Source organism: Enhydrobacter aerosaccus, assembly GCF_900167455.1.
Taxonomy (GTDB): domain Bacteria; phylum Pseudomonadota; class Alphaproteobacteria; order Reyranellales; family Reyranellaceae; genus Reyranella; species Reyranella aerosaccus.
This window is the reverse complement of sequence record NZ_FUWJ01000001.1, coordinates 1640578-1752449: the sequence shown is the minus strand read 5'-3', so window position 1 is coordinate 1752449 and position 111872 is coordinate 1640578. Positions and strand designations below refer to the sequence as shown.

The following is a 111872-nucleotide window of genomic DNA, read 5'->3' as shown; positions in this document are numbered from 1 at the left end:
GAGCGCCAGGAAGCGGGCGCGCTTGATCGCCTGGGCGAGTTCACGCTGCTTCTTGGACGAAACGGCTGAAATCCGGCTCGGCACGATCTTGCCGCGCTCGGAAATGAAGCGCTGCAGGAGCCGGACGTCCTTGTAGTCGATCTTCGGCGCGTTTGCGCCGGAGAACGGGCAGCTCTTGCGGCGGCGAGTAAAGGGACGACGCTGGGCGCTCATTCTTCTTCTCCCGCGACAGGGGTTTCCTCGCCGAAGCGGGGACGCTCGCGACGCGGCGGGCGGTCGCCCCAGCCGCCACGATCACCGCGATCGCTCGGACGGTCGGATTTCTCGCTGGCGCGCAGCATGACGGCCGACGGACCCTCTTCGAGGGTGTCGACCCGCACCGTGAGGTAGCGGAGGATGTCTTCGTTGATGGACATCGTGCGCTCCAGTTCCTTCACCGCCGCCGCCGGGGCGTCGATGTTCAGGAGCGTATAGTGGCCCTTGCGGTTCTTCTTGATCCGGAAGGTGAGCGAACGGAGACCCCAATACTCCTTCTTGGAGACGGTGCCGCCGAGGTTGGTCACCAGTTCCGAGAACTGGTTGGTCAGAGCCTCCACCTGCGTCGCCGGGACGTCCTGGCGCGCGATGAAGACGTTTTCGTAAAGTGCCAAATTAGGCTCCTTATGGATATTAACGACCCGGAGTTCGTCGTGCCCCTGGAAGAGGGATCGACCGGCAACCACCCGGATCTAGCCGACCCCTCGTCGAGGCGAATTCCCCGAAATTGGGCCGGCAAGGAGATCGGGGCCGATTTAGGCCCCGAAGAGCGGGGGTTATACAGGCTGTCAGCCGTGAATCAAGGCCGTTCCCGGCGCGGTCCGACTGGGATATAGGGACCGCCGCTTCAGGCCAAGAACCGGGGGAAGTGGCCCATGAGTCGTGCATTTGTATTTCCGGGACAGGGATCCCAGGCCGTCGGCATGGGTGCCGATCTGGCCGGAGCGTTCGAGACCGCTCGCGATGTGTTCGGGGAGGTGGATGAGGCCCTGAAGCAAAATCTGTCGAAATTGATGCGGGAAGGGCCGGAATCGGAGCTCGTTCTGACCGAGAACGCCCAACCTGCCTTGATGGCCGTCAGCATGGCGGTCGTCAGGATCATCGAAAAGGATGGTGGGAAACCCCTGCCGGCCCTCGCCTCGCACGTCGCCGGCCACTCCCTGGGGGAATATTCCGCCCTGGCCGCCGCCGGTGCCTTGGCGGTGAGCGATGCGGCCCGGCTGCTGAAACTCCGCGGTCAGGCGATGCAGAAAGCCGTACCCGTCGGGATCGGCGCGATGGCAGCCCTTCTGGGCATCGAGCTGGAGCCGGCCCAGGACGCGTGTCGGGAGGCCGCCCAGGGAGAAATCGTCGCCGTCGCGAATGATAACGGTGGCGGGCAGGTCGTCGTCAGCGGTCACAAGGGCGCCGTGGAGCGGACGATCGAGGCGGCCAAGGCGAAGGGCTGCAAGCGCGGCATGCTCCTGCCTGTAAGCGCGCCATTCCATTGCCCCCTCATGCAGCCGGCGGCCGACGCAATGCAGGCCGCGCTGGAGAAGGTCACGCTACAGACGCCGCGGGTCCCCCTGGTGTCGAATGTCCTTGCCGCGGAAATCACCAATCCCGCCGATATCAAGGAGCGCCTGGTGGAGCAGGTGACGGGCCTGGTGCGGTGGCGCGAGAGCGTGCAGTACATGCGGTCGGCCGGCGTCGACACGCTGGTCGAGTGCGGCTCCGGCAAGGTCCTGTCCGGCCTGGTGAAGCGGATCGACAAGGAAATGGTCGGGCTCGCACTCAATACGCCGGCGGATATCGAAGCTTTTCTGAAGACGGTTTGAGGACGGACGCCCATGTTTGATCTCAGCGGCAAGACGGCACTCGTGACCGGCGCGACCGGCGGTATCGGCGGCGCCATTGCCCGTGCCTTGCACGCGCAGGGCGCCACCGTGGCGCTTGCAGGCACGCGCGCGGATGCGCTCGATCAGCTGAAAACGGCGCTGGGCGAACGTGCTCATGCCATCGCTGCGAGAATGGATGACCCTGCCGATATCGAGCGTCTCGCCAAGGAGGCGGAGGCGGCAATGGGCAAGATCGATATCCTGGTGAACAATGCCGGCATCACGCGCGACAACATCTCGATGCGCATGAAGGACGAGGAGTGGGAGAAGGTCCTGCAGGTCAATCTCACCGGCACCTTTAAGCTTACGCGCGCGGTAATGCGCGGGATGATGAAGCGTCGTCTCGGCCGGGTGATCAACATCACGTCGATCGTGGGCGTTACCGGCAATCCTGGCCAGGCCAACTACGCCGCCGCCAAGGCCGGCCTGATCGGCATGTCGAAGTCGCTCGCCCAGGAACTGGCTTCGCGCGGCATTACTGTGAATTGCATCGCGCCGGGCTTCATTGCCACGCCCATGACCGACGTGCTGACCGAAGAGCAGAGGAAGACCATCCTGACGCGCGTGCCGGCGGGCCGCCTCGGGACGTCGGAGGAGATCGCTGCCGGCGTGGTCTATTTGTCCAGCGACGAGGCGGCCTACGTGACGGGGCAGACGCTGCATATCAATGGCGGTATGGCCATGATTTGAAACCGGGAACCGGCAAGTCCCTGATTCTGTGGGCTTTCCAGCGCTGGTTTTGCCCGGGGAGCTATGTTAGGAGAGCCCGGAAATCGCCACCCCTTCGGCGAATTGGAAGTTTTTGAAGATACGGGAAGGACAAGCAATGAGCGATATTGCCGAGCGCGTTAAGAAGATCGTCGTCGAGCATCTCGGAGTCGAAGCGGCTCAGGTCAAGGAAGATGCCAAGTTCATCGACGATCTGGGCGCGGACAGCCTCGACACCGTCGAACTGGTGATGGCGTTCGAAGAGGAATTCGGCATCGAAATTCCCGACGACGCGGCCGAGAAGATCCAGACCGTCGGCGACGCCATCGGTTTCATCAAGGGCAACGCTAAGTCCTGATCAACGCCGGTTCCTTCGGAAGGGAAGGCGAATGAAAAGGCGAGTTGTCGTAACCGGCATGGGGATGGTGACGCCGTTGGGAGACGGCGTCGACACCAACTGGCGCCGCCTGCTGGCGGCCGAGTCCGGTATCCGCGCGATCCAGGCCTTCGACACATCCGACCTCGCGACCAAGATCGCGGGCGAGGTGCCTGTCGGCGACAGGGAAGCCGGCCATTTCAATGCCGATCTGTACATGCTGCCCAAGGACCAGCGTAAGGTCGACAAGTTCATCCTGTTTGCCATGGCTGCCGCGAAGCAGGCGGTCGAGGATTCGGGCTGGAAGCCCCAGGATGAGGAGGGGCGCAACCGGACCGGCGTGATGATCGGGGCCGGCATCGGCGGGTTGCAGACGATCTACGAGACTTCGCTTGTACTGAAGGAGCGTGGCCCCCGACGGGTGAGTCCGTTCTTCATTCCGTCGGCGCTGATCAATCTCGCCTCCGGACAGGTCTCGATCGAGTTCGGATTCAAGGGGCCCAACCATTCCGTCGTGACCGCTTGCGCCACCGGTGCGCATGCCATCGGCGATGCGGCTCGGCTCATCGAGTGGGATGATGCCGACGTCATGGTGGCGGGCGGCGCCGAGGCGGCGATCTGCCGGATCGGTATTGCAGGCTTCAACGCCTGCAAGGCTCTCTCAACGGACTTCAACGATACGCCGACCATGGCTTCACGTCCGTGGGACAAGCGCCGCGACGGCTTCGTCATGGGAGAGGGCGCTGGTTGCCTGATCCTGGAAGAATACGAGCACGCCAAGAAGCGCGGCGCGAAGATCTATGCCGAGATCATCGGCTATGGCCTGTCGGGCGACGCCTATCACATCACGGCACCGTCGGAGGACGGCGATGGCGCGCAGCGGGCGATGAAGGCTGCGCTGAAGCGTGCCCATCTCAACACCGATCAGATCGATTACGTGAATGCCCATGGCACGTCGACCATGGCCGACGTCATCGAACTCGGAGCGGTGAAGAGGACGTTCGGTGCCGACGCCTACAAGCTGTCGATGTCGTCGACCAAGTCGGCGACCGGCCATTTGCTGGGCGCGGCCGGTGCGATCGAAGCGATCTATGCGATCAAGTCGGTTATCGATCAGGTCGTGCCACCGACATTGAACCTCGATGAGCCGGACGAAGGTTGCGATATCGATCTGGTGCCGAAACAAGCCAAGCAACGCCAGGTACGCTATGCCCTGAGCAATTCGTTCGGCTTCGGCGGTACCAATGCTTGCTTGATCGTCGCTCCGGTCTAGCCGTAGGGCTGAGTCATGCTCAGCTTTTTTCGTTGGGTGCTGTTCTTCATTGCGCTGCTTCTGACAGTGATCGGGGGCGCGCTGTTCTTTGGCCACACTCTCCTGGTGGCGCAGGGGCCGCTCGACGCGACCAAGCGGATCGTGATCCCGCGTGGCGCGGGCCCCTCCACCATGGCGAAGGTTCTCCATGACGAGGGTGTGATTTCCTATCCGCTGCTCTTCCGAGTGGCGCTGATGGTCGATCCCGATCCGAAGCCGATCAAGGCCGGCGAATACGAGATCCCTGCACATATGTCGATGCAGGGACTGGTTGAACTGCTGCAGTCGGGCAAGCTCGTGCAGCGCCGCCTGACCGTGCCGGAAGGCATGACGACGGCGGAAGTCCTTGACCTCGTTCGCAAAGCAGATGCCTTGAAGGGGGACATCACGATCGACGTCAAGGAAGGCGATCTGTTGCCCGAGACATACTTCTATTCCCGTGACGACACGCGCGACGGTCTGCTGCTGCGCATGAAGGAGGGCATGGAGAAGACGCTCGACGAAGCCTGGCGCAAGCGCATGGCAGGTCTGCCGCTCGCCAACCGGCGCGAGGCTCTGATCCTGGCATCCATGGTGGAGAAGGAGACCTCGATCCCGGCGGAGCGTAATCGCATCGCCGCGGTCTTCCTCAATCGTCTGCGTCTCAAGATGAAGCTCGAGAGCGACCCCACCACCATATACGGTCTCACCAAAGGCACGGGTTCCTTCAATCGTGAGCTCACCCGCGCCGATCTGAATTCGAATTCGCCGTACAACACCTACATGGTCGCCGGTCTTCCGCCGGGGCCGATCTGCAATCCAGGACGGGCATCCATCCTCGCCGTGACCAATCCGGCACATGATCGCTCGCTCTATTTCGTCGCCGACGGCCAAGGCGGGCACGTCTTTTCTCGAACCATGCTCGAGCATAACCGCAACGTCGAACGCTGGAAGGAAATCCAGCGCGAGCGACAAGGGCAGCCTTCGGCCCCAGCGGCCCCGAAACCGTGACGCATGGCTGCCGTCTTTCTCGCGATCGGCGGGCTGGCGGCAATCATTCTCGCCCTCAACTGGTTTCTGGGCGCCAATCCGTCGGCGCTTGGCCGTGGCCTGCGACGTGGTCTTTTTGCGCTTGCGGCGGTCGCCCTGGGCGTCGTGCTGGTCTTCTCGGTCCGTCTCGTTCCCGAGATATTGCCCGAGTTGCTCGGGCTGGCCGTGCTGATCGCGACCACGCTGGTTCCCCGGTGGTTGAGGCGTCGGTCGACGAGCGGCTTCAGTTCACCGGGGGCCGGACAACGAACCGAGGTCCGGACGGCCTTCCTGCGCGCCTGGATCGAGCATGCCACCGGCGATGTTGGCGGCGCCGTCGTCGCTGGCCGCTTCTCGGGGCGCACGCTGGATAGTTTGGCGGAGACCGATCTGCTCGTTTTGCGCCGTGAGATCGCGAGCGATGCGGATTCATTGCGGGTGCTGGAAGCCTACCTCGATCGCCGCCTCGGATCGGCCTGGCGTCATTCGGAGCAATCGTCACCAAATTCTCCCAGGGCCGACATGAGCCGGCGGGAGGCGCTCGACGTCCTTGGCCTGACGGAAGGCGCGACGCCCGAAGAAGTCCGTTCGGCGCACCGGCGGCTGATCCAGCGCGTGCATCCTGATGTTGGCGGCAGCGCCGACCTGGCGGCGAGGATCAACAGGGCGAAGGATGTTCTCCTTGGCTAAGCACCTTGCCGGGTCTTCCTGGCTGTGGCATCAACCGCCGCCGCCCGCTACCGTGGGCGACCCGGTCAAACTATTGATACGGCTTAATAAATATGAACCTGGGCGAGGTTGACGAGTATGGTGCAGCGCGTCCGTAAAGCCGTCCTGCCAGTGGCCGGATTGGGCACCCGCTTTCTGCCCGCAACCAAAGCGATGCCAAAGGAGATGCTGACGGTCGTCGACCGGCCGCTGATCCAGTACGCCATCGAAGAGTGTCTGGATGCCGGGATCGACGAGTTCATCTTCGTGACCGGCCGCAACAAGGGCGCGCTCGAGGATCATTTCGATCACGCGTACGAGCTCGAGATGACTCTCGAGCAGCGGCGAAAGGCTCCGGAGCTGAAGCAGACCCAAGGAGCCACGATCAAACCCGGGAACGCCGTCTTTACGCGCCAGCAGCGCCCCCTCGGTCTCGGCCACGCCGTGTGGTGCGCCAGGCACTGGGTCGGCCGCGAGCCTTTCGCGGTGCTGCTTCCGGACGAGCTGATGATCAGTTCACCGACCTGCACGGCGCAGCTGGTTGCGGCCTATGAAAAGACCGGCGGAAATGTCGTCGCCGTGATGGACGTGCCGCGCGAGCAAACCAAGAGCTACGGCATCGTCGCGGTCAAGGAAGAGAAGGGCGGCTTGGCCGAGATGACGGGTATCGTGGAGAAGCCCAAGCCGGAGGAAGCACCATCGACGCTCGCCTGGATCGGTCGAAGCGTCGTGCTTCCGGAAGTGTTCGATCATCTCGACAAGCACGAAACCGGTGCCGGTGGTGAGATCCAGCTGACGGATGCGATGGCGAAGATGATCGGCAACCAGCCTTTCCACGCCATGCGCTACACCGGCGGCCGGTACGATTGCGGCAATCGCCTGGGCTTCCTGGAAGCGAACGTAGCCGTAGCGCTTCACCGCGCCGACACCTCGACCGAGACGCGCAAGCTTCTCGAAAGGCTTCTGAAGGGCTGAACGATGCGCATTGCGATGATTGGATCGGGCTATGTCGGCCTGGTCTCTGGCGCCTGCTTCGCACAGTTCGGCCACGACGTGTTCTGCGTCGACAAGGATGCGGACAAGATCGCCCGGCTGCGACGCGGCGAGATTCCGATCTATGAACCTGGCCTCGACCGGCTGGTGGCCGACAATGTGCGAGCCGGGCGGCTGGAGTTCGGCACCAGCCTCGCGGACGCCGTGGGCAATGCCGATGCCGTCTTTATCGCGGTCGGAACGCCCACTCGTCGCGGCGACGGCTATGCCGATCTGACCTACGTCTACGCCGCTGCCGCCGAGATCGCGAAGGCGATCACCGGTTATACGGTCGTCGTCACCAAGTCGACAGTGCCGGTTGGAACCGGGCGAGAGGTGGCGCGTATCATTCGGGAGGCTCAACCCTCCGGTCAGTTCGACGTCGCCTCGAACCCCGAGTTCCTGCGCGAGGGCGCGGCGATCGAGGATTTCATGAAGCCGGATCGGGTGGTGATCGGCGTCGAGAGCGAGCGGGCGCGGGACGTCATGGCCGCGATCTACAGGCCGCTGAATCTGATCCAGACGCCGATGGTGTTCACGAATATCGAGACCGCCGAGATCACCAAGTACGCCGGTAACGCCTTTCTGGCGACCAAGATTACCTTCATCAACGAGATTGCCGACCTGTGCGAAAAGGTCGGTGCCGACGTGCACGACGTGGCTCGGGGCATCGGGCTCGACGGACGTATCGGCCGCAAGTTCCTGCACCCAGGCCCCGGTTTCGGCGGCTCCTGTTTTCCAAAGGATACATTGGCCTTTGCCCATACGGGCCGTGAAGTCGGCGCCGCGCAGACGATCGTGGAACAGGTGATCGAGGTGAATAATGCCCGCAAGAAGAAGATGGCGCGCAAGGTCATCGACTTCTGCGGCGGATCGGTCGCCGGGCTCACCGTCGGTGTGCTGGGACTGACCTTCAAGCCGAACACGGACGATATGCGCGACGCGCCATCCCTTGATATTGTACCAGCCCTGCAAGCGGCAGGCGCCAAGATCGTGGCCTTCGATCCGGAAGGCATGACCGAAGCGGCCAAGCTGCTGTCAGGCGTCACCTTCGCGAAGACGGCTTACGAGGCCGCAACGCAGGCCGACGTCCTGGTTGTGATCACGGAGTGGCATGAGTTTCGCGGCCTTGATCCCCGTCGTATTAAGGAGGCGATGCGCCAGCCCCGCATCGTCGACCTTCGCAATATCTTCGATCCGGAAGAAATGCGCGGGCTCGGCTTCAGTTATGAAGGGGTCGGTCGACCCCGCCCGCGCACCTGATCCTCACGCCCTGTTTTGCGGAGCCTTCAATGAGCCCAACGGCCCATAAGTTCGATTCGACCATCCTGCGCGAATACGACATTCGAGGAGTCGTCGGAAAGACGTTGCACCCCGCCGACGCGCGCGCCATCGGCCGCAGCTTCGGCACGATGGTCCGGCGCAAGGGCGGCAAGCGCGTTGCGCTCGGATACGATGGCCGGCTGAGTTCCCCGGAACTTGCCGCCGCGTGCATCGAGGGACTAACGGCGGCGGGCGTCAATGTCGTCAATATCGGCTTGGCGGCAACGCCGATGCTCTATTTCGCGGTCTGGCACCTCGACGCCGATGGCGGCATCCAGATCACGGGCTCGCACAACCCGCCGGACTACAACGGCTTCAAGATGATGATGGGCAAGAAGTCCTTCTTCGGAGCCGACATCCTGAAGCTGGGCGAACTCTCGGCGAAGGGAGACTTCGAGTCCGGGCAGGGCAGCGTGGAGGAGAGGAACATTCTTCCCGACTATGCCGCCCGTCTTCTGAAGGATGTGAAACCCGGTCGAAAGCTCAAGGTGGCTTGGGACACGGGTAACGGCGCGGTCGGCGTATCGATACGCGCTGTCGTGGAGAAATTGCCGGGCGAGCATTTCGTTCTCAACGAACAGGTGGACGGTACCTTTCCTGCGCATCATCCCGATCCGACTGTGCCGAAGAATCTCGAACAGTTGATCGCCGAAGTGCGCCGCCGCGGATGTGATCTCGGTATCGCGTTCGATGGCGATGGCGATCGCATCGGTGCAGTCGACGGCAAGGGCCGCATCCTGTGGGGCGATCAGCTCATGATCCTCTGGGCGCGCGATGTGCTGAAGGAGCGGCCCGGTGCGACCATCATCGCCGACGTCAAGGCAAGCCAGGCCCTGTTCGACGAGATCTTGCGCGCCGGCGGAACGCCCTTGATGTGGAAGACCGGGCACTCGCTGATCAAGACCAAGATGGCAGAGCTCAAGGCGCCGCTGGCCGGCGAGATGAGCGGACATGTCTTCTTCGCCGACACGTTCTTCGGTTTCGATGACGCGCTTTATTGTGCCCTCAGGCTGTTGAACATCGTCGCCAACGGGCGCGAAAGCCTTGCCGAGATGCGGGACAAGCTGCCTCAACTGGTGAATACGCCCGAACTGCGCTTCGATTGCCCTGAGGAGCGCAAGTTCAAGATCGTCGAAGAGGTGAGGGAGCGGCTCAAGCAGGCCGGTGCCAAGCTCAACGACATCGACGGCGTGCGCGTGAGCACGCCGGACGGCTGGTGGCTGCTGCGGGCCTCGAACACCCAGGCTGTTCTCGTGGCCCGGTGCGAAAGCGCGAACGAGGCTGGGCTGGAGCGGCTCAAGAACGACCTCAAGACGGCTCTGGCGCAAAGCGGCGTCAGCCTGCCGGACGAGGCCTCGGCTGGCCACTGATGCGCTTCTTCTTCTACGGGACGCTGCTTGATCCCGACGTGACCGCCCTGGTGCTGGGGCGCCGGATGGCGCCCGGGATGTTCCAGCGGGCGATTTTGCCCGGCCATGCCCGGTGGCGCGTGCAGGGCGGGAGTTACCCGATCGTGGTACCGGATGCGCGGGCCGAGGTTGTCGGGGCCGTGGTCAGCGGTCTAAGCCAGCGCGATATCGAGCGGCTGGCCCGGTACGAGGGGCCCGGCTATCGGATTGCACCCCTTAAGGTGAAACTGGGCGGCGTCACGACCGTGGTTTCCGTATTCGAGCCTGTGAAGTCCCGCTTGCAGCCAAGTCGCGACGTCTGGGATCTGCACCAATGGCAGCTGCAGGCGAAGCGCGCATTCATCAGTCGCGTGCGAGCGGCGCTCAGCGCGCCCCCGGCGTATTCCAGGCCGTGACCTGAAGCGCAGAGCAGTAGATCTTCCGCTGCTCCAAGCGCTTGCAGCCATCAATCGCTTCGCCCTGGGAGAGGTTGGTCAGTCGAGCGCGGTGGAATGTCTTCTGTGCCATTTGCACTTCATCGACGGTTGCAGCGCCATGGGCACGGATGACGTCGGGCAGGATTGCCGTGGCGCGTTCAAGGGCAAGTTGGGCCGATCGAGCATCGGCAAAGGACCCGACCTGGATCACCCAGCTTCCTACCGGGGGCGTAGTGTTCTCGATGGTCGCGGCGGCGCTTGCGACGCGCACCGCGGCAGCGGGTTGCACTGCAGGGGCAACACTCTGTTCGGCTCGCACGGCCTGAACGACGGGAATCGCTGAACCCGGAACGAAATTGGCGGCGGAATAGCGAGCGGACGGAGGCGTGCGCGGGGAGGTCCACGGCGACAGGTTCATCGCCTGGGCGCTGGCAAAGCCCCGATCCATGAGCTCCGCCATCAGCCGATCGCGTTGAACGGGGCTGTCACCTCCCATCACGACGCCGATGAGGCGACGGTTGTCGCGTATCGCCGACATGACCAGGTTGAAGCCGGAAGCGGCCGTGTATCCGGTCTTCAATCCGTCGGCCCCCGGGTAATTGCCGAGCATATGGTTGTGATTGTCGAGAGGCCGGCCGTGATAGACATAACTCTGGACGGAAAAGACCGGGTAATAGTGCGGGAAATCCCGCAAAAGAGCGTTGGCGAGCTTCGCCATGTCACGCGCGGTGGTTACCTGCTCCCGGTTCGGCAACCCGGAGGCGTTGCGGAAAACCGTCGAACTCATGCCGAGCTGACGCGCCTTCTGCGTCATCATCCGGGCAAAACTCTCTTCGTCGCCGCCCAGGGTCTCTCCCAGCAATACGGCAGCGTCGTTGGCCGAGCGGGTGACCAATCCCATGATGGCATCGCGGACCACGACGGTGCCACCAGGCTGCATGCCCATCTTCGTCGGCGGCGCATTGGCGGCGGTGACCGAGACTGGAAGCGCATCCCCCAATGACAGCCGACCCGAGTCGAGGGCGGAGAATGTCAGATACAGCGTCATCAACTTGGTCAGGGACGCCGGATGGCGTGGACTGTCGGGCTGATCCGAGGCGAGCTCTCGTCCACTGCTCGCGTCAACGATCAGGTAGGAGTCCTTTCCGTTGACGTTTGGATTGGCAACCCAGGACGAAGCATGGCGCACCTTGGCGACGCTGCGAACCTTGGGCGGAGGAGCCGCACGCGACTGTGTCGAGGGACCTTGGGCTCCGGCCGTCGCGACAAAAATGAACGAAAGAAAGGAAATGCAGACGGCAACCCAAGTCAGGTTGACCGCACAGCGCCTGAGGGGGAGGGTCATCTCAAAAACGCCATACGTTTACGATTGATTTTGTCGTTCTCTGCCAAGGGGTTGAGGCAGTTTTTTCAAGATTACTAAAGTTCCGTCGCCTGTGCAACTTTTCAACAGCCGCGCTATTGCCGCAGTTGGTTCGGAAACTGCAAGGGCGACGAGTAGCGGAGGGATTGATGAGAGTGAGTTTTGCGTCGGTGATTGGTGTGGCCTTGGCGGCGCTAACCTCCGCGACGGACGCGTTCGCCCAACGCGCAGATCGAAATGTCGATATGCCGGTCGTGCGCAGCCTCAATTGGTTCGGCTATGTCGGCGGCGACGACATCCGCGCCGCATGCACGCCGGGCGGACGCAATCGCATCCGGCTGGTGTACAATGCCCTTTGGGAAGAGCAGGTCCGTACCTACGAGATCTTCCTCCAGCCCGATGGAACCGCGGGGCTCAATATCGGTGTTCTGGCCGATCAGGGAGATTTGACCAACATCCTGGCCTCGTCCGGTACGGATGTGCTCAATCCGTGGCGCATGAAGAAGGGCGAACGCCTGCTGGATGCCGGCGAAACCCGCGACCTCATGGGGCTGTTGCAGGCCAGTGCTGCCTTCGGACCGCCGCGCGACGGGCTGCGTCTGCCGGACAACGACTTCTGGTGGACGGTGGCGTCGTGCCGCAACGGCGTCTGGGGCTTTCAAGCCTATCACTATCCGACCGACGGCTTCGCCAATGTGAAGTTTGCCGAGAAGCTCTTTGCGTTGGACAACGTTAAGATTCCTGTCAACCGCCCCCGCAAGCTGGAACCGGCCGAGTTCCGCCGCGGTTTCGATTCGAAATCGGTGCAGCGCGGCCAGGGAAACCACTGGATGCTGGTCGTGGGAAAGGACGGTTTGCAGCCGAGGTAGCGGAACCGCTTGTCGTGCCTATATAATTCCATGGTGAGTTCGATAGAGGATCAAATTACGGCGATGCACTCTCTTCCTATCGCATATGACTGGCGCCTCGCGAGCCGCCGGCTGGGAGGCCCTGACGAGCCGCCGGCCGGGCCGCCGCAACAGCCGCCGTCGCGCCGGGACGACGGGGAGGGAGAGGGAGAAGGACGTGCGGGCGCTTTGACGCTGACGCGGACGCGCACGAAGAAGCCTTCGATGTACAAGGTGCTGATGCTGAACGACGACTATACGCCGATGGAATTTGTCGTCGATGTCCTGCAGCACATCTTCCAGAAGACTCGCGAAGAGGCTACGCAGATCATGCTGCACGTCCACCAGAAGGGCGTGGGCATATGCGGGGTCTACACTTACGAGGTCGCGGAGACGAAGGTGACACAGACCGTCGACTACGCGCGCAAGAACCAACATCCGCTGCAGTGTACGCTGGAGAAAGAGTAACCGTCCGTTTCCAAGTCGAGGTGTTCGATGTCCATGTTGTCCAAGAACCTCGAGAAGTCCCTTCACCGAGCCTTTGCGCTGGCCGGCGAGCGGCGTCACGAATATGCGACCTTGGAGCATTTGCTCCTGGCAATGACCGAAGATGACGATGCGACGCCTGTCCTGAAGGCATGCGGCGTCGATATCGATCGGCTTCGGCACGATCTTGAGACCTTCATCGACAACAGGCTGAAGGGGATCGTCACCCAGACGCCGAGCGAGCCGCTTCCGACGGCAGGCTTCCAGCGTGTCGTCCAGAGAGCGGCGGTTCACGTTCAGTCGTCAGGCCGGAAAGAAGTGACCGGCGCCAATGTGCTTGTGGCGTTGTTCTCCGAGCGGGACAGCCATGCCGTGTCCTTCCTCGAGAATCAGGGCATGTCTCGCCTCGATGCGGTGGATTACATCAGCCATGGCAAGGCCAAGGTTCCGGGACGAGCGCGCCCGCGGCGTGTCTCCGGCGCCGACGAGGAGAGCGGCGAAGCGGCGGTCAAGCAAGGCAACGAGGCGCTGAGCGCCTACTGCGTCGATCTCAATCAGAAAGCTCGCGAAGGCCGGGTCGATCCCTTGATCGGCCGTGAATATGAAGTCGAGCGTACGATCCAGGTGCTGTGCCGCCGGACCAAGAACAATCCGCTCTACGTTGGCGAGCCTGGCGTCGGCAAGACGGCGATCGCGGAGGGCCTTGCGCGGAAGATCGTCGACGGCGAAGTGCCGGACGTCCTGAAAGAGTCCGTCATCTATTCGCTCGACATGGGCGCCCTGCTGGCGGGAACGCGCTATCGCGGCGACTTCGAGGAACGTCTCAAGGCGGTCTTGGCCGAGCTGAAAAAGAAGCCGAACTCGGTGCTGTTCATCGACGAGATCCATACCATCATCGGTGCCGGCGCCACCTCGGGCGGCTCGATGGACGCCTCCAATCTCCTCAAGCCATCGCTGCAGTCGGGCGAGCTGCGGTGCATCGGCTCGACGACCTACAAGGAATACCGCAACTACTTCGAAAAGGATCGAGCGCTCGTCCGGCGGTTCCAGAAGATCGACGTGCCCGAGCCCTCGGTTCCGGATGCGGTGCAGATCATGCAGGGCCTGAAGCCAGTCTATGAGAAGCATCATCACGTGAACTACACGGATGACGCCATCAAGGCGGCGGTCGAGCTCTCGGCGCGCTACATCCATGATCGAAAGCTACCCGACAAGGCGATCGACGTGATCGACGAGGTCGGTGCGGCGCAGATGCTGCGTCCGCAGGAGGCGCGGAAGTCGACCATCGATGTGCCCGACATCGAGGAGATCGTGGCCAAAATCGCACGCATCCCGCCAAAGAGCGTGTCGAAGGACGACACGGAGATGCTGCGCAACATCGATCGCGACCTGAAGACAGTCGTATTCGGTCAAGACCGCGCGATTGACCAGCTTTCGGCCGCCATCAAGCTTGCCCGTGCCGGGCTGCGTTCACCGGAGAAGCCGATCGGCTCCTATCTGCTGGCCGGACCCACCGGCGTTGGCAAGACCGAGGTGACCCGCCAGCTGGCGCGACTGCTCGGCCTCGAACTGATCCGGTTCGACATGTCGGAGTACATGGAGCGCCACAGTGTTTCGCGGCTGATCGGTGCCCCGCCAGGCTATGTGGGGTTTGACCAGGGCGGTTTGCTCACCGACAAGGTGAACCAGCACCCGCATTGCGTGATCCTGCTCGACGAGATCGAGAAGGCGCATCCGGATGTCTTCAACATCCTCCTGCAGGTCATGGATTACGGCAAGCTGACAGACCATAATGGTCGGACAGTGGATTTCCGCAACGTCATCCTGTGCATGACGACCAACGCGGGGGCCGCCGACATCGCCAAGCCAGCTCTGGGTTTTGGCCGCGAGGCGCGTCACGACGAGGACGACGAGGCGATCAACCGGATGTTCTCTCCGGAGTTCCGCAATCGGCTCGACGCCGTCATCAAGTTCGCCAATCTCGGTCCCGAGAGCATGGGCAAGGTGGTGGACAAGTTCGTCGCTGAACTCGAGGTACAGCTGGCCGACCGCAAGGTGTTCATCGAGCTCTCGGATGGCGCCCGGCGGTGGTTGGCGGAACAGGGCTACGACCGTCTGTTCGGCGCCCGTCCGCTGGCACGTGTCATCCAGGAGCATCTCAAGAAGCCGTTGGCCGAAGAGGTGCTGTTCGGGAAGCTGTCCAGCGGCGGCGGTACGGTTCGTGTCGATGCCGAGGGCGAGGGGGCTGCCGCCAAGCTCGTCTTCACCTTCCTGCCGCCGGAGCGCGGCGCTCTGCCTCCCGCCAATAAAGAACCGGTACTCGCTGAATAATGTTCCGACCGCTATGGTTGGCCTTCCGGGCCGCGGTGCTCGCCACCGCGGTCTTCTGGGTGGCGACCCTGATCATCGACAAGCTGCGCTGGCAGGCGCCGCTTGGTCTCACCGAGCAAGCGATCTTCTTCGTCGTGTTCTTCCTGGGAATATTGATGATCGAGAAGAAGTGACGGGCCGGAGCTCAAGGCTTCGGCATCGACGACGACGCGGTGAGGTGATCGCCGCTATTCGTTCTCCTTCCGGAACGGCGAATACTGCATCAGGCCTTCGATCTCCTGCTGAACGGCGGAGCGTTCACGCTTGAGATAGTCGTCGACTGCGCGACGAAAGCCGGGATCGACGATCCAGTGAGCGGAATAAGTGGGAACCGGAAGGTAGCCGCGCTGGATCTTGTGATCGCCCTGGGCGCCTGCCTCGACGCGCTGCAGGCCACGCTCGATGGCGAAGTCGATGGCTTGATAATAGCAGGCCTCGAAGTGCAGGAAGGCATGGCTTTCCAAACAGCCCCAATAGCGGCCATAGAGCGTGTCTGCGCCAAGGAGGTTCAAAGCGCCACCGACCGGCCGACCATCGGCCTCGGCGATCACGAGAACCACCTTGTCGGACATCGTGGTGCCGAGAATGTCGAAGAAGGACCTGGTCAGATACGGCGAGCCCCACTTGCGACCACCGGTATCCATGTAGAACGCAAAAAAGGCGTCCCAATGATCGGGCTTGATGTCCGCGCCCGTGAGAGGGCGGACAGTCAGGCCTTCGCGTCGGACCGACTCGCGCTCCTTGCGGATGGCCTTGCGCTTGCGTGAGGACAACGCCGCCAGGAAGTCGTCGAAACTGCGATAGCCCTGATTGTGCCAGTGATACTGCTGGCCCATGCGTTGCAGCCAGCCGTGTGCACCGAAAGAATTCCAATCTGCCTCGTTGCAGAAGGTGACATGGACGGAACTGATGCCGTTGTCGCCGGCAATCTTGGCCAGCATGTCGATCATGGCGTCGCGTACGGGGTCGGCCAGGGGGCCGGGGCGGACGAGGAGACGCGGGCCGGGCACGGGGGTGAAGGGGACGGCGACCTGCAGCTTCGGATAATACCGGCCGCCGGCCCGCTCGAACGCCTGCGCCCAGCCGTGATCGAATACGTACTCGCCTTGGCTATGTCCTTTGACATAGAGGGGGGCCGCTCCAAGAAGCGTGCCGTCTGGCGCCTCGGCCAATAGATATTGCGGCTGCCAGCCGGTACGGCGGCCGACCGACTTGGAGTCCTCAAGCGCCTTGAGGAAGCCGTAGGAAAGAAAGGGGTTACCTGCAGCTTCCGGCGTCAGCGCGCAGGCATCCCATTGGGCGGCTCCGACCGCCGCCAGGGATTCGACAACGCGCAGACCGATGGTCGGTGTGTCATCCGGCATGGCCCCAGCATAGCGCGAATCATGCCAGCATTGGGGCCGCTTGTTCGACATGAACAGGGGAATAGGTGCCAACAAAAAAAGTCCGGAGACCAAGGTCGCCGGACACCAATCAGTTTTCGCCTTTCAATCCCGATAAGCGGGACGCATTGGCTTAAATGCTCAAATTTGAAGGTGGCTTCCGGTGGGGCCACGAGGGCACCCACACGGAAGCCGAAAGGCGTCGGTTAGAGGGGCCAAAGTTGAGCTTTGGCCTACGCCCTTTCCTTTTTACTGCTTCTTCTTCTTAGCAGCCTTTTTCTTAGCAGCCTTTTTCTTAGCAGCCATAACTGTCTCCTATGGTTAGCTATGAGGTCCCCAACCGTGAGGCCCCCGGGGTACGCGGGTACGCGACGTCACGCATGCTTAACTACAACCCGTGGTGCCGCCGCAAGTCGTGCACTTGAGGCACGTCCCGTTGCGGACCATGGTGAAGTTGCCGCATTCCGGACAGGCATCTCCTTCAAAGCCCTTGAGCTTCGCCTCGACGGCGAGTCCCAAGGTTGAGGAGGATGCCCCTCCGGTCGCGACGCTGACGACGGCCGCCTGGGCGATGTGCGCCGAAGCGACGGCTGGGCCGTCTGTCAGTTCGTTGGGCGCGGACGCGGCAGCGATCGCCTCTTCAGCGATGGCGGTGCTGCCGGCCGTCCGGCCGTTCAAGACATAGAGGTTGCTGCGGACATAGCCGACGCTCGCGATGCGGCTCACTGCAGCCGCCGCGGCCTGGGCGGCATCTGTACCGCTTGAGGACAATTCGGCCTGCACTTCGCCGCGACCGACGCCGTCGGGGCGGAGATCGGCATGATCGACGTGGGCGAGATCGTTGCGGCCGAGATAGGAAATGGCCAGTTCACGGAAGATGTAATCCAGCACCGACGTCGACATCTTGATGGCGTCGTTGCCCTCGACCATGCCGCTGGGCTCGAAGCGGGTGAAGGTATACGCCTCGACGAACTCCTCGAGGGGCACGCCATACTGAAGCCCGATCGAGATCGCGATAGCAAAATTGTTCATCAGGCTGCGGAAGGCGGCGCCTTCCTTGTGCATGTCGACGAATATCTCGCCGACACGACCGTCTTCGTATTCGCCGGTCCGCAGATAGACCTTGTGGCCGCCGACCACTGCTTTCTGGGTATATCCCTTGCGCCGCTGAGGCAGGCGCTCCCGACCGCGACGAACTTCGCGTTCGACGATCCGCTCGACGATGCGCTCGGCAATCACCGGTACACGTGCGGCTGGAGACTGCTCGAGCAAGTCATCATTTGCCGCGAGGTCGTCTCCCAAGGCCAATGTCGATAGAGGCTGTGAGAGCTTGGAGCCGTCGCGGTACAGAGCGTTGGCCTTGAGACCAAGCTTCCAGGACATCTCGTAGGCCTTGCGGCAGTCCTCGACCGTAGCGGTATTCGGCATGTTGATCGTCTTCGAGATCGCGCCTGAGATGAATGGCTGTGCTGCAGCCATCATGCGTATATGACTCTCGACAGACAAGCAGCGCTTGCCATCTCGTCCACAGGGATTCGCACAATCGAAGACTGCGAGGTGTTCGTTCTTGAGTCCCGGCGCTCTCTCGATCGACATCGTGCCGCAGGCATAGACATTGGCTGCGGCGATGTCGCTGCGCGAGAAGCCGAGACGCGCAAGCAGATCAAGCTGCGGGTCAGCCAGGGCCGCTTCATCCAATCCAAGGACGTTACGGCAAAACTCGTCACCGAGCGTATAGCGCGAGAATGCAAAGCGGATGTCGAAGGCGGTCGGCAGCACCTTTTCGATCCGTTCGAGTGCCGCGTCATCGAAGCCGCGGGCGCTCAGCGTCTCGTGATTGATGGCGGGAGCGGCTTTCAGAGTGCCATGGCCTACCGCATGCGCCACGATGCGCTCGATCGCGGCGTCGTCGTAACCCAGGGTCTTCAGCGCGAGGGGAACGGTGCGGTTGATGATCTTGAAGTAGCCGCCGCCGGCCAGGGTCTTGAATTTCACGAGCGCGAAGTCGGGCTCGATGCCGGTGGTGTCGCAATCCATGACCAGGCCGATCGTCCCCGTAGGGGCGATAACGGATACCTGGGCGTTGCGGAAGCCGTATTGCTCTCCGAGGGTGAGGGCGCGATCCCAGACGCGCCGCGCGGCAGCGACCAGTGAGGCATCCGGGCAACTCGCCCCATCGAGGGGAACTGGCGGGACCGACAACCCTTCGTAGCCCGCTTCCGCTCCATAGGCGGCCCGCAGATGATTGCGGATGACACGCAGCATGGCATTCCGATTGGAGGCAAAGCCCGGGAAAGCCCCCATGAGCTTGGCCATCTCCGCCGAAGTGGCGTAGGCCGCGCCGGTCATGATCGCAGCAATCGCTCCGGCGAGGGCGCGGCCGGCAGCCGAGTCGTATCCGAGGCCAGAGGCCATGAGCAGCGCGCCAAGATTGGCGTAACCCAGCCCCAGGGTACGATAGCGATAGGACAGCTCGGCAATCTTCCGCGACGGGAACTGCGCCATCATCACGGAGATCTCGAGCACGACCGTCCAGATGCGGGTCGCGTGCTCAAGGGCGTCGATATCGATCGAGCCATCGTCGCGGCGGAACCGCATCAGGTTGAGTGATGCGAGGTTACAGGCCGTGTCGTCGAGGAACATGTACTCCGAGCACGGATTAGACGCGTTGATGCGCCCCGACTCGGTGCAGGTGTGCCAATCGTTGATGGTTGTATCGAACTGAACCCCGGGGTCGGCTGAATGCCATGCCGCTTCGGCGATCCGGTCCCATAGGGCGGCCGCTTGCACAGTCCTGACGACCTTGCCGGTCGTCCGCTCGGTCAACGCCCACTCGCGATCCGCCTCGACCGCATGAAGGAAAGCATCCGTTACGCGCACCGTGTTGTTGGCATTCTGCCCGGCAACCGTGGCGTAGGCTTCCGACTCCCAATCGGCGTCGAAGATGGGGAACTCGATATGGCGATAGCCTTGCCGCGCAAACTGGATCACGCGCTGGATGTAGTTTTCGGGAAGCTCAGCAGCTCTGGCGCCAACGATGGCACGGCGAAGTAGCGGGTTGCGCTTGGGGTCGTAGGCGGCATCGCCGTCCGCCTCCGCTTCCAGGCAAGCCTTCATCACTGCGTTGAGATGACGATTGGCAAGCCGTGAACCGGCAACCAGAGCGGCTACCTTCTGCTCCTCGACCATCTTCCAGGAGATGAATTCCTCGATGTCAGGATGGTCGACGTCGACCACGACCATCTTGGCGGCGCGCCGCGTCGTTCCGCCAGACTTGATGGCACCGGCGGCACGATCGCCGATCTTCAGAAACGACATCAATCCGGACGACCGGCCTCCGCCGGAGAGTCGTTCTCCGTCGGCGCGCAGGCGCGAGAAGTTGGAGCCGGTGCCCGAGCCGTATTTGAAAAGCCGCGCTTCACGGATCCACAGGTCCATGATGCCGCCTTCGTTCACCAGTTCGTCCGCAACGCTTTGGATGAAACAGGCGTGCGGTTGTGGCCGCTCGTACGCGGATTGGGCGGGATAGGCGAGGCCGTCTCGATGATCCACATACCAGTGGCCCTGGTCCGGACCATCGATGCCGTAGGCCCAATGCAGCCCGGTGTTGAACCATTGCGGGGAGTTCGGGGCGCAGACCTGCGCGGCCAGCATGAACAGCAGTTCGTCATAGAACGAGCACGCGTCTTGTTCGCTGTCGAAGTAGCCGCCCTTCCATCCCCAGTACGTCCAGGCGCCGGCCATGCGGTGGAAGACCTGCTTCGCGCTGGTCTCTCCGCCGAAGCGTTCGCCAGCCGGCAGCTCTGCGAGCGCCGAATCGTCCGGCACCGACCGCCACAGCCATGTCGGTACATCGGTCTCGGCCACGGGGATGAGGTGTTTGGCAACACCGGCGCGACGGAAGTACTTCTGCGCCAACACGTCCGCGGCGACTTGAGACCAATCAACTGGTACTTCGATGCCGGTCTGGCGAAAGACAACGGTACCGTCGGGATTGCGAATTTCCGAATCGGCAGCGCGAAACGCCATTCCTTCGAATGGTGATTCACCTGCTCGTGTATATCGACGCTCAACGCGCATCGCGATCCCCCGTGCCCCCGGTTCCCGTCTTTGGTCCCTTCGCGGGGTGTGCTCCTCGAAATGAGCACGCAAATGTGGGCACGAGACGATAGTAAATTACAAAATCTTGTGTGCGCAACTATATTTTGTAGACCGGGGTGTTGATGATACTAGATGATGCCAGAACGCAACACTGATGGAGTCGTGACGAATCGCATGCTCGCGTGCGATGCGAATCGAGCTTCACATGCGTCACGTTGCGCCGCTGAAGGCGCACGCGTACAAGCGGCGCGGTAGTTTTGAAGAGAGTGGTTTGATGACGCTCGGCACCTGGCTGTTCACCAAAATGCGCGGCGAACTCGTCGGCACTGATGCCCAAGGCAATCGCTATTATCAGGATCGGCGCCTGATCCCAGGCCGTCGCCGGAAACGTTGGGTCATCTATAACGGCGTTGTGGAAGCGTCGCGTGTGCCTGCCGATTGGCATGGCTGGCTGCACTACACGACGGATTCTCCGCCGCCGGCGGGCGGATTGCCGCGCAAGCCTTGGCAGAAAGAGCACGAATGGAATCTCACCGGGACCGGTCTTGCTTACAGGCCACCGGGATCGTCGCTTTCGACCAGTGGGGAAAAGCCCAAGCCGGCTTATGAGGCGTGGCGGCCCGGCTGAGTAACCGGCGTGATCGGAACCCTCAGCGAGGAGGCAGTGCGTGGGCCGCAATATCGTTGAGACGATCGTGGGCGCGATCGTCCTGGTCGTCGCAGGTGTATTTGTCTTCTATGCCTTCGCGAAGACGGATCGGACAGGTTCGGGCGGCTACGACCTGGTGGCGCATTTCGGCCGTGTCGACGGGCTGAAACGCGGTGCTGACGTGACGTTGAGCGGCGTCAAGGTCGGCACCGTCACTGGCATCGATCTCGATAGCAAGACTTACCAGGCCGTGGTGCATCTGGCGGTTGCCCAGGGCCTCCAGCTTCCCACCGATACGAATGCCAAAGTGGTTGGCGAGTCGCTTCTGGGTGGCATGATCGTGGTGCTGGAGCCGGGTGCGGACAAGAAGATGCTGACGCCCGGCAGCGAGATCGCCAACACTCAGGATGCCATTTCGCTGACAGAGTTGATCGCCAAGTTCATGTTCGGTGGAACAGGGCAAAAGTGATGAACGCAGAAACACGCAAGACTCTTCCCGTGTGGCGCCAGTCCGATGGCAAGCCGGTGTCGTGCCTCGAAAAGATCAAAGTCCTCAATCAGAACATTCAGGAGATCGAAGCCCTCTGCGCGGATGCGCTGGAGGACGGGGTTCTGATGGGATGCGATGCCGAGCAGATCAAGGCTGCGCTGCACGAACTGGTCGACAGGCTGGCCGCTCAGCACGCCAAGAAGGTCTGAGCGTGCGGCTGCTTTCGGCGCTGCTGGTATTGTTCGCAACGACGGCTACCGCCGCCGCGCAGACGCCGCAGCCACAGGGAACAGCGGCGGCGACATCGTCCTCGTCCGATAGTCCGACACTGCGAGCTATTCCCGATGGGCCGGGGCGGGCGGTGGCGGAACTGCAGGGGCTGGACAAGGTGACGGCTCGCACACGGCGCTTCTCGGCACCGGTCGGCCAATCCACCAGTTTCGGGACGCTCGAGATCACGGTCGGCGACTGCCTCGTCAATACGCCGGATGCGCCACCAGAAGCTGCCGCCTATCTCACGATCATCGATCACAAGCCGGGCCAGCCCGAACAGAAGCTGTTTGCCGGGTGGATGTTCGCCTCCACGCCGTCGCTCTCGGCGCTCGACGATGGCGTCTATGACGTCCGCGTATTGGCCTGCACGAGGGAGCAGGGATCTTCGCCCAGCTCGCGGTAGAAGCTGGCCGGCCGGCCGACCGCCTCCGTCAACAGGACCCGGAAATGCTCGCGCGGGATCTCGACAGCGCCGAAGCTGCGCAGATGCTCGGTCATGAACTGGCAGTCGAGCAGTTTGAAGCCGCCCTTGATCAGCCGAGCCACCAGATGAACCAGCGCCACCTTGGAGGCGTCGCGCTCGCGGCTGAACATGCTCTCGCCGAAAAATGCGGCGCCCACGGATACGCCGTACAGGCCTCCGACCAGGCGTCCTTCGCGCCAGCATTCGATACTGTGCGCATGTCCACGCCGATGCAGTTCGCTGTAGAGCTCGACGATCGGCTCGTTGATCCAGCTCTCTGGATGGCCGGGGCGCGGTTCGGCGCATGCCCGTAATACGTCGGCAAAGGCGGTATCGGCACTAACCTCGAAGTGGCCGGAACGGACTGTTCGAGCCAGGCGTCGGGGCAGGTGGAAATCGTCGAGTGGCAGAATGGCCCGCTGCCGTGGATCGAGCCAGTAAAGCTTTGGATCGTCGCGACGCTCTCCCATCGGGAAAACGCCGATGCGGTAGGCCTGGAGCAGGAGTTCGGGGGTGATCTCCAGCATGCCTGCCCGTTACTTCTTGAGGCCGACCAGCTTCTCCAGCCAGTGAATGTCGTACTCGCCGTCGATGAAATCCTGCTGGCGGATGATGCGCTGGTGCAGCGGAATCGTGGTGTCGATCCCGCCGATCACGAACTCCTCGAGGGACCGGCGCAGCCGCATCAGGCACTCGTTCCTGGTCGGCCCGCTGACGATCAGCTTGGCGACCATCGAGTCATAGTAGGGCGGCATGATATAACCGGCATAGAGGCCCGAATCGACACGCACGCCCAGCCCGCCCGGTGGATGGTAGTCGGCCACGCGGCCGGGACAAGGCACGAAGGTTTCAGGGTGCTCCGCATTGATGCGGCACTCGATGGCATGGCCCTGGATCACGACATCCTTCTGGGTGAGGCCCAGGGCTCCGCCGGCGGCGATGCGGATCTGTTCCCGCACCAGATCGATGCCAGTAACGGCCTCGGTGATGGGATGCTCGACCTGCAGGCGCGTGTTCATCTCGATGAAGTAGAATTCACCGTCCTGGAACAGGAATTCCATCGTTCCGGCGCCACGGTATTTCAGTCGACGCACCGCGGCGGCGGCGAGTTCGCCGATGCGCCCGCGCTGCTCCGCATTCAGGGCCGGGGAGGGTGCTTCCTCCAGAACCTTCTGATGCCTGCGCTGCAACGAGCAATCGCGCTCGCCGAGATGGATGCCGCCACCTTGTCCGTCACCCAGGACCTGGATTTCGATGTGCCGTGGCCGGGCGAGATATTTCTCGACATAGACCGAGTCATTGCCGAACGCGGCCTTCGCTTCGCTGCGGGCGAGAGCATAGGCCTCGGCTGCCGTCTCGGCGCTTTCGACCACCTTCATGCCCCGCCCACCGCCGCCGGCCACGGCCTTGATCAAGACCGGCCAGCCGATCTTCTCTCCGAGTGCCGTAATTTCCTCCAGTGAGCCGATGGGGCCCGCCGAGCCGGGAACGAGCGGCAGGCCAAGCTCCTTCGCCGTCTGCTTGGCGACGATCTTGTCGCCCATCATGGAGATATGTTCGGGCGTCGGGCCGATGAAGGTCAGGCCATGCGCTTCGACGGCCTCGGCAAAACGCGCATTCTCGGAAAGAAAGCCGTAGCCGGGGTGGATCGCATCGACGCCGGTGATCTCGGCCGCCGACAGGATGGCGGGAATGTTGAGGTAGCTGTCCCGAGCCGGCGGCGGACCGATGCAGACCGACTGGTCGGCCAACCGGACATGCATGGCATCGCTGTCTGCCGTGGAGTGCACGGCAACCGTCTGAATCCCCATCTCGCGGCAGGCGCGGTGGATACGAAGGGCGATTTCGCCCCGATTGGCGATCAGGATTTTTTCGAACATTGCGATGGGACAGCCGCTATTCGACGATCATCAGCGGCTGTCCGAACTCCACCGGCTGGGCATTCTCGACCAGGATCTGCGTCACCGTGCCGGCTTTGGGCGCCTTGATCGGGTTGAAGGTCTTCATGGCCTCGATGATCAGGAGCGTCTGGCCGGCCGCCACCTTGTCTCCGACATTCACGAAAACCGCTTTGCCGGGTTCGGGCGCCAGGTAAGCGGTTCCGACCATCGGCGATTTCACGGCGCCCGGATGGGCAGCCAGATCGACCGATGCCGCGGCGGCGGGAGCAGACGAGGGACCCGCAAAGGCGCCGGCCGGAGCCATGCTCATGGGCATAGCCGGCGCAGCTACCGTCACTTGCGGCCGTGCGATGCGGATACGCCGTTCGCCATCAGCCATTTCGATCTCGCCGAGATGGGTCTGTTCAAGAACATCCGCGAGCTTGCGGATAAAGTCGGTATCCATCTCGAACTTGGCCATAAAACGCTCCTGATGAATCAGCGGTCGAGCAAGCGTGCCAGCGCTTGCAGGGCGAGAAGATAGCCCTGGGTGCCGAGGCCGGCGATCACTCCGACCGCGACGGGGCTTATGTAAGAACGGTGGCGAAAGGGTTCGCGCTTGTAGATGTTTGAGATGTGGACTTCGATGGCGGGCAGTTCCGCCGCGTTCAGGGCATCCAGCAGCGCAACCGACGTATGGGTGTAGGCACCGGCATTGATGATGATGCCGCTGTTCTTTTCGCGCGCCGCCTGAATGAGGTCGACGAGGACACCTTCGTGATTGCTCTGCGCGAACTCGATCGCGAGACCTAGACGCGCCGCTTCCGCCCGGCACGTCTCTTCGACGTCCGCCAGGGTCTCACGGCCGTAGATCTGCGGCTGCCGCTTGCCCAGCATGTTGAGATTGGGCCCATTGAGCACCAGCACCGGCTTGCGGACCGGCGGGCGCTGGGCGGCCTTCGCGGCCAAGAGTGCCTCCCGTTCTATTAAGTCGCGGGTTTATAGCATGCGCTGACTCGGCCACAAGGATGCCGGCCGGGGACATCTAGCGCCGGTCGCGCAAGGTCTTTGCCCGTGCCAGCAGCCGGTCGGAAAGCCTGTCGAACAGCCGCTGCTCGTCTTCTGACAGCGCCTCATGGAGCCGCGCTTCGTAGGCCAGTGCGATCGGAACGATTTGGGCGTGCATGTCGCTGCCGGCCGTCGAGAGCCTCAGCGAGGCGCGGCGGCGATCCTTGCGGTCGGTCGCTCGTTCGATCAGCCCGCGATTCATCAATCCTGCGACCGCCCGGCTGACGGCAACCTTGTCCATGACGATGCGCTGCCCCACTTCAGAGGCGGTCAAGGGGGCGAACCGGCCCAGCGCCGCCATCACCCGCCATTGCGTCACGGTAAGCCCGAAGGGGCCGGCGTAGAGGTCGTGAAGCGCCTCGCTCACGACCTGGGTCAGGATCGACAAACGGTAGGGGAGGAAATTTTCCAGTTCCAGGACTTGCGACTGGTTCGCCATAATAGTTACATATGAAACCAATTCCGTTCTCCGTCAAACACGGGAGGAAAAAATGACCAGCATCACCGATCCCAAGACTCTTGAAGTCGACGCCGTGAATCCGATGGGCACAGACGGATTCGAGTTCATCGAATACACCGCGCCCGATCCCGAGGCTCTCGGCCGGCTGTTCGAGAGCATGGGCTTCACCCGTGTCGCGCGGCACCGTTCGAAGGACGTCTCACTGTTCCGGCAAGGCGACGTGAACTTCATCGTCAATGGCGAGAAGGAAAGTTTCGCCCAGGGCTTCGCGCGGGTGCATGGCCCCAGCGTCTGCGCCATCGCCTTCCGCGTGAAGGATGCGGCGCGCGCCTATAGGCGGGCCCTGTCGCTTGGCGCCTGGGGAGTCGAGGGAAAGATCGGCCCGATGGAGCTCAATATTCCCGCCATCAAGGGCATCGGCGATTCGCTCATATACCTGGTCGACCGCTATGGCGAGAAGGGCAGCATCTACGACGTCGACTTCGACTATCTGCCCGGCGTGGAGCGTAATCCCCAAGGTGTCGGGCTCACCTACATCGATCATCTCACCCACAACGTTCATCGCGGCCGGATGGACGAGTGGGCGGAGTTCTACGAGCGGCTCTTCAACTTCCGGGAGATCCGCTATTTCGACATCGAGGGCAAGCTCACCGGGTTGAAGTCCAGGGCAATGACAAGCCCGTGCGGCAAGATCCGGATCCCGATCAATGAAAGCACCGACGACAAGTCGCAGATCCAGGAATATCTCTCTGCCTATCACGGCGAAGGCATCCAGCATATCGCCCTTGGCACCAACGACATCTACAACGCCGTCGAAACGCTCAAGACGAAGGGCGTTCCGTTCCAGACGGTTCCCGATACCTACTATGAACAGGTCGATCAGCGGCTGCCCGGCCATGGCGAGGATCTTGGTCGATTGGCTGCGGACCGTATCCTGATAGACGGCGCGCCGACCAAGGGCGGCGGTCTGCTGCTGCAGATCTTCACCCAGACGGTGATCGGCCCGATCTTCTTCGAGATCATCCAGCGCCGCGGCAACGAAGGGTTCGGCGAGGGCAATTTCCGGGCGCTGTTCGAATCGATCGAGCTCGATCAGATTCGTCGAGGCGTCCTCAAAGCATAATGACATCGGAGGAAACCATGTCCAGGAACTGGATTCCACTACGCCAACTCGAGGGGACGGCGTCGCGTCAGGCCCATGTTCGGCTGCCGGAGGGCACCTACGAGCGCGAGATCAGCAAGGAGGGCTTTTTCGGACCCTCGGCGCAGTTTCACCACAAGCACAAGCCCACGGACTGGATCGACTTCGACGGCCCGATCCGTCCGCGCGCACTCGACCTGAACAAGCTGGCGACGGCAAAGCCCAGTCCGTGGCAGGCCGAACTGGTGATGAGCAATCCGCATCTGCAGATGCGGATGTGGAAGCTCGACGTGCCCATGACGGAGCTCGCCCGTAACAGCGACGGCGATCAACTGTTGTTTGTCCATGAAGGCGCCGGCGACCTGTTCTGCGATTACGGCCATCTCGATTATCGCGACGGCGACTATGTCGTCATTCCGCGCGGCACCATGTGGCGTCTGGTGCCGAACCGGCCGACCTTGTCCCTCATGATCGAGGCGACCAACGATCATTTCACGTTGCCGGAAAAGGGCCTTGTCGGGCGGCACGCGATCTTCGACCCGGCGATCCTCGACACGCCGCATATCGACGAGGCGTTCAAGGCGCAACAGGACGAGCAGACCTGGAAAGTGTCCGTCAAGCGGCGCAATGCGCTCTCGACCGTCACCTATCCGTTCAATCCGCTCGACGCTGTCGGCTGGCATGGCGATCTGAGCGTGGTGCGGGTGAACTGGCGGGATCTGCGTCCCCTCATGAGCCATCGCTTCCACCTGCCGCCCTCGGCTCATACGACCTTCATGGCCGGACGCTTCGTGGTCTGCACTTTCGTGCCGCGGCCGCTGGAGAGCGACCCTGAAGCCTTGCGCCTGCCGTTCTTTCACAACAACGATGATTTCGAGGAGATCATCTTTTATCACAAGGGCAGCTTCTTCAGCCGGGACAACATTCACCCGGGAATGATGACCATCCACCCGTCGGGCTTCACCCATGGACCGCATCCGAAGGCCTTTCACGCCGCGACCAAGGGCGGCAAGAGCGAGACCGACGAGGTGGCGGTGATGATCGATACGAGGGACGCGGTCGATGTCGCGGCCATGCCGGCCGGCGTGGAGTTCGACGGCTATGTCTCCTCATGGCGTCCGGCGGATGTGAAACAGGCGGCAGAGTAGGGCGAGCGCAGGATGAAACTTGGAACACTGAAGGAAGGCGGCCGCGACGGCACGCTGATCGTGGTCAATCGTGACCTGAACCGGGCGGTGCGAGCGACTGGCATCGCGCCGACGCTGCAGAAGGCCCTGGAGGATTGGCCGACGATCGCGCCGAAACTGGCGGATCTTGCCGAGCAATTGCGCGACGACAAGGCGGTAGGCTCGTTCGAGCTCGACACATCCGCGCTCGCGGCACCCTTGCCGCGCGCCTATCAATGGGCCGACGGTTCGGCCTACGTCGTCCATGTCGAGCTGGTCCGCAAGGCGCGTGGCGTGGAGATGCCGGCGTCCTTCTGGACCGACCCGCTGATGTATCAGGGCGGATCCGATTCCTTCATCGGTCCGAATGACGAGATCGAACTCGAGGACGAGGCCTGGGGCATCGATTTCGAAGGCGAAATCGGCGTCATGGTCGACGATGTGCCGATGGGCATCTCCGCTCAGGCCGCGCGCAGGCATATCAAGCTTGTGACCATCCTCAACGACGTGTCGTTGCGTAACGTCATCGTCACCGAGCTGGCCAAGGGATTCGGCTTCTTCCATGGCAAGCCGGCGACGGCCTTTGCTCCCGTTGCCGTAACCGCCGACGAGCTGGGCGACGCTTGGGACGGCGCCAAGCTCAATCTGCCGCTGATCTCGACCTTGAATGGCAAGGAATTCGGCCATCCCAATGCGTCGACCGATCTGACCTTCGATTTCGGTCAGCTCATTGCCCACGCCGCCCGGACGCGTCACCTGGAGGCCGGAACCATCATCGGCTCCGGCACGGTGGCCAATCGCGATTCATCGGTCGGCTGTTCCTGCATCGCCGAGCGTCGCGTTCGGGAGACGATCGAGAGTGGCAAGCCGGTTACGCCGTTCATGAAGTTCGGCGATCGGGTCCGGATCGAGATGCTCGACGCAAGCGGCCAATCGATTTTCGGCGCCATCGATCAGAAGGTTGTTCGCTACACGCCACCGGCCTGACCCGTGCTAAGGTCGCCGGCGGAGGCGATCATGAAGCTCATCGGGTATTTTCGATCATCGGCGGCGTTCCGGGTGCGCATTGGGCTGAACCTCAAGGGGATCGTCGTCGACCAGGCCTTTTGTCACCTGCGCAAAGGCGAGCAGGGGCGGCCGGAGTACGTTGCGCTCAACCCGCAGAAGCTCGTACCGGCCCTCGTGCTCGATTCCGGCCAGGTGCTCACCCAGTCGTTGGCAATCCTGGAGTACCTTGAAGAGATCCATCCAGAGCCGGCACTTCTGCCCAAGGACCCCGTGGAGCGGGCACGGGTGCGATCACTGGCCCTGATCCCGACCGCGGACATCCATCCGATCCAGAATCTGCGGGTGATGGCCTATCTTCGGGACAAGTTCGGACAATCGGAAGAAGCTGCGTTCGCCTGGTCGCGTCATTGGATCGAGACCGGCTTCGACGCCTACGAGGCGACGGTGGCGAACGACCGCGGGACCGGCGCGTTCAGTCACGGCGATGCGCCCAGCCTCGCGGATCTTTGCCTGATCCCGCAAGTCTTCAACGCCACTCGCTTCAAGGTGGATATGTCCCGTTACCCGACGATCAAGCGCATCTTTGACAACTGCATGAAGCTGCCGGCCTTCGACGCGGCTCATCCCTCCAAACAGCCCGACGCCGAACCGTGAAGAAGAAGTGGATCGCCCTCGCGGCCGTCGTCATCGTGGCCGCGGGCGCCGCTGCCTTGCCGGTGGGGCAACGCTTTGCGGCCAGCCGCATCAAAGCCGAAATCGAGCGTGACGGAACGGCCACCGTCGAGACGGTGGAGGTTGGGCTTCTCGATCGGCGTGTCACACTCATCAACCTGAAGACCCATGCCTTCGGCGAGGTGGTGGTGCATCGCGCACAGGTCTCAGGCCTTTCCGTCCCATTCTCCGATCTGCTCGAGGGACGGACGCCTCTGTCGGACTTCCGGCCGGGGGATCCGCTGCGGGCGGAGCGCCTCGAAGTGACCGAAGCGCGCGTAGTCGATCCAGCCACTGGTGCCAGCTTGGCGGTCGATGCCCTCACCGTCGAAGGGCTCGATCTTGTCCGCTACGATGGCGCGGTGACGGGACCGTACCGATTGGCGATCCTCATGGCCCGGATCGCCTCGGCTCTCTCGGTCCGTCGCATCGAGGAAAAGAAAGTTGTCTATACCGTTGCCGTAAGTGGCGACACGGTGGAGCTGGAGAAGCTTTCCATCGACCGAGTAGACCGAGGCAAGATCGGTGCGATAGCGATCGACGGTGTCGATGCCACGCCGAAAAATGCGAACGAGGCGTCGTTCAAGATCGCCGAGGTGAATGCGAAGGATATCGGGTTGGGACGGATGCTGCCCCGGCTTTCCGATGCATCGTGGGTCCTCGGCCGTCCGCTTGGCCGCCTCGAGATCGGGTCGTTCCGCGTCGCCGGCTTCGGCGGCGTCCTGCTTTCGCAGTATGGCGTGTCGCTGGGGGCCATTTCGCTCGAAACGAATCGCCAGTCGGTCGATTCCGTCGCGTCGCATCTGCGGATCGAAGGGCTAGGAGTGCGACCCGGCTCCAATGCAGAGGCTGCGAGGCTCGGCGTCCTGCTGGGAGCGCTCGGATTGCGTGAACTCGCGCTCGGCTTCGATTGCAGCGGAGAGGAAAGACGAGCCAAGAGGGAACTGGGCATCACGGACTGCCGGCTGACCATCGCCGATCTGGCCGACGTGTCCCTTGCTGCCGGTCTGGTGAATGCCGATGACGCCTTCTGGCGCGCGCTCGATGATGGCAATCCGCTCGGCATCGGCGGATCATCGATTGCCCTCGGTTCGGCCAGGCTTTCGATCGTCGACAAAGGAGTGATCGAACGTTCGGTGCGGGCGCTCGCGGCGGCGACCCGTCAGCTGCCGAGCGCGGCTCGTGCCAAGCTCGCGCAGGATATCCGTTCCTATCAGCCCCCGGATGTGCTGATCACGGAAGATCTGACGAAGCTCCTCGACACGGCCGCTCGCTTCATCGAGCAGGGCGGCACGCTGCAGGTCGATGCCCGACCGGACCCGCCGCTTGGCCTTGCCGCGCTGGGTCGGCTTTCCTCGCCGGGCCCAGATCTGGTCAGCCTGTTGGGCCTGTCGGCGACGCTGTCGCGCTGACCTCAGCCCTTGCGGGCTTCATCGATGAGCTGCTTGAGGGCGTCGGCGTCGACCGCGCCCGGCACGAACTGCTTGCCGATGACGAAGGCCGGGGTACCGCGCACTCCGAGAGCCGAGGCGAGGGCCATGTTGCGGTCGATGATGTCCTTCAGTTTCGGATCTTCCATATCCTTCTGAAGCTGAGCGACGTCGATGCCGACCGAGGCGGCGATGGTCATGATCTGGTCGCGATCCAGCTTGCCGCTGAACTCCATCAGCGCATTGTGGAGAGCTTCATGCTTGTTCTGATTGCGCGCGGCCAGCGCCGCGAGGGCGGCAATGCGCGATGCCTCGCCCAGGATGGGCAGATCCTTGTAGACGATCTTGAGCTTGCCGTCGGCTGCCACCACGGACTTGAGGGCCGGATAGGTCCGCTTGCAATAGGGACACTGGTAGTCGCTGAACTCGACGATCGTCACATCGCCATTGGGATTGCCGGAGACGGGGCTGTCCGGATCGTTCATCAGCTCGCGGCCATGCTCCTCGATGCCCTTTTGCGCCAGGTTGTCGCGTTCACTGTCCTGCTTGCGCTCGAGCTCCTTCATCGCCTCGATCAAGACCTCTGGATTCGCCACCAGATAATCATGGATACGCTTGCCGAACTGATCGCTGTCCATGGCGCCGGCAGAGGAGGCAGGGGACGAAGAGACGACGCGGACTGGCGCCGTGAGGCGGCCGGCCACGAGCGCACCGGCGGCGACAAGCGCGGCGCACAGGAAAAGAAGGGGGATACGCATCAATGTTACTCCTCGATGGAGGTTGGGCCGCTTAATTCTTGCGCGGCCGGGAATCGATATAGGCCTTGATGTCCTGTGCGCGCTGCCACGCCGGCGTTCCAGCCTGGAGCTGGCGGATCGCCGACGCAGCCATGGCCTGGGCCTCGGGTCGATCGCCGCGCAGCACGGCCATCTCGGCCCGCGCCAGCGATGTCATGCCCGGATTGTTCAGCCGGGCATAGCCGACCGACATCAAGCGCCATAACTCGAAACTGTCGGCTTCGGTCTGACGGGCAATTTCCAGATTGCGCACCGCTTCCTGATCGTTCGCCGTACTGTTGGTTTCCAACAGGGCGCGCGCAAAGTCTACCTTGACGATACCGGCGCCCGGCAGGAGCTGAACGGCACGCCGGTAAGAGGTCACGGCTTCTGCGACGTGGCCGTTCTCGAACAGCATCTGGCCTCGCAGCTCATGGAAATAAGGATCGTTGGGGTATTCCTTGAGCAGCCCGTCAAGCGTCAGCAGCGCCGATCCCAGCGCGCCGGTGCGATAGAGGGCGATGGCGCGGCCATAGCGGGCGGCCACGGACCGGTCGCCCTCCCTGTAGCGCTGCAGGGCGATCGAGGGGGCCGTGAAGCCCAGAAGCTTTGCCACCATGCGCTGGTGCAGTTCGATGAACCGCGGCGAATCTCCGACATTGGCATAGGGCGAACGCGCGGCGGCCTCGTGGAACGTGGCGATGCGGTCGGGTGTGAGCGGATGGTCGGTTAGATACGGATCGCGACGTCCGATCATCATCCGTTCCTGCTGTTCCAGGACACGCAGGAATTGCTCGGTCCCCTTGGGCGACTGATGCGTGCGTTCGAGGTAAGTGATTGCCGCCTGGTCGGCTGAGGCCTCCTGGGCCTGCGAATATTGCAAATAGGAATAGAGCGAGCCGGCCACCGGGGTGCTGCCCGTGCCAGTCTGGCTGCGCCCTATACCGCCGCCGCCCATGGCGCCTCCGGCGATTGCCGCACCACCGAGCAGCATCTCGAGGATCTGCATGGTGCTCAGCTTGCGGAGTTCTTCCTGCTGCCGCGCCAGATGGCCGCCGGCAATATGGCCGGTCTCGTGCGCCAGCACGCCGATCAGCTGATTGGGCGTTTCCGTGCGCATCAGCAGGCCGGTATTGATGAAGATCCTCTGCCCGCCGGCGACGAAGGCATTGAGGCTGTTGTCCTGAACGATCATGATCTGGACAGCCTCCGGATCGAGTCCGGCAACGCGCCAGATCGGCGTCAGGAAGGTACGGATCGTGTCCTCGATCTCGGCGTCGCGGACGAGATTGAGACGTTGACCTTGCTGCGCACTCGCGGCACGAAACGGCGCCAGCGCGAAAAGCGCGAGGGAAATGAGGGTAATGATGCGTCTGAGCACGGTCGGCACGATTTGCACGCAGGCTAGGAACAAGGGATCGGATCGTCAATTGCGCAGCCTGGCACTGCTTGGTGTGCTTTTGGTGTCGGCTTGTGGCGGAAATGAGACCATCCAGGAGAACAGGGCTCCTGGCGTGCGCCAGATGCGGGCCGGATACAACGAAATATTTGGCGGGAGCGCCAAGTTCTCGGCGGTCACCGCCAGCGAGAGCCAGACCGCCGAGGTCGGCCGTTCGATCCTGCAGAACGGCGGCAATGCCACCGATGCGGCAGTCGCCATGTATTTCGCCATGGCGGCAACCCTGCCGTCCGCCGCGGGCCTCGGGGCTTCCGGGGCGTGTGTCGTCCATGACGCGAAGACGCGCGGCGCAGAGGCTTTCGTGTTCGCGCCGGTTGCGGCGCCCGGCCCGATCAAGGGAGCAGCCTTCACGGTGCCGACCGGCGTCCGGGCGCTCACCTTGATGCATATCCGGCACGGTCAGGCGCGGTGGGAAATGGATGTCGCGCCCGGTGAGAAGATTGCGCGCTTCGGCGCCCCCGTGTCGCGAGCCTTTGCGCGCGATCTGAAGGCCGGCGCCAGCCTGCTGACCGACAGCGAAGCGCGGCGTTTGTTCACCAAGGACGGTGCGCCGCTGAACGAGGGTGACAATCTCGTCCAACTCGACCTTGCGGGCACTCTCGGCACGATTCGCCGCGGTGGCGGGGAGTTCTTCCAGGGCAACTTCGCCCGCGTGATGTCGGAGCAGGTGGCGCAGGCGGGAGGCAATCTGCCGGTCGAAACCATCCGCAACACGGTTCCCAAGGCCGGCCCTCCGCTGTCGGAAAGCGACGGCGGTTACCGCGTTTATGTCGCGCCCTCGCCAATGGCCGGCGCTAGCGCGCTGGCTGGATGGAAAGGCCAGGCCGGGCAGGGGGGCGGAGTTCCGACGGATTCAGGCGGCTTTGCGGGCTTTGCCGCAATCGACGAGGTCGGCAACGCGGCAGCCTGCAGCCTGTCGATGGGCCAACTGTTCGGGGCTCGCGTGGTTGTGCCAGGAACAGGCTTGATGCTGGGCGCCCCCACGGCGGACGGCACCGCGGTCAGTCCGGTGGTGATCGGCAACCCGAACAATGGCGAGGCCAAGTTCGCGGGCGCGGGCGCGGGCTCTGCGTCAGCAAGCTTCGAGACAGGCATGATCGCCCGCCTCACGGTCAACGAGAGGGAAGTCCTGGCGGACGTGCTCGCGGCGCATGCGGGCCGCGGCGGATTTGTGGAAGCCATCTCCTGCCCGTACGGGATCAAGAGTGGAGGCTCGACCTGTCAGGCAGGCAGCGATCCCGCAGGGGCCGGACTTGCATTGCTCGCGACGCGACGCTGATCTCCACCATGTCACATCGCATATCGCGGCGCTCCGCCGCCGTTGATCCGTTCATCGTAATGGATGTCATGGCGGCCGCCGCCGAGAAGGAAGCGGCGGGCGACTCCGTCATCCATCTCGAGGTCGGCCAGCCAAGCACGCCGGCGCCAAAGGGTGTTCTGGCGGCCGCCCATGCAGCGCTCGATGCGGACCGTATCGGCTATGTTGCCGCCCTCGGCATGCCGGCCCTGCGCGAACGCATCGCCCGTCATTATCGCGACAGCTACGGCTGCGAGGTGTCGGCTGAACGGGTCATCGTGACGACCGGCTCATCGGGCGGATTTCCGCTGGCCTTCCTGGCAAGCTTCGATGCCGGGGAGCGGATCGCTCTCGCTGCACCAGGCTATCCCGCCTACCGCAATATCCTGGCGGCGCTCAATCTCGAACCCGTGGATCTGCCGACGACCGCTGCCGAGCGGTTTCAACCGACGGTGCGCGCGCTGGAGAAGGCAGGACCGATCGCTGGCCTGATCGTCGCAAGCCCCTCAAATCCCACCGGAACGATGGTCACTCGGAGCGAGCTCTCCGAACTCGCTCGCTGGTGCGATGGCCACGATGTCCGTCTGATTTCCGACGAGATCTATCATGGCGTCGTCTACGAGGGGCAGGCGGCCTCCGCCGTCGAGGTGTCGGATCACGCCATTGTCGTGAACAGCTTCTCGAAATATTTCTCCATGACTGGCTGGCGGATCGGGTGGCTGGTTGTGCCGCCCGAACTCGTACGGCCGATCGAGCGGCTGGCGCAGAATTTCTTCATCTCGGTCCCAACGCTCAGCCAATATGCGGCGCTGGCTGCCTTCGATTGCCGCGACGAACTCGAAGGGCACGTCCGCCGCTATCGCGCCAATCGGGACCTTCTCATGGAAGGCCTGCCGCGCGCCGGCCTCGACCGGCTGACGCCCGCTCAGGGCGCATTCTATCTCTACGCCGACGTTTCGCACCTCACCAACGACAGCCGCGATTTCTGCAAGCGCATGCTTCTGGAAGCGGGCGTTGCCACGACGCCTGGGGTCGATTTCGATCGGGAGCGCGGTGCCGGCACGTTGCGCATCTCCTTTGCCGGCTCGACGGCCGAAATGGAGGAGGCGGTGCGGCGTCTCAAGGCGTGGAGGCTGAAATGAAGAAGACCGTCGTCGCGGCGTTCGTCATCGGCCTGGCAGCTCCCGCCTTGGCGCAATCCGGAGCAAGCTTCGATTGCGCCAAGGCCTCGACTGCAATCGAGCGGACCATCTGCGCTCGGCCCGGGCTCGCCAAGGCCGATCGCGAGATGGCCGATCTTTATGCGGCACTCGCGGCCAAGCTTTCTGGACCGGCCAAGGAGCACCTGGTCAAGGACCAGCTCTCTTGGATCGCGGCGCGCAACAAGGCCTGCACGGGAGGAGCCGAAGAGGTCGCGCGCTGCCTGAAGGACCACTACAACTCACGCGCAACCACTCTCAAGGTGCTGGGGCAGGGAACCTATCCCTTCATCAGCGAGCAGACGCTGCTGAAGGACGGCAAGGTCGGCAAAGTCACCTACAGCATCGATGCCAGTTGGCCTCGGTTCGACGGCACAACGGCGGATTTCTCCAGGCTGAATAACGAATTTGCCCAACGGACGCGCAAGGCTGCGGACGATGTCGTGCCGGACCGGGAAGCGGGCGCCAACGCACCGTTCGACCAGGACTGGGCCTACGATCAGAGCTTTACCTTGCAGCGCCCCTCTGTCGACGCGGTCGCCGTCGCGATCTCCTATTATGGCTTCGCCGGTGGCGCCCATGGCTTTGCCGGCACCTCCGCCTATCTCGTCGATCTCAGAACGGGTAAGGCCGTATCTCCGGAAGGTGTCTTCGCCAAAGGCGACGCCTGGCTCAAGACGCTGGTCTCGCTGGTCGGGGCCGATCTCAAGAAGCAGTTCGATGATGGCAAGCCGGGCTTCGATGAAGCACTCGAGCCCGCCAATCTCGCCAAGCTCCTGCGCGAGGGTGATCACTACTACTATAGGCAGGACAAGCTCGAACTCATCTTCGATGCGTATGTCGTCGGCCCATATGTGTCCGGCCCCTTCACGGTCGAAATCCCATATTCGACCCTGAAGCCGCTTTTTGCACCGGACGGTCCGCTGGGCAGCTTGCGCTAATGCAGTTTGCGCCGGTCGCGGACCGGCGTTGCCGGTGGGTTCTGGGTCGTCTGACGCTCGTTGACAGGGACCGGTCCGGAGTGATGGCCCAGCATGTGCCAGCGGTCGGCGAGGCGGACGAAACTGTTGGTCGCCATCAGCTGGCCCTCGGCCAGGATCTCCCGGCAAACGACCAGGGCAAGGCCGCTGCGGCCCACCACCCATTCGTCTGCGCACCGCACCCGCGGCGCTTCGGGATGACGCAGGATGGCTCGCCAGCTCTCCATGATTTCGGCGCGGTCCAGAATCGGCGCCCGACCAGGATGGAGGCAGATCGTCGCGCCGCTCGGGGCCCAGAGCAGGTCCATGGCGTCGTAATCGCGGTCGTTGAAGGCGCGATAGAACGCACGGTTTGCGGCCAGCACCGCCTCTCTTTCCTCATCGTCGAATTCCGCCAGAAGCGGCGGCAGGCGGGGTTGGCGACGCGGCATTCGACCCTCGAAACTCCCAGGTTGCGCGCCCAAGAATTAGCCGACACAGAGAGGTGATCCAACTGTCGAGAATGACGATGTCCATTCCCAAGCTCGAATTTCCGCCCTTTCACCTGCCGCCAGAGGCCGAGGCGTTGCGGGAGGAAGTGAGAAGCTTCCTCAAGGAGACTTTGCCGCACATCGAGACCGAGGATCGGTTCGCGAGCTGGAATACCCCGTCTCCCGAGTTCAGCCGGGAATTGGGCAAGAAGGGTTGGATCGGCATCACCTGGCCCAAGAAGTATGGCGGCTCGGAGCGGAGTTTCCTTGAGCGCTACGTGGTTACGGAGGAATTGCTCGGCAACAGCGCTCCCGCCGGTTCGCATTGGGTCGCCGATCGCCAGTCCGGGCCGCTGCTGCTGCGCTTCGGTAGCGAGGAGCAGCGGCAGGCCATTCTGCCGCGCATCACGCGCGGCGAGTGCTTCTTCAGCATCGGCATGAGCGAGCCGGACTCGGGATCCGACCTTGCATCGGTTCGCACCCGTGCCGAGGCGGCGCCGGGCGGCTTTCGCGTCAACGGTACCAAGGTCTGGACCTCGGGCGCACATCGCAACCACTACTGCATCGCCCTGGTGCGCACGTCGGGCCAGCATGGCGACCGCCACAAGGGCCTGAGCCAGATTCTGGTCGATCTCAAGACACCGGGCGTCACGATCCGGCCGATCATCAACCTGGCTGGCCGGCACGACTGGAACGAGGTGACCTTCAGTGACGCCTTCATTCCCGAAAGCTGCCTGATCGGTAATGAAGGCGACGGCTGGCTGCAGGTCACCAGCGAACTGGCCTTCGAGCGGTCGGGGCCGGAGCGCTTCATGCAGAACTTCTATGTCCTGCGCGAGCTCGTGCGCGTGCTGGGCCGACAACCGGCGAACCGCGCCGCTTCCATCCTGGGGCGCCTGATCGCCCGGCTATGGACGTTGCGCCAGATGTCGGTGGCGGTGGCGGGCATGATGCAGGGCGGAAAGTCGCCGGCGATCGAAGCGTCGCTGGTGAAGGATCTCGGCACCATCTACCAGCAGGATCTGCCGGAGGTGGCGCGGGTCCTGGCCGAATCGGATGCGACGACGGAAGAGGACATGGCCGATTTCCTCGACGTCGCCCAATACGCCACGATGATGGCGCCGAGTTACACCATCCAGGGCGGGACCACGCAGGTGCTGCGCGGCATCGTTGCCCGCGGCCTCGGGTTGCGCTGAGAGGGGGAGAAGGACAATGGACCGCGAAACCCGCGACATGCTGCTGGAGACCGCCGACCGCTTCTTTACCGAGCGCTGCGGACGCGAGGTCGTGAATGGCGTCGAGAAGGGCGTGTGGCCTGCCGATCTATGGAAAGAGATCGAGGAGATGGGCCTGCCGCTGATCGCCGTGGATGAGGACAAGGGCGGCGCGGGCGGTACGCTGGCCGATATGCTGGCCTTGCTGCGCCTGGCCGGCGCGCATGCGGTGCCCGTACCGCTGGCGGAGACGGCGCTTGCCAACCTGCTGGTGGCCCGCGCTGGTGGTGTGCCAGCAGCCGGACCGAGCACCGTCGCTCTGGGCGCCCTGACCTTGGAGGGCAATCGACTTCGCGGGACTGTAACGCGTGTACCCTTCGCCTCCGTCGCCGATCGCTTCGTCGGCGTTGCCGCGACGACCGAAGGGCCGAAGGTCGCCGTCGTTCCGGCCGCCAACGCCACCGTTACCGAGACGCCAAGCCACGCTGGCGAACCCTACGGTACGGTGAGCTTCGACAAGGCAGTCTGCGAATTCGTCGGAGCGAGCCCCGCCGACGGCGAGCGCGCCTATGCCCTGGCTGCGCTTGTGCGGGCCATGCAGATGGCCGGCGCAGCCGACAAGGTGCTGGGCACCGCGGTCGAGTATTGCAAGCAGCGCGTCCAGTTCGGCCGTCCGATCTCGACCTTCCAGGCGATCCAGCAGATGCTGGCCGAGCTGGCGAGCTACGTGGCGGCGACCATTGCCGCGGCGGAGGCGGCGGCGCGCGACGCGGACGAGGGTGGCTTTGCCGACGGCGGAAGCTTCTCGATCGCCGCGGCCAAGAGCCAGACTTCGGACTTCGCGCAGCGAATCGCCGCGATCGCGCACCAGTCGATGGGCGCGATGGGTTTCACCCACGAGCACATCCTGCACCATTACACTCGGCGGCTCTGGGTGTGGCGGCGCGATTTCGGCAGCGAGACCTTCTGGGGCGAAAAGATCGGCTCGGCCTTTGCCAAGGCGGGGCCGCAGGCACTCTGGCCGTCCCTGACGGCGAGTGCCTACGCCGCGTAGTCTTCGTTCGGGTCAGGCGCGGATCTTCACGCCAGCCCATTCCTCAAGCAGCTTGGCGACGCTGGTGAAGTCCGAGTCGGCGCCGAAGCGGGCCTTGGTGACGGCCAGCATCTCGCGCACGGCGGCGCCGACCACCATGGGAACGCCCAGCGCTTCCGCCTCGTCGACGCAGAGCCGGACGTCCTTGTAGGACAGGCCGGTCGCGAAACCGAAATCGAACGTGCCGGGCAGGATGGCGCGCGGAAACTTGTCCTGCGTGGCGCTGTTGCGGCCGCTCGAGGCATTGATGATGTCGATCAGCACCTTGGCATCGAGGCCGGCCTTCACGCCCATGGCCATCACTTCCGAGGTCGCGACGAGGGCGGCGCCGGCCAGCAGGTTGTTGGCGAGCTTCGCGGTCTGAGCCAGGCCCGGCTTGTCGCCGGTGTAGAACGTCTTCCCGAAGGTCTTGAGGATCGGCTCGATCTCGCCGAGCGTCTTCTGAGGGCAAGAAACCATGACCGCGAGCGTGCCGGCCTTCGCGCCGGTCACGCCGCCGCTCACGGGAGCATCCACCCAGCCGATGCGGCGCTCGGCGAGCTTGGCCGCGACTTCGGTCGCTACCCCAGGCCCGGTGGTCGACAGGTCGATCATCAGGCGCACTTTCGAGCCGTTGATGACGCCTGCATTGCCACCCAACGCCACCTGCCGAACGATGTCGGGCGTCGGCAGGCTGACAAGCACGATGTCGGCCGACGAAGCGACTTCGGCCGGCGAGGCAGCGAGCTGCGCGCCGCGAGCGGCGAAGGGGGCCGTGGCCTCGGCCGAGACGTCGTAGATGCAGAGGCGATATCCCGCATCGAGCAGGCGCGACGCCATCGGGCCGCCCATGCGTCCGACACCGATGAAGCCCACGAGCTGGTCCGTCATGCCGTTTCTCCCTGAAGCGCGTGATTTTGGTATCGCTACCATCCTATAGTGCCGGAAGGGGACGTCAACGCGAGGCGGCGAGGCATGAAGAAGAAGGGGCGGGGCGGCGGCGCGATCACGATGGGCGACATCGCACGCCATGCCGGCGTTTCGCCGATGACCGTGTCGCGCGCCCTGCGCGAACCGGGGACCGTGTCCGACAAGATGCGGCGCAAGGTCGATGCGGCGGTGCGCCAGTTCGGTTATCTGCCGAACCGGATCGCGGGCAGTCTCTCGTCGCGGCGCTCGAACATCGTCGGGCTCGTCGTTCCCAGCATCCGCAACTCGCTCTATGCCAGCATGATCCAGTCGGTCTCCGACGTGCTGCGTGCCAACGGACTGCATCTGATCATCGCCGACAGCGGTCACAGTCTGGCGGAAGAGGAGGCGCTGGTCGCCGCCTTGCTGGCTCAAAGAGTCTGCGGCTTGGTGCTGCACAACACAGTGCACAGCAAGAGGGGATGCGATCTGGTGCGTGTCGCGGGTGTGCCGGTGGTCGAGACCGGCAATCTTGTGGCCCGGCCGCTCGATATGGCCGTCAGCTACTCGAACTTCGATGCCGCCAAGGCGATGACCGTCCATCTCGGACGGCTGGGCTATCGCAAGATCGGGTTCGTCACGTTGCCGCTCCGCGACAACGACCGCTCCAAGGAGAGGCGACGCGGCTATCTCGCGGCCTTGAAGGAACTTGGCTTGCCGGTCGACCACGATCTTGTTCTCGAAGCGGTCGGCGGGCTGAACGAGGGCGCCGATGCGCTGGTCCGCCTGATGCAGACGGGGAGCGACATCGATGCCGTCTTTTTCGCCGGCGATGTGCTGGCGCTGGGCGCCCTGTTCGAATGCCAGCGACGCGGGTGGAACGTGCCCGGTCGCATCGCCATCGCAAGCTTCGACGATCTCGACTTGTTGCGACACACGGTTCCGACCGTCACGACGTTGCGGGTGCCGCGGGCCGAGATCGGCCGGCGCAGCGCCGAACTGCTCGTGAACCGGCTGCGCGGCGCACCGCCCGAGCGTGTGCGGATCGATGTCGGGTTCGAGATCGTCCAGCGTGACAGTACCTGAAAGCGGACAACAGGAGGTTGGTGACATGCTCAAGGGGAGATCGGCCCTCATCACGGGGTCGACGCAAGGTCTGGGCTACGCCATGGCCTCTCGGCTTGCAGCCGAAGGCTGCAACGTCATGCTCAACGGCTTCGGCGATGCCGCGGAGATCGAAGCGCGCCGGCGCGACGTCGAGACCCGGCATGGGGTGCGGGCGCTCCATCATGGAGCGGATATCGGCGAGGCGGCGCAGGTGGCCGCTCTGGTCGAGGCGGCGATCGCGGCCTTTGGCGCGGTCGACATCCTGATCAACAACGCCGTCGTCCGTCACTTCGCGCCACTCGAACAATTCCGGTCGGAGGATTGGGAGCGGGCGCTTGCGGTCAATCTGTCCGCCGCCTTCCATACATCCCGCCTCGTGCTGCCGGGCATGCGGGCGCGCGACTTCGGGCGCATCATCAACATCTCCTCGATCTTCGGTCTGCGCGGGGCGGTGAACCGCGTCGACTACGTGACCACCAAAACGGCGCTGATCGGCTTCACCCGAGCAGTGGCACTCGAGACCGCGGGGCAGAACATCACCTGCAACGCGATCTGCCCGGGCTCGTCGTCGACACCGGCGATCGAACAGCGCCTGGCGGAATTCATGGCGCGGGAGAAGCTGTCGCATGACGAGGCGGTGAAGGCGTTCATGGCCTCGCGCCAACCTTCGGGTCGGTTCGTCGAGCCCGATCGCGTGGCGGGATTGGCCGTGTTTCTGTGCGGGCCGGACGGGCGCGATGTGACCGGCGCGGCGCTGTCCGTCGATGGCGGCTGGGCTGCGAGCTGAACGCAGTCGGCGCTTTTGTGATAGCGATACCAATTCAGCGCCCGTAGTATTTCATCAAGAACGGTCCAGCTCGATGGCCAAGGACCGAGCATAAAGTGAGGAGGAACGCCATGCGTATCAGACGTCGACAACTTGCGCCGTTAGCAGCCACGATGGGAGCGGCCGCGCTCGCCGCCCCGGCAATCGCTCAGACGACCGAGCAGATCAAATGGCGTCTCGTTTCCAGCTACCCGCAGAGTCTGGACACGCTCTACGGCGCGTCCAAGACAATCGCGCGCGTGGTCAGCGAACTGACCGACGGCAAGTTCGAACTGCAGCCGTTCGCGGCGGGCGAAATTGTTCCTGGCCTGCAGGTGCTCGACGCCGTCTCCAACGGCACGGTCGAATGCGGCCACACCTATATGGGCTATTACATCGGCAAGAATCCGTCGGTGATCTTCGACGCCTCGCTGCCATTCGGTCTCACACCGCGCATGCAGAACGCCTGGATGCGCTACGGCGACGGCCGCAAGCTGATGGACGAGGTCTATGACGGCTTCGGCCTGGTCGCGATCCCGGCGGGCAATACCGGCGGCCAGATGTTCGGCTGGTTCCGCAAGGAGCTGAAGAGCCCGGCCGATTTCGTCGGCCTCAAGATGCGCACGGCCGGATTCGGCGGCAAGGTCATGGCCAAGCTCGGTGCGGTGCCGCAGCAGATCGCCGGCGGCGACATCTATCCGGCGCTGGAGCGCGGCACCATCGATGCCTGCGAATGGGTCGGCCCCTACGACGACGAGAGGCTCGGCTTCAACAAGGTCGCCAAGTACTACTACACGCCCGGCGTGATGGAACTCGAGGCGATGAACCAGATCCTGATCAGCAAGAAGGCCTGGGCCAGCTTGCCACCACGCTACCAGGCGGCGCTGCGCTATGCCGGCGCCTTTGCCACCGAGGACATGCTGGCCTCCTACGACGCCAAGAACGCGGAAGCGATCGCGCGCCTGGTGGCGTCGGGAGCGCAGCTCTCGGTGCTGCCGGAGGACATCATCAAGGCGCTGCGTGGCGCCCTCGAAGCCGTGCTCGACGAGGAGGCGGCCAACAACGAGCAGTTCAAGAAGATCCTCGCGAACTGGCGGACCTTCCGGGCCAGCCAGCATCGCTGGTTCTCGATCGCCGATACGCGTGCGGAGAATGCCGTCTATCGGACCGATCCCCGCTAGAGGCGTCGAACGATCCTGACGACGCGCGTCAGGTCAATTGACGGTGACGGGGTCGGCCGGCATGCGGTCGGCCTCGCCCAGGGACGAAGCAAGCCCGTCGACATCCTTGGGGGACAGGGCGAAAGCGACGGCAAAGCCGTCCGGCGTGGCGAGGGTAAGGATGGTCTGGTCGCTGCCCATCGCCTGCTGCAGGGACCAGTTTCCGGTCGGATAGACGAGCTTCAGCGTGTCGTCCTGGTAACGCGCCTTGAGCGCGTGCTCGATCAGGGCAGGCAGCGTCATCAGCAACGATCTCAGGCAGTCGGCCGGCAGAACGAGCGTTGCCGGACTGCCGTCCTCCGATTCGAGGTTGAGGCGGAAGCGCTCCCCCCGACGGATCTACCTGACATGTCGTCAAATGCCTGCCGATGATTTCCATGCTGCGATCTTCGCTATAGCGGGATGGATATATCGAAGCGCGGCACGCGGATAAAGTCAATCGATATAGTCATTGGGAAATGACGCCTTCGAAAACTAGCGATATATTCATTAAAATATAGCGCGTGATTGCCCAAACCCAGGAGGTTCGCCATGACGGTAATGGAGAAGGGGCCGCCCCAGCATCCGGCCTATGTCGACGGCAAGACCAAGCTGATGCTGATCGATGGGAAATGGGTGCCGGCGCTGTCGGGCAAGACGTTCGAGACCCGCAATCCGGCGACCGGCGAGCTCCTGGCCGATGTCGCCGAAGGTGACCGCGCGGACATCGACCGCGCCGTCGCGGCGGCCCGCAAGGCCTTTGCCGGTCCGTGGAGCAAGTGGAAGCCGGCCGAACGGCAGATGCTGTTGCTGCGGCTGGCCGACCTGGTCGAGCGGCATATCGAGGAGTTGGCGGCCCTCGATACCTACGACATGGGCGCTCCCATCAGCCGCACGCGCAACAACCGCCAGCGCGCGGTCGGCATGCTGCGCTATTACGCGGGGCATGCCGTCACGCTGCACGGCGAGACGATCGACAATTCGCTGGCAGGCGAGATCTTTTCCTACACGCTCAAGGAGCCGGTGGGCGTGGTCGGCGCCATCATTCCGTGGAACGGGCCTTTGACCGCGACGATCTGGAAGATCGGTCCGGCGCTGGCTACGGGCTGCACCGTGGTGTTGAAGCCGGCGGAGGAGGCGCCGCTCACCTCACTGCGGCTGGGGGAACTCTGTCTCGAAGCGGGCGTGCCGCCCGGTGTCGTCAATGTGGTTCCCGGCTACGGCGAGACGGCCGGCGCTGCCCTGGCATCGCATCCGGATGTCGACAAAGTGGCTTTCACCGGATCGCATCTGACCGGCCAGAAGATCGTCCAGGCATCCGCGGGCAATCTCAAGCGCGTGTCGCTGGAGCTGGGCGGCAAGTCGCCGGATATCGTTTTCGCCGACGCCGATCTCGACGCCGCCGTGCCCGGTGCGAGCATGGCCGTGTTCGCCAACTCGGGCCAGATCTGCAGCGCGGGCACCCGGCTCTTCGTCGAGAAGAAGGTCTATGAGGAATTCACCGGCAGGGTCGCTGCCTTTGCCAAGGAACTGCGGGTCGGCAACGGTGTCGATCCGCAGACGCAGGTCGGGCCGCTCGTTTCGGCCGAGCAGCTCGACCGCGTGACGGACTATCTCAGCATCGGACGACAGGAAGGCGCGCGACGTCTCAGCGGCGGGGAGCGGCTGACCGACGGCGATTACCAGAAGGGCTATTTCGTGCCGCCGACCGTGTTCGCCGACGTGCGGGACGATATGCGCATCGCCCAGGAGGAGATCTTCGGACCGGTGATCTCGGCGATTCCGTTCACCGACATCGAGGAGGTGATCCAGCGCGGCAACGCCACGCCGTTCGGCCTGGGTAGCGGCGTCTGGACACGCGATGTCGGCAAGGCGCATCGCCTGGCCCGGGCGATCCGCGCCGGCTCGGTGTGGGTCAACTGCTATCAGGCGATGGATCCGGCGGTTCCGTTCGGTGGCTACAAGATGAGCGGCTACGGCCGCGAAAGCGGCAAGCAGCATCTCGAAGAATATCTCAACGTGAAGGCGGTATGGATCAGGACGGCTTGAGGCGCGATCACTTTTGATTCCGCCGCGGGTGACGACGGAAAGTCGTCGCCCGGGTGGCGGCCCAGCTCAACCTTTCAGGAACTGCTCGAACGTCGCCTTGTAATCGGGATGCCAGCGCGACAGCGCCGGCCTGTTCTCGATGATGTCCTGCGCCGCCCAGAGCATGCGCCGCTCGTCGATCTGGCGCGTCACCTCGTTGTCGGGACAGAGGATGTAGAAATCGCCGCGGTTCATGCCGTCGATCAGCATGTCGACGACCTGGTCGGGCGTCCAGGCGCCCGCCGGCTTTTCGCTCCGCCCCTGTGCCGTCATGCCGGTGAAAGTCGAGCCGGGGATCAGGAGGTGGGCGCTGATGCGCGCGCCGTCCTCGTTGCGCAGGCTGTGGGCGAGGCCCTCGGTCAGGACCTTCACGCCCGCCTTGCTCACATTGTACGCGGTATCGCCGGGCGGGCAGGTGATGCCCTGCTTGGAGCCGGTATTGACGATCGCGCCCGGCGTCCGCTGTGCCAGCATCGCCGGCGCGAAGGTCTGCACGCCGTTGATGACGCCCCACAGATTGACCTCGAGAACCTTGCGCCAGCGATCGATATGGTCCCACGGGCCGCCACCGGGTGCCGTGCCGGCATTGTTCATCAACACCCCGACCTCGCCGAAGGCCGTATAGACCTTGTCCTTCAAGGCCTGGATCTGATCGAGCTTGCTGACATCGGTCGGCAGGGCGAGCACCGCGTCGCGGCCGGACGGGGAGGCAGCGACGACCTCGGCAGCGGCGCATTCGAGCGCATCGGGCGACAGATCGGCCAGGCACACCTTGAGGCCAAGCCTGGCGAAGCGGCGGGCGGCGGCGAGTCCGATGCCGCTGGAAGCGCCGGTGACCACGGCCACGCGGCCGGCGACGAGAGCGGGATGAGTCTGTGTCATGAGGCGAATATGGCGACGCCGGCCCGCTACGACCAGTCGTCCTTGGCGATCACCTCGCAAGTCCCGACGGCGTTACGGTCGTGATCTTCCTGGCGACGACGTGTCGAACGACGTCCGCCAGCGCGCGGAACTGCGACGGTCGGCCGTCGTCGCCGCCGACGGGAGCCCACTGCATGGATCTTGCCGCAGTGGGCTCTGCACATGCTGATTGCCGCGTTTCTCAAGCAGCCTGGTAGCCGATCACGGCCTTGGTCTCGAGGAACTCCTCCAATCCCCACTTGCCGTATTCGCGACCGTTACCGGATTGCTTGTAGCCGCCGAACGGCGCGGCCGTGTCGCCGAGCGGATAGTTGAGATGGACGTTGCCGGCGCGCATCTGCGCGGCGATACGACGGCCGTGTTCGACATCCCTGGCCTGCACGTAGGCCGCAAGACCATAGAGCGTGTCGTTGGCGAGCCGCACGACCTCGTCCTCGTCCTTGTAGGGAAGGATGGTGAGGACGGGACCGAAAATCTCCTCGCGCGCGATCGTCATGTCGTTCGTGACGCCGGCAAACACCGTCGGACGGACGTAGAAGCCGCGATTGAGATGCTCGGGGCGGCCTGGACCGCCGGTCACCAGCTCGGCGCCTTCCTTGATCCCGGCCTGGATGAGACGCTGGATCTTCTCGAACTGCGCGGCATTGACGACGGGGCCAAGGCGGGTGTCGGGATGGCTGGGATCGCCGACCGTGAACCGCTCGGCGGCGGCCTTGGCGATCGCCTTGACCTCTTCGTGCCGCTCCAGCGGTACGAACATGCGGCTGGGCGCACTGCACGACTGGCCGCTGTTGGTCATCATGCTGTTGACGCCCTTGGTCACGGCGCTCTCGAAGTCGACGTCCGGCAACAGAATGTTGGCCGATTTGCCACCCAGCTCCTGCGCCACGCGCTTGACGGTGGCGGCCGAGGCCTGCGCCACGCGGATGCCAGCTCTGGTCGAGCCCGTGAAGGACATCATGTCGATGTCCGGGTGGGACGACATCGCTTCGCCGACGACCGCGCCCGTGCCCTGCACCATGTTGTAGACGCCCTTGGGCGTGCCCGCCGCATGCATGATCTCCGACCAGACGATGGCGTCGATGGGCGCTTCCTCGGACGGCTTCAGCACCATGGTGCAGCCAGCGGCCAAGGCCGGCAGCACCTTGCAGGCGATCTGGTTGATCGGCCAGTTCCAGGGCGTGATCAGGCCGCAGACGCCGATCGGCTCGCGCGCGATCAGGGTCGTGCCCTCGACATAGTCGAACGGATAGGTCTCCAGCACTTCGATCATGCGTTCGAGATGGGCGATGCCGCGTCCGGCCTGGATTTCGCGCGCGAAGGCGAGAGGAGCACCCATCTCGCGCGAGATCGCGTCGCCGACATCGGCGCGGCGCTTGTGGTACTCGGCGAGGATGGCACGCAGCAGCTCCAGGCGCTCCTTCCGCGTGGTGCGCGCATAGGCGGGAAAGGCGCGGCGGGCCGACGCCACGGCGCGGTCGACATCGGCCGGGCTGCCGACGGCGATCTGCGTATAGGCCTCCTCGGTGGATGGATCGATGACGTCGAGCAGGGCGGGCTCGACCGGGTCGACCCAGGCGCCGTCGATATAGAACTGCCTTTCATGTGCCATGATACTTTTCCTCGCTGTGCGGGAGAGCGCAGCGCGCCTCGTACCCGCCGCCTTATGGGGCCATTCGCTATATTCAAGTGAATATAGCGTTGGCTATATAGCGTCTGATACGACGAACGGGAAGGGGCGAACGGCCCGAGGGCCTGCCTTTCAGCCCTTGTAGGCGACCAGCAGGGCGCCCGCGGCGATGAGCGCCACGCCGAACCAGTTCACGGCGGCGAGTTTCTCACTGAGGAAGGTGGCCCCGAATACGGCGACCAGAACGATGCTCAGCTTGTCGATGGGTGCCACGCGGGCGGCATCGCCGAGCTTGAGGGCGCGGAAGTAGCACAGCCACGAGGCGCCGGTGGCCAGGCCGGACAGGACGAGGAACAGATAGGTTTTCGCCGAGACGGACTCCGGCGATTGCCATTGGCCTGTGGCGGCCACGATCGTCGCCGTGACGCCGAGGATCACGATGGTGCGGATCAGCGTGGCGAAGTCGGAGCTGATGTTCTCCACGCCCACCTTGGCGAAGATCGCCGTCAGGGCGGCGAAGGCGGCGGATAGAAGGGCCCAGGGGAGCCAGGAAGAAAACAGTCCCGACGGCATCGGCATCTCCAGTTGCGCTGCGTCGGCTCGATAGCGGTCGTGCTCACCATGTCGTGAGAAAGATCGATATCAGCCGAGGCGACTTGTTCGCTTCCTCCAAGTCTACGCGACGTCGCCAGAATTGCATCCGCGGTCTCTGCCGGCCGGAGCGTCGGCTCGAGATGCGTGCCGTATGACCTTGCGACGGGCCATCCACGACGCCGGGCTTCCAGAGTTGCGTGATCATGGATGTTCCAGACTTGGATCTAGTCTCAGAACTTAAATAATCCCGGCATCCTGAGCGCAGCCGAGGGATCTTTTCCACCATCGTCCTTGAGCGAAGCAGGGCAAAGAGAGGGCTTTGCCGTACACAGCAGCGGTTGCCCAGCGATATGCGGCGCGGCTATTCCGGCTCGATGCCGGCGATTTTCATCATCTCGCGATAGAGCTCGATTTCGGCAACCTGCAGGCGGCGCATCTCCTCGGGCGAGGTTGGTGCGATTTCCGAGCCGGCCGCCACCTGGCGCTCGACATAGGCCGGCTCGGTGATCGTCGTCACCACCGCCTCATGCAGGCGCGCCAGGATTGGCTGCGGCACCCCGCGCGGCATCAGGACGCCGGTCCAGGTCATCAGCTCGAAATCGGGAACGCCTTGTTCGATCAGCGTCGGTATGTCGGGCGTCAGCTTGTAGCGGCCGCGATTGCCGACGCCCAGGCAGCGGACGGTGCGGGCCTTCACCTGCGGCAGGCCGGTGACGGGGTCGGTGAAGCACATCTGGACGTGGCCCGAGATGGTGTCCTGGAGCGCAAGCGGCGTGCTCTTGTAGGGGACGTGGACCATGTCGATGCCGGCCTTGGCCTTGAGCAGCTCGCCCGAGATGCGCGTGGAGGCACTGCCGGATCCGAAGTTGATTTTTCCGGGCTGGCGCCGGCACAGCTCTACGAACTCGCCGGCCGTTGTCACGCCGAGAGAGGGATTCACCATTAGGAAGACCGGGGCGCGGCCGATGATCGTGAGCGGCTCGAAGTCCTTGAGCGGATCGTAGGGCAGGGACTTCATCAGGGCGACGTTCGACGCTGCCGCCGTGTTGGAGCAGACGAAGATCGTCTGGCCGTCGGGCTTCGACTTGGCGGCGATGTCGGCCGCGATGGCGCCATTGGCGCCGGGCTTGTTCTCCACCACGGCCGGGACGCCGAACAGTCGGTTCAATCCATCGGCCACCTGCCGTGCCGATTGGTCGGTGGCCGAACCTGGACCGAACGGCACGAGTATGCGGAACGGTCCATTGGGAAAGGAATCGGCCCGCGCGGCAAAGGGAAGGGAGGCGGCAGCACAAGCGAGAAAATGACGACGGTGCATGGATGGATTGTCGCCCCACCGATCGTTCATCTCCAGACCCGCATTCCGAGGGGCGGCCGTTCCTTTCCGAGCGGTCAGCCGAGGTCCTTCACGCGTCGATTGGCGGGATCGTAGAACGGCTGCAGCGTCGCCGTCGCGCCGATGCGCTCGCCGGCGATCTCGATCTCGTATCGCCCGGCGTTGACAAAATCCGCATCGACCCGTTCACCACCATTGTCGATGTAGCCCATGGCCAGCGGCTTGCCGATGGTGTGGCCGAACATGCCGGAGCTGGTGCGCCCAACCAGCGTGCCATCCCGCCAGATTGGCTCATTGTGGTAGAGCAGCCGGCTCGGATCATCGAGAGCGAAATGGACGAGTCGACGCGTCACGCCCCGTTCCTTCTGCTTCAGGAGCGCGGCGCGTCCGATGAAGCCGCCGGGCTTGTTCCAGGCGACGGCGAAACCGAGTCCGGCCTCGAGCGGCGTATCCTCCTCGGTGATGTCGTGGCCCCAATGGCGATAGGCTTTCTCGAGGCGCAGCGAATTGAGGGCGTGATAGCCCGCCAGCCGCAGGCCGAGGGGTTGGCCGGCGGCAGCCAGTCGATCGAAGACATCCAGCGTGAATTCGGTGGGGATGTAGAGTTCCCATCCCAGCTCGCCGACATAGGTGATGCGGCTGGCGCGAACGCGGGCATAGCCAAGGTCGATGACCTGAGATGTTCCGAAGGGGAAGGCGGCGTTCGACAGGTCGGCGCCCGTCAGCCCTGCGAGAAGGAGCCGCGACTGCGGTCCCATGACGCTCAGCACCGAATGGGCGGACGTCACATCGACGGCCACGGCGCGGGCGTCGGCAGGAATGTGGCGTTGCAGCCAGGCGAGGTCACGCGTCTGCGTCGCCGCGGCCGTCACGATCAGGAAGCGATCCTCGGCCTCGCGCGTCACGGTGAGGTCGGCTTCGATGCCGCCGCGTTCGTTGAGCCACTGGGTGTAGACGATTCGTCCCACGGGAACCGCGACATCATTGGCGCTGATGCGGTTCAGGACGGCCTCGGCATCGGGACCTTGCAGGAGGTATTTCCCGAACGACGACTGGTCGAACAGACCGACGTTCGAGCGGACGGCGCGATGCTCCGCCGCCGAGTGCTCGAACCAGTTCTGCCTGCCGTAGCTGTAGTCGTACCGCGCGGGCACATCCTTGGGGGCGTACCAGTTGGGACGCTCCCAGCCGGCCGTCTCGCCGAAGCAGGCGCCGGCGGCGAGAAGGCGGTCATGGAGGGCCGAGCGACGCACGCCGCGCGCCGTCTCGGGTTGCCGGAACGGCCAATGCATGGCGTAGAGCAGGCCCAGCGCCTCGACCGTTCTGTCGCGGAGGTACAGGCGATTGCGCTGGAACGGCATCATGCGCCGGATGTCGACGTCCCAGAGATCCATCGGCGGATGGCCATCGACGATCCAGTCGGCCAGCACCTTGCCGGCGCCGCCGGCCGACTGGATGCCGATCGAATTGAAGCCGGCGGCGACGAACAGGCCCCGTACTTCCGGCGTCTCGCCGAGCAGATAGCGATCGTCAGGCGTGAAGCTCTCGGGGCCGTTGAAGAAGAGCTGGATGCCGGCCTTGGCGAGAGCCGGCACGCGCCGCATCGCCGTCTCGAGCAACGGTTCGATATGCGCGAGATCGTCCGGCAGCGTGTCGAAGCAGAAGCTTTCGGGAATGCCCTTCATGCCCCAGGGCTTGGCGACCGGCTCGAACCAGCCGACGAGGAGCTTCCCTGCGTCTTCCTTGAAGTAGGCGCAGGAATCGGCATCGCGCAGCACAGGCAGGTGCCGGGGAAGGCCGGGAATCGGTTCGGTGACGATGTAGAAATGCTCAGCCGCATGCAGTGGAACGGTGGTCCCGGCGGCGGCGCCGAGATCGCGGGCCCACATGCCGGCAGCGTTCACGACAATGTCGGCGCGGATGTCGCCGAGGGCGGTGCGGACGCCAACCGCCTTGCCACCTTCGACGACGATCTCCTCGACCTTGACGTTCTCGACGATGCGAACGCCGCGGCTCCTGGCGGCCTTCGCCAAAGCCTGTGTCGTGTCGACCGGATTGGTCTGGCCGTCCTTGGGCAGATAGACGGCGCCGACGAGGTCGTCGGTCGCCATCAGGGGCCACAATTTCCACGCCTGTTCCACGGTGAGCACATCGACCTCGAGGCCGAAGCAGCGCGCCATCGACGCTCCGCGCTTCAGCTCCTCGAAACGCGCCTCGGTCGAGGCCAGGGCCAGCGAGCCGATCTGCCGGAAGCCGGTAGCCTGTCCGGTCGTCCGTTCAAGCGACGCGTAGAGCTCGGTCGTGTACTGGGCGAGGCGCGTCAGGTTGTGGGTGGCCCTCAGCTGACCGACCAGCCCCGCGGCGTGCCAGGTCGTGCCCGAGGTGAGCTGCTTGCGCTCCAGCAGCACGACATCGGTCACGCCTCGCAATGACAGATGGTACGCGACGCTGCATCCGACGATTCCGCCACCGACGATGACGATCTGGGCCTTGGATGGAATCTCGATCACGCCTCGAACCTCGCGATGCAGCCATGCGCGCCGGAACTATACGGCGGTCCGAGCGATCATATAGGTCCCCATGGCCCAGGCGAGGCGCGCGAAGTCGGTCTGCAGAACGCTTCGCGGGAGGAGGAGAAGGCAGCGCGGCGCAAAGGCTGCTGCTTCCCGGCTTCCTTGAGCCGCGCCGGATACCGGGCGTAGACGCCGCGGCTATAGAAGGAGATCGATCAACGATGAAGGCGATCCCCTCCGTTTCGGCATCAGCGCCTCAATTCTGGAACGGACCCCGTGAAGTCGATCCAAGGATTGGTCCCCAATGTGTCTGCACCCGCAACGCTCGGATCATCGTAACGCATGACGAAGTTTTTCGGCCCGGTCGCATAGGCGATCGTCAACCCGTAAGGTGCGCTGAGGAATGCAGCGTGAGGGACCAGGCCAGCATAGCTTATACGGAAAGCCTTCCCTTCGACGCGGACAGGGCCGACAGACAACTTCACGATCTCGTTGTCTGGCAGGCGAAAAAACCAGATCCAGGGTCCTCCGGACACCACGGTCATCAGCTCATCCAGCCCGACGCCGCTATCCGACGTATTTACATGAAGTTTTCCATATTTGGAGAGAGCAACGGGGAGAACGCCCGCTGGGATAGCTTTCATATCAAAGAGTTTCGGATATGGAGCGTCGCCAATCTCGGATGTTGTGAGATAGCCTGCACGGTGTGCCTCCGGTTGGCGCCCGGCCTTGGCGATTTCCTCCAGAAGCTGCCCACGATGCAGGGCAAAGAGTGCCATGAGACGTTTTCCTTCATCCTCGGTCAGCGCTCGGCTTTGGGATGCATCGACAAGGGGAGTTGCTTCTGGAGGTATCGGTACCAGGCTGACACGAGCGCCGATCGAACGGAGAACGCCATTAACATTGTCGATGCCCACCGCTGGCGGTTTGCCATTGAGGTATGAAAGCCTCAACAGCTCACCTTCATCATTTGCTTTGGCGATGCTGGGACCGACGGCTAGTGCCGCAGCAAACCAGGTGAGCAAGCCAAGTAGCGACTTCAGCATTTGCGATGCCCCGATGGCAATCGGCCGGCAGTCCTCCGGAGCATTGATGCGGGTGCCGATTGCTGTGCCGGTGAAATCGATTTCTCTTTCGGCACCATTTCGGCGAGCCGCGCCGCATCCTCCCGCAGGGTGACGTCAAAGGGGCGATGATGACGGGCTCGTGTCACGACCTTGCTCCCATCGCTTCGGTTTCTGTGAACCGAGCGATTGCGCGAGGGCCTTCAACCATAATCTCAGTTCCCATGGTTGCCGACAGTCGTCGGAATCGGTCGAGGATCGGTCGGGCGTCTGCCTCACTCTCGATAAGAATGGGCATGCCCTGGACGTCGCATTCGGTGGCGCAGAACTCGATTGTCCGCACGCCAGCGGCGCAGAATTCGATCCGGCACACCAGGGACCAGGGGTCGATCTGAGAGAATATCTCCTTCTGAATGGGGGTGGCGTTCACTCGATCCTGCTGCGCGATGTGATTGCCCAGACTGTAAAGGATCGGTCGCCCTCGATAAGTCTCGATCCCGGCGGGGCTGTGGGGATGATTGCCCAGAACCATGTCCGCGCCGGCATTGATGATCGCATGACCAAGGGGGCGCTGATATTCAGCTTGGGGATCGCCGCGTCCATATCCCCAATGGACACTGACGATGAGTAGATCGACGCGTGGGCGTAGCGCCTGGATCGCGGTTATGAGGCGTTCCTGATCTTCCGCACGGACACGGCTACGCATCTTCAGAGGAGCGCCCGGCTCGGTGGCTAGAAGGATCGGGTTGAATTCAGTCCATTGTTCGACTTGCAGCGGGGCAATACCGGGTCGCTGTTCCGTTGCGGCATAATCCGGTGGCAGGAGACACGAGACGGCGAGGAAGCCGATACGACGCCCGGCGACATCAAGCACGCGCGGCGCGACGGCTTCGCTGACCGTTCGGCCGCCGCCGACAGGCGTGATGCTGGCGGACTGGAGATTGTCGAGAGTTTCAAGGAATGCCTCGGGGCCGAAGTCACAAGTGTGGTTCGTGGCCACCGTCATGATCCCGAAGCCCGCACGCCCCAGGTCCGCGGCAACCATCGGATCGACCAGGTAAGCGATCGGAGCATCGGTCCGATAACCTTTTGCCGCGAACTGCACTTCGCACGAGCCCCAAACGAGATCGGCGTTCCGAAGGTAATGCAGGGTGCGTTCGTATTCGGGGTGAACCGCTCCCCGTTCATCGAACAACCTTGACCTGATGACGATGTCGCCGGCCGCCGCGAGGACGGGGTAGCGCTCCGGGCGCATGCTCGAACTCCCATAAAACTTGTTTGATATTTTTTAGATATATGCAAAGAAGCAGGCGTGCAACGAGGAAAGTCGGAAAATTCGGATCGGTTGGCCGCGGACTCCCAGAGATTGCGCGACCGGAAACAGATCGGCTGCAAGTTTTTATGATGCTTTATCGTGCGACCCACAGCACACCGGGCCTTAATCGGGAGGAAGCAGAATGAGCAATGATGTGAGCTCCGCCGAACTCATCGTCGGGTCGGCAGATGAGTTGGGGTCGATCTACCGAAAGATCGCTTTTCGAGTCGTCCCGATCTTGATGCTGCTGTGGATTCTGGCGTGGATCGATCGCGTCAATGTCAGCTTTGCCAAGCTACAGATGATGGATGAGCTGCGCTTCAGTGATGCTGTCTATGGATTGGGCGCGGGGATCTTCTTTATCGGCTACCTGATATTCGAAGTGCCGAGCAATCTTCTGCTCCAGAGGATTGGCGCTCGGCAGACAATTGCCAGGATCGCGATCGGATGGGGGATGACCTGCGTGCTGATGTCCTTTGCGACGACGCCGGCCATATTCTACGCATTGCGATTTATGCTCGGCGCTTTTGAGGCAGGCTTCTTTCCCGGCGTCATCCTCTATCTAACTCTCTGGTTTCCGACCGATCGCCGGGCGAGGGTGTTTGGCATCTTCATGTCTTCGGTCGCACTCTCCGGTGTCTTCGGCGGCCCGCTGGCCGGATTCGTCATGAGTACATTCCACGGCCATATCGGTCTTTCTGGATGGCAGTGGCTGTTTATCGTGGAGGGAGTGCCGACGGTGATGATCGGCATCTTCTGCCTATTCTATCTCACCAACCGGCTCGAAGAGGCGCACTGGCTTTCGCCCGAGGAGCGTGCCGCCGTTGCCGCCGATCTCCAACGAGACCACATCATGCTTGGGAGCCGAGAGCACGATTTCAGAGTGATAATCCGCGATCTGCGCTTGTGGGCCTTCACTTTTGTCTATCTGTGCGTGATCGTCGCGAATGCCACGGTGGCCTTCTGGGGGCCAACAATCATCCGGGAAGCGGGGATCGGCAGTCTTACGACCATCGGCTGGATCGTGTCTGGAGCTTCGCTGTTCGGATCGGCTGTCATGATCCTCAATGGCATTGCTGCCGACCGTACCGGGCGCCCGCTGATCCTGTGCGTCTTATCCTTGGTCGTCGCGGGCGTCGCGCTTGGTGCCGTCGCCAATTTCCTTCATAGCGCGGCAGAGATTGCAATCGTCGCCTTTGCTTTCGCGCTGGGCGGCGCCTACGGGGCGATCCCCGTCTTCTGGCAGATGCCCAACCGGCTCTTCGCAGGCACTGCGGCGGCAGGCGGGATCGCCGTAATCAATTCCTTTGGCAATCTCGGCGGCTTCCTCGCGCCTTACGGCCTCGGTCTCTTGGCCTCGCAGGCAGGTGACGTCACCGCCGGACTCGTCGCAGTCGGAATCGTCTCTCTTGTCGCGGCTCTTGCGACCGTTCTTGTCGCACGACGATTTTTCGTCCCGGGCACGATATGATGGCGCACACTCCAAACACGGACTTTGTCGATTAGGGATTTCGTCGGGGTTAGCCGTTGGGGAGCGATCTCTTCGCGAAGGAAATGGACCAGATCACTCAATGAGCAAGATCAAGACTGCCGTAAAGGTTTCGCTGGGAGAGCGCGTCTACGAGGATCTGCGCGTAGCCATCGCGCTGGGAGAGATTCCTCAAGGGCAAGTGTTCAACGAAGCAGATCTTATTGCGCGCTATAAGGTCAGCACATCGCCCTTGCGCGAGGCATTGACGCGACTTCGCCAGGACGGATTGGTCCGGGTCATACCGAGACGGGGCTACGCTGTTACCGAGCTAACCCTGCGCGATTTCCATGAACTCGTACAGATGCGCATGATCAACGAAGGCGCAGCCGCGGAGCTCGCCGCGCCACGAATTACAGACCAGCATATTGCCGAGATGCAGCGCTTATCGTCCGTGCCTCTCCTCATTGGCGGTGCACGGAATTATAGAGACTTCATGCAGGCCAATCAGGCCTTTCATGAATTGATTGCGCGGATCGCTGACAACTCGCGGCTCCTCAAGGCAACGAAGCAAACGTTCGATGAAATTCAACGGCTTCTTTTTGCCGATCTAAGCGAGGTAGGAGGCGGAGACCTCGAGCACGATCATGATGACATTGTTGCCGCTCTTGCGAGGAGAGATGGGGCCGCTGCTCGAAAGGCCGTGGTTGAGCACATAAAGCAATCGCGTGACCGCGTCGTGCAAAGAATGCTGCGCAGCGACAAGCCGCTCGAGAACATCAGCATGATTCAGTAGCCATACAAGCGTACTCGCCGCTGGAGACACAGCAGCATCGTCATCGCAAGAAAGGCTCCGTTGGATCTTGCCGAGCCGCGCGCCGTACGCTCATCCCGAGAAGTTCATGGGACGCCTGGTCGCTGCGGTTGGCGCTGGTCGCGGTGACTCAAAGATGTATGTCGGGGCCATATGCTTCGGCGACGAAACGGAGTCCCTCGAAGAACGCGGCCGCATAGCAGAGCAAGAGCATCTGCGCGTTGAGACGCCGATGATGCTGGAACGCCGTGATCAGATTGCCGGGCGTGAATTGGATGCGAGCTTTGCGGATCAGCAGAAGCGCGATGCCGATCACGGCGACTGCCGAAGCGGCGTGAAAGCAGAAGCAGACCGGACCAAGCATCGACAATCTCTCGACTGCGAGAGGTGGGTACTCAGAGGTACACCCCATAGCGCAATCCGGATTCGGCTCGCAACTCACGAGTGACCAAATTGGGCTTGCCCGGTGACGTCGGTGTCCAATTCCTCTGTGATCGTGATAGCCGCACTCCACGCCGCCGATGCCAGACGTTACCCTCTGGAGCCGGTCGCCGGGGCCTCGGTGGGATCCGGCAGCTCCGCCCAGAAGTTCTTCAGAGCCTCGGCGACCGGCGCGGGCGTCTCCTCGGGCCACCAGTGGCCCACGCCGGCAAGACGCGCGATTTTCGCGCCCGATCGCTGGGCCGCCCACTCATGCTGCTCCAACGTCCCGCTGGCTCGCCCGAAGTCGTCGACGGCGATGAGAGCGAGCCCCGGGCGTTGTGCGGCGCTCGGCAGGAGCTGTCCGGCTTCGGACATCGCCGGCTGCCGGGCCGACCGCAACAGCTTGAGGACGGCGCGCCCCATCTCGGGATCCATGCCTGCCGCGACCCGCTCCGCCATGCGCCCGGTCATTCCAAGGGCCGACGTCACCGCGAGTCGCTGCTGCAGGTCGCCTCCCCACAGCTCCTGCACCGAGGCTTCCCCTGGGCCCTCCTGCTGCCACACCTGCGCCCGCGGATGCCAGACGTAATCGGGCGCGAACACGCCGAGCGCATCGGAGGCCCAGCTGCGGATCAGATCCGGACGGCTCATGGCCAGCGCCGCGACGTGGATTCCACCCCAGTCGTGTCCCACCAGGTCGACCGGAGCGCGGAACAGCTCCAACTGGGACGTCAGCCAGTCGCGATAGGCCGTCATCGACGGGTCGAAGGCGCGGGGGGCGGGGACGCCGAAGCCGGGCGGGGACAGGGCGACCGCGTCGGCCCGGTCGAGCTCGTCGATGAGCGGTCCCCAGATGACCGCCGACTCGGGGTTGCCATGGACGAGGACGAGTGGAGTGCGCGGCATGAGCTTACCTCCTACATACTTGTTGAACAACACACAAGTATCATGGCCTGATCGACAGGCGAATTCCATGGCCGATCGCTGCTCCCGGACCGCTTGCACGCGCTCCGTGGCGCGTGCTATCGGCGCGACAAGCGCGCACACTGGCGGAGCAGATGCTCCGTCGCCCCGATGTCTGAACAGCCCTGACGCCCGATCAGCCTCCCGCTCGCCGCACGCAGCAAGAGCGTCGCGAGCAGACCGAACGCAAGGTGATAGCTGCCGCGACGGCACTGATTGCCGAGCACGGGTCGCGCGCGCTCACCCTGGCGAAGGTGGGCGAGGCCGCCGGGTACAGCCGGGGGATCGTCTCTCATCACTTCGGCAGCCGTGAGAATCTGCTCCGCGCGGTGATGCGCGATGCCCAGATCTTTGACCTGCCGGATCCTCGGGAGAGCGCCGGAGTCTGGCTGACGCAAACGGTTCGTGCCTACCTGAAGAACGTCAGCAGCCAACGTCCGGCTGTTCGCGCGTTCCTGCAGATGTGGGGCGAGGCGATTGCCACCGATCCCATCCTGATGCCGCTGTACGCGGAACAGGACGCCGGCTTCCGGCGCCTGCTCGCCGACAAGGTCCGCGAAGGGATCCGCGACGGCTCGGTGCGAGCAGACGCCGACCCCGAGGCCATGGCCGTATCGCTCCTTGGCCTCCTACGCGGGATCGCCCTGCAGCTGATCTCGACTCCACCCCCGGCGCGGGTCAAAGCGATCATCGACGAAGCCGAGCGGGCCACCCGGCATGCGCTGAGGCCGTGATCCGAAGGCCTTCGGTGCGAGACGCGCGCAGACTCGGAGCCACGAAGCAAAAGAGCCCCACCCGACGGTGAGGCTCTCAGCAATTTCCACACAGTCCGCTTTTAGCGCCGCCACCAGCCGCGCTTTGGTTTCTCGGGCGGCGTATCGGTCGAGATCGTCGGAATGACGATCGCCGGCGGCGGGGGAGGCGGCGGTTCTGCGGCCTCTGTCTGGGCCGGTACCGGCTGCGGCGCGGCGGCGACGATGGGTTCGGCCGGTGCCGCAATCGGCGGTGGGGGCGGGACCAGATTGTCGGTCGTCATCGCTGGCTGCGGCTCGTAGGGAGGCCGCTCCACCGGCATGTGCGCTCCTTCCATCTGATCCACGGCCGAGCCGTTGATCGGAGTGGCAGGGGCCGTGGGCTGATCTTCCGACGAAGGCTCCCAGCCGCCCTGATCGGGCGCGGCGCGCTCGCCCGTATGATCTCCGGCCTGATCGCCGAATTCGCCTTCACCATTCTCGCGGCGACGGCGGCGGCCACCGCGGCGACCGCGACGGCGACGGCGATCGGCTTCCTGGCGGTCGCCTTCCTCGGCATGCTCTTCGGTTGCGCGAGCACCGGGCTCTTCGCCCTCGGGCAAATCATCGCCCTCGGCCTGCGGGCCTTCCTCGGACGGAGTTCCATCGGCACGCGCGGTCTCGCCTTCGGCATAGGGGCGTGCCTCTTCGCCCTCGCCTTGCTCGTCGCGGCGGCCGCGCCGACGCCGACGCCGGCGACGGCGTCCGCGGCCATCACCTTCTTCGTCGCCACCGACACGATCGCCTTCTGCCGCTTCAGCGGCTTCACCTTCGGGCAGTTCGGTCTCCGCGCCTTGGCCTTCGATGTCGTAGCTGGCGCGCGCGGTCTCGTGCATCGGCCGCGGCTCCTCGCCACGGCGCGAGCGGACGCGCTCGATCTCGCAGTCGGCGGCGTGCATCTCCTCGTCGGCCTCGACCGTGACGTGGAAACCGTAGCGCTTCTCGATCTCCGACAGGGTGTGGCGCTTCTGGTTCAAGAGATAGAGCGCGACATTGGGCGGCACGCTGACGATGATCTCGCTCGACCGGCGACGGACGCCTTCCTCCTCGATGGCACGCAAGGCATGCAGCGCCGCCGATTCGATCGAGCGCACGCGACCGGTGCCGGCGCAATGCGGGCAGATCTCCGTGGAGTGCTCGAGCAGGGAGGGACGCAGGCGCTGGCGCGACATCTCGAGCAGGCCGAAGGCGGAGATGCGGCCGATCTGGATGCGGGCGCGGTCGTTGCGCATCGCCTCCTTGACCTTGTGCTCGACCTGGCGCTGGTGGCGCGTCTCCTCCATGTCGATGAAGTCGATCACGATCAGGCCGGCGAGATCGCGCAGGCGGACCTGGCGGGCCACTTCCTCGGCGGCCTCGATGTTGGTGCGCAGCGCCGTCTCCTCGATGTTGCGCTCCTTGGTGGAGCGGCCCGAGTTGACGTCGATGGCGACCAGCGCCTCGGTCGGGTTGATGACGATGTAGCCGCCGGAGCGCAGCTGGACGACCGGCGAATGCATGGCGTCGAACTGGTTTTCCACCTGGTAGCGATGGAAGAGGGGGATCGGCTCGTCGTAGAGCTGCACCTTGCCGGCTTCGTGCGGCATGAGCTGGCGCATGAATTCCGAGGCGGCCTGGTAGCCGGCTTCGCCTTCCACCAGCACCTGGGCGATGTCGGTATCGTAGACGTCGCGCAGCGAGCGCTTGACGAGGTCGCCTTCCTCGTAGATCAGCGCCGGCGCCGTCGAGCGCATGGTGAGCTCGCGGATCGAGTCCCAGAGGCGGGACAGGTATTCGTAGTCGCGCTTGATGTCGATGTTGGAGCGTTCGAGGCCGGCGGTGCGCAGGATCACGCCCATGCCTTGCGGCACCTCGAGCTGGGCCAGCATCTCCTTCATGCGCTTGCGGTCGCTGGGGTTGGAGATCTTGCGGCTGATCCCGCCGCCGCGGCCGGCATTGGGCATCAGCACGCAGTAGCGGCCGGCCAGCGAGAGATAGGTGGTGAGGGCGGCGCCCTTGTTGCCGCGCTCTTCCTTGACGACCTGCACCAGCAGGATCTGGCGGCGCTTGATGACTTCCTGGATCTTGTACTGGCGGACCGGCTGGCGGCGCCGACGCTCGCGCGTCTCGCGTTCCTCGCCGACGGCATCGTCGCCGCCTAGCGTCTCGACCGTGACGTCCGGCTGCGGCGCCTCGGCGGGATCGACCGGAACGCCGACGGTATCGCCTTCCGCCGCGGCGCCCTCGCCCGTCGTCTCCAAGGCCTCGGTAGCGGGGGCCTCGGTGACGGAGGCATCGGTGGCCGGGGCATCGGGCGTCGGGTCGGCCTCGAGGGCGGGACCGTCGATCCGCTGCTCGGCCGCCATTGCGGCGGGCTGGGCGTGCGGGACGACCTCGACCGGCACGGACTCGCCCGGCGCCTCGATGCCAGCGGGCAGCCCCTCGGCGGGCGCGGCTTCTGCAACCGTGTCCGGTGCCGGTGCTTCCGATGGCGCGACCTCGGCCACCGCGCGGACGTCATCACCCTCCAGGTGAGCGGACTCCAGCCGTTCCGCTGCCGCAATCGCCTCCGCTCGCTCTTCGCGCGCGTCGTCGATGTCGGTGCGGTCTATCCTGCCAGCCGAAGGCTCCGGCTCCTCGTCCGCCTCCGCCTGCAACCGCTGCTGCTCCGCAATCAACCGCTCCCGATCCGCAACCGGGATTTGATAATAATCTGCGTGCACTTCGGAGAAGGCCAGGAAGCCGTGGCGGTTGCCGCCGTATTCGACGAAGGCGGCCTGCAGCGAGGGTTCGATGCGGATCACCTTGGCGAGATAGATGTTGCCCTTGAGGGGCTTGCGCGACGCGGTTTCGAAATCGAATTCTTCCAGACGTGTTCCGTCGACGACCACCACGCGCGTCTCTTCGGGGTGGCTGGCATCAATGAGCATGCGCCTTGCCATGGGCTCGCTCCCGAGGGACCTGGTTTCGACCGGCGCGAGCGACCAGCGGCCAGGCCGCCTCTCTGGCGCGAGGGGGACGGTGCGCCATCGACCCGTCGAACGGCCGACAACCGGCCAAGACGGGGAAGCATCGCATCGCCGGACCGAACTGGGTCCTGCCGACCTCGAGGTTTCCTAATAGCCACCGCCTACCTGACAATCCCGCGAACCTACCTTGTAGAAAAGGCGACCCGGCGGTGACTGCCGTCGGAGCGCGGCCTCCTCGGGAGGGCGCTTCGAACGACGGCGACTGCTCGCGGAACGCAACATACGGGGTTCCAAATGGACCGACAACCCAAACCTTGATGTTCTTTAAAACAAGCCATAACTGACTGAAAAACCTTGAAATTATTCGTATCCTCATATATTGCTTTAAGAAACTGCCATAAGAATGCCGCCCCTCTGCCCCGGACTTGGCGCCAATGATCGTCGTTCGCCGTCGCGCTCTGTTCGCCGCTTCCCTGGCTCTGGGAGCGGTCGCTATGGGGGCAAAATCGAGCTTGGCCTCGCCCGCGGTGAAGAAAAGCCGCCTGCCGATCCCGGTCCCGCCCAGGCCCAAGACCATTATGCTCGATCCCGGCCATGGCGGCGCCGATCCCGGCGCGCTGGGCGTCGGCGGCACCCAGGAGAAGCGGGTGGTGATCGCCGTGGCGCGCGGCCTGCAGCAGCAGTTGCAGCAGGGCGGCCGCTACCGCGTCCTGCTGACCCGCGCCGGCGACAGCTTCGTGCCCTTGCGTGAGCGGGTGGCGCGGGCCGAGGCGGCCAAGGCCGACCTGTTCCTGTCGATCCACGCCGATTCCCACCCCGATCCCGACGTGCGCGGCGCCTCGGTCTACACCATCTCGGAGGAGGCCAGCGACCGCGAGGCCGCCGCCCTGGCGGCGCGCGAGAATCGCGACATGTTCGCCGGCATGCGGCTCGGCGCCCAGCCCGACGATAGCGTCACCAAGACCCTGGTCGCCATGGCCCAGCGCGGCACCGGCAACGATTCGCGCCGCTTCGCCGACACCATCGTCCATACCTTCGGCCGCAGCGGCGTGCGCCTGCTGCCACGCACCCACCGCGAGGCGGGCTTCGCCGTCCTGACCTCGCCCGACATCCCGGCCGCCCTGGTAGAACTGGGCTATCTGTCCAATCGCTACGACGAGAAGCTCCTGACGGTGCAGCAGCACCAGGTGGCGCTGGGCCGGGCGCTGCGCGCCTCGATCGATGCCTATTTCGGCGCGGGTTCTGCCACAAGAAAGGCGTAACTCGCCCCGACTATCCTCGGCCCCATCCGCCGCGCCCTTGAACCGACGGCAAAGCCCTGTACTAAGGTAACCGTGACTCGCCTCGTCAAAATTCTGCTGGCCTTCTGCGTCGCCGGGCTGATCGTCGGCGTCGGCACCGTGGCCGGCCTGTTCTGGCATTTCAGCCACGGCCTGCCCGACCACAAGCAGCTGGCCGACTACCAGCCGCCCACCGTATCGCGCCTCTACGCCTCGGATGGCCGCCTGCTGGCCGAGTACGCCAAGGAAAAGCGCATCTTCGTGCCGGTCGCCGCCATGCCCAAGCGCCTGCTCGAGGCCTTCGTCGCGGCCGAGGACCAGCGCTTCTACAGCCATCCCGGCGTCGACGTGATCGGCATGATCCGCGCCGCCATCACCGACCTCGCCAATCCCGGCAAGCGGCCGGAAGGCGCCTCGGGCATCACCCAGCAGGTGGCCAAGAACTTCCTGCTCTCCAACCAGGCGACGCTCGCGCGCAAGATCCGCGAGGCCATCCTGGCCTTCCGCATCGAGGAGACCTATTCCAAGGATCGCATCCTCGAGCTCTATCTCAACGAGATCTATCTCGGCTCCGGCAACTACGGCGTCGCCTCCGCCGCGCTCAACTACTTCGACCGCTCGCTGGGCGAGCTCAGCCTGTCGGAGATGGCCTATCTCGCCGCGCTGCCCAAGGCCCCCAATCGCTACAACATCGTCCGCAACGAGAAGGACGCCTACGCCCGGCGCGACTACGTGCTGGCCCGCATGCGCGACGATGGCTACATCACCGCCGCCGAGGAGCAGGCCGCCAAGGCCGAGAAGCTGCAATACCGCAAGCGCGGCCCGACTGAGGTCGTGAGCGCCGACTTCTTCGCCGAGGAGGCGCGCCGCAACCTGCTGTCGGCCTATGGCGACAAGGGCCTCTATGAAGGCGGCCTCACGGTCATGACCTCGCTCGATCCGGCGATCCAGGAAGTCGCCGACAAGGCGCTGCGGGCCGGGCTGATCGATTACGACCGCCGCCACGGCTGGCGCGGACCCTACGCCAGGATCGCCGACATGAGCACCAACTGGCAGGAGGAGTTCGCGCGCATCCAGCAGCGCCGCCCGCTCTACGGCCCGCCGACCTGGCAGCTCGCCGTCGTCACCAAGGTCGAGCCGCAGCAGGTGCAGATCGGCGGCCTGCCCGACAACGGTGAGGGCACGGTGCCGTTCGCCGAGATGCAGTGGGCGCGCCCGACGCTGCCCGAGCAGAATGTCGGCGGCTATCCCGGCCGTCCCGCCAACGTCGTCAGCGTCGGTGACGTGATCGTGGTCGAGAAGGTGGAGAAGGGCGCCAACAACAAGCCCTATCCGGCCAATACCTATGCCCTGCGCCAGGTGCCGAACGTCAACGGCGCCGTGGTGGTGATGGAGCCGCAGACCGGCCGCATCCTCGCCATGTCGGGCGGCTGGTCCTACGGCATGAGCCAGTTCAACCGCGCGGTGCAGGCGCAGCGCCAGCCCGGCTCGTCGTTCAAGCCGTTCGTCTATCTGGCGGCGATGGATGCCGGCATCACGCCCTCGACCCTGGTGCTCGACGCGCCGTTCGAATACGACCCCGGCCACGGCCAGCCGATCTGGCGGCCCGGCAACTACCAGAACGAGGAATCGCTGGGCCCGGCTACCGTGCGCCGCGGCCTCGAACTGTCGCGCAACCTCATGACGGTGCGCATGGCGCAGCAGATCGGCATGAAGCGCGTGGTCGATGTCGCCAAGGAATTCGGCATCGCCGACAACATGGGCGCCTATCTGCCGATGGCGCTGGGCGCCGTCGACACCACGCTGCTGCGCATGACCATGGCGCACGCCATGCTGGCCAACGGCGCGCACGAGATCACGCCCAGCCTGATCGATCGCGTGCAGGATCGCGACGGCAAGACCATCTATCGCCACGAGCCGCGCGTCTGCGAGGGCTGCGGCGAGGCGGCCGCCGGCCAGAAGCCCAAGCCGCCGCGCATCGTCGATCCGCGCAAGCCGTTCCACGATCCGGCCTCGGTCTACCAGGTCGTGAACATGATGCTGGGCGTGACGACGCGCGGCACCGCCGCCCAGCTCGCCGCGCTCGGCCGGCCGATCGCCGGCAAGACCGGCACCACCAATGATTCGAAGGACACCTGGTTCCTGGGTTCGACGCCCGATCTCACCATCGGCATCTATGTCGGCTTCGACGAGCCGCGCACGCTGGGCCGCAGCGAGCAGGGCAGCTTCACCGCCGCGCCGATCTACGAGCGCATCGCCAAGGTGGTCTACAAGGACAAGCCGCCGGTGCCGTTCCGCATCCCGCCCGGCCTGCGCATCGTGCGCGTCAACCACGATACCGGCCAGCCGACCTATCCGGGCGACCCGCAGGCGATCGACGAGGCCTTCAAGCCCGGCACCGAACCCACCGGCGACAACCAGCAGGTGCTCGACGGCTCCGCCGCGATCTCCGGCGTCGACCCCTCCGAAGGCGGCTCCGTCGCCGGCGGCGGCGGCCCGCGCCCAACCCTGACCGGTACCGGCGAGACATACTGAGCGCTCGCTCACCCTTCGAGACGCGGCCTGCGGCCGCTCCTCAGGGTGAGGACTTCCTCTCCACCGGCGCCAGAGGGCAGCTCATCGGAGCGCACAACCGGAGTTGCGCCGTCATGATTCAAGAGCGCCACTGGAGTGGCGCGCTCCCCCGAGGCTCATCGGAGCGCGCCACTCCAGTGGCGCTCTTGTGTCATCCCGACCGCAGGGAGGGATCCCTGATCGGCGCCTGCCACGAGATCCCTCACTCCGTTCGGGATGACAGGGTTCTTTGGGGAAGAAGACGAGATCCCTCACTTGAGCGCGCAGGTTACCGCGCGCGATTCGGGATGACACAGTTCTTTGGGGAAGAAGACGAGATCCCTCCCTGCGGTCGGGATGACACGGTTCTTTGGGGATGCGGGTCTTTTGGGGGCGCGGAACCTTGCGATGGGCACGGTTCCCGGGATGACATCGAGGCGGCGCTTGACGGTCCGGCGCGTTTGTCCCTAGACCCCTCCCGCCGTCTTCCTCCTCTCCCCCGGAGGGGGAGAGGGCGGGTGAGGGGGAGCCTCCCGGACAGCGGCGCAGGACACAGGCCCCGGACACAGGAAAGAGAGTAGAGCGATGCGTGCCGAAGCCCAGGCGATGGTGAGCCAGATCGAGGAGTCGCTGGAACTCCTGAGGAGGCGTCTTTGACTACGACCGTGCGGTCGTCCGTCTCGACGAGCTGAACGCGCGCGCCGAGGATCCGGCGCTCTGGAACGACGCCAAGGAAGCCCAGGCGGTCATGAAGGAGCGGCAGAAGCTCGAAGTCGCCATCGCCACCATCAAGCGCCTGCGCGCCGCGGTCGACGACAATGTCGGCCTGATCGAGATGGCCGAGGCCGAGAAGGACGAGGCCATGATCGCCGACGCCGAGGCCGCCCTGCGCGTCGCCGGCGAGGAGGCCCGCCAGGCGCGGCTGGAGACGCTGCTCTCCGGCGAGGCCGATGCCAACAACGCCTATGTCGAGATCAATGCCGGCGCCGGCGGCACCGAGGCCCAGGACTGGGCCGAGATGCTGGCCCGCATGTACACGCGCTGGGCCGAGCGGCGCGGCTTCAAGGTGAGCTGGCTCGAGGAGAGCGCGGGCGAGGAGGCGGGCATCAAGTCGTGCGCCTTCAAGGTCGAGGGCCACAACGCCTATGGCTGGCTGAAGACCGAATCGGGCGTGCACCGGCTGGTGCGCATCAGCCCGTTCGACGGCAACGCGCGGCGCCAGACCAGCTTCGCCTCGGTGTGGGTCTATCCCGAGGTGGACGACAACATCGAGATCGAGCTTGTCGACAAGGACCTGCGAGTCGACACCTACCGCGCCTCGGGCGCCGGCGGCCAGCACGTCAACAAGACCGATTCGGCGGTGCGCATCACCCACATCCCGACCGGCATCGCCGTGGCGGTGCAGCAGGAACGCTCGCAGCACCAGAACCGCGCCAAGGCGATCCAGATGCTGAAGGCGCGCCTCTACGAGGTGGAGCTGCAGAAGCGCGAGGCCGAGCGGCTGGAGGCGGAGGCCAACAAGACCGACATCGGCTGGGGCCACCAGATCCGCTCCTACGTGCTGCAGCCCTACCAGATGGTGAAGGACCTGCGCACCAACGTCGAACGCTCCGACCCGCAGAAGGTGCTCGACGGCGACCTCGACGAGTTCATGGCGGCGTCGCTCGCGGCGCGCGTGGGCGAGGGTAAGGATAAGGAAGCGGCCTAAGGCTTGAGTATTGTCGGTTTCTGTAGCCAAGAATTCATGATAACTAACGGTTGTATGGGGAGCACGAACAATACAAAACTGGAAGAGAACTAGAGATGCGTCGCGACATTTATGAGCCTTCCGCTGAGGACGGGCCGATGGAAGTCGCACCTAAAGTTGTGAAAGCTCCATCCCCCTGCCACAACATCGAAATTGTGAGCCTCTTCGCCGGCGCTGGTGGACTGGACCTAGGCTTCAAGCAAGCCGGCTTTAAAATTGGCCTCGCGATCGACTCGTCTGAAGCCGCTGTGATGACGCATAAAGCAAACTTTCCAAGAGCAAAGTCTTACGCAAAAGATCTTCTTCGACTTGGGCCGGCAGGTGTCCTCAGATACGTAAGTAAAACTGTTGCAGTTGGACAGCGCATAGGAGTCATAGGCGGGCCGCCTTGCCAGGGCTTTTCGCGAGCGAATACCCAAGCTCAAACGAACGATCCGCGGAATAAGCTACCCTCACTATACCTTCGCATCGTTAGGAAGCTACAGACTCGATATACAGTAGAATTCGTTGTGTTCGAAAATGTCCTGGGCATACGAGATCAGCGGCATTCCAAAGTATACGAAGCGCTTGTTTCAGGACTTGAAAGACTTGGCTTTGATGTCACAGAAAAAGAACTGTGCGCTTTGGATTTCGGAGTGCCCCAGACTCGTCGTCGAATCGTCTTATCCGGTCTTCGAGCTGGAAGAAATCACATCGAAGTGCGGCCTCGCAAATGTCATACCGGCGCGACAACTGTTCGAGATGTGATTGGCGGGCTAAAAAAGCCGGTGTTTTTCAAGTTTGGGGCTGATCCTTCGAAGTTCCCTGTGCATCCTAATCATTGGACAATGCAGCCAAAATCAACTCGGTTTCTAGAACCCAAAACCGCCGATATGGATGTCTTTGCTCCTGATCCTGGACATTAACGATGATCTGGCCGCCTTTGACATCGTGTCCATAGATCACAGTAGCCCCGATAGTTTGATCAAAAGAAGGATGATAGGGGCGCCGATCGGCCCGCTGATCGTAATCGTGATTCGTGGTGAGAACACAATCATTGCGACCTCCGTGTTGACAGAGGCATCTCAATTAGACCTGCATGGCTGGCCAGCCAATAGAAGAGTCCGCACAAAAATAAGAAAGCAAGAATTGGAAAGCGCTGATCTAGACCGATCGGTAAGCTTCGAACAAGTTGGGCTAGACCCGATTGAAATTCTGTTGCTGGCAGTGAAAGAAAGAAACCTAGGTTGTGAAGGCCCGCCCTCACTCAATCCTGATATCCGCCGCCTTCACCACCTTCCGCCACGCCTCGATCTCGCTGAGCGTGAACTGGCGCAGCTCCTCGGGGCTGGTCGGGGTCATGGGGCCGCCCAGCGCCAGCAGCTTCTCGTTGACCTCGGGTGAGGTGCCGGCGGCGATGAAGTCCTTGTTCAATTTATCGACGATCGCCTTCGGCGTGCCGCGTGGGGCGTAGACGGCCGACCAGGTCGTGAAGACGAAGCCGGGCAGGCCGGCGACGTCGGCGCCCGGCACGCCGGGCAGCATCGGGCTGGCGTCCTTCTGCGTCACGGCCAGCGCATCGGCCCAGCCGCTTTGCAGGATCATCTTGGCGCTGGAGAGGTCGGGCACCATGAAGGAGATCGTGCCCGCCTTGAGGTCGGGCGCGGCGAGCTGGTTGTTGCGGTAGGCGACGTGCACGGCGTCGACGCCGGTCAGCATGCGGTAGAGCTCGCCCGCCACCCGCGCCGAGATCGCGCCGGAGCCGAAATTGTGCTTGCCCGGCTCGGCCTTCAGCCTGGCCGTCAGCTCGGCCAGCGTCCGCACCTTCAGGCCCTGATGCACCAGCATCACCAGCGGCACCAGGCTCATGCGCGTCACCGGCTCGAAGTCGCGGATCGGGTCGTAGGGCAGCTTGTCGTAGAGCACCGGGTTGCCGGCATGCGTCATCGACGAGGTGGTGAGCAGCGTGTGGCCGTCCGGCTTCGCCCGCGCCACCGCCTCGGCGGCGATGATGCCGTTGGCGCCGCCCTTGTTGTCGACCACCACGGGCTGCTTCCACATCTCCGAGAGTTTGGCCGCGACGATGCGGAAGGTGACGTCGGTCGAGGCGCCGGGCGGGAAGGGCACGATCAGCGTGACCGCCTGGCTCGGGAAGGTTGCCTGCGCGCGGGCGCTGCGGGTGAGGAAGGGGTTGCCGATCGTTGCCGTGCCCACCGCCGCGACGCCGCCCAGCACGCGGCGGCGGCCGATCCTGATGCCTGTCATGTCGTTTCCCCGCAAACTTGTCCTTTCGGCCATTGGATGCCGTTGCGGCGCGGCTCGCAAGCATTGCCGGCCGTCTTGGCGCGCGGTTTTCCAGAGGCACGGCCAGTCGGCTCGCTGGACTCCGTCCCGGCCTGACGGGATATCGCGAAGGCCCGGGCGAGGAGCCCCGGCATCGCGACATGACTGTGGGAAACGGGGAGAGAGATGTTCGATCGAATTCGGCCGGCGGCTGCCATGGCAGCGGCGCTGCTCGGGGTGTTGGTGTTGCCGGGCGTCGCCGCCGCGCAGGGCGAGGCGATGCCGGTCTACAACTGGGTCAAGGCCAGCGCGCCGCCGGCCAATGCCGTCACCGCGCCCGAGCCGCCGCACGCTGCGACCTGCCGTGCCCAGAACCGCGGCGGCGGCTTGTGGGTCGGCTCCTGGGACGGCAGCCACTGCATGATCTTCGATGGCGGCAGCAAGGTCAGTTCCAATCGCGAGCTCCAGTTCCTGGTCGTGGCGCCGGGGAGCAGCCCGGCGCGCTGGGTGCCAGGGCGCCGGTCGCTGGCTGGGGCGCTCAATGCCGGCGACCTGTTCGGCGGCATCACGACCCAATATGTGTGCAGCCAGCAGGGCGGCGTCGGCGCGCTCTATGAGGGGACGTGTTCGACGGTGCTGGCGACGAACGGCCAGGCGCCGGTGTTCGTGCTGCTCGGCGTCGACCGGCCGGTCGGCGCTCCCGGCGCGGCGTCCGGCGGTCCGGCCGCCGGTGCGGCCACGGCCGGGACCGCGGGCGGGCCGGCGCCCAACAACGGCACGGGCGTCCCGCAGTACCGTTGGGTCGCTGCGGGGGCACCGCCGGCCAATGTCGTCGTCGCACCCGACGAGCCGCACTATGCCGTCTGCCGCGGCCGTCACGGAGGCTCGGCGCCGGGGACGAGAGTGGGATTGTGGACCGGCCGGCAGTGCTTCGGCAGCTACGGCGGCGCCCCGCAACCCCTGGAAGGTCCGATCGCCTTCCTCGTGCTTGCCGGCGGCGGCGGCGCGCGCTGGGCCGAGGGCAGCAACAAGCGCCAGCCGGGCAATGCCGGTCGGTTCCCGCCCAACGTGGTGAATATCGGCAAGAACGAGTTCGGCCTCGACCAGGTCGTCTGCTCCCTGGCGGGCGGTATCGGCTGGGTCTATGACGACGTCTGCGAGGTCACCTACTTCGATATGGGCGGACCGAACCCCTACAGCATGTTCAAGCCCACGCGGCTGCTGATCGGCACGATTCAATGAGGGCAGTGAGTCCAATGAGGCTGGCGAAGGGCGGCCGATCCGCGGCCGCTGTCACGAGCCGCGGACGGGCTTGAGCACCACTTCGCCCACCAGCTCGATGCCGCGATAGAGGATGCGGATCGCCGCCGCATCCGGCGAGACGGTGAGCGCGGCCGGCGTCGCCCAGGCGATGCGCTTGGCCTTGAGGTCGGCCATGTTGATGGCATGCGTGCCCAGGAACAGGTGCTCGGGGTTGACGCAGCGGCGCTCGTCGCAGCGATGGCACAGGAAGGCGCCGGGCGGGATCGGGCCGTTGGCGATGGTCCAGGCCCAGCGATGCGCCAGCCAGGTGCGCTGGTGGCAGCGGACCTGGCCGTAGCCCTTGGCGTTGGGCGGGCCCTGCCAGATCAGGCAGCCGCTCAACGGGTCGCGGCGCGTGTGATGGGCCAGGCGCTGCGCCGCGCTCCAGGCCTTGGGGCAGCGCTTGCCATTGCCGATGGTGCGTTTGCGAGGAGGGCGCCGGGCAGCGCGGGGCTTCTGCGCCGGCGATGGGCGATCGGACCGTTTCATGCGCGCCAGGATAAGGCAGCCGTCCGCGCCACGACGATTCTGGTCTTTACTCCCCGTGGGCGCATGCCGCCGAAACGGATCCCTCGACTACGCTCGGGATGACGGAGATTTCGGATGGAGCGTTCGACGCCGGCCACATCCTGACAGACGCACTTCCATCGTCATCCCGAGATGCACTTCCATCGTCCCGAGCGCAGTCGAGGGATCTCTTTTCAGGTGCCGGATGTCGTCGGTGCCGATCGCGGCCGGCCCATCAGGGTGACGAGGATGTAGGAGATGGTCACCATCACCGCGACCCCGATGAAGATGCCGGCGACGCGGTCGATCACCGGCAGCAGGGCGTTGGGGGGACCGCCGTCGGTGACCAGGGCGGCGATGAAGGCGAGGCCGCCCTGGGTGCCGATATAGGATTGCCGGCCGCCGCCGTGATGCAGGCGGGAGAAGAAGAAGATGCCGGCGAACAGCACGGTCGCGTAGACGGGCAGGCTGTCGAGCTCGAACAGCAGGGCGGCGAGTCCCAGCGCTGCGCCCAGCAGGCAGCCGATGAAGCGCTGGCGGGCGCGGACGCGGCCGGTGCCGAAGTCGCGGTCGACGACGAACATGCAGGAGAGGATGGCCTGCGACAGCGCCGGCAGTCCGGTCAGCGACCACAGCGCCATCAGGGCGACGCCGGAGAAGCCGCCGACGAGCGCGGCGTAGAACAGGCCCGACTTGTCGCCGTCGGCCGCGGCCGGTGGGGGCGGCGGCGCGGTCGAGCGGCGGGGCAGGAGCACGGCGTGCACGAGCGCGCTGGCGACGACGCCGCAGGCGATCTCGAGGAAGCGCGACTGGGCGTAGATAAACAGCGTATCGGTCTCGATGATGCTGACGGTGACGATCAGCATCAGCGTGAGGCAGCCGTAGAACCAGGCGTAGCCGTAGGGGCTGGCGAAGCGCTGGTAGCAGCCGAGGCCGCAGGCGACGAACACAGCCAGCGCCTGATAGGGCGGGAAGCCTTCCATGACGATCGCGAGCCAGTAGCCCAGCGCCAGGCCGACGGCGGTGCCGAGGAGGCGCATGATCGCCTTGCGCCACAGGGCGCTGAAATCGGGGTTGGCGACCATCCAGGCGGAGATGGCGGCCCACCACAGGCCGTCGATGCCGAGCAGGGCTGCGAACGCCACCGCCAGCACGACGCTTGCCGCCGTGAGGATGCCCTGGCGGGCGTCCCAGCCGGGCGTCTCCATGGCGGTCAGAACCAGATCAGCACGCGGGCATCGGCGCCGCGATAGAGCGGACGCTCCGCCGGCAGCGGCCCCATGTCGATGATCACCGGGAAGCGGCGCGGCACGCGGATCCAGTCGACATCCAGCGGCACGTAGGGCAGGGCGCGCGGATCGGCGTCGTTGCGGGCGATGCCGGGCGCCACCGCGCGCAGCGTCCCGACATGCAGCCGCCACGGTTCGGAGCCGATGGTGAACAGCACCGTCTGGCCGGGCCGCACGCGGGCGAGATGGCGCTCGTTCAGCGCCGCCTTGATGTACCAGTTCTCGTCGGAGACGATGGCGGCCACGGTCTTGCCCGTGGTGGCATAGTCGCCGGTGTGCGCCACCAGCGGCGCCACCCGGCCGGAGACGGGCGCGACGAGGCGGGTGCGCGAGAGATCGTAGGTGGCCTTGTCGAGCGCCTGGCCGGCCGCCACGCGCTCGGCGCGGCGCACCGCGACCAGGGTCTCCGACACCGACGCCAGCGCCTCGGCCTTGCGCAGGTCGGCGGCGGCGACGCGGGCATCGCGCCGCGCCTGATCCCATGCCGCAGCCGACACGCCGCCGCTCTGTACCAGCGCCTCGGCGCGGGCGCGTTCGGTGAGCGCATCCTTGAGCGAGGCCTGGGCGGCGGCGACCGTGGCGGTGGCCTCGGCGATGGCGGCCTCGGCCAGGCGGATGCGCTCCGTCGTCAGCGCCACTTCGGCCTCGGCCGAGGCGACCGCGATCTCGAACGGCTGTGGCTCGATCTGGGCAACGGTGTCGCCGGCCCGCACGACGGTGTCGTCGATGACGGGCAGGGCGGCGATCGGGCCGGACACTTCCGGCGCCAGGAAGATCACGTCCGTCTCGACGAAGGCGTCGCCGGTATAGGCGAAGAAGCCGACCGAGATCTCGTAGACCAGGAAGACCGCGGCGATCGCGCCGATAAGGCAGGCGACGACATGACGTTCGACGAAGGACAGCACACACGCCTCGAAGCAATCGACCAGGACGAGCGGATGCAACGCATGTGCAAGTGCGCGCCGCCTCCGCAACCTTAGATAGCGTGCTTTGTCCTCCGGTGCCTGTGACCATGCGACACCCGATGGCGTGTCAGGCGAGGGCGATGCCGCGGGCGCCGAGCAGCAGGCCGATGGCGACGATGACGATGCCGAGCGCCTGTGCGGTGCGCGGCCCATTGGGCGCCAGGCGTTCGAGCGTGACCGCTGCCGTGACGAGCAGCATCGCGCGCAAGTCCATCAGCCCGACGACGAGCAGGACCGCCGTCAGGCCGGCGCAACTACAGACGCAGTGAACGCCAAGGCGCACGCCGTGTCGCCAGGCCGTGACAGCGTTCGCCGGCACCAGCCGGTCGCGTGTCGGCATCTCGCGGCAGCCGGTGAGGGTGCGAGTCTTCCAGGCGGTGAACTGGAACATGCCGGCCATCACGACGATCGCGCCCGGGACGAGCGGACCGTCGCTCTCGATCGCCGTCACTGCCGCGTCGAGGGGCAGGACGATCAGGCCCGAAGCGATCCAGACAGCGAGATAGCCCGCTCCCACCAGCGCGGTCAGCAGATCAGGACGTCCTGCCGGCAGGTTATCGAGGGTCTGGCCATCGAGCATCTGGCAACCGAGGGTCTGACGATAGCGCCACAGCGTCGGCAGCAGCGATGGCAGCATCATCGCTGCCATCATCACGCTCCACATGCCGAGGAAGGATGCCGCGCCGTCGAGCCCGGTCCGGCCGCAGATCGGCATCGCGTCCATGGCCGGTCTCAGCGCGCGCCGTATTCGTCGTGGCGGCGCCACCACACGCCAGCCTCGTTGCGTCCCTTGGGCGCGCGGTCGAGCCACTGGTACATGCTCCAGATGCCGTCCACGCCGCGCGCGTAGGTGGAGTAGGTGTGATAGACGACGCCGTCCTCGATCACGAAGGCGCTCATGCCGGGCCGGTCGCGGGCATAGGTGGCGGCGTCGGTGCCGCAGGTGGCGGCGAACTCGACGACCGGCGCCGGAGCTGGCGTCATGTCCATGGCATGGCCGCCGCGGCGGAAGTTGTAGTCGATGCCGCCCTCGCGCTGCTGCGTCTCGGTGAAGGAGACGTTGAAGTCGAAGTTGAAGTCGCCGCCCTGCGAGGACGCCCACGGGAAGCTCCAGCCCATGCGCCGCTTGTAGGCCTGCAGCTTGGCGAGCGGCGCCCGCGACACCGCCGTCAGCGCCACATCATGGTTGGCGAGATGCACGACGGAGCCATCGAAGCCATCGGCCACCGACGAGCAGGAGGGGCAGCCGGCCTTGTAGTCGGGCCCGAACATGAAGTGATAGACGAGGAGCTGCGAGCGGCCCTTGAAGAGGTCCGCCAGCGAGACGGTGCCGTCCTCGGTGTCGAAGCGATAGTCCTTCTCGACGCGGACCCAGGGCAACGCCTGGCGGCGGCGCGCCAGCTCGTCGCCGCGCCGCGTCAGTTCCTTCTCGGCCTCGAGCAGGTCGAGCCGTGCGGTCAGCCACTGTTCGCGCGTTCCCGTGATGTGTGTCGTCATGATCCTTCTCCCTTTCGGGCGGTTGATGGGCGTGGGATAGATAAGGGTCGGGCTGCGGACGGTGAGAGTGACAAGTGTGGCGGGATTCGAATGGACTCTCTGATCACGGCCGCGGCGCGCGCCCTCGCCGCCGGTGATCCTCTCGGCGCGCTGAACCGCGTCGCGCTGCGCGACGATGCGGCGGCGTTGGCGCTGCGCGGCATCGCCATGGCGCAGCTCGGCGATCTCGAGCGCGCCCGCAGCCTGTTGCGCCGGGCAGCGCGTGCCTTCGGACCGAAGGAGGCCGTGGCCCGCGCGCGCTGCGTCGTCGCCGAGGCCGAGATCGCGCTGGCGTCGCGCGACCTCGGCTGGCCGGCCAAGACACTCGACATGGCGCGGGCGATCCTCGACGAACAAGGCGACCCGGTGAATGCTGCGCATGCCGGCTATCTCGAGGTCCGGCGCCTGCTGCTGATCGGCCGCCTCGACGAGGCCGAACGCGCGCTCGCGGCGCTCGATCCGGCGCCGTGTCCGCCCGCGTTGCGGACTGCTCACGAGCTGGTCGTTGCCGGCATCGCGATCCGGCGGCTGCGCACGAAGGCCGCGCGGACGGCGTTGACCCGGGCCGCGGAGGCCGCGCGGCAGGCCGATATTCCGGCGCTGACGGCGGAGGTCGAAAGCGCTGCCCGAACGCTCGATGCGCCGGCCGCGCGCCTGATCGAGCGCGGCGAGGAGCGGGTGCTGCGGCTCGACGCGGTCGAGACCGTGTTGGCCTCGCAGGTCCTCGTCGTCGATGCCTGCCGTCATGCTGTGCGCCAGGCCGGCACGGTTGTGTCGCTGGCGACGCGGCCGGTCCTGTTCGTACTCGCGCGCGCGCTGGCCGAGGCGTGGCCTGGCGATGTGGCCCGCGATGCGCTCATCGCGCTGGCCTTTCGCGGCAAGGTTGCCGACGAATCGCATCGCGTGCGGTTGCGAGTCGAGGTCGGACGGTTGCGCACCCTGCTTCGACCGCTGGCCGACCTGCGCGCCACCAAGCGGGGATTTGCGCTGGCGCCCCGTCGCGATGGCACGATCGCGGTGCTGGCACGGCCGGTCGAGGAGGAGCATGGCGCGGTCCTGGCGTTCCTGGCCGACGGTGAGTCTTGGTCGAGCTCAGCGCTGGCATTGGCCTTGGGCGCCAGCCAACGCACCGTGCAGCGGGCCCTCGATTCGCTGGCGGCGGCCGGCAAGGTGCAGTCGTTCGGCCGCGGACGCGCGCGCCGATGGATGACGCCGCCGGTGCCGGGATTCACGACCGCGTTGTTACTCCCTGCGTTTCTGCCGGGCGACTAGGATGCCGGCAACCAGGATGGAAGACATGAAACGATCAGCAGCCGAGATCATTCGCGAGTACGGTCCGTTCCCCGGCGTGGACCAGGTGGGCGGCGTCACCTTCGACGGACACCGTGTCTGGTTTGCCGCGGGGGATGCGCTCAAGGCACTGGATCCCGAGACCGGAGCGACACTGCGCTCGATCGAGGTGCCGGCGCATGCCGGGACGGCGTTCGATGGCCGGCACCTGTTTCAGCTCGCCGATGAGCGTATCCAGAAGATCGATCCGGCGACGGGCCGCGTCCTGGCCACGATCCCGGCGCCGAGCGGCGGCGGTTCCGGGCTCGCCTGGGCCGAAGGGACGTTGTGGGTGGGGCAGTATCGGAACCGTAAGATCCATCAGCTCGATCCCGATACCGGCGCGATCCTGCGCACGATCGAATCCAATCGCTTCGTCACCGGTGTCAGCTGGGTCGATGGCGAGCTGTGGCACGGCACCTGGGAAGGCGAGGAGAGCGATGTGCGCCGGATCGATCCTCGATCCGGCGATGTGCTGGAGCGTCTCGAGATGCCACCGGGAGTCGGCGTTTCGGGCCTGGAGTCCGACGGCGGCGACCGGTTCTTTTGCGGCGGCGGGAAAAGCGGGAAGGTGAGAGCGATTCGCCGCCCGCGGCGAGACTCTGCACTCGGCAATGGTTCCGTCGCACGCGGGATACGCACCGGCGAATAATCGAGCGCGGCCCCAAGCGGCGAGGGCCGATCACAGAACTTTAAAGTTGATGTCGCCTGAGTGACGACAACCGACGTTAGAGAGACCTCCGTCCATCGATGCGGCGGAGGAGTGCGTGAGGCGGTTATGTCTTGGGTCCACCGCCCTTGCGTCCACCTCTCTCGCGATCGGCGGGCTGGTGGCGGATCCCGCCCTGGCGGCTGATCCCATCAAGATCGGCGTCGGTGGCTATTATCAGTTTTACGTTCTCGCCGGTGCCATGGAGGGCAACTACGCCCTCAACGGAACGTCGGTGCAATATAACGGCATCCAGTTCATCCAGCAGGGCGAGATCTATTTCAACGGCGTGACGAAGCTGGACAACGGAACCTCGGTTGGCATCCGTGTCCAGCTCGAAGCCTGGGATCCCTCCTACGGGTCGGCCGGTACGGATGTGCGCGCGGTCGACGAGGCGTACATGTATGCCTTCGCCGATTGGGGCAGGGTCGAGTTCGGTGCCAAGGACGGCGCCGCCTACACCATGTATTACGGTGCGCCGTCGGCGCTGCCCGGCTGGGGCTTCCTCAAGCACAACTCCAACTTCTCGTGGTCCAATCCGGTCGCGCGCGGCTTCAACGTCGCGGCCCTTCGTCTCGATGGCAGCACCATCGACGTGGAGCAGAACAAGCCCAACCGCATCAACTATTACACGCCGCGCATCTGGGGCTTCCAGATCGGTGCCAGCTATGCACCGAAAGTGCAGCCCAGGACCCAGCCCGGCTCCATCTGGGGCCTGAATTCGGGACCGACCAGCGGAGTCGCCGGTGTCTGTGGCTTTCCTGCCGCGACGGCCGCCAACGGCTGTCCGATCAACGACAATTCCTGGCTCAATGCCGTGGCCGTGGCCGCCAATTACCTCAACAAGTTCGGCGATCTCTATGTAGCGTTCTATGGCGGCTTCTCGACCATGACCTTCAGCCCGAGCCTTAACCAGGTGCAGTCGGCCTACAATACGATCAACGGCGCCAACCTGTCGTCCTGGAACCAGACCGTGATCGGCGTGCAGTTCGGCTTCCGCGGCTTTACCGTCGGCGGCTCGTGGGGCTGGGACAATATGGGGCTCGGCCGCAACGGCTATACCGGCGGTGACAATGACACGCGGACCTGGGCGGCGGCGGTGATGTACGAGACCGGGCCGTGGCAGATGTCCGCCGGCTTCGCCGTGGCCACCAACGACAATGGCAATGGTTCGCCGTCGCTGCTCAATTGCGCGCAGGGTTCGACCAGCACCTGCTCGGTCGCGGCGGCGGCAACATCGTCGGTCTATTTCGGCAGCAATCAGAGCGCCGGCGCGGCCACCTTCGGCACCCTGACGGCTTCCTACATCGAACTGGGCGCGACCTATCAGCTCGGCCCCGGCGTCAAGCTGGTGGGCGGGGCCGTCTTCACCAATCTCACCGGTCCGTCCAACGCGGTCGCCGCCCAGAGCTGGGCGGCGCTGCTGGGCATGGACCTGCACTTCTAAGAAGAGGGTGGCGATGTCGTCCTTCCACGCCAACCGGTTCTTCGCGGCGTCGGCGCTTGCGGCGGTCGGCGTCGGTTTCCTTCTGGCGGTGGTCCCGGCGTTCGGCCAGCCGAAGACGATCTTGCCGGCAACCGCCGCCACCTGTGACCAACTGCGCGGCTGGCTGGTGCGGTACGACAGCGAGAAGGGCTCGCAGCATCTGTCCGGTCGTCGCTTCCGGGCCGATGTCGCCCTCGCGCTCTGCGCCTCCGGTCGGTATGCCGAGGGCGTTGCCATCCTCGAGACGGAAGCGCGCAACGCCGGATATACATTCCCTACGCCGTAGGCTGAGATCTGCGCCACAGAACATCGGCGTGGAAACGCCTCCGATTGTGAAGTATGGGCCCTTGATCGCAGGCCAGGTGTTTCTGCTGTTCGATCGGAATGGGGACGCGTGATGGGGAGCACGATGAAGCGCAGGTTTTTGGTGGCGGTCGTTTGCAGCCTGCTGCCGACGGCGGTCCACGCCGATGACGCTTCGTACTGTGCCGAATTGGGTGCGCTGGCGCGCCGCTATCTCGGCAGCGCCGGCGCGATGGGCGGCATGGGGCCGGATCCGGATACGCAGCAGGCCATCCAGGACTGCAATTCCGGAAACACCGCCCGCGGCATCGCCGTGCTGGAGAGGAAGCTGCGCGCTTCGGGCTTCACCTTGCCGAAGCGCTCCTAGCGCCTGACGGTTCAGGCGTTTCTTTTCAAGTCGAGCTGCGAGGACAGCGCGTCGACGCGGCCGATCAGGCCGGCCAGTGCTCGTGCAACAAGGATCGGGATCGCCAACAGGCCGAAGATGGGAATGACCGCGAAGACGATCCAGGCCCACGCTCTCCGGCTGGCTTTCAGGGCGAGCGGGACGACCGCGAAGAGCAGGACGAGTTGTATAAGCATAAGGGGAACGAGCTGAATCAAGACATCGCTGGGCTGAGGCTGCATCGTCCAGGTACTCCGGGAAGTGACGTTGCATTGATGCCACAGGCCTGCAACCGCCGGTACCTGAATATCCTCCCCTGATCAGGCTATGCTCAATCCGAGGAGGATCGCATCATGTCCATCGCCGTCGAGCGGATCGATCATATCGTCATCAACTGCCGCGACGTGGAAGCCACCGCAGCGTGGTACGAGCGCGTGCTGGGCATGGCGCGGGAGGTGTTCGGGCCGGAGCGACGGGTGGCGCTGAAATTCGGCCAGCAGAAATTCAATGTGCGGCAGACCGGCACAGCGAACTGGTGGACCGCCGAGAACGACGTGCCAGGGTCGCTCGATCTCTGCTTCGTCACCCGGCAATCACCGCAGGAGGTCATCGGGCATCTACGAACCTGCGGCGTCGAAGTCGCGCAGGGTCCGGTGACGAAGACCGGCGCCCTCGGCCCGATGACATCGGTCTATTGTCGAGATCCCGACGGCAATCTGATCGAGATCTCGACCTACGCCTAGTCGATCAGTTCGTATTCCAGGCGGGCCTGGTCGACGAGCTTCACCAGAGCCATGAAGCAGCCGGAGGCAAGGCCGGGGAAGCCGTCGACGATCCAGTTGGGAGCACTCTCGCTCTTCGGGGAGACGCGACGGGGCGTGGGTGCCAGGCAGCCCACGAACCGCGGATCGCGGGCGACAAGGCGGTCGATCCGCTCCTGCAGGTCGGCCTGGATCTCCTCCGCGGTCGCGCGCTTCTTCAGGGTAATCGGCACATGGATCGTACGGACTGCCGTGTTCTCGATGAAGGTGCTGAGCATGTTGTTGGCTCCTTCCGGAAGCGTCGGTCGAGGGGGCTCTCTCTTCCATACGGAGCGGAACAGCCAATCGTTCCCGCATGAAATCGAGTTCACCCTAGAGTGCTGACCCGATGCGGCAGAAAGGTGGCGGTCGGCCGGCGAGAGTCTGAATGTCGCAGGGAAGTGATCGCCATGTGTATCCGGCGTTGCGATCGCCACCCTTGAAGGACGATTCACCGACATGCCATCGTGTTCGCCGGCCGCAACGCTCACTGGCTCACTGCCTGTGATGGGGCGAAGCTCGACGACGAAACCGCAGGAACCCGCCCATGAAGACCCGATTGCTTGGCCGTACCGGCATTTCCGTTTCAGAGCTTTGCTTCGGTACCATGTCGTTCGGGGGTGATGCAGACGAGGCGATGTCGACGGCGATGTACAAGGCCTGCCGGGAGGCCGGCATCAATTTCTTCGACTGCGCCGATGCCTATGCCGGCGGCAAGTCGGAAGAAATTCTGGGCCGGTTGGCGAAAGGGCATCGCGACGAGCTCGTGCTGACGACCAAATGCTTCAACCCGATCGGTCCCGACGCAAATGCCCGTGGGTTGTCCCGGCGCCATATCGTGCGGGCGGTGGAAGCCAGTCTTCGGCGTCTGCAGACGGACCGTGTCGATGTGCTGTTCCTGCATCAGTGGGATCAACTCACGCCGATCGAGGAATCGATCCGGGCGCTGGAGGATCTCGTGCGCGCCGGGAAGGTGATCTATCCGGCCATCAGCAATTGGGCGGCGTGGCAGATCCAGCGAGCCATCGATATCGAGGAGCGCCAGGGCTGGGCACGGCTGCAGGTCATCCAGCCGATGTATAACCTCGTCAAGCGCCAGGCCGAGGTGGAGATTCTGCCCATGGCGGAAGCCAACGGATTGGGAGTGATGCCCTACAGTCCGGCGGCGGCCGGACTGCTGTCTGGCAAGTATTTCGGCCAGGCCTCGGGGCGGCTCAGGACCAACAAGATGTATGAGGCGCGCTACGGCGACGCCTGGATGATCGAGGTGGCGGAGCGGTACGTTGCCTTCTGTCGGGAGAGAGGGCTGCATCCGGTCAGCACCGCCATCGCCTGGGTCGGAGCGCATCCTGCGGTTACCGCCCCCATCATCGGCGCCCGCAATCTCGACCAGCTGAAGGATTCGCTCGCCGCGGTCGAGATCGCGATGACTCCCGGGTTGCGCGCCGAGATCGCCGATCTTTCCCGTGCGCCACCGCCGGCAACCGACCGATCCGAGGAACAGAAGAAGTAGGCGTCACGGCTGATCGCAGACATCGACCCATTCGGCCTTGACCAGAGCCGCCAGCCGATCGGGGGTGATGCGCAACGCCGAATGCGTCGACCCGGCGGCCGGCAGGATTTCGTCGAACGCTTTCAGGGACAGGTCGCAATAGACCGGAAGCGGCGTGGCGAGGCCGAATGGACAAACCCCGCCGACAGGATGGCCGGTCAGCTCGGCGACTTCCTCGGCCGCAAGCATGCGCGGCTTGCCGCCGAGCAGATCCTTGATCTTGCGGTTGTTGAGCCGGGCCGTGCCCGAGGCGACGACCAGGAGGACTCGATCCTTGATCCTGAGTGATAAGGTCTTGGCGATCTGGGCGGGCAGAACGCCATGACCCTTGGCAGCCATCTCGACGGTGGCGGTGCTGTCAGGCAGTTCGATGATCTTGATGTCGGGGGCATGCTCATCCAGAAAGGCGCGGACACTTTCGACTGTCATGGGGCAATCCTATCGGCTCGCTGACCGTGATCCAATATCGGCACTCGCCGGCATGGAACCGCCGTCGTAGCTGGATCGTTCCGCTCGATCATGACACGCACTGCCAAGGTCGTGAGCTGGTCGGTCGGCATCCTGGCTGCGCTGATTGGGCTATCAGCGGCAGGGGCGTATCTGTTCGTTACCTCAGACTTCGTGCATCGTCAGTTCGAGAGCCGTGCATCCGCCCTGTCCGGCCGCAAGACCACGATCGGGAAGATCGGCATCGACTGGGGCTGGACCTCGCACGTCCACCTTGCGGACGTCCAGGTAGCGAACGCCGACTGGGGCAAGGCTGACCACATGCTCAAAGCCCAGGCGGTGGATTTCGACATACGCCTGTGGCCGCTGCTGCGCGGCGACTTCGTGTTGCCGAGGCTGACCTTGCTCAAGCCCGAGCTGCATATGGAGCGCAATCAGCAGGACCAGGCCAACTGGAGCCCGGAGCAGAGTCCGGTCGTGGCCGGTGTGGCCAAAGCAGCCGCGCCCAAGGAGCGTCACCAGACTCCGCTGATTGCCGAACTCGACATCACCGATGGGCAGGTGACCTACAGCGACCTCAAGCGCAAGATCGATCTCGAGGGGACGATCTCGACGGCGACCGGTCAGGCCGGTGGCCAGCCTGAGGCACGGCTCCAGCTGAAGGGCAAGCTCGAGAACCAGCCACTGGCCGTCAACTTCGTCGGCGGCTCGGCGGTAATGCTGCGCCAGACCGACAAGCCATATCCTGTCGATCTCGACATCGATTATGGCGCCACAAAGCTCGCTATCAAGGGCACCTTGCAGGACCCCATCCAGTGGAAGGGGGGCCAATGTGCAGCTTGCCCTGTCGGGCCCGAACCTCGCCGATATCTACCCGTTGCTCGGCATTCCCGGTCCTCCGACGCCGCCTTATCGCATCACTGGTCGCCTCGATCGCGAGCCTGGCAAATGGAAGGTGACCGATTCGACCTGGCATGCGGGCGACAGTGATCTCGCAGGAGATATTCTGATCGACGACAGCCAACAGCCGTCGCACCTCACGGCAAACCTCGTGTCGCAAAAACTGGTCTTCGCCGATCTCGCTCCTCTGGTCGGCGCGCCTCCTGGCAATCGCGGCAATATCTCGCCGCAGCAGGCCGCGACGGAGCAGCAACTGGAAGCACGAGGGGAACTCTTTCCCAACGTTCCGCTGCATGTCGAGCGTCTGCGGGCCATGAACATGGACGTGACGCTCGATGCCAAGCGGGTGGTGGCGCCATCCTATTTGCCGGTAACGGCGCTCAGATTCCGGGTTCTCGTCGACAATGGTGTCGCGACCGTGAACCCCTTGGCCATGGCGGTTGCCGGTGGCCAGATCGGTGGTGAATTGGGAATTGATGCCCGACGCGATGTTCCGACGGTGCGCGCAGGGCTGGCGCTGACGAACCTGGATTTCGGCGCCTTTTTTCGCGGATCGCGCTTCTTCGGGACGACGCAGGGCCAGATCCGGGGGCGGGTGCAGTTGGTCGGTGCCGGTCGCTCGCTGGCTCAGGTCATGGGAGCCGCGAACGGCAGTGTCGAGGTGGTCATGGAGGGCGGCGCCATCAGCGACCTGATGGTGAGTCTCGCAGGCCTGCAGATCGTCGATGCGCTGGTGCTTTATGTGACCGGCGATCACCGCATTCCGATCCGCTGTGCCCTCGGACGCCTCGACTTCCGCAACGGCACGGTGACGTTCGACCGGACGCTGCTGGATACCCAGAAATCGGTGCTGCGCGTCGAAGGCCAGGCCGGGCTGTCGTCTCAAGTGGTCAATGTCAAGATATTGGCGGACCCGAAAAAGTTCGATCTCCTCGATCTTCATGGACCGGTTTCGATCACTGGCAAGATTCGGGCGCCCACGATCGCTGTGGAGCGGCCGATCCCCCATCCGGTCATCGGCACCGCCAAGGACCTCGCCTGCGAAGCCCTGGCGCAGCAATTGCTGGCCGGAAAGCCGTGATCCCCCTCGCAGGCCAGGAGCACCGGGTGTAAGAGACGGCCGCGAGAGCAAAGCGGAGTTTGCGCGATGTGGTTTGTGTTCGAGGCCGAGTATCAGATCGAAAACGGACGGGCGAACTGGAACAAGCCCGTTCCCGAGACCATGGTCTGGCACGGCCCTTTCGCGACCGAGGCCCAGGCGGAAAACGTGGTCCGCGCCCGCATGTGGGCCAAGATCGATATCTATGCCCACAAGGCGCGCGCCGTCGATCTCACGGTAAGGGATTGAGGGCACCCCATCGCGGCGCCCTGGACGACACTGGGGGGGAGCGGACCTCGAATATCAGTCAGCTTTTCTTCGCCGCATGCTTCACATTCTTCGCGGCGCCCGTATCTTCGCCACCCGTGATCTTGCCCGCACCGGGACCAGCCCCGAGATCCGCCCCGGTCGCCGGATCGCTGTCGGGATCTGACGCCGTCCGCTGCATCGCCTGCCTGGCCACCGCGGTCTGATCGGCCGAGAGCTTGACCGTCGCGTGGCCATCGCCCTTGTCGGCCGGCATGACCTTCTCAAGATCGTCGACCTTCTGCCATTGCGGCCCCTTGTTCCAAGGCCCGACCGTGTCTCCTTCGCCCTGCGAGGTGTTCACATACATGTCGGCATAGGGAGCAATGCCCTGGAGCTTGCCCGGCGGGAAATTCTCCGTGATGGCGTAGAGCGCCTTTTCGAACGACTTCTGATGCGAGATCTCCCGCGTCATCAGGAAGCCGAGAGCGTCCTTGATGCCGGGATCGTCGGTGATGTTGATCAGCCGCTCGTAGATGATCTTGGCTCGGCTCTCCGCTGCGATGTTTGAGCGAAGGTCGCACGTCGGCTCGCCTCGGCTGTCGATGTAGGCCGCCGTCCAAGGCACGCCGGACGAGTTGGTGAGGGACGGGCCACCGCCATACAGGATCGACTGGGTGTGGCTGTCGCCTCCTGCCGTGAGGGATCGATAAAGTTCCGCCTCTTCCATCGTCGCTTCGGCGATCTGGGCTTTCACCCCCTTGTTGAGCATCGCCACGATCGAGCCGATCACCTCGAGATGGCTCAGTTCCTCGGTGGCGATATCGAGGAGCATGTCCTTGCGGCCGGGGTCGGATTCGGCAAGAGCCTGGGTAAAATACCGCATCGCCGCGGCGAGCTCGCCATCAGGCCCTCCGAATTGCTCGAGAAGGAGGGAAGCGAGCGCCGGATCGGTTTCGCCGACGCGGACCGTGTACTGCAGGCGCTTGTTGTGGATGAACATGCTGGCCGTTCCCTGGTTGGAGACCTTCCAGGAACGAGCCCCACGTTTTGGTTGTTGCCGCGCGGTATGGGAGGAGTGCGTTTCCGTACTCGATGAAGCCGGCTATTCCACCTTCACGCAATCGAAGGCCGCCGTCGCTCCGGTCTGGGCGACAAAGCGCGCGGCGCGCCGACTCTTGCGGCAGTAGTCCTCCGCCAGTGAGAACGCCGCCTGCTGGTTGGCGGCATTGGTGATCTGGACCGACACGGCATTGCCGACGATGGTCTCGCCATTGGGGCCACGCGAGGTATCGAGATTGCTTCCGCCGCAACCGGCGAGCAGGAGAGCCAGGAGAATGGTTCGCTTCATGAAACAAGCGTAGCGCCAACTTCGTTTCCGGCAAAGCTCGTCCTGCAGTTGTCCTTGGCAGTTGTCCTTGAATGACACAGCGGTGAACCCTAGCCTCCGTGCCAACACAGCGGGAGGAAGATGCATGTTGACCATCGACGCGCAGGTCCATTGCTACGAGCGGAACAATCCCGGACGGCCGTGGCACGAAGTGCTGGCCGGCCCGCCCGAGGTCACCGGCGAGGACATGGTGAAGGCAATGGATGCGGTGGGCGTCGATGGGGCGCTGCTGGTGTCCGTGTGGACGATGTACCGCTGGGACGCCAGCTACGCGCTGGCCGTGATGAAGGCGCATCGCGATCGCTTCGCCGTCATCAAGCCCGTCAATCCGAACGATCCGAAGGTCGAGGACACGATCGCCGAGTGGGCCGCCATCGACGGCACCATTGCGATCCGCATCATGATGGGGCCGGATGTGTCGGAGGATGCCGCGGATCCCGGCATCAATCGCGTGCTGGGCGCGGCGGCCCGACACGACCTTCCGGTCAATCTCCTGGCGCGAGGGCGGCTGGAGCAGGTCGGACAGATGGCCACCCGCCATCCGAATACCCAACTGGTGGTCGATCACCTCGGTCTGGCGCAGCCCTTCGCACCGCCGGCACCCTCTGACGCGTGGGGGGAGTTGCCGAAGCTGCTGGCCTTGGCATCGCACGAAAACGTCGCCGTCAAGATCACGGGTGCCTGCACGCTCTCCCACGAGAAGTTCCCGTACAAGGACATCTGGAATCCACTGGGCCGCATCTTCGATGCGTTCGGTTTCGCCCGCTGCATGTGGGGAACGGACTGGACGCGCGCCGTCGCGCTGCTGACCTACAAGGAGGGCGTTGAGGCGTTTCGCGTTACCGACCGTCTCAGTGACAACGATCGTCTCACCTTGATGGGGGGAAGCTTGCAGAAGATCTACGGCTGGACCCCTACGGGCCGGGCAAAAGCTCCTTAGGCGCCTCGCGCACGGTGTGTGCGTTTTGTCGTGTGAAAGTGCCTGATCGGCGCTTTGCCTTGCCCCTCGAGGTGCGCACTGTGCTAGAGAGCGGCGCGATTCTGATGGGGGTTGGGGAAGACTGATGGCGATGGAAACGGCGGTTCCGCTCGCGACGGGCAAGGCGAGAGCGGAACGTGTGCCTGTGAAGGTCGTGGCCGCGACCGTGGCCGGCAATGCGCTCGAGTTCTTCGATTTCATCGCCTACAATTTCTTTGCTGTCTATATCGGCAAGACCTTCTTTCCGACCTCCAACCCGATGACGAGTCTGCTGCTGTCGGTCGGCGTGTTCGGAGTAGGGTTCCTGTTCCGGCCGTTGGGCGGCGTGTTGATCGGGGCCTATGCCGATCGCGCCGGGCGGAAGCCGGCGATGCTGCTGACCATCGTGCTGATCACGGTCGGAACGATCGGATTGGCGGTGACGCCGTCCTACGCGACGATCGGCATCGCCGCGCCGCTTATCGTGGTGTTCTGCCGCCTGGTGCAAGGGCTTGCGCTCGGCGGCGAGGTGGGACCCGCGAGCGTGTTCCTCATCGAGATCGCGCCTCCGAACAAGCGCGCCTTCTATTCGAGCTGGCAGTTGGCAAGCCAAGGCCTGGCGGCCCTGGCTGCCAGCGGTCTCGGCATGATCCTGTCGCTTGCCCTGGCGCCGGCCGAGCTCGAAGCCTGGGGCTGGCGTGTCCCGTTCCTGTTGTGCCTCGTCCTGGTTCCGGTGGCGCTGTATCTGCGCCACGCGATGCCGGAGACGCTCGAGCAAGGAGAGGTTCGTGCCAAGGCCGACGCGGAACGTCCGTCGTTGCGGTCGCAAAGCGCCTTCATCGTCCTGGCTGTTCTCGTGATCCTCGGTGGCACCGTCTCCACCTATGCCGCGAACTACATGACCACCTACGGCCTGACGACGTTGCATCTGCCGCCATCGACAGCCTTCGCCGCAACGGTGCTCGGCGGCGCCGCGACCTTTCTGCTTTCGCTGCTGGGGGGCTGGCTGGCCGATCGTCATGGCCGCCGTGCCGTGATGCTCTGGCCGCGGCTGGTGCTGACGGTGGCAACGTGGCCGTTGTTCCTGCTGCTCCAGGCCTATCCCACGGCGCTCATGCTGTGCGTGACCACGGTGGTGATGATGGGGCTGACAGCTCTGGGAGGGGCGGCCGCCTTTGCCGCCATTCCGGAGCTGCTGCCACGCTCCGTCCGCGCGACGGGCGTCGCCATCGGTTACGCGATCGGCGTTTCGGTGTTCGGGGGAAGCACCCAGTTCGTCATCACGTGGCTGCTTGGTGTTACCAAGGATCCCACTTCGCCGGCCTGGTATGTCACGGCGACGAGCGTGATCAGTCTCGTCGCGACATGGTTCGTCCGCGAAAGCCGCGGCCGCAAACTCTGACGAATTCCAGCGCGGCCGCCGGGCAGGCTTACTTGGCTTCCGGTTTGGCTTCTGGCGGGCCGCCCCAGCGATACCCGAATGAGGGATAGTTCTCGATCTCGGAAAAGGTCGGATCGATCACCCTGAACTTGTTGCGGATACGCTTGATGGTCGATCGCACGTTGGTGCGATAGCCATGCTCGCCGCTGCCGGCGATGAAGCCGACGTGATGCATGCAGTCGTAGACGGCCCGGTAGCTTACGTGATTGCCCGCGTTCGAGGCCAGCAGACGAACCACATTGAATTCCGTGAGCGTCAGATTGACGTCCAGGCCGTTCCAGAAGACGCGGCTGATGCGCGGCTTCAATTGAAGCTTGCCGTATTCCAGCGTCTCGTCGACCGCGAGCTCCGGCGGGCGCTTCGAAGACTCGAAGATCAACCGTACCCGCTTGGCCAGGATCGGCATGCCGCGCGCCTTGTCGACGAAGTCGAGGGCTCCGTGGTCGAGCGCGGCGCTTTCGAGATAGGGCGTCGAGCGCCCGGTCAGGAAGACGATCGGCAGCTTGATACCCTGACGACGCAGGCGCGGCACCAGCTCGATGCCGGTCATGTCCGGCATGTTCCAGTCCAGCACGATCACGTCGGCGGCAATGTCGCTGATGCTCTGTTCGATCGCTGCAAGCAGCGCCGTTCCACTGGCATAGGTCGTGACGGCGAAGCCGAGGTCTTCTAGCTCCGCCGAGGCGGCCTCGCGGAAATCGTCGTCGTCATCGACGAAGATCAACCGGATCTTGCTGGCTGCGGCTTCCGCCGCCGAATGTCCAATAATTTTCGCAGGTCCCCATTGACCCGGTATTTGAAGCATAGTGCCTCCACGACTTCATTAAGAATCCCCGCTCGCTTACGAGGATCGTCCACACACCCCGACCGCCACCATAGGGCTGTCGGGAGGGAGTCTTGAAGGGGAACCAGCCACAGCCGCAAATTGGTCACAAGCGGGGAACGCCCATTTCAGAGGGCAGCCAATGCCTCACGTACCTCGTCGACATGTCCGGATACTTTGACCTTGCGCCAGATCTTCCGGACCGTGCCTTCCTTGTCGATGAGGAAGGTCGCCCGGTCGATGCCCATGTATTTGCGGCCGTAAAGGCTCTTTTCGACCCAGGTCCCATACTTCTCGCAGATCTTCCCGTCCTCGTCGGAAACCAGAGGGAAGGACAGGCCGTACTTGGCCTTGAACTTGTCGTGGCGAGCGACGCTGTCCTTGCTGACGCCGACCACCTGCGCCTTGAGCTTCTTGAAATCGGGAGCGGCATCGCGAAAGCCACACGCTTCGGTCGTGCAGCCCGGCGTGTCGTCCTTCGGGTAGAAATACAGCACCACCGGCTTGCCGCGCAGCTCCGAGAGCTTCAGCTTGCCGCCGCCATCGGTCGGGGCCGTGAAATCGGGTGCCTTCTTGCCTTCCTCGACGCTCATCCTTAGCTCCTTCGCTCCCGGCGCGGCAGCCATCCCGCCGCGCGTGCCGGGTCCTCGACGATCCGCTTGTATATAGCATGGGCGGCCTGCGTTTGGGTGCCTATGCGCCCGCGCAGTTCATCGAGATCGGCTGCCCCTTCGGTCATTGCGATCAACCGCCGCTGGCCTTCGGGGGCCTTGGTCTCATCGAATGCCGATTCGTCGCCGTTCAGCGTCAGCCGCAACAGGCTCTGCACGTCGGACAGCAGGGTCCGCGTCGCCTGCAGCAGCGTGGCGTCGTCCGGCGCGAGCAGCCCGGCCTCGGCCGCACGCCGCAACATCTCGGCGGGGTGGGGCGCAAGGATCGACGGATGCTGGGCGGCGTGGCGCAGGGCTAGGTACTGGGCCACGAAATCGATGTCGAACAGGCCGCCGGACAGATGCTTGAAGTCCCATGGACTCCGGGGGGCGGCGTGCTCGGCGATCCGGTCCCGCATGTCGGCGACGTCCCGCACCAGGACGACGGGATCGCGCGGGCGGGAAAGGGTGGAGCGTATGATCGCCGTGAGCCGTTCGGCCAATGTCTCGGGTCCATGAATGACGCGCGCACGCGTCAATGCCAGATGCTCCCAGGTCCAGGCCGATTGCTGATGATATGTCTCGAAGCCCGCGAGGGAATTGGCCAGAGGGCCAGCGCGGCCCGACGGCCGTAGCCGCATGTCGACCTCATACAGGGCGCCCTCGTTGGTCAGGGCCGTGAGCGCGGTCACGATCTTCGAGCTGAGGCGCGTATAGTACTGGGTCGAGGGCAGCGGCTGACGGCCATCCGAAACCTCGAGGCCTTCGGGGACATCGTAGATGAAGATGAGATCGAGGTCGGAGGTCGCGGACATCTCGCGGCTGCCGAGCTTGCCGAGCCCGAGGACCGCCAGACGCCGTCCACTGAAACTACCGTGTACCTCGGCGAAGCTTCTTTCGATGCGATCACAAAGTCCGGAGATGGTCGCTTGCGCCACGTCGGCGTACGCTTCTCCCGCTTGAGCCGGTGTCACCACGCGCTTGAGGAGCTGCACGCCGACCTGGAACCGTCGGTCGTTGGTCCAGCGTCGCGCCGTGTCAAGGATATCCTGCTCGTCATGGGCGCCCGCGAGGGCCGCGCCCAATTCGGCGACCAACACATCGGCAGCCGGCAGACGATTGTAGAAATCCGGCGACAATACCGAATCCAGCAGCTGTGTCCGGCGCGAGAGATGGGACGCGAGACCCGGCGCACTGCCCATGATGGCTGCGACCAGTTCGAGGAGCGCCGGATTGGATTTGAAGAGAGAGAAGAGCTGAACCCCGGCCGGCAAATTGTTCAGGAACAGATCGAAGTTCAGCAGCGCCTGGTCGGGCGCGGCCGTCTCTCCCAGCGCCTTGAGCAGGGCCGGCATCAATTCGGTCAGCAGCTCGCGGGCTCGCTCCGACCGCGTGGCCCGGTACCGGCCATGATGCCATCGACGCACGATGCCCGCGGCGGCGGAAGGATCCTGGAAGCCGAGGGTCCGCAGCGTCTGCAGCGTTCCGGGATCGTCCTCGATGCCGGTAAACACCAAGTTGCCGCCCGGTCCAGCCAGGCTTGGCGCCTCTTCGAACAGGTGGGCGTAATGGCTTTCGACGCAGCGGAGCCGTGTCAGCAGGTCCGTCTCGAAGGCGGCCCGGTCGTTATAGCCAAGGAATGCGGCAATGCCGTCGACGCCGGCCTCGTCGGTGGGGATGCTGTGGGTCTGGCGATCGTCGACCATCTGCAGCCGATGCTCGACCCGGCGCAGAAAGCCATAGGCCTCGATCAGCTCCTCGGCCGCCGTTGCGCTGATATGGCCGGCATATGCGAGGGCGCGCAATGTCTCGCAGGTGCCGCGCAGCCGCAGAGCCGGATTCCGTCCGCCGAAAATCAGTTGCTGCGTCTGGGCGAAGAATTCGATCTCGCGAATGCCTCCCCGGCCGAGCTTCACGTTGTGCCCCATGACGCCGATCGTGCGGCCGCCGCGATGGGCATCGATTTGGCGCTTGATCGAATGAATGTCGTGGATGGCGGCGAAGTCGAGATGCCGGCGCCAGATGTACGGACGCAAGTCGCCCAGAAAGGAGCCGCCAACTGCGCGATTACCGGCAACGGGGTGCGCCTTGATCATGGCGGCCCGTTCCCAATTCTGGCCGACACTTTCGTAATAGAGCTCGGCCGCCTGCACCGACATGGCCAGCGGCGTGGAACCCGGATCGGGACGCAGCCGCAGGTCGGTGCGGAAGATATAGCCATCGACCGACGTTTCCGACAGAAGCTGGACCAGCAGCCGGGCCATCCGCACGAAGTGTCTCGGCACCTGTTCATCATCGGCGAGCGCGGGGGCATCGCGGTCGTAAAGCAGGATGAGGTCGATGTCGCTCGAGTAGTTGAGCTCGCCGGCCCCGAGCTTACCCATTCCGAGAACGGTGAAGGCGGCGGCCTGAGGGTCGCCTGCGATGCGCAACTGCCCGTCCCGATCGAGTTGGAGCAGCAGGGCGTCGACCAGCGCGTCGAGGGCGGCGCCGGCAAAGTCGCTGAGGGCGCCGGTGATCTTCTCGAGCGACCACACGCCGGCTATGTCGGCCACGGCAACAGCCAATGCCGCCTTGTGCTTGAGCCGCCGAAGCTGCGTCGCGATCTCGATGGGCGTGCTGCCGGCCCGAGCACTTTGCCTGACTGACAACAGATCGGATTCGAGCGTCGTCAGGACGGTATCAGGGCCGGCCTGCCACAGATCGGCCATGAAAATCGGATCTTTTAAGGCCGTCTCTGTGAGGTAGGGGCTGTTGCCGAACAGCGCTTCGAGAAGAGCAAGGGCGGCCGGATCACTGGGCCGCGGTGCCTTTTCGTCCCATCGCCTCCACGCGACTTGCAGCCGTTCTTGGTTGTGTGGTCGCGGCAGGGATATGGTCGAAAGCCAAGACATCGGATAAGGCGGCGGGTAAATTGTGCAACGACAGCACGCTTGCCTAGCCCAGCCGTCATCGTCAACGCGGAAGTAACGAGCTTTGGTCGGAAGAGTATATCGCAGTATTGGCCGAATCGTTGGCTACGGGGCGGCCATTGGGGCGTTGTTCGTGGCAGCCGTCTGTGTGCGTCTGACATTTGGGCCGATCAACCTGGACTTTCTGCGTCCGGTGGTCGATCGCGAGTTCGCGACCATGGGGGGCAATGTAACGGTTCATGCCGACCACATTTATGCGCAGTGGGACGGTATCGCGCAGCCAATGCGCCTGGTCTTGAGCGGCCTGCGCATAGACGACGCGCGACGGCAGACTGTTGCGACGGCGCCCAGCGTCGCGCTCTCATTCGAACCCGGCACCGTCCTCAAGGCCCGATTCCTGCCGACAGCCATCGTGGTCGACCGACCCACCCTCGACGCGGAAATCGCTCGCGAAGGCGGCATGCTCCAACGTGTCCTGGCGAAGAGTGATACATCCTCGCAAGGCGAGATGGTCGATCTCCTGATCGAGCAGCTCATGGACGAACCCAACTACACCTCGTTGCTGGGGCAACTCGATACCGTCCGCGTCGAGCGCGGTCGCTTGACGGTGAAGGACATACCAAGCGGTGTGACGTGGGTTGCACCCGATGTTCAGGCTCAGCTGAGGCGTGATGCCAGCGGCGTGATCATCTCGGCGAGCGCCCGCTTCAGCAATGGAGGCAGTCCGGTCGATGTAGACTTCTCGGCAACCTATAGCCGCGACCGCAGCAGGATCTCGGCCGAGGCGAAGATTGCAGGGCTCAAGCCCGCGATGCTGGCCGACCTATCTCCAAATGCGGGCGTGTTACGGGGTATAGACGTTGCGCTGGCCGGCCGGATGCATGTCGAGGCAAGCGGCGCCGGGGATATCCATAGCATCGCCATGGAGGTTACCGGCGGCAACGGTACGTTGACGCTGCCTGGCGTTCTGCCCGTTGTCCACAAGGTCCATAGGGTGAGTGCGGCGGCTTCTGTCGATGCTGCATCGCATACGGCCAAGATCGATCGTCTCATCCTCGATCTCGGGGCGGCGAAGGTGACGGTTACGGGGCAAGGCGTCCGGACGGAGCAGGGGCAGAGTTTCAAGGGCCGCGCCGAGGTGACGGACATCCCGATCGACCAGCTGGCGGCGTATTGGCCCTTGGAGTTCGCCAAAGGTGGTCGGAATTGGGCGGTCGCCAATTTGAGCCGCGGGACGCTGGACGTCGCTGCTGAGTTTGGCCTCAGTGCGCCAGGCGGGGATTTCTCGCAGATCAAGCTCGATCAGGCCGTGGCGACCTTGGCCTATCGAGGCATGCGGGTGCACTACATGCCGCATATGCCCGAACTGGAGGACGTGACGGGGACGGCCCGGTACGAAAACGCCACGCTTCATTTCGATGTCAATCATGGCACCGGCGTCGGTCTGACGGTCAGCAACGCCACCATAGACCTCAACGATCTGGATCGGCCGCCGCCGCAGGTCGCGAAGCTGCATATGCCGATCACGGGGACGGCCGCGGCGGCCAATGCTCTGCTGGCGAGGCCCAAGCTTGGGCTGCCAAAAGATATGCTTTACGACCCCAAGCGGCTGAGCGGTGACGTCTCCATCGACCTGACGCTGTCGTTCCCGTTGCTCAATGCCATCACCGTGGCCGACCTCGATATCAGGGCGGAGGCTTCACTGTCGCATTTCGGTCTCAAGGGGGCCATCGGCGCCGTCGACCTGACGGAAGCGACAGGCAGAATATTGTACGAGAATTCCCAGCTGAACGTTACGGGCGCGGGCAAGTTCGATGGCTCGGCGGTCGATATTTTCTGGCGAGAGCAGTTCGGGTCAAAGGCTACGTACCGCCGGCGCTATGAACTGAAAGGCACAATTCCCGCCAGCCTGATTGCAAAAGCAGGGTTCCTGTCGATAGAGCCATACATCACCGGACCGATGAACGTGACGAGCCTGTCCTACCAGGTAGCACCCAACGGTACCGGCGAGGTGCAGGCGCGTCTCGACTTGAAGGCCGCAAACAGCTCCGTACCGCAACTGGGCTGGAGCAAGGAAGCTGGTGTCGACAGCCAACTGACTCTGGGCGCAAAGCTCGCCGCGGGCGGCAAACTTGTGTCTGCGGAATTCGAGGGGCGCGGCGGTGGCCTGGAGGCCAAGGGGACTGCTCTGTTCAGCGCTGACAATGTTCTTCAGCAGATCACCATCGCCGAGCTTGCGGTTGGCCGCACGGATATCTCTGCCGATTGGCGGAAGAACGGGAACAACGTCGATATCGATCTGCGGGGCCGTTCGATCGAGCTGCCGAGGGTACGCCAAGCCCTGAAGGGGCAGGACGAGGCCGGGAAGCCAGGATCTTCAACCGGCTCGAAGGCAGCGACCGACACCACCCACGTCGCGTTGCGGCTCGATCAGGTGCTGGTGAAGAAGGGTAGCCTCGGTTCGCTCAGCGGCCAGTTCAGCCTGTCCGGCGATCGGCTCGTCTCTGCCGATCTGGCGCTCGGGGCGGGGCGGGGCGGAACTTTCCGCGTGCAACCCGTTCCGGCTGCTCGCAACGTGGCGCTTTACATCACTGACTTCGGCCAGCTGTTGCACGAGGCCGGTTGGCTCGACGGCCTGGCTGGCGGATATCTCGATTTCCGCGGCTTTTTCAATGACAGCGCGGCCGGCGCACCGCTCTCGGGAACGCTAAAGCTTGGTCCCTATCGTTTGCAGAAGGTGACTCCGCGCCCCGACGTCGATTCGCTCAATTCGACGATCGATGGGCTCAATCGCGCTGGCAATGCCCTTCAGCAATTCGACGGACTGGAGGCTCAGATCCTCAAGACCGGGGACAGGATCGATGTCAAGAACGGCCGAACCAGTGGCCAGTCGATTGGATTGACGACATCCGGCTATCTCGATCTCGCCAACGATACAGCGCGTCTGCGCGGACTCGTAGTGCCTGGCTTCGCCTTGAACAATCTGCTGTCCAACGTGCCGTTGCTCGGGCCCTTGATCACGGGCGGCAAGGGCGCCGGCATCTTTGCGATTTCCTATCGGCTGGAAGGTCCGTTCGACGATCTGAAGTCGGACATCAACATGATGTCCGCCGTGACTCCCGGCGCGCTGCGGGAGCTGTTCAACGGCTCGCTGGATGGAACGTCACAGACCAAGCGGGCGCCTTAGACGGCCCGCACCAGGACATGCCGCTTGCGGCCGGCCGAGAGCTTCAACGTCCCCGAAGCATCGAGATCGCTGTCGCTGATCACGACGGTATCGGATGCGATCGGCATGTCGTTCAGCCGGCCACCGCCGCCCTTGATCAGCTTGCGGGCTTCGTTGCGGCTGGCGGCCAGGCCGGCCTCATGAAAGAGATCGAACGCGGGAATGCCGGTCGCGAGTCTGGCGCGTGACAAATCGAGTGTCGGTAGCGTATCGGCACGGCCGCCTTCCTCGAAGGTGCGGCGGGCCGTTTCTGCCGCCTGCTCTGCCGCCTGGTCGCCATGGGCGAGGCGCGTGACTTCGGTGGCCAGCACTTTCTTAGCGTCGTTTATTTCCTGGCCCTGAAGGCCTTCCAATCGCGCGATCTCGTCGAGCGGCAGATCCGTGAACAGCCTGAGGAAACGGCCGACATCGGCGTCCTCGGTGTTGCGCCAATATTGCCAGAAATCGTACGGGCTCAGCCGATCCGGACTGAGCCAGACCGCGCCGGCGGCCGTCTTGCCCATCTTGGCCCCGGACGCCGTGGCGAGCAGGGGGGAGGTCAAGGCGAACAGTTCGGCGTTGGCCATGCGGCGGCCGAGATCGGCCCCCATGATGATATTGCCCCATTGATCCGAGCCGCCCATCTGCACGATGCAGTTGTGCCGCTTGTACAGTTCCACGAAGTCGTAGGACTGCAGGATCATGTAGTTGAACTCGAGAAAGGAAAGCGGCTGATCACGCTCCAGCCGCAGCCTGACCGAGTCCATCGTCAGCATCCGATTGACCGAGAAATGCCGGCCGACATCGCGCAGCAGCGGGATGTAGAGCAGCGTATCCAGCCAATCGGCATTGTTCGCCATCACCGCATCGGTGGGGCCGTTGCCGAAGACAAGGTAGTTGGAGAAGCTGCGCTTGATGCTCGCCATGTTGGCATTGATCTGCTCGACGGTCAGCAACTGGCGGGTTTCGTCGCGGCCGGAAGGATCGCCGACCTTGGTGGTGCCGCCGCCCATGAGTGCAATGGGCTTGTGTCCGCACTTCTGCCACCAGCGCAGCAGCATGATCTGCAGCAGGTGTCCGACATGCAGGGAATCGGCAGTACAGTCGAAGCCGATGTAGGCCGTGCGGATGCCGCTCGCGAGAAGCTCGTCCAGCCGCGCAGTGTCGCTGCATTGATGCACCATGCCGCGTTCGTGGACGATGCGCATGAAATCCGACTTGAAGCCCGTCATCTCTCCGCCCGGGAACTACCCTTGGATTTGTCCGTGAAGGGCCGGCGGTGTAACACGGGGCGGCCGGCGTCTCAACGGAGGCCGGAAGGCCAGAATCGCGCCGAATCAGGGCAGGAGCGGGCGGACGCGTCCATACTGGCCACGATCGGCATAGCCAGCTTGGAGCACGGGATGGGTCGTCCGCTGCGCGTCGTTGGGCTTATGAGCGGCACATCGGTAGACGGCGTCGACGTAGCCCTGATCGAGACTGATGGCGAGCGCATCGCGCACCTCGGCCCCTGCCTTACGCTGCCATACACGGACGAAAGTCGCCGCCGGATCCGGGCAGCCTTCGGCGCCGAAACGGGGAACGAAATCACGCGATCTGCGGAAGAGGCGGTGACGGCAGCCCATGTCGAGGCCGTTCGGCGCTGGTCGTCCGACTATGGCGTCGATCTCTCATCAGTCGACGTCGTGGGCTTTCATGGCCAGACCATCACGCATCGGCCGGAGAAACGCTTCACCTGGCAGATCGGCGATGGGGCCGCGCTTGCGAAGACGTTGGGCGTGCGCGTGGTCAACGACCTGCGCAGCGCCGATGTTGCGGCCGGCGGGCAGGGGGCGCCTCTGGTACCCGTCTATCACGCGGCCCTGGTGCGGGATCTCCCGCGGCCGATCGCGGTCGTGAATGTCGGCGGCGTCGCGAACGTAACCTGGGTTGGCGAGGACGGCGCCCTGCTGGCTTTCGATACCGGGCCCGGCAACGGCCCGATCGACGATTGGTGCGCACGTCGGGCGGGAACCCGGTTCGATCGCGATGGAGTGCTCGCTGCCTCGGGCAAGGTGAACAGGGGGCGACTGCTGCGCTTCAGCGAAAATCTCTTCTTCAACAAGCTCCCGCCCAAATCCCTGGATCGCGGCGACTTCAACGATGCCTGGGTCGATGGATTGAGCGTGGCCGATGGGGCGGCAACACTGACCTGGGGAACCGCCCGGTCCATCGCGCTTGCCGAACGGCATTTCCCGGCACCCGTTCGGCAGTGGGTGATTTCCGGTGGCGGGGCGCGCAATCCGACGCTGCTCCGTGCCATTGCCGAAGAGACGCGCGCGACCGTCGTGACGGCGGAGCAGCTCGGTTGGAATGGCGATGCGATCGAAGCTCAAGCCTTCGGCTTCCTGGCCGCGCGTTCGTTGCGTGGTCTTCCCATCACTTTCCCGACAACGACCGGCGTGCCGATGGCAATGACGGGGGGGCGTTTGCATATACCTTAGGTGTTGATCGCGTTTCCAAGTAGCTGCGGGATGCACGATGCGACCGAGTCACTCGAGCCTAAGGAGCATGGCATGCCAATCTTCAAGACCAGGGACGGCGTCGAAATCTACTACAAGGATTGGGGAAAGGGCCGTCCCGTCACGTTCAGTCACGGTTGGCCTCTGACATCGGATGCCTGGGAAGATCAGATGATGTTCCTCGGCATGCATGGCTATCGTGTCATCGCTCATGACAGGCGCGGCCATGGTCGATCGACCCAGACCTGGGACGGCAACGACATGGACCAATACGCCGACGATCTCGCCCAGTTGTTCGAAGCGTTGGACATCAGCGACGCGGTCATGGTCGGTCATTCGACTGGTGGCGGTGAAGTCGCTCGCTATATCGGCCGCCACGGCAGCAAGCGCGTGGGCAAGGCGGTGCTGGTTGGCGCGGTGCCGCCCATCATGGTCAAGACGGCGGCCAATCCCGGCGGCCTGCCGATGGACGTGTTCGACGGCATCCGCAAAGGCGTCGCGGCCGATCGTTCGCAGTTCTACAAGGATCTGACCATGCCGTTCTTCGGCTACAACCGCGATGGCGCCAAGGTCAGCGAGGGCGCCCGCGAGTCCTTTTGGCTGCAGGGCATGATGGGTGGCCTGAAGAGCCAGTACGATTGCATCAAGGCCTTCTCCGAGACCGACTTCACCGAGGATCTGAAGAAGATCGATGTGCCGACGCTGATCATCCACGGCGACGACGATCAGATCGTACCGATCGCCGATTCAGCGCAGCTTTCGGTCAAGCTGGTGAAGGGTGCGCACCTGAAGGTCTACGCGAAGGGACCGCATGGACTGGCGGTCACGCACAAGGACCAGCTTAACGCCGACCTGCTGGCTTTCATTCAGGCGAAATAGGCCGTTTGTGGCGGAGCGGCGAAGGCATCTTCGCCGCTCACTATTCTCCCTTACGGTTCCTTGTTGGACGTTGCCCGGCCCGGCGGATTGATCAGGCATTTGGCGACGTACTTGTCGACATCGACCGCAAGCTTGTCGAGCGTATCGTGGAAGAAGTGATTGGCTCCCTTGATCGTCCGCGATTCGACGGTGATGCCCTTCTGCAGCGACAGCCGTGCTACCAGCTTCTGGATGTCCACGAGAGGGACGACCTCGTCCTTCTCCGCCCCGACGATCAGGCCTGAGGAAGGACAGGGGGCCAGGAAGCCGAAATCGTAGGAGTTGGCCGGAGGCGCCACCGAGACGAAGCAGTCGATTTCGGGACGGCGCATCAGCAGTTGCATGCCGATCCAGGCGCCGAACGAATAGCCGGCGATCCAGCAGGACTTGGCGTCCGCATTCATCGTCTGCAGCCAGTCGAGAGCCGCGGCGGCATCGCTCAGTTCGCCCATGCCATTGTCGAACCGACCCTGGCTGCGGCCTACCCCGCGCGTGTTGAAGCGCAGGACGGAAAAGCCGCGATTAACGAACACATGGAACAGGGTGAAGACCACCTTGTGGTTCATCGTCCCGCCATACTGCGGATGAGGATGGAGAATCAGCGCAATAGGTGCGTGCTCCTCCTTGCTCTGGTGATAACGACCCTCGAGGCGACCTTCTGGGCCGGTAAACATCACATCAGGCATGGAGACTCCGATTCTTTGTCATTATTGGCCGCCACGGACCCCTTCGGTTGATGGCCGACAGTAACATTCTGCTGGATTCTTGATACTTGACCAACCCGCTCGGGCTATCTAAACCCTACCCGTTAAGTTGGTTTTTACCAGACCCCTCGGCTCGGGGGGCTGGAATATCGTAGCAACGCCTTGGTTTTCAAGACCTTTAGGCGTTCGGGAACGACAAGCCGGCAAGGTCCGGTACGAGGAGGATGCTGTGAAGCTCAGCACCAAGGGTCGTTACGCCGTCATGGCGATGGTGGATTTGGCACGTCACGCGCAGGCGAAGCCTGTGTCTTTGTCCGATATCGCAGCCCGGCAGGAAATCTCCCTGTCATATCTCGAGCAGCTCTTTGCTCGTCTTCGCCGGGCCGAACTCGTCAAGAGCGTGCGCGGTCCTGGGGGCGGCTATCGGCTGGCCCGGCCGTCGGCCGATACTCGGGTCTCGGAGATCATTCTGGCTGTCGATGAGCCGATTTCCGCGACACGCTGCACGGAGCTGGGAGCCACGGGCTGCCGGGCCGACCGCAGCAAGTGCCTCACCCACGATTTGTGGGAAGAGCTCGGCAACCAGATTCACATGTTCCTGAGCTCGGTAACCCTGGCGGATGTTCTCGAGCGCAAGCTTGCGACGCGGATCGCGGAGGCCGCGAATGCGCCCTCCGCTCCGGCCACCGCGGAAGAACCGATGGTCGCTGCCAGCTGAAGTCCAATGAACGCCACCCCCGTGTATCTCGACCACAACGCGACGAGCCCGCTGCGGCCCGTAGCGTACGAGGCCATGGTCGAGGCACTGCGGATGGGAGGTAATCCCTCTTCGGTGCATCGGAGCGGCCGCAGGGCGCGAGCCTGCATCGAGGGCGCTCGTGGCAAGGTGGCGGCCTTGGTCGGTTCCCTGCCGGCGGAGGTGGTATTCACGTCCGGGGGCACCGAAGCGAACAATGCTGTCCTGACAGGCTCCGGCAGGAAAAGGGTGCTCGTCTCGGCAGTCGAGCACGATAGCGTCCGCAGAGTGGTTCCCGGGGCGGGCGTCATTCCCGTCGATCGCGATGGCGTCGTGGACCTCGCGGCGCTCGAGCGGATGCTTGCGGCGTCTCCGGAGCCGGCACTGGTCTCGGTGATGTTCGCGAACAACGAGACCGGGGTCTTGCAGCCCGTCGCGGACATCGGTCGCATCGTGCGGGCAGCCGGTGCGCTCTTCCATTGCGATGCAGTCCAGGCCGGCGGCAAGGTCGCCATCGACATGCACGGCCTCGGCATCGACTATCTCAGCCTCTCTGCCCACAAGCTAGGTGGACCGCCGGGCGTCGGAGCCCTGGTGCTCCGTGAGGGGGCGCCGTTCTCACCCGACCGGGTGGGCGGCGGGCAGGAGGGCTTCCGGCGCGCTGGTACGGAGAACGTCCCGGGCATCGCTGGATTCAGCGCTGCTGCCGAAGCTGCCGTGAACGGTTTGGACATGGCGGACTGGCGAAATCGGCTCGAGTCGGCGCTGTGCGAACTGGCGCCTGCCGCTCGGGTTTTCGGTGCCGGCGCGCCGCGACTGAGCAACACCAGTTGCATTTCGATGCCGGGCGTGAGGGCGGAAACACAGGTGATGGCACTGGATCTTGCCGGAATCTGCGTATCCTCGGGCGCCGCCTGCTCCTCGGGCAAGGTGGGCCCCTCGGCGGTATTGGAAGCGATGGGTGTGGATCTTTCCGAATCGGTAACGGCCTTGAGAATAAGCTTCGGCTGGAACACGGTTTTCGGCGATATCGAGCGCTTGATCGCGGCTTGGCGGGACCTATATGTCCGAGTGTCTCAGTCGGATATCTCCCGACCTCAGGCCGCCTAGGGAATTCAAGGGGTTAGCATGAAAGCGTTCCAGCAGGTCCGGCGCAACGATCAGCCGATCTACCTCGATTACCAGGCGACCACGCCGCTCGATCCGCGCGTCCTGGACGCCATGATGCCGTACTTCACGTACAAGTTCGGCAATCCCCATTCCCGAAGCCATTCCTATGGCTGGGAGGCCGAAGAGGGCGTGGAGAAGGCCCGTGGCCAGGTCGCCAAGCTGATCGGCGCAGATGAAAAGGAGGTCATCTTCACCTCCGGCGCCACCGAGTCCAACAACCTCGCCATTCGCGGCGTCGCCGAGTTCTACAAGGACCGCAAGAATCATATCGTCACGACCGTGACAGAGCATAAGTGCGTGCTCGATACTTGCCGCCATCTCGAGCAGCAGGGCTTCGAGGTGACCTATCTGCCGGTACAGCAGAATGGCCTGATCGATCTCGACCAACTTCGTGAGGCGATCACGGACAAGACGGTCGTGGTCTCGATCATGGCGGTGAACAACGAGATCGGCGTCATCCAGCCGCTGGCCGAGATTGGCAAGATCTGCCGTGAGAAGAAGACGTTCTTCCATACCGACGCTGCCCAGGCGGCAGGCAAGATTCCGCTCGATGTCGAGGCGATGAACATCGACCTCATGAGCATCTCCGGCCACAAGATTTACGGCCCCAAGGGCATCGGCGCGCTCTATGTCCGCCGCAAGCCGCGCGTGCGGCTCGTGCCGCTGATCGTCGGTGGCGGGCAGGAGCGGGGCTTCCGGTCCGGTACCTTGCCGACGCCGCTTTGCGTCGGGCTGGGCGAGGCCGCCGAGATCTGCACGAAGGAGATGGATGCCGAGGCCAAGCGGCTGAAGAGGCTGCAGGATCGGATGCTCAAGGGATTGCGGGCAAAGTTGCCGGAGATCTTCGTCAACGGTGACCTGGAGCACCGCATTCCCGGCAACCTCAATATCAGCTTCGCCTATGTCGAGGGCGAGTCGCTGATGATGGGAATCAAGGGGCTGTCGGTTTCATCCGGCTCGGCTTGTACTTCGGCGTCCCTGGAGCCCAGCTATGTGCTGCGTGCGCTCGGGGTCGAGGAGGAATTGGCTCATACGTCGCTCCGCATCGGCCTCGGTCGTTTCACGACGGAGCAGGAGGTCGATACGGCGGTGGACGAACTGGTGCGCCACGTCACGAAGCTGCGCGAGATGAGCCCGCTCTGGGAGATGGCGCAGGAAGGTATCGATCTGAAGTCGATTGAATGGGCGGCCCACTAGGTCGTCCGCGAACTTGAGGAGAGTGTCATGGCCTACAGCGAAAAGCTGATCGACCACTACGAGAACCCCCGCAACATCGGGTCGCTCGACAAGAATGCCGAGGATGTCGGAACGGGACTGGTCGGAGCCCCGGCCTGCGGCGACGTCATGAAGCTGCAGATCAAGGTCGGCGCCGATGGCCTGATCGAGGATGCGAAGTTCAAGACCTTCGGATGCGGTTCGGCGATCGCGTCTTCGTCGCTGGTCACCGAGTGGGTCAAGGGAAAGACCATCGACGAGGCCGAGACGATCAAGAATACAGATATCGCCAAGCATCTGGCTCTGCCTCCCGTGAAGATCCATTGCTCCGTTCTGGCCGAGGACGCCATCAAGGCCGCCATCGCGGATTACCGTGCAAAGGCTGCACAGAAATTTGCGAAGCCTGACGACAATGAGGTCGAGCGCCAGGAAGCGGTCGCCGAGTAGCAAAGGGTTTGGAGCAGAGTATGAGCACGTCCACGACCACCGACGTTGCCAAGGCCGCTGCCGGCGCGCCGCCAGCGGCTCGGCCGAGACGGCCGCGTCCTCAGGTGATGACCGTCACGCCAGCCGCCGCCGAGCGCGTCAGAGCGCTCATCGAGGGGCGCGGCAAGCCGACCGCGGGCGTTCGGATCGGCGTGCGCTCCAAGGGCTGCTCGGGTTTGTCCTACACGCTTGAATTCGCCGACAAGCAGGAGCCGATGGACGAGGTTGTCGAGACCAGCGGGCTCAAGATTCTGATCGACCCGAAGGCTTCGTTGTTCCTGATCGGGACCGAGATGGACTACCAGGAAGAGAAGCTGAAGTCGGGGTTCGTCTTCAAGAACCCCAACGAAAAGGGCCGCTGCGGTTGTGGCGAATCCTTCCACGTCTGACAGTGAAGCAATCGGGCCATGGATCATTTCGCGCGGCTGGGAGTGCCGGCGGCGCTCGACCTGGAGCCTGCGGTTCTCGACAAGGCTTACTTCGCACTTCAGCGCCGATGGCACCCGGATCGGTTCGTCGGCAAGCCGGCTGAGGAACGGGCGCGAGCCTCAACGGAGGCGGCCGCGCTCAACGATGCCTATCGGACATTGAAGGACCCGCTGGCGCGGGCGGTCTACTTGGCTGGCCTGAAAGGCGTCGAACTGCCGGGCGACGGCAAGACCATCGATGATCCTGAGCTTCTGATGGAAGCGATGGAATCGCGCGAGGCACTGCACGACGCGACCACGATCGAGGCCATCGATTCGCTTGCCGATCAAGCTCGGCAGCAGAGTCAGCAAGCGCTGACAGCTCTGGGAAGTTTGTTCTTGCGGGACGACAAGCCCGCCATCAGAAAGGCGCTGCTTCGGCTGCGCTATCTCGACAAGTTCGCCGAGGAAGCCCAAGGGCGACGGGCGAATTTGGTCAAGAAAGTTGGGATCGCAAACGGATGACGCTGCTGGAGATCCATGAGCCGGGCGAGACACCCTTGCCGCATGCGGGCGAGGAAGCACTGGCCGTCGGCATCGATCTCGGCACGACCAATTCCGTCGTCGCGATCGCGCGCGATGGCAAGCCTGCGGCGCTGCATGACGAGGCGGGCAACTCCCTGGTGCCGTCGGTCGTCGCCTATCCGGCGGCGGGCGGCGTACTGGTCGGAGACCAGGCTCGGGGCTTGATGGCTTCCGAGCCGGATCGTGTCGTGGCGTCGGTGAAGCGACTCATGGGACGAGGCGCTCGCGACGTTCAGGCCGTGGCAGGTGTACTGCCCTACGAAATCGAGCCAGGTACCGGCGAAAGCGACATGGTGAAACTGCGCGTCGGTGGCAGGGCGCGGTCTCCGGTCGAAATCTCGGCGGAGATTCTGAAGACGTTGCGCGCGCGTGCCGAGGCGGCACTCGAGAAGCCTGTGGAGCGGGCCGTGATCACCGTACCGGCCTATTTCGACGATGCGGCGCGGACGGCGACCCGCGATGCCGCCCGCGTCGCAGGGCTCGAGGTCTTGAGGTTGGTCAACGAGCCGACGGCGGCCGCATTGGCTTATGGCCTCGATAAGGCAGCCGAGGGGCTGTACGCGGTTTACGATCTTGGTGGCGGCACGTTCGACTTTTCTCTGCTGCGCCTGGAGAAGGGCGTGTTCCAGGTGCTTGCGACCGGCGGAGATACGGCGTTGGGCGGCGACGACTTCGATCGGACGATCGCCGAGCGGATGCTCATGGAGCGCAAGCGGGACGGCATCGAGGACCGGATCGACGAAGCCGCGGTGAAGATCGCCCTGGCGCTGGCGCGTCAGATGAAGGAGCAACTGTCCAGTCGGGACAAGACTTCTGGTAGACTTGAACTCGGCAGCAAACCGTCGTTCCACGTCGTCACCCTCGAGGAATTTGAAGACGCGATTGGCGGCTACGTCGAACAGACTCTCGATATCGCGCGGCAGGTTCTGGCCGATGCGGCGATGGAGGTTTCCAAGATCGATGGCATCGTACTGGTCGGTGGCTCGACGCGGGTCCGGTTGGTGCGCGAGCGCGTCGCCGGGTTGATTGGCAAGCCGCCGCTTATGGACATCGACCCCGACGAGGTGGTGGCGCTGGGGGCAGCCCTGCAGGCGGAGGCATTGACCGGGGGATCGGACACGCTGCTGCTCGATGTGACGCCGCTGTCTCTCGGACTGGAGACGATGGGAGGGATGGTCGAGAAGGTCGTTCCTCGCAATACCCCCATCCCAGTACAGCTCGCGCAGGACTTCACCACCTATCAGGATGGCCAGACGGCGATGGCCATCCATGTGGTGCAGGGCGAGCGCGAGATGGTCGACGATTGCCGCAGCCTGGCACGCTTCGAACTTACCGGCATTCCACCGATGGCCGCGGGCGCCGCCCGGATCCGGGTGACCTTTGCCGTGGACGCCGACGGTCTGCTGACGGTATCGGCGCAGGAGCGCACCACGGGCGTGGAGCAACGGATCGAGGTCAAACCATCCTACGGCCTGAGCCAGGACGACATGGCGGACATGCTGTACGAAAGCCTGGAGCATGCAGAGGAGGATGTCGCGCGGCGATTGCTTACCGAATCGCGTGTCGAAGCCAGGCGCAATCTGCTTGCCCTGGAAGCGGCCTTGGCCAAGGACGGCAATTTGCTCTCAATCGAAGAAAGAGCGGCCATCGACGCGGCACGTGACCGCGTCGACAAAGCGATAGCCGGGGAAGATCGTGACGAAATCACTGCGGCGGCGGAAAGCCTGGAGTCGCTTTCCAAGCCTTTTGCCGAACGGCGTATGGATCGTGGTATTCGCGAGGCGCTGGCGGGGTTGTCGATGAGTGACTTGGAGCGCCGTGTCGGCGAATAACGAGGTCTGTCTGTATGCCGAAGATGACTTTCATTCTGAAGGACGGGTCGCGCAAGGAAGTGGATGCGCCGATCGGTCTTTCGGTCCTTGAGATTGCCCACCGCAATGGAGTCGATATCGAGGGGGCCTGTGAAGGCTCGCTCGCTTGCTCGACCTGCCACGTCGTGGTCGAGCCCGAATGGTTCGACAAGCTGTCACCGGCCAGCGAAGACGAAGAGGACATGCTGGATCTCGCTTTCGGCCTGACCCATACGTCCCGGTTGGGGTGTCAGATCCGCATAACCGAGGCGCTCGACGGGCTGGTGGTGAAACTGCCGGCTGCTACCCGGAACATGATGGTCGACAAGTAGGAGTTGCCGCGATGGCGGGAAAGCTGCGCTGGACGGACGTGCGCGACATTGCCATCGAACTTGAGGAGCGCCATCCCGAGGTCGATAATGTGAACCTGCGCTTCACCGATCTCCATCGCTGGGTGGTGGAGCTGCCTGCTTTCGGCGATGATCCGAGCCGGTCCAACGAGAAGATTCTCGAGGCCATCCAGGCGGCGTGGATCGACGAACGGGGGTAGTGGAACCTGCCCCAATTCGGCCCGGATTCGTGCCTTAAAGTGGCTGTGGAGGGGTCCATGAGGGGAAAGGCACTTAAGGGCGCGGCGACTGCACTTTTGTTGGCAGCGAGCGTCGGGGCCTGTGCGTCCAACGGCGTCCAGCCTGGGATCGTCAGCCGCTCGGGACCGCCCAGCACCTACAACCAAGCCGGCATTCCGAGCCAGAGCCAAGGCGTCTATGTGCAGAATGCATCCGCCTCCGCGGGCGCGACTTCGGGCGGGACAGCCGTGTCGCCTCAGCAAGCTGCGGCCGTTCCTGGCGAGAGCGGTCGGGTCGTGTCCATCAACGAAGTGGGGCTGCAGGGCGGCGGCGGCTCCGGCAACGGCTCCGTTATCGGCGGATTTCTGGGCGGCGTCGGCGGTGCGGTCCTCGGTGCCGTGACGGGGCAGACGGTAGGAAGCGGCATCGTCGGCGGCATTCTCGGCGCCGTGGGCGGTGCGATCGCCGGTTCGATCTTCGACGGCCGCCATGGAGACGGCGGCGGCGGTCGCGGCATCGAGGTGACTGTCCAGAAGGACGACGGCTCCAAGGTCACGATTGCGCAGCGCGATGACGGGGATATCCAACTCGGAGACCGCGTACAGGTCGTGCAAGGCCGGAACGGCGTCGCCCAGGTGGTCCGCGATACCTCCCGAAACCCTGATTGATTTCCTGCCGTTTGGACTTGGCGCACGGAGAGAGGGATTTTTGATGTCGGTTAAGTGGCTTCTCGGTCTGCTTGTGCCCCTGGCACTCGCGACGACGTTGGGTGCGTGCGAGAATCAAGGCGTCCGGCCCGGCGTGGTGCAGAACGCCAGCGGCTATCGCGGCGAGACGGGACGGGTGGTCTCCATTCGGGAAGTCCCACTTTCAGGATCGACCGGCTCGGGTGTCAGTCAGGGGACGTTGGTCGGCGGCGGTCTCGGCGCCGCAGGTGGCGCCATCACAGGGGCTGCGATCGGCCATAACGCCGGGAGCGCGGTCCTCGGTGGTGTTCTGGGAGCCGTCGGTGGTGCCATTGCCGGTACCGCCATCGATCGAAACGGCGGGACCCGCCGCGGTATCGAGGTGACCGTCCAGAAGGATGATGGCTCCAAAGTCACGATCGCCCAACCAGACGACGGTGACGTGCAGATGGGTGATCGGGTGGTCGTGGTCTATGACAGCCATGGTGTCGCCAAGGCCGTGCGCGATACCAGCTATCGGCGGGATTAGCGACCGGCTGGCGGCGGCAGCGGCCGGGTCCTATATAGGCCTGGCCATGGCTTCGAACTCTCTCGGGATCGACAAGACACCGCGCGACACCCGCGTGGTGGTTGCCATGTCCGGTGGCGTCGACTCGTCCGTCACCGCGGCCCTGCTCAAGGAGCAGGGGTATGACGTCGTGGGCATCACGCTGCAGCTCTACGACCACGGCGCGGCGATCGGGAAGGCCGGCAGCTGCTGTGCCGGTCAGGACATCCGCGACGCGCGGCAGGTCGCCGAAAGGCTTGGCATCCCGCATTACGTGCTCGACTACGAAAGCCGGTTCCGCAACGACGTGATGGAGGCTTTTGCCGACTCGTACCTGCGCGGTGAAACGCCTGTCCCCTGCATCGCGTGCAATCGCACCGTAAAGTTCCGCGATCTCCTGAGGACCGCTCGTGAGCTTGGTGCCGAGGCGCTGGCGACCGGCCACTATGTGCGTCGAGTGATGGGTGAGGCTGGCCCCGAACTGCATCGTGGTGCCGATCCGGCGCGCGATCAGAGCTACTTCCTGTTCGGCACCACCGGCGAACAGCTCGCCTTCCTGCGCTTTCCGCTGGGGCATCTCTCCAAGGCCGAAACGCGGGCGATTGCCGAACGCTTCGACCTGGATGTGGCCGAGAAGCCCGACAGCCAGGACATCTGCTTCGTTCCGAACCGGGATTATGCGGCGGTGGTCCAGAAGCTGCGACCCGAAGCGAACGATCCCGGCGAGATCGTCGACATGAGTGGGCGAGTGCTGGGCCGACACGAGGGCATCGTGCGCTTCACTGTGGGCCAGCGGCGCGGATTGGCCATCGGCGAGCGGTCGGGAACCAACAACGAGCCGCTCTTTGTCGTCAGGCTGGAGCCCGAAACGCGGCGCGTGATCGTCGGCCCGCGCTCGGCGCTCGGCCGCAACGAGATCATGCTCGATGATGTGAACTGGCTGGGGCCGGACTTCGACGGTTCTTTGCCTGTACAGGCTCGAGTCCGATCCTCTCAATCCCTGCGGCCGGCAACCGTCTCACGCAATGGCTCCCAGGTCGCCGTTCGGTTTGCCGAACCGGAAATCGGCGTGTCGCCGGGACAGGCCTGCGTGATCTACGATGTGGAGAAGGGCGAGCGCGTTTTGGGCGGAGGCTTCATTCGCCGCTGGGCCTGACGGCAGGTACCTCGTTCTGTCATCACGTCGTCACGACACGGCCCGATAAGGCCGCCATGTCACAGGACGGCTTCAATCGCTTCTGGTCGCGGCGGGACCACCTACGTGCTTTCGCTTTTGCTCTCGGCCTGGGGAGCATACCCGCATCGACGCTCGCGCAGTCGGCTGCCTATCCCAGCAGGCCGATCAAGCTCGTGATTCCCTATCCGCCGGGCGGCGGGACCGACATCACCGGCCGAGCGATGGCGCAGCGGATGTCCGAGGCCTTGGGGCAGTCTGTGATCATCGAGAACAAGCCCGGTGCCACCGGCATGATCGGTGCGGCCGTCGTCGCCAAAGGTATGCCGGATGGCTACACGGTCCTGTTCGGGGCGGCGAGCGAAATGGCAATCAATGCCAGCCTGTTCAGGAACATGACCTACGATCCCCGCGCCGATTTCGAGCCGGTCAGCCTTGTCGCGGTTTTTCCCCTGGTCTTCGTTGCACCGACATCCAGCAATCAGTCGCTCCGTGAGCTCATCGATGCTGCCGGCCGGAAGCCGGCGTCGGTCAGCTATGGATCCATCGGTAGTGGCAGCCCTCAGCATCTGGCTGCCGAACTTTTGTCGAGCATGGCCAAGGTCAAGCTTCTCCATGTTCCGTACAAGGGCTCTGGGCCGTTGGTGCAGGACGCTGTCGGTGGCCATCTCGATATGGCCGTCAGCAGCGTGCCGCCGGCGGTGCCGCTGGTGAAGTCCGGGAAGCTTCGAGCCCTTGCGGTGACGTCAGCGGTTCGGTCGGAAGCGCTGCCCGATGTGCCGACGATGGCCGAACTCGGCTATCCGGGTTACGAGTTCAATACCTGGGTTGGCATGGCCGTTCCCAAGGGGACGCCCAACGACGTCATCGCACGCCTGCACCAGAGTCTGATCGCCGCCTTGCAGGCGAGCGATGTCCAGGCTGCCTTGCGGGATCAGGGAGCCGTGCCGGTCGGCTCGACGCCGGCAGCGTTCCGGGAATATGTGCAGGCGGAGATCGCGAAAAGCGACCGGATCGTTGCGGATGCCGGAATTCAACCAGAGTAGCAGCCCGCTCGCTCGGCAATATCCTCTATGATGCCATCATGACTGAACCGCGCTACCGCCGGGCAATCCTCCTCGTCTGTGATGGGCTAGGCAACGAGTGGATCAACGACGCGCATACTCCCACGCTGGCGGCCCTTCGAAGGCAGCATCGAAGTGCTGGCAACCATCGCGCGGTCTTTCCCTCCGTCACGCGCGTTTCGGCGGCCTCGATCGCGACGGGTTGCTTTCCCGGCCAGCATGGCCTCGAAGGAAACCAGATGGCATTGGTGGAGGACGGACGCATCGTCGTGCACAACGCCGGCGTGGCTTCCTTC

110 protein-coding genes (2 of these 110 only partly in view) are annotated in these 111872 nt (G+C 64.2%); 69 read left to right on the top strand and 41 right to left on the bottom strand.

What is annotated here, in order from left to right; all coding sequences use genetic code 11:
* On the bottom strand, nucleotides 1–213 hold the 5' portion of the coding sequence (gene rpsR / locus B5D62_RS08360; protein WP_085933286.1) for a 30S ribosomal protein S18. The gene continues 21 nt to the left of window position 1, outside the view; only the first 213 of its 234 coding nucleotides appear in the window; its start codon is at nucleotides 211–213; its stop codon lies beyond the left edge, outside the window.
* Nucleotides 210–650: a 30S ribosomal protein S6 gene (gene rpsF / locus B5D62_RS08355; RefSeq protein WP_085933285.1), complete on the bottom strand. Its 441-nt coding sequence runs from the start codon at nucleotides 648–650 to the stop codon at nucleotides 210–212. The genes rpsR and rpsF overlap by 4 nt, the downstream gene beginning before the upstream one ends.
* Nucleotides 651–911: 261 nt before the next feature.
* On the opposite strand from rpsF, the gene fabD reads away from it, so the two are divergent.
* The 10 genes from fabD (at nucleotide 912) to B5D62_RS08305 (ending at nucleotide 10184) form a co-directional block, all read left to right on the top strand.
* Nucleotides 912–1853, top strand: coding sequence for an ACP S-malonyltransferase (fabD, locus tag B5D62_RS08350; protein WP_085933284.1), 942 nt, complete (start codon nucleotides 912–914; stop codon nucleotides 1851–1853).
* Between the two features lie 12 nt (nucleotides 1854–1865).
* Nucleotides 1866–2603, top strand: coding sequence for a 3-oxoacyl-[acyl-carrier-protein] reductase (gene fabG / locus B5D62_RS08345; RefSeq protein ID WP_085933283.1), 738 nt, complete (start codon nucleotides 1866–1868; stop codon nucleotides 2601–2603).
* A gap of 136 nt (nucleotides 2604–2739) precedes the next feature.
* Nucleotides 2740–2979, top strand: coding sequence for an acyl carrier protein (locus tag B5D62_RS08340; protein WP_020695509.1), 240 nt, complete (start codon nucleotides 2740–2742; stop codon nucleotides 2977–2979).
* Nucleotides 2980–3010: 31 nt separating this feature from the next.
* Nucleotides 3011–4270: a beta-ketoacyl-ACP synthase II gene (gene fabF, locus B5D62_RS08335; protein ID WP_085933282.1), complete on the top strand. Its 1260-nt coding sequence runs from the start codon at nucleotides 3011–3013 to the stop codon at nucleotides 4268–4270.
* 15 nt (nucleotides 4271–4285) lie between these two features.
* Complete coding sequence (gene mltG / locus B5D62_RS08330) at nucleotides 4286–5299, top strand: endolytic transglycosylase MltG (RefSeq protein ID WP_085933281.1); 1014 nt, start codon at nucleotides 4286–4288, stop codon at nucleotides 5297–5299.
* Between the two features lie 3 nt (nucleotides 5300–5302).
* A complete protein-coding gene (locus B5D62_RS08325) occupies nucleotides 5303–6007 on the top strand; it encodes a J domain-containing protein (RefSeq protein WP_085933280.1) in 705 nt (234 codons plus the stop codon).
* Between the two features lie 117 nt (nucleotides 6008–6124).
* Complete coding sequence (galU, locus tag B5D62_RS08320; protein ID WP_085933279.1) at nucleotides 6125–7000, top strand: UTP--glucose-1-phosphate uridylyltransferase GalU; 876 nt, start codon at nucleotides 6125–6127, stop codon at nucleotides 6998–7000.
* 3 nt (nucleotides 7001–7003) lie between these two features.
* The gene (locus tag B5D62_RS08315; RefSeq protein WP_085933278.1) at nucleotides 7004–8320 is read left to right on the top strand and encodes a UDP-glucose dehydrogenase family protein; all 1317 of its coding nucleotides are present in this window, start codon (nucleotides 7004–7006) and stop codon (nucleotides 8318–8320) included.
* A 29-nt stretch (nucleotides 8321–8349) separates the two neighbouring features.
* Nucleotides 8350–9750, top strand: a complete 1401-nt coding sequence (pgmG, locus tag B5D62_RS08310) for a phosphoglucomutase/phosphomannomutase PgmG (protein ID WP_085933277.1) — start codon at nucleotides 8350–8352, stop codon at nucleotides 9748–9750.
* A complete protein-coding gene (locus B5D62_RS08305; RefSeq protein WP_085933276.1) occupies nucleotides 9750–10184 on the top strand; it encodes a gamma-glutamylcyclotransferase family protein in 435 nt (144 codons plus the stop codon). Before pgmG ends, B5D62_RS08305 begins: the two co-directional genes overlap by 1 nt.
* Here B5D62_RS08305 and B5D62_RS08300 read toward each other — a convergent pair.
* Nucleotides 10153–11550, bottom strand: a complete 1398-nt coding sequence (locus B5D62_RS08300; protein ID WP_085933275.1) for a D-alanyl-D-alanine carboxypeptidase family protein — start codon at nucleotides 11548–11550, stop codon at nucleotides 10153–10155. The two genes, B5D62_RS08305 and B5D62_RS08300, sit on opposite strands and share 32 nt — an antisense overlap.
* Nucleotides 11551–11747: 197 nt before the next feature.
* Between B5D62_RS08300 and B5D62_RS08295 the strand changes: the two genes are divergently transcribed.
* The 4 genes from B5D62_RS08295 (at nucleotide 11748) to B5D62_RS33300 (ending at nucleotide 15445) form a co-directional block, all read left to right on the top strand.
* Nucleotides 11748–12437, top strand: a complete 690-nt coding sequence (locus B5D62_RS08295; RefSeq protein ID WP_139373765.1) for a hypothetical protein — start codon at nucleotides 11748–11750, stop codon at nucleotides 12435–12437.
* Nucleotides 12438–12500: 63 nt separating this feature from the next.
* Entirely contained in the window at nucleotides 12501–12923 is a 423-nt protein-coding gene (gene clpS, locus B5D62_RS08290) for an ATP-dependent Clp protease adapter ClpS (protein ID WP_085933583.1), read from the top strand.
* Between the two features lie 27 nt (nucleotides 12924–12950).
* On the top strand, nucleotides 12951–15272 hold the full coding sequence (clpA, locus tag B5D62_RS08285; protein WP_231714742.1) for an ATP-dependent Clp protease ATP-binding subunit ClpA: 2322 nt from the start codon (nucleotides 12951–12953) through the stop codon (nucleotides 15270–15272).
* Nucleotides 15272–15445, top strand: a complete 174-nt coding sequence (locus B5D62_RS33300) for a hypothetical protein (RefSeq protein ID WP_170920831.1) — start codon at nucleotides 15272–15274, stop codon at nucleotides 15443–15445. Before clpA ends, B5D62_RS33300 begins: the two co-directional genes overlap by 1 nt.
* 54 nt (nucleotides 15446–15499) lie before the next feature.
* On the opposite strand, the gene B5D62_RS08280 is transcribed toward B5D62_RS33300, so the two are convergent.
* Together B5D62_RS08280 and B5D62_RS08275 are read right to left on the bottom strand one after the other, a co-directional pair.
* On the bottom strand, nucleotides 15500–16675 hold the full coding sequence (locus B5D62_RS08280; RefSeq protein WP_085933581.1) for a GNAT family N-acetyltransferase: 1176 nt from the start codon (nucleotides 16673–16675) through the stop codon (nucleotides 15500–15502).
* 402 nt (nucleotides 16676–17077) lie between these two features.
* Complete coding sequence (locus tag B5D62_RS08275) at nucleotides 17078–20773, bottom strand: vitamin B12-dependent ribonucleotide reductase (protein WP_085933273.1); 3696 nt, start codon at nucleotides 20771–20773, stop codon at nucleotides 17078–17080.
* 295 nt (nucleotides 20774–21068) lie between these two features.
* Here B5D62_RS08275 and B5D62_RS08270 point away from each other — a divergent pair, with 295 nt between their 5' ends.
* From B5D62_RS08270 to B5D62_RS08255, 4 genes are read left to right on the top strand one after another with little or no spacing between them, the layout of a single operon-like run.
* Entirely contained in the window at nucleotides 21069–21422 is a 354-nt protein-coding gene (locus B5D62_RS08270; protein ID WP_085933272.1) for an NADH:ubiquinone oxidoreductase subunit NDUFA12, read from the top strand.
* A 40-nt stretch (nucleotides 21423–21462) separates the two neighbouring features.
* A complete protein-coding gene (mlaD, locus tag B5D62_RS08265; protein ID WP_085933271.1) occupies nucleotides 21463–21912 on the top strand; it encodes an outer membrane lipid asymmetry maintenance protein MlaD in 450 nt (149 codons plus the stop codon).
* Nucleotides 21912–22142 carry a hypothetical protein gene (locus B5D62_RS08260; protein WP_085933270.1) on the top strand — a complete coding sequence of 77 codons (231 nt, stop codon included), beginning with the start codon at nucleotides 21912–21914 and terminating at the stop codon, nucleotides 22140–22142. Before mlaD ends, B5D62_RS08260 begins: the two co-directional genes overlap by 1 nt.
* A 2-nt stretch (nucleotides 22143–22144) precedes the next feature.
* Nucleotides 22145–22609 carry a DUF2155 domain-containing protein gene (locus B5D62_RS08255; RefSeq protein ID WP_231714741.1) on the top strand — a complete coding sequence of 155 codons (465 nt, stop codon included), beginning with the start codon at nucleotides 22145–22147 and terminating at the stop codon, nucleotides 22607–22609.
* Here the strand turns inward: B5D62_RS08255 and aat are convergent.
* The 5 genes from aat to B5D62_RS08230 form a co-directional block, all read right to left on the bottom strand.
* Complete coding sequence (gene aat / locus B5D62_RS08250; protein WP_085933268.1) at nucleotides 22549–23196, bottom strand: leucyl/phenylalanyl-tRNA--protein transferase; 648 nt, start codon at nucleotides 23194–23196, stop codon at nucleotides 22549–22551. The genes B5D62_RS08255 and aat overlap by 61 nt on opposite strands.
* Before the next feature lie 9 nt (nucleotides 23197–23205).
* A complete protein-coding gene (gene accC, locus B5D62_RS08245) occupies nucleotides 23206–24549 on the bottom strand; it encodes an acetyl-CoA carboxylase biotin carboxylase subunit (RefSeq protein ID WP_085933267.1) in 1344 nt (447 codons plus the stop codon).
* 16 nt (nucleotides 24550–24565) lie between these two features.
* Nucleotides 24566–25030, bottom strand: a complete 465-nt coding sequence (gene accB / locus B5D62_RS08240; RefSeq protein ID WP_085933266.1) for an acetyl-CoA carboxylase biotin carboxyl carrier protein — start codon at nucleotides 25028–25030, stop codon at nucleotides 24566–24568.
* Nucleotides 25031–25047: 17 nt separating this feature from the next.
* The gene (gene aroQ, locus B5D62_RS08235; RefSeq protein WP_269435084.1) at nucleotides 25048–25518 is read right to left on the bottom strand and encodes a type II 3-dehydroquinate dehydratase; all 471 of its coding nucleotides are present in this window, start codon (nucleotides 25516–25518) and stop codon (nucleotides 25048–25050) included.
* A gap of 76 nt (nucleotides 25519–25594) precedes the next feature.
* Complete coding sequence (locus B5D62_RS08230; RefSeq protein WP_085933265.1) at nucleotides 25595–26056, bottom strand: MarR family winged helix-turn-helix transcriptional regulator; 462 nt, start codon at nucleotides 26054–26056, stop codon at nucleotides 25595–25597.
* 52 nt (nucleotides 26057–26108) lie between these two features.
* Between B5D62_RS08230 and hppD the strand changes: the two genes are divergently transcribed.
* Genes hppD through B5D62_RS08205 form a run of 5 tightly spaced genes read left to right on the top strand, consistent with a single transcriptional unit; the run spans nucleotide 26109 to nucleotide 31515 of the window.
* Entirely contained in the window at nucleotides 26109–27200 is a 1092-nt protein-coding gene (hppD, locus tag B5D62_RS08225; RefSeq protein WP_085933264.1) for a 4-hydroxyphenylpyruvate dioxygenase, read from the top strand.
* Nucleotides 27201–27217: 17 nt separating this feature from the next.
* Nucleotides 27218–28366, top strand: coding sequence for a homogentisate 1,2-dioxygenase (locus tag B5D62_RS08220; RefSeq protein WP_085933263.1), 1149 nt, complete (start codon nucleotides 27218–27220; stop codon nucleotides 28364–28366).
* Between the two features lie 12 nt (nucleotides 28367–28378).
* Nucleotides 28379–29371 (top strand): fumarylacetoacetate hydrolase family protein, encoded by a 993-nt coding sequence (locus B5D62_RS08215; RefSeq protein WP_085933262.1) that lies wholly within the window; start codon nucleotides 28379–28381, stop codon nucleotides 29369–29371.
* Between the two features lie 30 nt (nucleotides 29372–29401).
* A complete protein-coding gene (gene maiA, locus B5D62_RS08210; RefSeq protein ID WP_085933261.1) occupies nucleotides 29402–30046 on the top strand; it encodes a maleylacetoacetate isomerase in 645 nt (214 codons plus the stop codon).
* On the top strand, nucleotides 30043–31515 hold the full coding sequence (locus B5D62_RS08205; protein ID WP_085933260.1) for a hypothetical protein: 1473 nt from the start codon (nucleotides 30043–30045) through the stop codon (nucleotides 31513–31515). Before maiA ends, B5D62_RS08205 begins: the two co-directional genes overlap by 4 nt.
* 2 nt (nucleotides 31516–31517) lie before the next feature.
* On the opposite strand, the gene B5D62_RS08200 is transcribed toward B5D62_RS08205, so the two are convergent.
* Complete coding sequence (locus B5D62_RS08200; RefSeq protein WP_085933259.1) at nucleotides 31518–32291, bottom strand: DsbA family protein; 774 nt, start codon at nucleotides 32289–32291, stop codon at nucleotides 31518–31520.
* Between the two features lie 31 nt (nucleotides 32292–32322).
* Nucleotides 32323–33690: a M48 family metalloprotease gene (locus B5D62_RS08195; RefSeq protein ID WP_170920830.1), complete on the bottom strand. Its 1368-nt coding sequence runs from the start codon at nucleotides 33688–33690 to the stop codon at nucleotides 32323–32325.
* Here B5D62_RS08195 and B5D62_RS08190 point away from each other — a divergent pair.
* Genes B5D62_RS08190 through B5D62_RS08180 form a run of 3 tightly spaced genes read left to right on the top strand, consistent with a single transcriptional unit; the run spans nucleotide 33674 to nucleotide 37205 of the window.
* Nucleotides 33674–35047 (top strand): gamma-glutamyltransferase, encoded by a 1374-nt coding sequence (locus tag B5D62_RS08190; protein ID WP_170920829.1) that lies wholly within the window; start codon nucleotides 33674–33676, stop codon nucleotides 35045–35047. The two genes, B5D62_RS08195 and B5D62_RS08190, sit on opposite strands and share 17 nt — an antisense overlap.
* Nucleotides 35048–35055: 8 nt before the next feature.
* Entirely contained in the window at nucleotides 35056–36207 is a 1152-nt protein-coding gene (locus B5D62_RS08185; protein ID WP_085933257.1) for a pyridoxal phosphate-dependent aminotransferase, read from the top strand.
* Nucleotides 36204–37205 (top strand): DUF3298 domain-containing protein, encoded by a 1002-nt coding sequence (locus B5D62_RS08180; RefSeq protein WP_085933256.1) that lies wholly within the window; start codon nucleotides 36204–36206, stop codon nucleotides 37203–37205. Before B5D62_RS08185 ends, B5D62_RS08180 begins: the two co-directional genes overlap by 4 nt.
* Here the strand turns inward: B5D62_RS08180 and B5D62_RS08175 are convergent.
* Entirely contained in the window at nucleotides 37202–37675 is a 474-nt protein-coding gene (locus B5D62_RS08175; RefSeq protein WP_085933255.1) for a nuclear transport factor 2 family protein, read from the bottom strand. The two genes, B5D62_RS08180 and B5D62_RS08175, sit on opposite strands and share 4 nt — an antisense overlap.
* Before the next feature lie 77 nt (nucleotides 37676–37752).
* On the opposite strand from B5D62_RS08175, the gene B5D62_RS08170 reads away from it, so the two are divergent.
* The gene (locus B5D62_RS08170) at nucleotides 37753–38910 is read left to right on the top strand and encodes an acyl-CoA dehydrogenase family protein (RefSeq protein ID WP_170920828.1); all 1158 of its coding nucleotides are present in this window, start codon (nucleotides 37753–37755) and stop codon (nucleotides 38908–38910) included.
* 16 nt (nucleotides 38911–38926) lie between these two features.
* Complete coding sequence (locus B5D62_RS08165) at nucleotides 38927–39982, top strand: acyl-CoA dehydrogenase family protein (RefSeq protein WP_085933253.1); 1056 nt, start codon at nucleotides 38927–38929, stop codon at nucleotides 39980–39982.
* A gap of 12 nt (nucleotides 39983–39994) precedes the next feature.
* On the opposite strand, the gene B5D62_RS08160 is transcribed toward B5D62_RS08165, so the two are convergent.
* Entirely contained in the window at nucleotides 39995–40891 is an 897-nt protein-coding gene (locus tag B5D62_RS08160) for an NAD(P)-dependent oxidoreductase (RefSeq protein WP_085933252.1), read from the bottom strand.
* 84 nt (nucleotides 40892–40975) lie between these two features.
* Between B5D62_RS08160 and B5D62_RS08155 the strand changes: the two genes are divergently transcribed.
* The 3 genes from B5D62_RS08155 (at nucleotide 40976) to B5D62_RS08145 (ending at nucleotide 44002) form a co-directional block, all read left to right on the top strand.
* The gene (locus tag B5D62_RS08155; protein WP_085933251.1) at nucleotides 40976–41995 is read left to right on the top strand and encodes a LacI family DNA-binding transcriptional regulator; all 1020 of its coding nucleotides are present in this window, start codon (nucleotides 40976–40978) and stop codon (nucleotides 41993–41995) included.
* 25 nt (nucleotides 41996–42020) lie between these two features.
* Complete coding sequence (locus B5D62_RS08150; RefSeq protein WP_085933250.1) at nucleotides 42021–42803, top strand: 3-hydroxybutyrate dehydrogenase; 783 nt, start codon at nucleotides 42021–42023, stop codon at nucleotides 42801–42803.
* Between the two features lie 110 nt (nucleotides 42804–42913).
* Nucleotides 42914–44002, top strand: a complete 1089-nt coding sequence (locus B5D62_RS08145; RefSeq protein WP_085933249.1) for a TRAP transporter substrate-binding protein — start codon at nucleotides 42914–42916, stop codon at nucleotides 44000–44002.
* Between the two features lie 33 nt (nucleotides 44003–44035).
* Here B5D62_RS08145 and B5D62_RS08140 read toward each other — a convergent pair whose 3' ends face one another.
* A complete protein-coding gene (locus tag B5D62_RS08140; RefSeq protein WP_085933248.1) occupies nucleotides 44036–44284 on the bottom strand; it encodes a hypothetical protein in 249 nt (82 codons plus the stop codon).
* 288 nt (nucleotides 44285–44572) lie between these two features.
* Between B5D62_RS08140 and B5D62_RS08135 the strand changes: the two genes are divergently transcribed.
* Complete coding sequence (locus B5D62_RS08135) at nucleotides 44573–46069, top strand: aldehyde dehydrogenase family protein (RefSeq protein ID WP_085933247.1); 1497 nt, start codon at nucleotides 44573–44575, stop codon at nucleotides 46067–46069.
* 66 nt (nucleotides 46070–46135) lie between these two features.
* Here the strand turns inward: B5D62_RS08135 and B5D62_RS08130 are convergent, their stop codons facing one another.
* The 7 genes from B5D62_RS08130 to B5D62_RS08100 form a co-directional block, all read right to left on the bottom strand.
* Complete coding sequence (locus tag B5D62_RS08130; protein ID WP_085933246.1) at nucleotides 46136–46990, bottom strand: SDR family NAD(P)-dependent oxidoreductase; 855 nt, start codon at nucleotides 46988–46990, stop codon at nucleotides 46136–46138.
* A gap of 220 nt (nucleotides 46991–47210) precedes the next feature.
* Nucleotides 47211–48641, bottom strand: coding sequence for an aldehyde dehydrogenase family protein (locus B5D62_RS08125; RefSeq protein WP_085933245.1), 1431 nt, complete (start codon nucleotides 48639–48641; stop codon nucleotides 47211–47213).
* Between the two features lie 150 nt (nucleotides 48642–48791).
* Nucleotides 48792–49232, bottom strand: a complete 441-nt coding sequence (locus B5D62_RS08120) for an EamA family transporter (protein WP_085933244.1) — start codon at nucleotides 49230–49232, stop codon at nucleotides 48792–48794.
* A gap of 382 nt (nucleotides 49233–49614) precedes the next feature.
* Nucleotides 49615–50601: a Bug family tripartite tricarboxylate transporter substrate binding protein gene (locus B5D62_RS08115; protein WP_085933243.1), complete on the bottom strand. Its 987-nt coding sequence runs from the start codon at nucleotides 50599–50601 to the stop codon at nucleotides 49615–49617.
* Nucleotides 50602–50645: 44 nt separating this feature from the next.
* A complete protein-coding gene (locus B5D62_RS08110) occupies nucleotides 50646–53099 on the bottom strand; it encodes a GcvT family protein (RefSeq protein ID WP_139373764.1) in 2454 nt (817 codons plus the stop codon).
* Nucleotides 53100–53350: 251 nt separating this feature from the next.
* Nucleotides 53351–54148: a hypothetical protein gene (locus tag B5D62_RS08105; protein WP_085933242.1), complete on the bottom strand. Its 798-nt coding sequence runs from the start codon at nucleotides 54146–54148 to the stop codon at nucleotides 53351–53353.
* Nucleotides 54149–54311: 163 nt separating this feature from the next.
* Nucleotides 54312–55421 carry a CapA family protein gene (locus B5D62_RS08100; RefSeq protein WP_085933241.1) on the bottom strand — a complete coding sequence of 370 codons (1110 nt, stop codon included), beginning with the start codon at nucleotides 55419–55421 and terminating at the stop codon, nucleotides 54312–54314.
* A 202-nt stretch (nucleotides 55422–55623) separates the two neighbouring features.
* Between B5D62_RS08100 and B5D62_RS08095 the strand changes: the two genes are divergently transcribed.
* Nucleotides 55624–56952, top strand: a complete 1329-nt coding sequence (locus B5D62_RS08095) for an MFS transporter (RefSeq protein ID WP_085933240.1) — start codon at nucleotides 55624–55626, stop codon at nucleotides 56950–56952.
* Between the two features lie 100 nt (nucleotides 56953–57052).
* Complete coding sequence (locus B5D62_RS08090; RefSeq protein ID WP_085933239.1) at nucleotides 57053–57745, top strand: GntR family transcriptional regulator; 693 nt, start codon at nucleotides 57053–57055, stop codon at nucleotides 57743–57745.
* A 148-nt stretch (nucleotides 57746–57893) separates the two neighbouring features.
* Here the strand turns inward: B5D62_RS08090 and B5D62_RS08085 are convergent, their stop codons facing one another.
* Together B5D62_RS08085 and B5D62_RS08080 are read right to left on the bottom strand one after the other, a co-directional pair.
* Nucleotides 57894–58079 (bottom strand): hypothetical protein, encoded by a 186-nt coding sequence (locus tag B5D62_RS08085; RefSeq protein WP_139373763.1) that lies wholly within the window; start codon nucleotides 58077–58079, stop codon nucleotides 57894–57896.
* Nucleotides 58080–58294: 215 nt separating this feature from the next.
* Entirely contained in the window at nucleotides 58295–59092 is a 798-nt protein-coding gene (locus B5D62_RS08080; RefSeq protein ID WP_085933237.1) for an alpha/beta fold hydrolase, read from the bottom strand.
* Between the two features lie 248 nt (nucleotides 59093–59340).
* Between B5D62_RS08080 and B5D62_RS08075 the strand changes: the two genes are divergently transcribed.
* Nucleotides 59341–59883 (top strand): TetR/AcrR family transcriptional regulator, encoded by a 543-nt coding sequence (locus tag B5D62_RS08075; RefSeq protein ID WP_218190975.1) that lies wholly within the window; start codon nucleotides 59341–59343, stop codon nucleotides 59881–59883.
* 101 nt (nucleotides 59884–59984) lie between these two features.
* On the opposite strand, the gene B5D62_RS08070 is transcribed toward B5D62_RS08075, so the two are convergent.
* The gene (locus tag B5D62_RS08070) at nucleotides 59985–62861 is read right to left on the bottom strand and encodes a ribonuclease E/G (RefSeq protein ID WP_085933235.1); all 2877 of its coding nucleotides are present in this window, start codon (nucleotides 62859–62861) and stop codon (nucleotides 59985–59987) included.
* A gap of 461 nt (nucleotides 62862–63322) precedes the next feature.
* Between B5D62_RS08070 and B5D62_RS08065 the strand changes: the two genes are divergently transcribed.
* The 4 genes from B5D62_RS08065 (at nucleotide 63323) to B5D62_RS08050 (ending at nucleotide 69373) form a co-directional block, all read left to right on the top strand.
* On the top strand, nucleotides 63323–64150 hold the full coding sequence (locus tag B5D62_RS08065; protein WP_085933234.1) for an N-acetylmuramoyl-L-alanine amidase family protein: 828 nt from the start codon (nucleotides 63323–63325) through the stop codon (nucleotides 64148–64150).
* Between the two features lie 72 nt (nucleotides 64151–64222).
* Nucleotides 64223–66703: a penicillin-binding protein 1A gene (locus tag B5D62_RS08060; protein WP_170920827.1), complete on the top strand. Its 2481-nt coding sequence runs from the start codon at nucleotides 64223–64225 to the stop codon at nucleotides 66701–66703.
* A gap of 603 nt (nucleotides 66704–67306) precedes the next feature.
* Nucleotides 67307–68429, top strand: a protein-coding gene (gene prfB / locus B5D62_RS08055) for a peptide chain release factor 2 (protein WP_139373761.1) whose coding sequence is annotated in 2 segments (ribosomal slippage) — nucleotides 67307–67375 and nucleotides 67377–68429 — 1122 coding nt in all. Because the reading frame shifts where the segments join, the coding sequence is not laid out codon by codon here.
* 95 nt (nucleotides 68430–68524) lie between these two features.
* Nucleotides 68525–69373 carry a DNA cytosine methyltransferase gene (locus B5D62_RS08050; protein WP_085933231.1) on the top strand — a complete coding sequence of 283 codons (849 nt, stop codon included), beginning with the start codon at nucleotides 68525–68527 and terminating at the stop codon, nucleotides 69371–69373.
* Between the two features lie 337 nt (nucleotides 69374–69710).
* Here B5D62_RS08050 and B5D62_RS08045 read toward each other — a convergent pair whose 3' ends face one another.
* Entirely contained in the window at nucleotides 69711–70712 is a 1002-nt protein-coding gene (locus tag B5D62_RS08045; protein WP_170920826.1) for a Bug family tripartite tricarboxylate transporter substrate binding protein, read from the bottom strand.
* Nucleotides 70713–70916: 204 nt separating this feature from the next.
* Between B5D62_RS08045 and B5D62_RS08040 the strand changes: the two genes are divergently transcribed.
* Nucleotides 70917–71972, top strand: a complete 1056-nt coding sequence (locus B5D62_RS08040) for a hypothetical protein (RefSeq protein WP_085933229.1) — start codon at nucleotides 70917–70919, stop codon at nucleotides 71970–71972.
* 51 nt (nucleotides 71973–72023) lie between these two features.
* On the opposite strand, the gene B5D62_RS08035 is transcribed toward B5D62_RS08040, so the two are convergent.
* The 5 genes from B5D62_RS08035 to B5D62_RS08015 form a co-directional block, all read right to left on the bottom strand.
* Nucleotides 72024–72521: an HNH endonuclease signature motif containing protein gene (locus B5D62_RS08035; protein ID WP_085933228.1), complete on the bottom strand. Its 498-nt coding sequence runs from the start codon at nucleotides 72519–72521 to the stop codon at nucleotides 72024–72026.
* A gap of 212 nt (nucleotides 72522–72733) precedes the next feature.
* Nucleotides 72734–73747 carry an FUSC family protein gene (locus B5D62_RS08030; protein WP_085933227.1) on the bottom strand — a complete coding sequence of 338 codons (1014 nt, stop codon included), beginning with the start codon at nucleotides 73745–73747 and terminating at the stop codon, nucleotides 72734–72736.
* A 5-nt stretch (nucleotides 73748–73752) separates the two neighbouring features.
* Nucleotides 73753–74772 carry an HlyD family secretion protein gene (locus B5D62_RS08025; protein WP_170920825.1) on the bottom strand — a complete coding sequence of 340 codons (1020 nt, stop codon included), beginning with the start codon at nucleotides 74770–74772 and terminating at the stop codon, nucleotides 73753–73755.
* A gap of 88 nt (nucleotides 74773–74860) precedes the next feature.
* Entirely contained in the window at nucleotides 74861–75517 is a 657-nt protein-coding gene (locus tag B5D62_RS08020; RefSeq protein ID WP_085933225.1) for a DUF2182 domain-containing protein, read from the bottom strand.
* 8 nt (nucleotides 75518–75525) lie between these two features.
* On the bottom strand, nucleotides 75526–76290 hold the full coding sequence (locus B5D62_RS08015) for a DUF899 domain-containing protein (protein WP_085933224.1): 765 nt from the start codon (nucleotides 76288–76290) through the stop codon (nucleotides 75526–75528).
* 90 nt (nucleotides 76291–76380) lie between these two features.
* On the opposite strand from B5D62_RS08015, the gene B5D62_RS08010 reads away from it, so the two are divergent.
* The 5 genes from B5D62_RS08010 to B5D62_RS07990 all read left to right on the top strand — a co-directional run bounded on the left by B5D62_RS08010 (nucleotide 76381) and on the right by B5D62_RS07990 (nucleotide 80523).
* Entirely contained in the window at nucleotides 76381–77601 is a 1221-nt protein-coding gene (locus B5D62_RS08010; protein ID WP_085933223.1) for a helix-turn-helix domain-containing protein, read from the top strand.
* 25 nt (nucleotides 77602–77626) lie between these two features.
* The gene (locus B5D62_RS08005) at nucleotides 77627–78310 is read left to right on the top strand and encodes a Vgb family protein (protein WP_085933577.1); all 684 of its coding nucleotides are present in this window, start codon (nucleotides 77627–77629) and stop codon (nucleotides 78308–78310) included.
* Nucleotides 78311–78425: 115 nt separating this feature from the next.
* Nucleotides 78426–79814 (top strand): porin, encoded by a 1389-nt coding sequence (locus B5D62_RS08000; RefSeq protein WP_269435083.1) that lies wholly within the window; start codon nucleotides 78426–78428, stop codon nucleotides 79812–79814.
* Between the two features lie 13 nt (nucleotides 79815–79827).
* Nucleotides 79828–80139, top strand: coding sequence for a hypothetical protein (locus B5D62_RS07995; RefSeq protein WP_085933221.1), 312 nt, complete (start codon nucleotides 79828–79830; stop codon nucleotides 80137–80139).
* Between the two features lie 123 nt (nucleotides 80140–80262).
* The gene (locus B5D62_RS07990) at nucleotides 80263–80523 is read left to right on the top strand and encodes a hypothetical protein (protein WP_085933220.1); all 261 of its coding nucleotides are present in this window, start codon (nucleotides 80263–80265) and stop codon (nucleotides 80521–80523) included.
* Between the two features lie 11 nt (nucleotides 80524–80534).
* On the opposite strand, the gene B5D62_RS07985 is transcribed toward B5D62_RS07990, so the two are convergent.
* Complete coding sequence (locus B5D62_RS07985) at nucleotides 80535–80783, bottom strand: hypothetical protein (protein WP_085933219.1); 249 nt, start codon at nucleotides 80781–80783, stop codon at nucleotides 80535–80537.
* Between the two features lie 111 nt (nucleotides 80784–80894).
* On the opposite strand from B5D62_RS07985, the gene B5D62_RS07980 reads away from it, so the two are divergent.
* On the top strand, nucleotides 80895–81284 hold the full coding sequence (locus B5D62_RS07980; RefSeq protein ID WP_085933218.1) for a VOC family protein: 390 nt from the start codon (nucleotides 80895–80897) through the stop codon (nucleotides 81282–81284).
* Here B5D62_RS07980 and B5D62_RS07975 read toward each other — a convergent pair.
* Complete coding sequence (locus B5D62_RS07975) at nucleotides 81281–81580, bottom strand: hypothetical protein (protein ID WP_085933217.1); 300 nt, start codon at nucleotides 81578–81580, stop codon at nucleotides 81281–81283. The two genes, B5D62_RS07980 and B5D62_RS07975, sit on opposite strands and share 4 nt — an antisense overlap.
* A 308-nt stretch (nucleotides 81581–81888) precedes the next feature.
* Here B5D62_RS07975 and B5D62_RS07970 point away from each other — a divergent pair, with 308 nt between their 5' ends.
* Nucleotides 81889–82854, top strand: a complete 966-nt coding sequence (locus B5D62_RS07970; RefSeq protein ID WP_085933216.1) for an aldo/keto reductase — start codon at nucleotides 81889–81891, stop codon at nucleotides 82852–82854.
* 3 nt (nucleotides 82855–82857) lie between these two features.
* Here the strand turns inward: B5D62_RS07970 and B5D62_RS07965 are convergent, their stop codons facing one another.
* Nucleotides 82858–83322, bottom strand: a complete 465-nt coding sequence (locus B5D62_RS07965) for a YbaK/EbsC family protein (RefSeq protein ID WP_085933215.1) — start codon at nucleotides 83320–83322, stop codon at nucleotides 82858–82860.
* A 90-nt stretch (nucleotides 83323–83412) separates the two neighbouring features.
* Here B5D62_RS07965 and B5D62_RS33920 point away from each other — a divergent pair, with 90 nt between their 5' ends.
* From B5D62_RS33920 to B5D62_RS07950, 3 genes are all read left to right on the top strand, one after another.
* The gene (locus tag B5D62_RS33920) at nucleotides 83413–84330 is read left to right on the top strand and encodes an AsmA family protein (protein WP_085933214.1); all 918 of its coding nucleotides are present in this window, start codon (nucleotides 83413–83415) and stop codon (nucleotides 84328–84330) included.
* Nucleotides 84296–85321: an AsmA family protein gene (locus tag B5D62_RS07955; RefSeq protein WP_231714777.1), complete on the top strand. Its 1026-nt coding sequence runs from the start codon at nucleotides 84296–84298 to the stop codon at nucleotides 85319–85321. Before B5D62_RS33920 ends, B5D62_RS07955 begins: the two co-directional genes overlap by 35 nt.
* A 66-nt stretch (nucleotides 85322–85387) precedes the next feature.
* Complete coding sequence (locus B5D62_RS07950) at nucleotides 85388–85588, top strand: hypothetical protein (protein WP_085933212.1); 201 nt, start codon at nucleotides 85388–85390, stop codon at nucleotides 85586–85588.
* A gap of 58 nt (nucleotides 85589–85646) precedes the next feature.
* Here B5D62_RS07950 and B5D62_RS07945 read toward each other — a convergent pair whose 3' ends face one another.
* Entirely contained in the window at nucleotides 85647–86588 is a 942-nt protein-coding gene (locus B5D62_RS07945) for a manganese catalase family protein (protein WP_085933211.1), read from the bottom strand.
* 102 nt (nucleotides 86589–86690) lie between these two features.
* Nucleotides 86691–86936 carry a hypothetical protein gene (locus tag B5D62_RS07940; RefSeq protein ID WP_085933210.1) on the bottom strand — a complete coding sequence of 82 codons (246 nt, stop codon included), beginning with the start codon at nucleotides 86934–86936 and terminating at the stop codon, nucleotides 86691–86693.
* Nucleotides 86937–87060: 124 nt separating this feature from the next.
* On the opposite strand from B5D62_RS07940, the gene B5D62_RS07935 reads away from it, so the two are divergent.
* Both B5D62_RS07935 and B5D62_RS07930 read left to right on the top strand, forming a co-directional pair.
* Entirely contained in the window at nucleotides 87061–87915 is an 855-nt protein-coding gene (locus B5D62_RS07935) for an amidohydrolase family protein (protein ID WP_085933209.1), read from the top strand.
* Nucleotides 87916–88039: 124 nt separating this feature from the next.
* On the top strand, nucleotides 88040–89335 hold the full coding sequence (locus B5D62_RS07930) for an MFS transporter (RefSeq protein WP_085933208.1): 1296 nt from the start codon (nucleotides 88040–88042) through the stop codon (nucleotides 89333–89335).
* 28 nt (nucleotides 89336–89363) lie between these two features.
* Here B5D62_RS07930 and B5D62_RS07925 read toward each other — a convergent pair whose 3' ends face one another.
* From B5D62_RS07925 to B5D62_RS07915, 3 genes are all read right to left on the bottom strand, one after another.
* Nucleotides 89364–90098 (bottom strand): response regulator transcription factor, encoded by a 735-nt coding sequence (locus tag B5D62_RS07925; protein WP_170920821.1) that lies wholly within the window; start codon nucleotides 90096–90098, stop codon nucleotides 89364–89366.
* 227 nt (nucleotides 90099–90325) lie between these two features.
* Nucleotides 90326–90790, bottom strand: a complete 465-nt coding sequence (gene bcp / locus B5D62_RS07920) for a thioredoxin-dependent thiol peroxidase (RefSeq protein ID WP_085933206.1) — start codon at nucleotides 90788–90790, stop codon at nucleotides 90326–90328.
* A 2-nt stretch (nucleotides 90791–90792) separates the two neighbouring features.
* Nucleotides 90793–93741, bottom strand: coding sequence for a bifunctional [glutamine synthetase] adenylyltransferase/[glutamine synthetase]-adenylyl-L-tyrosine phosphorylase (locus B5D62_RS07915; RefSeq protein WP_085933205.1), 2949 nt, complete (start codon nucleotides 93739–93741; stop codon nucleotides 90793–90795).
* 151 nt (nucleotides 93742–93892) lie between these two features.
* Between B5D62_RS07915 and B5D62_RS07910 the strand changes: the two genes are divergently transcribed.
* Nucleotides 93893–96946, top strand: a complete 3054-nt coding sequence (locus B5D62_RS07910; RefSeq protein ID WP_139373760.1) for a DUF3971 domain-containing protein — start codon at nucleotides 93893–93895, stop codon at nucleotides 96944–96946.
* On the opposite strand, the gene tyrS is transcribed toward B5D62_RS07910, so the two are convergent.
* Entirely contained in the window at nucleotides 96943–98196 is a 1254-nt protein-coding gene (gene tyrS, locus B5D62_RS07905) for a tyrosine--tRNA ligase (RefSeq protein WP_085933203.1), read from the bottom strand. The two genes, B5D62_RS07910 and tyrS, sit on opposite strands and share 4 nt — an antisense overlap.
* Nucleotides 98197–98367: 171 nt before the next feature.
* Here tyrS and B5D62_RS32820 point away from each other — a divergent pair, with 171 nt between their 5' ends.
* Entirely contained in the window at nucleotides 98368–99447 is a 1080-nt protein-coding gene (locus tag B5D62_RS32820) for an anhydro-N-acetylmuramic acid kinase (protein ID WP_139373759.1), read from the top strand.
* A gap of 72 nt (nucleotides 99448–99519) precedes the next feature.
* Nucleotides 99520–100344, top strand: coding sequence for an alpha/beta fold hydrolase (locus B5D62_RS32815; protein WP_139373758.1), 825 nt, complete (start codon nucleotides 99520–99522; stop codon nucleotides 100342–100344).
* 50 nt (nucleotides 100345–100394) lie between these two features.
* Here B5D62_RS32815 and B5D62_RS07895 read toward each other — a convergent pair whose 3' ends face one another.
* On the bottom strand, nucleotides 100395–101069 hold the full coding sequence (locus B5D62_RS07895; RefSeq protein ID WP_085933202.1) for an alpha/beta hydrolase: 675 nt from the start codon (nucleotides 101067–101069) through the stop codon (nucleotides 100395–100397).
* 247 nt (nucleotides 101070–101316) lie between these two features.
* Here B5D62_RS07895 and B5D62_RS07890 point away from each other — a divergent pair, with 247 nt between their 5' ends.
* The 14 genes in view from B5D62_RS07890 to B5D62_RS07825 are tightly spaced (at most 57 nt apart) and all read left to right on the top strand, a layout consistent with a single transcriptional unit that may run on beyond the window.
* Nucleotides 101317–101805, top strand: a complete 489-nt coding sequence (locus B5D62_RS07890) for an Rrf2 family transcriptional regulator (protein WP_085933201.1) — start codon at nucleotides 101317–101319, stop codon at nucleotides 101803–101805.
* A 6-nt stretch (nucleotides 101806–101811) separates the two neighbouring features.
* Nucleotides 101812–102933 carry a cysteine desulfurase family protein gene (locus B5D62_RS07885; protein WP_085933200.1) on the top strand — a complete coding sequence of 374 codons (1122 nt, stop codon included), beginning with the start codon at nucleotides 101812–101814 and terminating at the stop codon, nucleotides 102931–102933.
* A gap of 18 nt (nucleotides 102934–102951) precedes the next feature.
* Nucleotides 102952–104190, top strand: coding sequence for an IscS subfamily cysteine desulfurase (locus B5D62_RS07880; RefSeq protein ID WP_085933199.1), 1239 nt, complete (start codon nucleotides 102952–102954; stop codon nucleotides 104188–104190).
* Nucleotides 104191–104217: 27 nt separating this feature from the next.
* Nucleotides 104218–104655 carry a Fe-S cluster assembly scaffold IscU gene (iscU, locus tag B5D62_RS07875; RefSeq protein ID WP_085933198.1) on the top strand — a complete coding sequence of 146 codons (438 nt, stop codon included), beginning with the start codon at nucleotides 104218–104220 and terminating at the stop codon, nucleotides 104653–104655.
* 20 nt (nucleotides 104656–104675) lie between these two features.
* Entirely contained in the window at nucleotides 104676–105083 is a 408-nt protein-coding gene (locus B5D62_RS07870; RefSeq protein WP_231714740.1) for a HesB/IscA family protein, read from the top strand.
* Nucleotides 105084–105101: 18 nt separating this feature from the next.
* The gene (gene hscB / locus B5D62_RS07865; protein ID WP_085933197.1) at nucleotides 105102–105626 is read left to right on the top strand and encodes a Fe-S protein assembly co-chaperone HscB; all 525 of its coding nucleotides are present in this window, start codon (nucleotides 105102–105104) and stop codon (nucleotides 105624–105626) included.
* Nucleotides 105623–107518 carry a Fe-S protein assembly chaperone HscA gene (gene hscA / locus B5D62_RS07860; RefSeq protein WP_085933196.1) on the top strand — a complete coding sequence of 632 codons (1896 nt, stop codon included), beginning with the start codon at nucleotides 105623–105625 and terminating at the stop codon, nucleotides 107516–107518. Before hscB ends, hscA begins: the two co-directional genes overlap by 4 nt.
* 23 nt (nucleotides 107519–107541) lie before the next feature.
* Entirely contained in the window at nucleotides 107542–107868 is a 327-nt protein-coding gene (locus tag B5D62_RS07855; RefSeq protein ID WP_419188772.1) for a ferredoxin family 2Fe-2S iron-sulfur cluster binding protein, read from the top strand.
* An 11-nt stretch (nucleotides 107869–107879) separates the two neighbouring features.
* Nucleotides 107880–108086, top strand: coding sequence for a Fe-S cluster assembly protein IscX (gene iscX, locus B5D62_RS07850; protein ID WP_218190974.1), 207 nt, complete (start codon nucleotides 107880–107882; stop codon nucleotides 108084–108086).
* Between the two features lie 57 nt (nucleotides 108087–108143).
* Nucleotides 108144–108773 carry a hypothetical protein gene (locus B5D62_RS07845; protein ID WP_139373757.1) on the top strand — a complete coding sequence of 210 codons (630 nt, stop codon included), beginning with the start codon at nucleotides 108144–108146 and terminating at the stop codon, nucleotides 108771–108773.
* 43 nt (nucleotides 108774–108816) lie between these two features.
* Nucleotides 108817–109320, top strand: a complete 504-nt coding sequence (locus B5D62_RS34255; protein ID WP_085933193.1) for a hypothetical protein — start codon at nucleotides 108817–108819, stop codon at nucleotides 109318–109320.
* A 46-nt stretch (nucleotides 109321–109366) separates the two neighbouring features.
* Nucleotides 109367–110494, top strand: a complete 1128-nt coding sequence (gene mnmA / locus B5D62_RS07835) for a tRNA 2-thiouridine(34) synthase MnmA (RefSeq protein ID WP_231714739.1) — start codon at nucleotides 109367–109369, stop codon at nucleotides 110492–110494.
* Between the two features lie 56 nt (nucleotides 110495–110550).
* Nucleotides 110551–111558: a Bug family tripartite tricarboxylate transporter substrate binding protein gene (locus B5D62_RS07830; protein WP_085933191.1), complete on the top strand. Its 1008-nt coding sequence runs from the start codon at nucleotides 110551–110553 to the stop codon at nucleotides 111556–111558.
* A 38-nt stretch (nucleotides 111559–111596) separates the two neighbouring features.
* Nucleotides 111597–111872, top strand: partial view of an alkaline phosphatase family protein gene (locus tag B5D62_RS07825; protein WP_085933190.1) — the 5' portion only. It continues 990 nt past the right edge of the window; the window shows 276 of its 1266 coding nt (coding positions 1–276); its start codon is at nucleotides 111597–111599; the stop codon falls past the right edge of the window.

Bases quoted from the DNA above. Each gene is read 5' to 3' on its own strand.
- fabD (WP_085933284.1), top strand. From the start codon at position 912: ATGAGTCGTGCATTTGTATTTCCGGGACAGGGATCCCAGGCCGTCGGC.
- fabG (WP_085933283.1), top strand. From the start codon at position 1,866: ATGTTTGATCTCAGCGGCAAGACGGCACTCGTGACCGGCGCGACCGGC.
- B5D62_RS08340 (WP_020695509.1), top strand. From the start codon at position 2,740: ATGAGCGATATTGCCGAGCGCGTTAAGAAGATCGTCGTCGAGCATCTC.
- fabF (WP_085933282.1), top strand. From the start codon at position 3,011: ATGAAAAGGCGAGTTGTCGTAACCGGCATGGGGATGGTGACGCCGTTG.
- mltG (WP_085933281.1), top strand. From the start codon at position 4,286: ATGCTCAGCTTTTTTCGTTGGGTGCTGTTCTTCATTGCGCTGCTTCTG.
- B5D62_RS08325 (WP_085933280.1), top strand. From the start codon at position 5,303: ATGGCTGCCGTCTTTCTCGCGATCGGCGGGCTGGCGGCAATCATTCTC.
- galU (WP_085933279.1), top strand. From the start codon at position 6,125: ATGGTGCAGCGCGTCCGTAAAGCCGTCCTGCCAGTGGCCGGATTGGGC.
- B5D62_RS08315 (WP_085933278.1), top strand. From the start codon at position 7,004: ATGCGCATTGCGATGATTGGATCGGGCTATGTCGGCCTGGTCTCTGGC.
- pgmG (WP_085933277.1), top strand. From the start codon at position 8,350: ATGAGCCCAACGGCCCATAAGTTCGATTCGACCATCCTGCGCGAATAC.
- B5D62_RS08305 (WP_085933276.1), top strand. From the start codon at position 9,750: ATGCGCTTCTTCTTCTACGGGACGCTGCTTGATCCCGACGTGACCGCC.
- B5D62_RS08300 (WP_085933275.1), bottom strand. From the start codon at position 11,550: ATGACCCTCCCCCTCAGGCGCTGTGCGGTCAACCTGACTTGGGTTGCC.
- clpS (WP_085933583.1), top strand. From the start codon at position 12,501: ATGCACTCTCTTCCTATCGCATATGACTGGCGCCTCGCGAGCCGCCGG.
- clpA (WP_231714742.1), top strand. From the start codon at position 12,951: ATGTCCATGTTGTCCAAGAACCTCGAGAAGTCCCTTCACCGAGCCTTT.
- B5D62_RS33300 (WP_170920831.1), top strand. From the start codon at position 15,272: ATGTTCCGACCGCTATGGTTGGCCTTCCGGGCCGCGGTGCTCGCCACC.
- B5D62_RS08280 (WP_085933581.1), bottom strand. From the start codon at position 16,675: ATGCCGGATGACACACCGACCATCGGTCTGCGCGTTGTCGAATCCCTG.
- B5D62_RS08275 (WP_085933273.1), bottom strand. From the start codon at position 20,773: ATGCGCGTTGAGCGTCGATATACACGAGCAGGTGAATCACCATTCGAA.
- B5D62_RS08270 (WP_085933272.1), top strand. From the start codon at position 21,069: ATGACGCTCGGCACCTGGCTGTTCACCAAAATGCGCGGCGAACTCGTC.
- B5D62_RS08260 (WP_085933270.1), top strand. From the start codon at position 21,912: ATGAACGCAGAAACACGCAAGACTCTTCCCGTGTGGCGCCAGTCCGAT.
- aat (WP_085933268.1), bottom strand. From the start codon at position 23,196: ATGCTGGAGATCACCCCCGAACTCCTGCTCCAGGCCTACCGCATCGGC.
- accC (WP_085933267.1), bottom strand. From the start codon at position 24,549: ATGTTCGAAAAAATCCTGATCGCCAATCGGGGCGAAATCGCCCTTCGT.
- accB (WP_085933266.1), bottom strand. From the start codon at position 25,030: ATGGCCAAGTTCGAGATGGATACCGACTTTATCCGCAAGCTCGCGGAT.
- B5D62_RS08230 (WP_085933265.1), bottom strand. From the start codon at position 26,056: ATGGCGAACCAGTCGCAAGTCCTGGAACTGGAAAATTTCCTCCCCTAC.
- hppD (WP_085933264.1), top strand. From the start codon at position 26,109: ATGACCAGCATCACCGATCCCAAGACTCTTGAAGTCGACGCCGTGAAT.
- B5D62_RS08220 (WP_085933263.1), top strand. From the start codon at position 27,218: ATGTCCAGGAACTGGATTCCACTACGCCAACTCGAGGGGACGGCGTCG.
- B5D62_RS08215 (WP_085933262.1), top strand. From the start codon at position 28,379: ATGAAACTTGGAACACTGAAGGAAGGCGGCCGCGACGGCACGCTGATC.
- maiA (WP_085933261.1), top strand. From the start codon at position 29,402: ATGAAGCTCATCGGGTATTTTCGATCATCGGCGGCGTTCCGGGTGCGC.
- B5D62_RS08200 (WP_085933259.1), bottom strand. From the start codon at position 32,291: ATGCGTATCCCCCTTCTTTTCCTGTGCGCCGCGCTTGTCGCCGCCGGT.
- B5D62_RS08190 (WP_170920829.1), top strand. From the start codon at position 33,674: ATGATGCGTCTGAGCACGGTCGGCACGATTTGCACGCAGGCTAGGAAC.
- B5D62_RS08185 (WP_085933257.1), top strand. From the start codon at position 35,056: ATGTCACATCGCATATCGCGGCGCTCCGCCGCCGTTGATCCGTTCATC.
- B5D62_RS08180 (WP_085933256.1), top strand. From the start codon at position 36,204: ATGAAGAAGACCGTCGTCGCGGCGTTCGTCATCGGCCTGGCAGCTCCC.
- B5D62_RS08175 (WP_085933255.1), bottom strand. From the start codon at position 37,675: ATGCCGCGTCGCCAACCCCGCCTGCCGCCGCTTCTGGCGGAATTCGAC.
- B5D62_RS08170 (WP_170920828.1), top strand. From the start codon at position 37,753: ATGTCCATTCCCAAGCTCGAATTTCCGCCCTTTCACCTGCCGCCAGAG.
- B5D62_RS08165 (WP_085933253.1), top strand. From the start codon at position 38,927: ATGGACCGCGAAACCCGCGACATGCTGCTGGAGACCGCCGACCGCTTC.
- B5D62_RS08160 (WP_085933252.1), bottom strand. From the start codon at position 40,891: ATGACGGACCAGCTCGTGGGCTTCATCGGTGTCGGACGCATGGGCGGC.
- B5D62_RS08155 (WP_085933251.1), top strand. From the start codon at position 40,976: ATGAAGAAGAAGGGGCGGGGCGGCGGCGCGATCACGATGGGCGACATC.
- B5D62_RS08150 (WP_085933250.1), top strand. From the start codon at position 42,021: ATGCTCAAGGGGAGATCGGCCCTCATCACGGGGTCGACGCAAGGTCTG.
- B5D62_RS08145 (WP_085933249.1), top strand. From the start codon at position 42,914: ATGCGTATCAGACGTCGACAACTTGCGCCGTTAGCAGCCACGATGGGA.
- B5D62_RS08140 (WP_085933248.1), bottom strand. From the start codon at position 44,284: ATGACGCTGCCTGCCCTGATCGAGCACGCGCTCAAGGCGCGTTACCAG.
- B5D62_RS08135 (WP_085933247.1), top strand. From the start codon at position 44,573: ATGACGGTAATGGAGAAGGGGCCGCCCCAGCATCCGGCCTATGTCGAC.
- B5D62_RS08130 (WP_085933246.1), bottom strand. From the start codon at position 46,990: ATGACACAGACTCATCCCGCTCTCGTCGCCGGCCGCGTGGCCGTGGTC.
- B5D62_RS08125 (WP_085933245.1), bottom strand. From the start codon at position 48,641: ATGGCACATGAAAGGCAGTTCTATATCGACGGCGCCTGGGTCGACCCG.
- B5D62_RS08120 (WP_085933244.1), bottom strand. From the start codon at position 49,232: ATGCCGTCGGGACTGTTTTCTTCCTGGCTCCCCTGGGCCCTTCTATCC.
- B5D62_RS08115 (WP_085933243.1), bottom strand. From the start codon at position 50,601: ATGAACGATCGGTGGGGCGACAATCCATCCATGCACCGTCGTCATTTT.
- B5D62_RS08105 (WP_085933242.1), bottom strand. From the start codon at position 54,148: ATGCTGAAGTCGCTACTTGGCTTGCTCACCTGGTTTGCTGCGGCACTA.
- B5D62_RS08100 (WP_085933241.1), bottom strand. From the start codon at position 55,421: ATGCGCCCGGAGCGCTACCCCGTCCTCGCGGCGGCCGGCGACATCGTC.
- B5D62_RS08095 (WP_085933240.1), top strand. From the start codon at position 55,624: ATGAGCAATGATGTGAGCTCCGCCGAACTCATCGTCGGGTCGGCAGAT.
- B5D62_RS08090 (WP_085933239.1), top strand. From the start codon at position 57,053: ATGAGCAAGATCAAGACTGCCGTAAAGGTTTCGCTGGGAGAGCGCGTC.
- B5D62_RS08080 (WP_085933237.1), bottom strand. From the start codon at position 59,092: ATGCCGCGCACTCCACTCGTCCTCGTCCATGGCAACCCCGAGTCGGCG.
- B5D62_RS08070 (WP_085933235.1), bottom strand. From the start codon at position 62,861: ATGGCAAGGCGCATGCTCATTGATGCCAGCCACCCCGAAGAGACGCGC.
- B5D62_RS08065 (WP_085933234.1), top strand. From the start codon at position 63,323: ATGATCGTCGTTCGCCGTCGCGCTCTGTTCGCCGCTTCCCTGGCTCTG.
- B5D62_RS08050 (WP_085933231.1), top strand. From the start codon at position 68,525: ATGCGTCGCGACATTTATGAGCCTTCCGCTGAGGACGGGCCGATGGAA.
- B5D62_RS08045 (WP_170920826.1), bottom strand. From the start codon at position 70,712: ATGACAGGCATCAGGATCGGCCGCCGCCGCGTGCTGGGCGGCGTCGCG.
- B5D62_RS08040 (WP_085933229.1), top strand. From the start codon at position 70,917: ATGTTCGATCGAATTCGGCCGGCGGCTGCCATGGCAGCGGCGCTGCTC.
- B5D62_RS08035 (WP_085933228.1), bottom strand. From the start codon at position 72,521: ATGAAACGGTCCGATCGCCCATCGCCGGCGCAGAAGCCCCGCGCTGCC.
- B5D62_RS08030 (WP_085933227.1), bottom strand. From the start codon at position 73,747: ATGGAGACGCCCGGCTGGGACGCCCGCCAGGGCATCCTCACGGCGGCA.
- B5D62_RS08020 (WP_085933225.1), bottom strand. From the start codon at position 75,517: ATGGACGCGATGCCGATCTGCGGCCGGACCGGGCTCGACGGCGCGGCA.
- B5D62_RS08015 (WP_085933224.1), bottom strand. From the start codon at position 76,290: ATGACGACACACATCACGGGAACGCGCGAACAGTGGCTGACCGCACGG.
- B5D62_RS08010 (WP_085933223.1), top strand. From the start codon at position 76,381: ATGGACTCTCTGATCACGGCCGCGGCGCGCGCCCTCGCCGCCGGTGAT.
- B5D62_RS08005 (WP_085933577.1), top strand. From the start codon at position 77,627: ATGAAACGATCAGCAGCCGAGATCATTCGCGAGTACGGTCCGTTCCCC.
- B5D62_RS07995 (WP_085933221.1), top strand. From the start codon at position 79,828: ATGTCGTCCTTCCACGCCAACCGGTTCTTCGCGGCGTCGGCGCTTGCG.
- B5D62_RS07990 (WP_085933220.1), top strand. From the start codon at position 80,263: ATGAAGCGCAGGTTTTTGGTGGCGGTCGTTTGCAGCCTGCTGCCGACG.
- B5D62_RS07985 (WP_085933219.1), bottom strand. From the start codon at position 80,783: ATGCAGCCTCAGCCCAGCGATGTCTTGATTCAGCTCGTTCCCCTTATG.
- B5D62_RS07980 (WP_085933218.1), top strand. From the start codon at position 80,895: ATGTCCATCGCCGTCGAGCGGATCGATCATATCGTCATCAACTGCCGC.
- B5D62_RS07975 (WP_085933217.1), bottom strand. From the start codon at position 81,580: ATGCTCAGCACCTTCATCGAGAACACGGCAGTCCGTACGATCCATGTG.
- B5D62_RS07970 (WP_085933216.1), top strand. From the start codon at position 81,889: ATGAAGACCCGATTGCTTGGCCGTACCGGCATTTCCGTTTCAGAGCTT.
- B5D62_RS07965 (WP_085933215.1), bottom strand. From the start codon at position 83,322: ATGACAGTCGAAAGTGTCCGCGCCTTTCTGGATGAGCATGCCCCCGAC.
- B5D62_RS33920 (WP_085933214.1), top strand. From the start codon at position 83,413: ATGACACGCACTGCCAAGGTCGTGAGCTGGTCGGTCGGCATCCTGGCT.
- B5D62_RS07950 (WP_085933212.1), top strand. From the start codon at position 85,388: ATGTGGTTTGTGTTCGAGGCCGAGTATCAGATCGAAAACGGACGGGCG.
- B5D62_RS07945 (WP_085933211.1), bottom strand. From the start codon at position 86,588: ATGTTCATCCACAACAAGCGCCTGCAGTACACGGTCCGCGTCGGCGAA.
- B5D62_RS07940 (WP_085933210.1), bottom strand. From the start codon at position 86,936: ATGAAGCGAACCATTCTCCTGGCTCTCCTGCTCGCCGGTTGCGGCGGA.
- B5D62_RS07935 (WP_085933209.1), top strand. From the start codon at position 87,061: ATGTTGACCATCGACGCGCAGGTCCATTGCTACGAGCGGAACAATCCC.
- B5D62_RS07930 (WP_085933208.1), top strand. From the start codon at position 88,040: ATGGCGATGGAAACGGCGGTTCCGCTCGCGACGGGCAAGGCGAGAGCG.
- bcp (WP_085933206.1), bottom strand. From the start codon at position 90,790: ATGAGCGTCGAGGAAGGCAAGAAGGCACCCGATTTCACGGCCCCGACC.
- B5D62_RS07915 (WP_085933205.1), bottom strand. From the start codon at position 93,741: ATGTCTTGGCTTTCGACCATATCCCTGCCGCGACCACACAACCAAGAA.
- tyrS (WP_085933203.1), bottom strand. From the start codon at position 98,196: ATGACGGGCTTCAAGTCGGATTTCATGCGCATCGTCCACGAACGCGGC.
- B5D62_RS32820 (WP_139373759.1), top strand. From the start codon at position 98,368: ATGGGTCGTCCGCTGCGCGTCGTTGGGCTTATGAGCGGCACATCGGTA.
- B5D62_RS32815 (WP_139373758.1), top strand. From the start codon at position 99,520: ATGCCAATCTTCAAGACCAGGGACGGCGTCGAAATCTACTACAAGGAT.
- B5D62_RS07895 (WP_085933202.1), bottom strand. From the start codon at position 101,069: ATGCCTGATGTGATGTTTACCGGCCCAGAAGGTCGCCTCGAGGGTCGT.
- B5D62_RS07885 (WP_085933200.1), top strand. From the start codon at position 101,812: ATGAACGCCACCCCCGTGTATCTCGACCACAACGCGACGAGCCCGCTG.
- B5D62_RS07880 (WP_085933199.1), top strand. From the start codon at position 102,952: ATGAAAGCGTTCCAGCAGGTCCGGCGCAACGATCAGCCGATCTACCTC.
- iscU (WP_085933198.1), top strand. From the start codon at position 104,218: ATGGCCTACAGCGAAAAGCTGATCGACCACTACGAGAACCCCCGCAAC.
- B5D62_RS07870 (WP_231714740.1), top strand. From the start codon at position 104,676: ATGAGCACGTCCACGACCACCGACGTTGCCAAGGCCGCTGCCGGCGCG.
- hscB (WP_085933197.1), top strand. From the start codon at position 105,102: ATGGATCATTTCGCGCGGCTGGGAGTGCCGGCGGCGCTCGACCTGGAG.
- hscA (WP_085933196.1), top strand. From the start codon at position 105,623: ATGACGCTGCTGGAGATCCATGAGCCGGGCGAGACACCCTTGCCGCAT.
- B5D62_RS07855 (WP_419188772.1), top strand. From the start codon at position 107,542: ATGACTTTCATTCTGAAGGACGGGTCGCGCAAGGAAGTGGATGCGCCG.
- iscX (WP_218190974.1), top strand. From the start codon at position 107,880: ATGGCGGGAAAGCTGCGCTGGACGGACGTGCGCGACATTGCCATCGAA.
- B5D62_RS07845 (WP_139373757.1), top strand. From the start codon at position 108,144: ATGAGGGGAAAGGCACTTAAGGGCGCGGCGACTGCACTTTTGTTGGCA.
- B5D62_RS34255 (WP_085933193.1), top strand. From the start codon at position 108,817: ATGTCGGTTAAGTGGCTTCTCGGTCTGCTTGTGCCCCTGGCACTCGCG.
- mnmA (WP_231714739.1), top strand. From the start codon at position 109,367: ATGGCTTCGAACTCTCTCGGGATCGACAAGACACCGCGCGACACCCGC.
- B5D62_RS07830 (WP_085933191.1), top strand. From the start codon at position 110,551: ATGTCACAGGACGGCTTCAATCGCTTCTGGTCGCGGCGGGACCACCTA.